The sequence below is a fragment of the Vibrio sp. LaRot3 genome (genome assembly GCF_027587025.1).
Lineage (GTDB): Bacteria > Pseudomonadota > Gammaproteobacteria > Enterobacterales > Vibrionaceae > Vibrio.
In genome coordinates, this window is sequence record NZ_JAPPTI010000008.1 from 1 (window position 1) to 115,343 (window position 115,343).

Genomic DNA, 115,343 nt, shown 5'->3' on the forward strand with positions numbered 1-115,343 from the left:
TGAAAGAGCCCGTTTGCAAAAGCGGGCTTTTTTAGTCCTAACGGACACTGATGCTGATATAGCTCAGGTGGTAGAGCGCATCCTTGGTAAGGATGAGGTCCCCAGTTCGAGTCTGGGTATCAGCACCATTTACAGTTTGTTTTGAGTTTTTCTTTAAGAAAATTTAAAGCAAAACGTAAAGAATTTTCTTAGCGACCATAGCATTGTGGACCCACCTGATTCCATGCCGAACTCAGAAGTGAAACGCAATAGCGCCGATGGTAGTGTGGGGCTTCCCCATGTGAGAGTAGGACATCGCTAGGTACCTATATAAAGCCCTGATCATTCGGTCGGGGCTTTTTCGTATCTATCGAAAAAAGTTTATTTTTTCTCGTTCAAAGACCAATCATAGTCGTAGTTAAATGAACCAGATATATTGGGTAGGTTGTTACGATACTTCTCAATGTGGCTTTTCACGCCACCATCGACATCAAAATCATCACTAAACCAATCGTAGATTGAAGATAGATTAAGATCATTACCTTTCACCATGACCCCTTTGTCACTATTGATAAAGTCTATTGCGGCTTGCTCTAATAAAGCTTCACTGTTTTGAGCGGTAAAGGCTTGTTGCTGTAGATTAGGGCAGCCTAAGCTTGCACAGTTAACCGCGTAATGGGTTCGAGGGTCATTCCATATTGGACGTAAAATTTTATGTTCAATGTCATTGAGAGTGAGTTCTTTGCCACTAATGGTGATCACTTCTTCATCCCAAGGGCCGAAGCTAAATAGGCCACCTAATTTGGTGATCGATTTAATAGGATAATCTTGAAGAATTAGGTCAACCGTAATGGCGTTGTACATGTTCACCCAATAGGCGTATTGCTCAGGTTTGGATAGGTTATGTGGGTTTTGTTTTGCAAGATAGACTAGATAGTCATCTAATTTAGCGTCGTCTTGCTCTGTGACTGCGCTGTAGCGAAATAGATGATGTTGCCCCTCGACAGCGAGGTAACGATCAAGGATGTGTTGCCATTCTTGATGAGAAACTGCCGTCGTACTTGTTTCGTTACTTTGTTGCCAATAAGCCCAAAGCTCAGATTTAGGGGCTGAAAAGGCATTGAATGATAGGGCTATTAGGCTAACGCCGATTAGTTTTCTCATCTTGAAGCTCGATTGTTTAATAGTGTTCAATTAGACCAACGCTTGTGCGTTTTTCTTTCAATGATTATAAGCGTTGAATAAAAAAGGTTGGCACATGGCCAACCTCTTTTCACTATATTGAACTCTATGCTAAGAAGCTCGGAATTTTACTTTCGTATTCAGCGATCTTATCTTCATGCTGAAGTGTTAAGCCAATATTGTCTAAGCCATTAAGTAGGCAGTGACGGCGGAACTCATCGATTTCAAAAGAGTACTCTTTGCCATTTGCACGGACTATATTTGCTTCTAAATCTACCTCTACTTCAGCGCCTTCATTCGACTCAACGAACTGGAAAATTTCATCCACTTCTTGTTCAGTCAAACGAACTGGTACCATTTGGTTGTTGATTGAGTTGCCGTAGAAAATATCGGCAAAGCTTGGCGCAATCATCGCTTTAATACCGTAATCAGCAAGTGCCCATGGAGCATGTTCTCGCGACGAGCCACAACCGAAATTTTCACGAGCAAGTAAAATCGATGCTCCTTGGTAACGAGGTGCATTCATCACGAATTCTGGGTTTGGCTGTTTACCTGCATCGTCTAAAAAGCGCCAGTCGTGAAACAGATGTTTACCAAATCCTAAGCGTGAAACCTTTTGCAAGAACTGCTTTGGAATAATCGCATCGGTATCAACATTTGCCGCATCAAGAGGAACGACTAAGCCTGTGTGTTGTTTAAAGCCTGACATGGTAGTTCTCCTTAATCCAGATCGCGAATATCAACAAAATGACCAGCAATTGCGGCAGCTGCGGCCATTGCAGGGCTTACCAAGTGTGTTCTACCATCACGACCTTGGCGACCTTCAAAGTTTCGGTTCGAAGTGGAAGCGCAGCGCTCATGCGGGCCAAGACGGTCATTGTTCATTGCTAAACACATAGAACAACCCGGTAAGCGCCATTCAAAGCCTGCGTCTTTAAAGATTTTGTCTAGCCCTTCCTCTTCTGCTTGGGCTTTTACTTGCTCAGAACCCGGAACAATCAAGGCTTGTACATGCTCTGCCACTTTTCGACCTTTTGCTACTTCGGCTGCTGCACGCATATCTTCAATACGAGAGTTGGTACAAGAACCCACAAAGACCTTGTCGACATTATATTCAGACAGCGTTTTACCTGCTTCCAGGCCCATGTATGCTAGCGCTTTCTCGGCAGACGCTTTTTCTACTGGGTCAGCAAAACTGTCTGGATTTGGAATGACATCATCAACGCCAATTACTTGTCCTGGGTTGGTTCCCCAAGTGACCTGTGGTTTGATGTCTTTACCTTCTAGCGTGACTACAGCATCGAACTCTGCACCTTCGTCTGTGGCTAGTGAAGTCCAGTATTCTACTGCGGCATCCCAATCTGCACCTTTAGGGGCGAATTTACGTCCTTTAATGTATTCAAACGTTGTTTCATCAGGAGCAATTAGGCCTGCTTTCGCGCCTAACTCGATAGCCATATTACAAACGGTCATGCGACCTTCCATGGAAAGATCTCGAATCGCTTCACCACAGAACTCAACGACGTAACCAGTGCCGCCGGCAGCCGTCGTTTTTCCGATAATGGCCAATACAATATCTTTTGCCGTAATGCCTGACGCAACTTTGCCCTTTACTTCGATTTTCATCGTTTTAGCACGAGCTTGTTTTAGCGTTTGAGTCGCTAGAACGTGTTCTACTTCTGAAGTACCGATGCCAAAAGCCAGCGAGCCAAATGCACCATGAGTCGCGGTGTGCGAATCACCACAGACAATGGTCATACCCGGAAGGGTAATGCCAAGTTCTGGCCCCATTACGTGCACGATGCCTTGATACTTGTGGTTGATGTCGTAAAGCGTAACGCCAAACTCTTCACAGTTTTTAGAAAGGGTTTCCATCTGGATACGAGCCATTTCGCCGGAGGCGTTAATGTCTTTTGTTGTCGTGGAAACGTTGTGATCCATAGTGGCGAAGGTTTTGCCTAGTTGACGAACTTTACGTCCCTTTTCCCTTAGGCCATCAAAAGCTTGTGGGGAAGTAACCTCGTGGACCAAGTGACGGTCGATATAAAGAATAGGGTTCTCACCCTCCGCAGCTACGGCGACGTGTGCGTCGTAGACCTTCTCATAAAGCGTTTTTGTCATGCTCGTAAACTTCCGTGTAATAATTATGAATTCAAAATATATGCAGCGATCTTATCGCCCATTTCTGATGTCGATAGTGCTGGTTTGTCTCCGGCAAGGTCGCCTGTGAGTTCGCCTGCTTCTAATGCTTTAGATACGGCGTTTTCAATGTCTTGTGCCGCGGCTTCTTCACCTAGGCTATAGCGAAGCATTAATGCCGCTGAGAGAATTTGTGCCACAGGGTTGGCAATGTTCTTACCTGCGATGTCTGGTGCGCTGCCACCTGCTGGTTCGTAAAGACCAAATTGGCTCTCGTTAAGTGAAGCGGAAGGAAGCATGCCCATAGAACCAGTGATCATCGCACACTCATCAGAAATGATGTCACCGAAGATGTTTGAACATAGCATTACGTCGAACTGAGCGGGATCTTTAATAAGCTGCATAGTGGCGTTGTCAATGTACATGTGTGAAAGCTCAACGTCAGGGTAGTCTTTGGCAATTTCTTCAACCACTTCGCGCCATAAGATTGAGCTTTGCAATACGTTTGCTTTATCGATAGAACACACTTTTTTACGACGTAGACGTGCAGATTCAAACGCGATTTTAGCGATACGTTCAATCTCAAAACGGTGGTAAACCTCAGTATCGAAAGCTTTCTCGTTTGCGCCTTCACCTTCACGGCCTTTTGGTTGGCCGAAGTAAATTCCGCCAGTCAGTTCTCGAACCACGACAATATCAAAGCCATTGCCTGAGATATCCGCTCTCAATGGAGAGAAGGCTTCTAAGCCTTTGTGAATTTGTGCTGGACGCAGATTACAGAATAGCTGGAAGTGTTTACGTAGTGGAAGCAGTGCCCCACGCTCAGGCTGATCGTTTGGTGGCAAATGCTCCCATTTAGGGCCGCCGACAGAGCCAAATAGAACCGCATCGGATTCTTCACATGCTTTCACTGTGCTTTCTGGTAATGGGCAACCATGGTTATCAATTGCGATACCGCCAACATCGTGAGCGTCGCGCTCAAAACTGATGCCGTGCTTGGTTTCAATCGCATCCAAGACCTTGCTTGCTTGAGCCATTACTTCAGGGCCAATACCATCACCAGCTAATACGGCGATTTTGTAGTTTTTGTCTGTCATGTTAATCCTTTAAATATTTAGCGTTGTGTTGCTTTAATTTTTACCTAGCGCCTGACGGCAAGCGCTAGGTCGTCATCCTATACAGCGGTGATTTTCTTTTGTTTTATTTCCGCAATGGTATCTGCACGATGAATACTATTGATTACGTGCAGCAATGCTTGGCCAGAGGCTTCAACAATGTCTGTTGATACGCCTGTGCCATGGTATTTGCGACCTTTATAGTTGGCGATGATATCCGCTTGGCCTAAGCCATCTTCACCTTCGCCTTTTGCTGTTAGGTCGAACTTGTCTAGTACGATGTCATAACCTGTCACACGGTAGATGCATTGATATAGAGCATCTACAGGGCCGTTACCGACCGCGGCTTCGCTGGTTTCTTCATCGCCACACTGAAGCTTAATACTAGTTGTCGCCATGACACTACCTGATTGAACGCTCAAGTAGTTTAGTTTGTAAAAGTCGTCTTCTTCGCGAAGATTAGAGAAGTGCATTAGTGCTTCTAAATCATAATCAAACACTTGGCCTTTACGGTCAGCAAGCTTCAAGAAGTCTTCATACAACGCATCCAAGTTGTATTCATCTTCGTTGTAACCCATTGAGTCCATGTGGCTCTTAACCGCAGCTCGCCCGCTACGGCTCGTTAGGTTGAGCGCTTGATTCTTCAGGCCAATAGACTCAGGCGTCATAATCTCGTAGGTGTTTTTATTTTTCAACATGCCATCTTGGTGGATGCCTGAAGAGTGGCTAAATGCATTCGTACCAACAATCGCTTTGTTGCTTTGAATTGGCATATTGCAAAGTTGGCTGACTAACTTACTAGTGCGGTGAATTTCTTCATGTTTGATCCCAGTATGGACGCCTAGTAGCTGTTGACGGGTCTTGATGATCATCGCGATCTCTTCTAGAGAACAGTTACCCGCGCGTTCACCAATACCATTGATGGTGCCTTCAATTTGTCGCGCACCAGCTTGGACTGCAGCGATAGAGTTAGCCACAGACATGCCTAAGTCGTCATGACAGTGAACAGAGATGATTGCTTTGTCGATATTAGGAACACGGTTGAAAAGCGTTTGTACAATACCGCCGAATTCATTTGGAACGGTATAGCCTACCGTGTCAGGGATGTTGACCGTGGTTGCGCCTGCATCAATTGCGGCTTCGACCATTCGGCATAGGTTGTCGATAGGAGTTCGGCCAGCATCTTCACAAGAAAACTCGACATCGTCGGTATATTTACGGGCATGTTTTACCGCTTTAACCCCCATCTCTACGACATCTTCATAGCTACGGCGTAGCTTGTCTTGAACGTGAACGGTAGAAGTAGAAATGAAGGTGTGAATACGAAAGGCTTCGGCGACTTTTAATGCTTCACCGGCGGCATCAATATCTTTAGCCACTGCTCGTGAAAGAGCACAGATACGACTGTTTTTGATGTTGCGCGCGATGGTTTGGACAGATTCGAAATCACCCGGGGAAGAAACAGGGAAGCCAGCTTCGATAACATCAACACCAAGGCGTTCTAAGGCATAAGCGATTTGCAGTTTTTCTTTGACTGTCAAACTGGCTGACAATGCTTGTTCGCCATCACGCAAGGTGGTGTCGAAGATAATGACCTGATCATTCATAAGTGCTTCCTTTTCTTTTCAATTAAACGTCTAGTAAATGCGCGTTTAATCGTTTTCTTCCATTATTTGGTCACAAAAAAACCCGCATCTCGGTGCGGGTTTCTGTCATTCTGTGTCGTTATTTCTCTTCCACAGCCTACCCGCGCGATATTTTCACGATCAGGAGGAGGCTTAGCAGGATAGAAAAACGAGTTGTCATTGTTAACTACTTCCTAAGAGCGTTAATGAATCCACAAAATTAAGTTAATAGATTAGTACCGTACTCGACCCAGTACGTCAACCCTAAAGTCGAATTTTTATTCAATTCAGACAAACTTCAAGAGTAAGCACTTCTTTTTGAATAACTCCTTAATAGACATTTGTTGTTTGAATGTTTTTGGTTGAGCCTAAACAAACCATTAATCTCGCGTTCATCTCTGCTGATATAACATGTCATCTTGTTGATGGTTAGATGATGGAAATGAGTATGAAAGCGATAGAGCCGATTGTCAGATTTGATCTGGCGTTTTCATCGTTGTGTCTATCTAATCGTTTCCATCCTAGGTTAGCGAAAGCGAGCAGAGTCGTGTCCCACACTGGTGATGGCCCACTATTTCTTATCGTTGCTATGTTGGCTTGGTGGGGGAATAGTGCTCTCGGCATCGAGTTTATCAAAGCGACGTTGTTTGCATTTACGTTGGAGTTGCCTCTCTATTGGATCTTGAAGAACGGTTTTAAACGTCGTCGTCCATTTGAGCGCTCTGAAAGCCTAACCTCGATCATTCAACCAGCGGATCAATACAGCCTTCCGTCTGGCCATACTGCGGCGGCATTTTTAATGGCGACCATGGTTGGCGCTTTTTTCCCTTCGCTTTACTTGTTCGCTCTGATTTGGGCGCTCCTCGTTAGCCTTTCTCGTATTTTGCTGGGGGTTCACTTCTTTACTGATGTGTTGCTAGGTGCAGCATTAGGTATTGCTTGCGCGCGAGCTTCATTGCTATTACTGGCGTAGGTTTGTTGTAACCGAGACAACAATAAATCGTCACTCTAGTGTCACGTAATCCTCTTACTTTGATCGCATCGCAGCCATAAAGAAGGAGTGCGTTATGCGTTCAATAGAGCCTATTGCCAAGTTTGATCTGGCTTTCTCACTGTTTTGCTTACAACATAAGTTTTGTTTACCTATTTCTAAAGTCAGTCGCTTAGTTTCTAAAACGGGTGATGGTCATTTGTATGCGGTATTAGGAGGCATGGCTTGGTGGTTTGACGGTGATTTAGGGAGGTTATTCCTTATCGCGGGTATGCTTGCGTTTGCTTTAGAGCTACCGATTTACTGGCTAACCAAAAATCTATTTAAGCGTCGCCGGCCGCAAGAACTCAGTTCGTTAATTCCTTCATTTATCACCCCATCAGACCGCTATAGCTTGCCATCAGGTCATACAGCCGCGGCTTTTGCTATGGCTACGTTGATTGCGCAATTCTATCCGACGTTTGCCGTGTTGAGCTTTGTTTGGGCTGGGCTAATCGCATTATCTCGAATTCTGCTCGGTGTGCATTTTTTAACGGATGTGGTGCTAGGTGCGCTACTCGGTTTAGCTTGCGCGACCGCATCGTTGCAGTGGTTGGGCTTTAGTTAGGAGTGTTCTAATGAAGATTTTGTATGGTGTCCAAGGGACTGGAAATGGCCATATCGCGAGAGCTAGGGCGATGTGTGATGTGTTAAAAGTGCGCGGAATAGACGTTGATTTTCTCTTTTCCGGGCGTGATAAAAATAAGTACTTTTCGATGGAGCAATTTGGTCATTTTCAAACTCGACGAGGCTTAACCTTTTCGACTGAAAAAGGTCGAGTAAACTATTTTAAAACGGCGACAAGTAACAGCCTACTTGAGTTCTACAATGATGTGACCTCTCTTGATTTGGCCGATTATGATTTGGTGCTTAATGATTTTGAACCCGTCTCTGCTTGGGCTGCAAAGCTGCAAGGTAAGCCTGTAGTGAGTATCAGTCATCAAAATGCTTTTCGTTATCCCGTGCCGCTAAAGGGCGCAAGCTGGTTAGACAAGATGGTGATTCGGTATTTTGCTCCGAGTCAGCATCATATTGGCTTACATTGGTATCATTTCAACCAGCCTATATTGCCGCCGATTGTCCACACTCACAAAGACCAAGTAGAGAGCGAAGCGTTTGTTTTAGTCTATCTACCGTTTGAGAGTTTGGAGGATATTACTGACCTACTGCTGAGATTCAAAAGCCAGATGTTTGTGTGCTACCACCCAGATGTCATGGAAGCGAAGCAAGTCGACAATATCGAGTATCTGCCATTGAGTTTTGAACACTTCCATCACCACATGAATCGATGTGCCGGCATCATCGCTAACGGAGGCTTTGAGTTGCCGTCGGAAGCACTAACATTAGGCAAAAAGCTCTTGTTAAAACCACTTTCTGGTCAGTTTGAACAGATGTCTAATGTTGCGACGTTAGAAACATTAGGTTTGGCCTCAAGTATGGAAGTATTAGATGCTGCTCTTGTGCGGACGTGGCTGGATGAAGCGCCAGGAGAAAGTGTGGATTACCCAAATGTGGCCGAAGCCATTGTTGATTGGTTGTTGGAAGGCGATTGGGACAATACTCGTTATCTAACCTCTCAGTTGTGGAGTAAAGTCGATTTTCCAAGTTATGCCATGAATGTCTAAACGGGATGGTTTGGTGATTATTGGTATTGGTAGCGAGAATGCTCCAGTGGTTGGACTAATAGCTGTCGTTTATGTATTGCTCCTTAGTTTACCTCATTCATTGGCGAGGTGAATTTTAACGAAAACGGTTAAATGGAGTGTTATTTAGCTTTTTTTATATTTTTACATTGGCTTGAAATTTAAGGATTAAATCGAGATTCATATAAAAAATAGTGATTCATTATCAATCTTGTTGCCTTTCGAACTTTGCTTAGTCGATAGTCTGTTCTCGCAATAATTCATCCAAGCGGTAAATAGATAACCGCTCTCGACTCTAGGTTGGAGATAACTCTTTTCTATGGCGTCGAAACCATTACAAAATGAACAAGAGAAGTGACTGATGACAGATATTAGAGAACCGATTGGCGCAATTGCTAGCTACCGTATGGAAAGCACTCTTCGTGGTGTTGACTTAAACCTTCTCACTGTTTTTGATGCAGTAATGCAAGAGCAAAATATTACTCGTGCTGCACACAATTTAGGTATGTCACAACCTGCGGTAAGTAACGCTGTTGCCCGACTAAAAGTGATGTTTAATGATGAACTGTTTATGCGCCAAGGCCGTGGTATTCAGCCAACACAGCGAGCACGCCAATTGTTTGGCCCAGTGCGTCAAGCCTTACAACTTATTCGTAATGAATTACCTAGTTCGGTATTTTCTCCAGAAACATCGACTCGACTATTTAAGTTAGCGATGTGCAGCCCTTGTGACATGCGTTTTGCTCCGCAGGTAATGTCAACGATTCATCAACAAGCGCCAAACGTGCAATTACATCTAGATGCGGAGTTTGACCGCCATCTTGCTGAGCGTATGCGTTACCAAGAGATTGATTTTGTCATTGATTATGCTCGCTTCGATGAGCAGGGCTTCTCAAGCACTGAAATCTTCCAAGATGAGCTAGTCATTGTTGCGGCTAAATCACACCCTCGCATCCAAGGTTCAATCACTGCTGACGTGCTTAAATCAGAGCGCCACGCTAAGCTTTCAAAAGTGCATGGCCAACGTAGTTTTTCTGAGCAAGCGTATCGCGAACTAGAGGTTAATGCTTATTACGAAGGCACAAGTCTGAGCAATGTTTTATACGTTGTAGGCCAGTCTGAATTAGTGACGATCGCGCCACGTTGGATGGTAGAAAACGCAGCAAACCAAGATCAATTACAAATCATCGCTGCTCCATTTGAAAATATGACTATTTCTGGTTACTTGAGCTGGCATGAATCAAGTGAAAAAGATAAAGGACACATTTGGTTACGAGATCAGCTCATGGCGATTTGTGGCGAAGTGGTTGTTGCTAGTTTAAACAAGTAAGTTATTGAATAAGTTTATTAATTTATCAATAGAGTAGAACTGTAGTCGATAAGATCGGCTGCGAAGCTAGAGTTTTAAAGCCTCGGAGGCTAAATGCCACCGAGGCTTTTTTATTATAACTTTGACCCGTGTCAGTTGCCTTTTTTAGCTTGGACGGTACACTGTCGGCCAAATTAGCTTACATGTGTAAGCCAAAGGTAGAGAAGATGGCCAATTTAGATTTTCATATCGTAAAAAGAATTCGTGAACAGATTGCTAAAGGCGGTAGCCGTACAGCGCTAAAACACAAAGTTGAAAGTGTTTGGCAAAGCATTAGCTGGAAGCAGTTTGGTGAGCAAGTGGATGCCATTTCACTTGCGTTATTGGCTCAAGGATTAAGAGTTCAAGACAAGATAGGGATCTTCTCCAACAACATGCCGCAATGGACGATTGCAGATATTGCTGCAATGCAACTGCGTGGCGTGACTGTGCCAATTTACCCAACGAATACAGCGGCTCAATCGGCTTACATCCTACAAAATGCGGATGTAAAAGTGCTGTTTGTGGGTGAACAAGCGCAATTTGATGCGGCAGTGTCGATTTTTGAACAATGCGATCAGCTTGAGTTGCTGGTGGCGATGTCGAGTGATATTGACCTTAAAGGTCATGACTTTGCGCTATCTTGGCAAGACTTTATTGCCAAAGGTGAGCAAGTAGAGCGCGCTGAATTAGAGCAACGTATTGATGAAGTGAACTTTGATGATCTGTTTACTCTGATCTATACCTCAGGCACAACGGGTCAGCCAAAAGGTGTGATGCTTGATTACGCAAACATTGCCGCTCAATTACAAGGTCACGACCAACGTTTAAGCTTGTCTGAGCAAGACGTGTCGCTTTGTTTCCTACCTTTATCACATGTATTTGAACGAGCATGGACTTTCTACGTACTCTATAAAGGTGCGACCAACTGTTACCTGCAAGACACCATGCAAGTGCGTGATGCGTTAGGTGAAGTTCGCCCGACAGTGATGTGCGCGGTTCCTCGTTTTTACGAGAAGATCTTCTCAGCAATTCACGAGAAAGTGTCTAAAGCACCATTTATTCGTAAAGTGCTATTTACTTGGGCGGTGAACATGGGCGCGAAGATGGCGGTTTGTCATCAAGAAGGTCGTAAGCCATCGTTCATGCTAAAGAAAGCTTATAAACTAGCAAACAAGTTGGTGCTATCGAAGTTACGAGCATTACTGGGTGGTCGAATCAACTTTATGCCATGTGGCGGCGCTAAGCTTGATGAAACCATTGGTCGCTTCTTCCACGCTATTGGTATTAACGTCAAGCTGGGATACGGCATGACGGAGACTACCGCCACAATTTCGTGCTGGGATGACAAGTGTTTTGACCCTGACTCAATCGGTATGTCTATGCCGGGTGCACAAGTGAAAATTGGCGAGAACAATGAAATTCTTGTTCGTGGTCCAATGGTGATGCGCGGTTACTACAAAATGCCTGAAGAAACAGAGAAAACGTTTGATGAGCACGGTTTCTTGAAAACAGGCGATGCCGGTCATATTGATGAAAACGGTAACTTATTCATTACAGACCGCATTAAAGAGCTGATGAAAACATCGGGTGGTAAGTATATTGCACCACAGATGATTGAAGGTGCGATTGGTAAAGACCATTTCATTGAACAGATTGCTGTAATTGCGGATACGCGTAAGTTTGTATCTGCTTTGATCGTGCCATGTTTTGATAGTTTAGAAGAGTATGCCAAAGAGCTCAATATCGCTTACCACGATCGCCTAGAGCTGATTAAGCATCACCAAGTGATGGAGATGTTTGAAAAGCGCGTTAACGACCTACAGAAAGAACTGGCTAAGTTTGAACAAGTGAAGAAGTTCAAACTACTACCAAAAGCTTTCTCTATGGATGATGGCGAACTCACACCAACGCAAAAACTGCGTCGTAAAGTGATTAACGACAAGTATCAGGATGAAATCGAAGAAATGTACAAAGATAAGTCTGCCCATAAGCAGTAATCATTGGACAATTTTTCTTGTTGATTAAAAATCCCCCTGTTTGGAGCTAACTCTGAGCAGGGGGATTTTTTTATCTTCTAGTTGGCTATTTGAAGTTTCGATACAAGCAATCTTTCGAAAAAATTATTCTCTTTTTTTATTCCTATTTTCCAATGATAAAACTGGTATAAACATATCTATTGCTCAGTCGGTCTGAGATTTAACTGCAACCTAGCATTGTGTCTGTTCTGCGATAAATGTCGCAATGGATTCATTGAAAATAAAACGTTACATTTGTTGCGGTAGCTTGCTTTTTGTTATGACAAAAGCAAGGCATAGCGAAAAAGTGGAAGTATTTCAATTAGGCTACAAATAAGACCTAGACTATGTAAAACCACTCTAATTAGTTGACCTTACTGGTTAGTGTGGCAAAGGAGCAAAATATGGCAGCAATGTTGTCCGGTGCAGAGATGGTGGTTCAATCTCTCATCGAAGAAAGCGTTGAACAAATCTTCGGTTATCCAGGCGGTTCCGTTTTGGATATTTACGATGCCCTTCATGCAAAAACCGACCAAATCAAACACGTTCTCGTTCGTCACGAACAAGCCGCAACGCATATGGCCGATGGCTATGCCCGTGCGACCGGTAAACCGGGGGTGGTGCTAGTGTGTTCTGGTCCCGGAGCGACCAATACCATTACTGGTATTGCCACCGCGTACATGGATTCCATTCCAATGATCGTTATCTCTGGTAACGTACCAAACAACCTGATTGGTAATGATGCGTTCCAAGAGTGTGACATCGTTGGTGTTTCTCGTCCTGTGGTCAAACATAGCTTTTTAGTTAAGAAAGCGGAAGATATCCCAGAGACGGTGAAGAAGGCATTTTACATTGCCACTACAGGCCGACCGGGCCCTGTGGTGATTGATTTACCGAAAGATGTGCTTAATCCACAAATTAAGTTGCCGTATGAATACCCAGCTTCTCTTTCGATGCGCTCGTACCGACCAACAACCACAGGCCATAAAGGGCAAATTAAGAAAGGGTTAAAAGCGCTTCTAGAAGCGAAAAAACCAGTACTGTACGTGGGTGGTGGTGCCGTTATATCAGAAGCGGATGCACCTCTGCTTAAACTGGCAGAGACTCTAAATTTGCCGGTAGTGAGTACCTTGATGGGCCTAGGAGTATTTCCTGGTACTAATAAGAACTCGCTTGGCATGTTGGGTATGCATGGTACTTATGAAGCCAACATGGCGATGCACAATGCAGATTTGATCTTCGGGATCGGGGTGCGCTTTGATGATCGAACCACGAACAATCTGGAGAAGTACTGTCCAGATGCCAAAATCATGCACATTGACATCGATCCTTCATCGATCTCTAAGAATGTGAAAGCGGATCTTCCTATTGTGGGTTCTGCGGATAAGGTTCTACAAAGCATGGTTGAGCTGTTGGTTGAACAAGGCGGCACTAATGATGAAGCCTCTATCAATCAGTGGTGGGATGAGATTCAAACATGGCGTGATAAACAGTGTTTGAGTTACGAAACCTCTCCAGAGCGCATTAAGCCACAGCAAGTGATTGAAACCCTTCATAAGCTGACGAACGGTGATGCTTATGTTGCTTCAGATGTAGGTCAGCACCAAATGTTTGCTGCGCTTTACTACCCATTTAACAAACCGCGTCGTTGGATCAACTCTGGTGGCTTGGGCACGATGGGCTTTGGTTTGCCCGCGGGTATGGGGGTTAAGTTTGCTAAACCAGAAGAAGAAGTGGTGGTGGTTACTGGTGATGGCAGTATTCAAATGAATATTCAAGAGCTCTCAACCGCGATGCAATATGACATCCCTGTTAAGATCATTAACCTGAATAACCGTTTCTTAGGTATGGTGAAGCAGTGGCAAGATATTATTTATCAAGGTCGCCACTCCAACTCTTATATGAGTTCAGTGCCCGATTTTGCGGCGATAGCAGAAGCTTACGGTCACGTAGGTATTCGCATTGAAACGCCAGATCAACTTGAATCTGGCCTTAAACAAGCACTAGAGCTGAAAGATCGTTTGGTGTTTGTGGATATCAACGTGGATGAAACCGAGCATGTTTACCCAATGCAGATTAAAGGGGAAGGCATGGACAAGATGTGGCTGAGCAAAACGGAGCGTACCTAATGAGACACATAATTTCGCTACTAATGGAAAACCAACCGGGTGCTTTATCTCGCGTGGTCGGTTTGTTCTCTCAGCGTGGCTACAACATCGAGTCGCTGACTGTATCGCCAACAGATGATGAGACATTGTCGCGCCTTAACATTACCACCATCTCTGACAATATGGAGCTAGAGCAGATCCAGAAACAGCTCAACAAGTTGATTGATGTACTCAAAGTACAAGAGGTTTCTGAGCTAGAACACATTGAGCGTGAACTGTTGATGGTCAAAGTCAAAGCCAGTGGTTTTGCTCGTGCCGAAGTAAAGCGCACGGCTGATATCTTCCGAGGGCAGATTGTCGATGTGACGGCTTCGCAATATACCGTGCAACTTGCAGGTACTAGCGAAAAGCTCGATGCCTTCATTCAAGCGCTGTCAGAAGTGACGGATGTTATTGAAGTGGCGCGTAGCGGTGTCGTCGGCATTGCTCGAGGTGAGCGCGCGCTAAAAGCGTAACCTTAGGCTGATATAAAAAACCACCGAATTTTCGGTGGTTTTTTGTTTGAGAGTCTTAAAGAATCTTAGTGAAGAATACGCGCACGTACTGTGCCTTCGATGCTCTTTAGTTTTGCCAATGCTTCTTCAGAACGCTCGGTTTCGACGTCAATGACAACATAACCAAGATCGGCAGATGTTTGTAGGTACTGACCTGCGATGTTAATGCCTTCTTCAGCGAAGATGGTGTTGATCTGAGTGAGCACACCCGGACGGTTTTGGTGAATGTGTAGTAGACGAGAGCAATCGCCATGCTCTGGTAGTGAAACCTCAGGGAAGTTAACACTCGATAGCGTTGAACCGTTGTCTGAGTATTTCGCTAGCTTACCTGCTACTTCAACACCAATGTTTTCTTGCGCTTCTTGAGTAGATCCACCAACGTGAGGGGTTAGAATCACGTTATCGTATTTCATTAGCGGAGACTCAAATGGGTCAGCATTGGTTTTTGGTTCAGTTGGGAATACGTCAATCGCTGCGCCAGATAGGTGACCAGCTTCTAGTGAGTGACATAGCGCTTCGATATCAACCACAGTACCGCGAGCCGCGTTAATGAAAATCGCGCCTGGCTTCATGCGAGCAAACTCTTCTGCACCCATCATGTTCTTTGTTCCCGGAGTTTCAGGAACGTGTAGCGAGATAACGTCACACTTGTTGAGAAGCTCGCTCATCGTATGAACTTGAGTGGCATTACCAAGGGAAAGCTTGTTCTCAATATCGTAGAAGTAAACACGCATACCAAGGTTTTCAGCAATGATACTTAGCTGAGTACCAATGTGGCCATAGCCGATGATACCTAGGCGTTTGCCACGTGCTTCGTAAGAATTGTCGGCACTCTTCTTCCAGATACCGCGGTGCGCGAGGGCGTTCTTTTCAGGAATGCCGCGCAGTAATAGTAGGATTTGACCAAGAACAAGCTCAGCCACACTACGAGTGTTGGAGAATGGTGCGTTAAACACTGGAATACCGCGTACAGCCGCTGCATTAAGATCAACTTGGTTAGTACCAATACAGAAACAGCCAATTGCTACCAACTTCTCAGCGGCATCGATTACCTGTTTGGATAGGTTGGTGCGCGAACGGATACCGATGAAGTGTACATCTTTCACCGCCTCTAAAAGCTCTTCTTCCGGTAATGAGCCTTTATGGTATTCGATGTTGGTGTAACCCGCTGCTTGCAAAACTTCTACAGATGATGGGTGAAGCCCTTCAAGCAGTAAAATCTTAATTTTGTCTTTTTCCAGTGAAACTTTGGCCATTTTCTTCGTCCTTTGAATGGGAAAGGGGGCTAAACTGGCGCACATTGCATTAAAGGGGCTAAAAAAGAGGTTTTCCTAACCGCTTCATAGGAGCGCAAACGTTTTCCTTGTGCGTCTTCTGCTCATTAAGTTAACAAAAAAAATACAGCTTGGGTAAGAAAATTACGGAATAAACAATAATTTTTATATTCTTGGCAATAAAAAGCGGCGCTAATAAGCGCCGCTTGTAAAGAAATAACAGAATTAGCCTACAGTCATATCAAGCTAGTACTGTATTGTGAAGAGGTTACTCTTCGATTTTTGCACCTTCAGGTGTACCAGTGATAACCACATCAGCACCACGAGCAGCAAATAGGCCAACGGTTACTACACCAGCGATAGCGTTGATTGCTTTTTCCATCTCTTTTGGCTCTGAGATCTGCATGTTGTGCACATCTAGGATTACGTTACCGTTATCAGTAATAACACCTTCACGGTAAGCAGGATCGCCACCTAGTTTTACAAGTTCACGTGCAACGTAAGAGCGAGCCATCGGGATCACTTCTACAGGCAGTGGGAACTGGCCTAGTACGTCAACGGCTTTGGTGTTATCCACGATACAGATAAATTTGTCTGCGATAGCTGCAACGATCTTTTCGCGAGTTAAAGCTGCACCGCCACCCTTGATCATGTCGCGAGCTGGGTTGATTTCATCTGCGCCATCAACGTAAACATCAAGTTTAGCCACTTCGTTACAGTCAAATACTTCAATGCCTAACTCTTTCAGTTTGGCAGTTGAAGCTTCTGAGCTTGAAACCGCACCTTTAATATCATCTTTGATTGTACCTAGTGCATCGATGAAGTGATTCACAGTAGAGCCAGTACCAACGCCAACAATGCTGTCTTTCTCAACGTATTTTAGTGCTGCCCAACCGGCTTCTTTTTTCATTTCATCTTGAGTCATGCTCGTCTCCTAAACTGGATGTGGGTTATCGATTGCGCGCGGGATTATAGCGGTTAAAAGTTAGGATTCCCATTGCCAGATTCGACTCGGTGTCACTATTTTGGGTAGTGGCACGTCCCATTGCTCAATTGGCAGTGCCTCAACATGCTGGCAATCATGCGCAATACCAATGGGTTTTGGGCCTTTACCGGAGGCAAACCAAGGTGCCAGCGTGCGGTCATAGTAGCCGCCCCCCATACCCAATCGATGGCCATGAGAGTCAAACCCAACTAATGGCGTGCAAATGATATCCAACTGGTTTACAGGCTTAATTAAGGTTTGATTGAGTTTAGGCTCTGCAATCTTGTATTGATTGAGCACCATCGGCGTATCTGATTGATAATGCAAAAACAGCAAATGGCCTTTAGAGAAGGGGTGAATAACTGGTAAGTAGAGATCTTTACCTTGTTGCCAAAGCCAATGAATCAGCGGTTGAGTGTCGACTTCTCCATCTGCGGTGAGGTAGAGAGCAATGTGCTGAGCGTGGCTGAGCTCATTAAGAGTAGAAAATTGCTGAATGAGTTGGGTCGCAGCGATTTGTTGCTCTTGAGATGAGAGACTATTGCGTCGCTGGCGGATGATTTTGCGAAATTCTTGACGAGACGTTGTCATTGTTACCCCGTTTGAGTTTGGGGTAATAAAGAGGATACCCCAGAGTGCCGTTGGAGATTTTGACCCTTGAACCAGCTGGTTCAAGGCGGATCAGCAATGGTAACCGTAGGCTTCTCGGTACATGCCGAGCTTGCTCAATAGCTGCCAAGTACTAATCCTTGGGTATTGCTTATCGGCTCAGGGACGTAATCCCACTGACGCACACTCCAGGGTAAATTTGGCTGCCTATACAGACATTAAGACTAGCTTAACCTTTCTGTAAGACAAAGTCTTTAAGATAAAGAAGACGCCTTTCCTGGCTGTACTTTACTTAATGCATCATCTAAAGATGCAGAGAGCTTTTCCATTCGCTCTGAGAGTTCTGCCTGCTGTTGCTCGTGTTGCTCAGTAGTGTCGTTGCGAGTTTCGATTTCATAACAGAAGTTTAGCGCCGCAATGGTAAGCAATTGCACTTCATTGGTCACTTTGGTTTTATCTGTCATGTCTTTTAAACGATCGTCCAATCGTTTAGCGGCTTGAAGCAATGCTTCTTCCTGACCCGCAGGACAGTTAACACGTGTTAACTTACCTAAAATTTCGACTTCTACCGCTTGGCTACTCATATCCACTCTACACTTAGTATTAAGGTGATACTGCAGACCATCACCGAGGGGGAAACTATAGAAAAAGCCTTGTTAAGATTCAAGTGTTTCCCGTGTGACAAAAGCAAAACAAAGGGTGATCACACAGTAATTGGGCAATTTGTGTAAAAGCTATTCATTATTGATGACTTCTACATTTTCGCATTGGGATTGAAGTGGTACGATTAACCTTTAGATAAAAATTATTTAGGTCTTTCCATGAGTGATAAAACCCTACCAGATTACTTGATGTTTGCGAGCGAACTACAAAGCGCTGGCCTTGCCGTAAACCCAGCTGAGTTGCATGGCTTACTTGCAGGTATGTTGAGTGGTGGTTTAAGTCTGAACGATAAGAGCTGGCAACCGCTGATTTTCGACTACACCAATGACGGTATGGGTTGGCCGGATAAATCTTTGCAACTGGCTGATAAAACGTTAGCGGTTGCGACAGAAGAATTAACAGGCTCTAGCATGGAAATGTCGATGTTGCTGCCAGATGAAGAAGCGAGTGCGACTTTGTTTGACATCGCAGATGGTGTGGCTGATTGGGTGAATCACTTTATCTCAGGCTTAGGCCTAGTTGGTGCCAATATAAAAAAAGCATCGAAGGAAGTGAAAGAAGCGCTGGCTGATTTAGAAGAAATTTCTAAGCTTGGCATTGATGAAGACGATGACATGCAAGAGCAAGCGGTGCTTTTAGAGCAAGTGGTTGAGCACGTAAAAGTTTGTGTATTAACGATTCACGCAGAGTTTGGTCAAAAGCCAAGCCAAGAGACGAAAGCTCCCACTATCCATTAAGTTAAGTGACGTATTTGTGTGTAAGGTAGAAGCATGAAACAGTTTGATGTTGTGATTGCTGGTGGCGCGATGGCTGGTATGACCCTAGCCTTAGCTATTCAAAACTTAAGTAAAGGTTCACTATCTGTTGCGGTTGTGGAGCCGTATCAAGTCGATCACACTGCACACCCGGGGTTCGATTCTCGCTCTATTGCGCTTTCTTACGGTACGGTCAATATTCTAAAGCGACTCGAACTTTGGCAGGCTATTTCCACCGTTGCAACGCCAATCAAGCACATTCATGTTTCAGACCGCACTCATGCTGGCATCACTGAAATCTCTACTGAAGAAGTCGGTGTTGAAGCATTAGGTTATGTTGTTGAGCTTGCGGATGTTGGGCGTATTTATCATCGGCGTTTAGCGAGTGAGAGCAATGTTGAACTGCTGTGTCCAAACTCTGTAACTTCCATTGAGCGAGACGTAGAGCACAATGTCGTAACGCTCGATGATGGTGAACAACTGACGTGTAAATTGTTGGTGGCTGCTGATGGCGCGGTGTCATCTTGTTGTCAGCAGTTAGGCATGAGCTTAACTGAACATGATTTTGACCAAGTCGCCGTAATCGCCAATATTACAACAGAACAAGCCCATCAAGGGCGAGCATTTGAACGCTTTACCTCACAAGGCCCAGTAGCGTTATTGCCTATGAGTGAAGGGCGTATGTCGTTGGTATGGTGTTTACGTCCAGAAAATGCGCAACAAGTTTTGCAGCTTGGTGAATCTGAATTTCTTGAACAATTACAGCAAGCGTTTGGTTGGCGTCTAGGCAAAATGGCTAAAGTGGGCGAACGAGCAAGCTATCCGTTGCTGCTTCGCTACAGAGAGCAAAATAGCTCTCATCGTTTCGCTATTGTCGGTAATGCTGCTCAAACCTTACACCCAATTGCGGGGCAGGGGTTTAACTTAGGTATTCGTGATGTTGCTACGTTAGCAGAAGAGATCGTCAAATCTCCTCAGGATGCCGGTAGTTACGCGGTACTACGTGAGTTTAAACAGCGCCGTGAGCAAGATAGAGAAGCGACCATTGCACTGACTTCTTCACTGGTTCACTTGTTTTCAAATGATTACTTAACGATGCGTATTGGTCGCAATTTAGGTCTGGCTGCAATGGAGCATTTACCGGTTCTAAAAACACCGCTCTTACAAAGAACATTAGGTTTAGTTGCACGATAGTGCGAAGGATGCAGATATGATGCAAAGCGTTGATATTGCAATTGTTGGTGGAGGCATGGTTGGCCTCGCGCTTGCGGCTGCATTTCGCGATAGTGATTTAAGAATCGCTGTAATTGAAAGTCGTACTCCAGAGAGTGAGTTGAATGATTTGCCTGATGTACGCGTTTCGGCATTGAGTCGTTCAAGCGAAACCATGCTGAGAAATTTAGGTGCGTGGCAGGGGATCATCGATCGTCGTGCGGCCGCCTATTCAGCGATGGAAGTTTGGGAGCAAGACAGCTTTGCCCGCATTGAATTTGATGCGATGCAAATGGCTCAACCTGACCTTGGGCACATTGTAGAAAACCGAGTGATTCAACTTGCTTTGCTTGAGCAAGTTGAGAAACAGACAAACGTGACGCTATTTATGCCGGCTCAATGCCAGTCAATGGCTATTGGTGAAAGTGAAGCATGGTTGACGTTAGACAATGGTCAATCTCTAACGGCCAAGTTGGTTGTGGGCGCTGATGGCGCAAACTCTTGGGTTCGTCGTCAGCAAGATATTCCACTGACGCATTGGGATTATGGCCATAGTGCGGTCGTGGCTAATGTTTGGACACAAGAGCCTCATCAACAAGTGGCTCGCCAAATCTTTACACCACAAGGCCCATTAGCGTTTCTACCAATGGGTGGTAGTCAAATGAGCTCGATTGTTTGGTCTACTGAACCTAGCCGTGCTGAGCGTTTGGTATCTATGGATAAAGATGAGTTCAATAAAGCCCTCACTGCTGAATTCGATGCACGTCTTGGTTTGTGCGAAGTGATTGGTGAGCGTTACGCGTTCTCGCTTAAAATGCGCTATGCGCGTGACTTTGCAGTAGAACGCGTTGCGCTGGTTGGTGATGCGGCCCATACCATTCATCCACTTGCAGGCCAAGGGGTAAACCTAGGCTTACTGGATGCCGCCAGCCTTGCTCAAGAAGTCATTGGCTTATGGCAAAAAGGCCAAGATATCGGGACAAAGCGTAACCTACGTGGTTATGAGCGTTGGCGTAAAGCTGAGGCTGCGAAGATGATTGCTGCAATGCAAGGTTTCCGCGATTTGTTTGAAGGTGATAATCCAGCTAAGAAGTTGATTCGTGGCATCGGAATGACGATCGCAGGCCAATTGCCGGGAGCGAAGGACGAGATCATGAAACGAGCATTAGGTCTTAAAGGGAATCTGCCTAACCTTGCTAAATATCCTGCCTATATTGATAGCAAGTAACTCAGCGAATTTAGAATAACACCCAAATGATAAAGGGTTGGCACATTTCGTAGCCAACCCTTTTTTGATTCTGTTATGCGTACGCGCAGCGCAATCGCATTATTTCTTGATTCACTTCCTTCACCGCTCGGAAGTGACGCTTTTCAGCCCTAGCCGGTAAAATCAATTTACCGTTATCGAATTCAAATTTACCTACACCGTAGATATAGATTCTTCCTTTAAATAGCCGACTAACATGTTTAGCAATCATACTAGGTGTATAGCGCTTAAACAGTCTCATAGAATTATCCTTTTTGTTTAGCAAGCACCAATAATTATACGGATTCCCCACTTAAAAATGTGTGACGTTGATGGGGGAATACCCAGTTGTATTCGTTGTAAGTGGATATTTGTGCTGTTGTGAGCAAAACAGCGGATAAATATCCATTTTTGTGTGATTTTTACCTCACTATTGTTCTGACTACTGGAACTTCATAAAGTTCCAATGGCGTGTATTTAACCATCAGTTTGTGACAGATTTAAGAATAGTCTGAGAAGCGGGTGATTTGCCAACTAAAAGTTAAATTAATGTAAAAAAAAGCCCGCGTGGATTTGCGGGCGAATAGTCACAGATGCATTACACAAAAAGTGGAAATCCAGAGCTAAACAGTGGACTCACTTTTTACTCACGTGAGGAGGAAACTTATTCGTAGACTTAAGCTCTCTTAAAGTACTACTAGAAAGTCCAACAGATGTCACATGAGTCATTTCAGAATAATTCAAAACAACACGAATGACTACATATGCTTAATAAATGAATAAAAATTTAAGGATAACGTAGCGGTATATGCGATGAAGATCTCATTATTTAGGGTTGTTTGTATCTATTGATAGTTACTGTTTAACAGTTAGCGGCAAATGTTGGTTATTTGTGGCTGGCAAAGCTGAATAAGATCTTGGCATGAAAGTGCAACGCCAGCCATGCGGCTGCCACTGCTAATGGTAATTTCATCTTCTGCTAAGAGTTGATGATCAAAAAAGATCGGCATACTGCGTTTTAGTAATAAAGGTGTCACTGTGCCTGCTTTGTAGCCGGTAATTTGTTCTACTTGGCTTAAGTCAACACAGGTCATTCTGCGGCAGTTTAATAGGGCTCGTACTTTCTTAGGATCAACCGCCTGATCGCCCGGTACACAGGCTAAAGCGTATAACCCGCCCATGTCACGAAGCACCATGGTTTTGACCATTTGAGAAGGACGAATCCCACGCTGCTGGGCTGCATCTTCTATGCTGGTGGCTTCGGTTTTGTGCATGAGTAGTCGGTACGGAATTCCTTGTTGTTCAAGGAACTCCGTGATTTTTGAAGTGAAGGTATTATTCATCATCGAGCGAATACGGAAGTGGTTCCATAGTCCAAATAGAGTTTGGTTGTGAGGCTAAGCGGAATTGGGTGTCACCGTCTAAGTTATTTGGCATAACAACGGTTGCGATCGTTTCACCATCAGAATATTGGTAACTTGCTAGCAATTTACCAGCAGCTCGCCAGTTGTCGCCCACAGAGCGCTCTAGCGTTTCATCATTTGAGAGTGGCTGCTCGCTATGGCCTTTGACGATAAACAAAGCGCGTTTATTTGTGCCGCGGTATTTTGCGCGCGCTACCGTTTCTTGGCCGGTGTAGCATCCTTTCTTAAAGTTAATGCCATCCAGCGCCTGAACGTTAAGTGCTTGTGGAATGTGTTCAACTTGTTGATTGGCTTCAAGTATAGGTATGCCTGCTTCAATTTCGAGTTTGCGCCAAATGTCTTGATCTACTTTTTCAGCATGTAGCGTTTGGCTGAGGAGCTCTGCTGAATCTGCTGCCATCAAAATCAGCCAACGTTGGTGATCGATTTTTACTGCTGTGCCGTTGTTCAAAGGACGAACATTACCACGATCAGACGTCATTTGGTCGATGGTTGCTTCGGCTTTATCACCAATCAGACCTAGCAGAACCTGCTCACTTTCAACCAGCTCTATTTTAGAGAAAATCGCGTATTTCTTTAGTTCAACCAACTCTTTCTCAATCGCGGATTTAGGTTGCACAAACGCGTAGCCTTCAAGGTGATGGAATAGGCGGAACACGTTCCATACTTTACCTTTTGCATCACAGTGAGCGCCAAATGTTAGGTTATCTTTCGCTAACTGGACAACGTCGCAGGTGATTTGACCTTGCAAGTATGATTTCGCATCAGCACCAACTGCAGTGATAGCACCCCAGTCGCTTAAGTGAGTAAGCGCCAATTCTGGCAATGGGTCTTTAGCGGTTAGAGACAGCGGAGAAAAGTCGTTGAGCCAATCCATGAGAGATACCTAATAATTGTCGTATTTGAATATGTTAAGTCTTACTCGCTGCGAACTGCAAGCAGAGCTTCAAGCTTTTACCGTTATAATGTGGGTTGCGAATCGCGATAACTCAAGAGCAAAGGTTTGCGAGTGAGCACGGTCGCGTTAGTGTGACTCACTTAGTAGTTGTCTGACGGCTTGCTTGCTACACTCGGGGCAAATAACCGATCAAGGTGAGGAAGAGAAATGTATTCCCCGGAAGAGAAAGCACGTATTAAATGGGCATGTCGCCGCGGTATGTTAGAGCTGGATGTTGTGATCATGCCATTTTTTGAAGAGTGTTTTGATGAGCTTTCAGAAACCGAGCAGCGTGATTTTGTCTCATTATTAGAGTGTGATGACCCAGACCTATTTACATGGGTAATGGGGCATGGCCGTAGTGAAAACCTCGCTCACGCATCAATGATTGATAAAGTAGTGGCACACAACTTAAGTAAAGTCCGCTAAGCCTCTAGTCAATGGCTAATTGGCCCACCTTGAGATGGGCTTACCAACAAAAAAGGAGCGATATCGCTCCTTTTTATTTCATTAAGGCTTATTGAAGCTTTTCCGGTACTAAGATGGTTGGACCGCTGTTTTCTTGTTTCTCTGGATAATCCAAGGTGTAGTGTAAACCTCGGCTTTCCTTACGTTCCATCGCACAGCGTACCATCAACTCTGCTACTTGTAATAGGTTACGTAGCTCAAGTAAGTTGTTGGATACTTTAAAGTTGCTGTAGTACTCGTGCGTTTCTTGTTGCAGTAGTTGGATGCGGCGCAGCGCGCGTTCCAAACGCTTGTCTGTACGCACAATACCCATATAGTCCCACATGAACAGACGTAGCTCATGCCAGTTGTGTTGGATAACCACTTCTTCATCTGAGCACGATACTTGGCTTTCATCCCACGCAGGAAGTGTAGGCGGTAGTTGTGCATTACCGAGATTGGCAATGATGTCGTTTGCGGCTGCCCAAGCATAAACCACGCACTCAAGCAGTGAGTTTGACGCCATTCGGTTCGCACCATGCAGGCCGGTGTAGCTTACTTCACCAATCGCATACAGTTGAGAGAGATCGGTTTGGCCACGTTGATCGACCATCACACCACCACAGGTGTAGTGCGCAGCCGGAACCACAGGGATCGGCTCTTTGGTCATATCAATGCCTAACTTCATCAGGCGGTCATGAATAGTCGGGAAGTGCTTTTCAATGAAGTCTGCCGGTTTGTGGCTAATATCTACATACATGCAATCCGCACCTAAGCGCTTCATTTCAAAGTCGATGGCACGAGCTACAACATCACGAGGGGCAAGTTCTGCTCGCTCGTCAAAGTCAGGCATAAAGCGTGTACCGTCTGGACGGCGTAAATAAGCGCCTTCACCACGTAGCGCTTCCGTCAGTAGGAAGTTACGCGCTTCTGGGTGGTACAAGCAAGTAGGGTGGAATTGGTTGAACTCAAGGTTAGCTACGCGACAACCTGCACGCCAAGCCATGGCAATACCATCACCCGATGATACATCTGGGTTAGACGTGTATTGGTACACTTTAGAAGCGCCACCTGTAGCAAGTACGACGTATTTGGTTCTTACCGTTTCAACATGCTCTTGGTTGCGGTTCCAAATATATGCACCGACCACTTTCTTACAGTCACCACCGACTTTGTCTTCAGTGATCAGATCCAGTGCGTTGTGTCGCTCTAGTACTGTAATGTTTGGATGATTGTGGACGTTGTCTTGCAAAGAGTTCTGCATTGCCATACCAGTAGCATCGGCAGCATGAAGAATTCGGCGATGGCTATGACCACCTTCACGAGTGAGGTGATAGCGAGGTTTATCGTCGCTGTCGTTCTCTTCTCGGTCGAAAGGTACACCGCCATCAATCAGCCATTGCACACAATCTTTGGCATTTTCAGCAATGAATTTAACGGTATCTTCTTCACAGATTCCGCCGCCTGCAATTAGCGTATCTTCAACATGAGAGTCGATGCTGTCTGACTCATCAAATACTGCTGCGATACCGCCTTGCGCGTAATATGTCGCCCCTTCACTGCGTGGTCCTTTACTTAACACAATGACCTTGCCGTGTTCTGCAACACGCAACGCTAACGATAGACCGGCAGCGCCACTACCTACCACTAACACATCACATTGATGTTCACGGTTTGCGTTCATAAAACTTTTAAATTCCTGAGTTATTTTAGAGTGGGAGCACTCTGTCCAATTCAATTAATGGCAATAATACCACTGCGTGGCATGCAATTGTTACGAAATGCCATTGCTTTTGCTCGCCTTCATCCTCACAATTCATTTTTATAAGGGTGTTGGTCATCACTTCCTAAGAAAAATTTGAAATAACTTTGAACTTTCTTTTTTTTGCTAGGTCACAATAGTGCTCAAGTAAACAGTGGTGTCAATACTACATTTTGCATAATTAATACTCATACCGGTGAAGGTAGGGGTTGATAACAACAGGAGTACCCGCTCGAATGAACGAGCAACTGACCGATCAAGTATTGATTGAGCGAGTTCAGAGTGGAGATAAGCAAGCATTCAACTTATTGGTTTTGAGATATCAAAACAAAGTATGCAATCTTATTTCTCGTTACATCAACAATCCCGGAGATGTTGCTGATGTAGCACAAGAAGCATTTATTAAAGCATATAGAGCAATACCAAGCTTCCGTGGCGAGAGCGCCTTTTATACTTGGTTGTACCGAATTGCTGTTAATACTGCGAAAAACCATATCGTCGCGCAGAGCCGTAGGCCACCAGCGCAAGATGTGGACACTGAAGAAGCTGAATATTACGAAAATGGTGGTGCGTTAAAAGAAATATCGAACCCTGAGAACTTAACGTTGTCCAAAGAATTGAAACACGTTGTTTTCAGTGCGATAGAAGCACTGCCCGATGATTTAAAAACTGCGATGACTTTGCGCGAGCTTGACGGCTTAAGCTATGAAGAGATTGCCGCAGTGATGGATTGCCCAGTAGGAACGGTACGCTCGCGTATCTTCCGTGCACGTGAAGCGGTAGAAAAGAAAATTCAACCACTTCTACAACGCTAGTACCAGCAACACATAATGGTGAAAATAATGGCTGACAAAGAAAAACTTTCAGCACTCATGGATGGAGAATTGATCGATAAAGCTTTAATCAGTGAATTAGAGCAAGATCAAGATAGCTTACAAGCCTGGAAGAACTACCACTTAATTGGTGATGTTCTTCGCGGTGAGGCACCAGAAAAGCCAGAATGGAATATTGCTGAAAGCGTTGCTTTAGCGCTAGAAAATGAACCGGCACATAATTCATTTAGTCAATCACACAATGTCTCTGACATCAGTGATGCACGTATTGAACCTCAACCATCACCAGAAAAGGCGAGACGCTACCTACCAGCGTGGTTAACGCACTTTGGCCAAGTAGGTATTGCTGCTTGCGTCTCGCTCGCGGTGATTTTAGGTGTTCAACAGCAAGGTGGTTCTGATGCACAATCAGAGCAGTTACCAGTGCTGCAAACCGTGCCATTCTCTGGGTCAGTTGAGCCTGTGAGCTTAACGCGTCAAAACGTAGACACACCAAAGAATGAAGTGAACGTACAAGAGCAACGTCGCCGTATTAATGCGATGCTGCAAGATTACGAATTACAACTTAGACTAAATAGCGAACACTCTATCGATCGTAATGATCACTCAGATACGGTAGTTGAATGAAAAAATTCCTGATCAGTGCGCTGACACTGTTCAGTTTGAATACACCAATGGCCTTTGCAGAGCAGACCTCTGCAGAGGCTTTGTTGCTTCAAATGAACGACGCAAGTCAGCATCTTAATTACGAACTGTCTTATATCCTGATTAAGAAAAACAGTATTGAACCATTACTTTATCGCCATGCGCGCGATGAAGAGAACCAACTTGCCCATTTGCTGTATTTGGCCGGGCCGATTCGAGAAGTGATTCGTCGTGGTGATGAAGTCAGTTATATCGAACCGGGTGTAGAGCCATTTACGATCGAGTCGGGCAATATGGTGGCACCCACCATTCCGCTTCTTAACTCAGATATCAAAGAACTGGCAGAGGATTACGACTTTATTCAAGTTGGTCGTGCTCGAGAAGCAGGCTCTGCGTGTCAGGTTATCCGCGTAGTACCAAAAGATGGCTTACGTTACTCCTACATTCTTTGGGTTGATGAAAAAACTCACCTGCCTTTGCGCGCCGATCTTGTTGATCGTGACGGAGAGGTACTAGAGCAATATCGCACCATTTCTTACAGTGTGAATGATCATATTGCTGAGATCTTGAGTAAACTTAATGATGTGAAATTGCCTCAGGTATTATCACTACCGAAAGGTAAGCTGAAAGAAACATTCTGGGATGTAGAGTGGATTCCGAAAGGTTTTGAAGCAAAAGATCTCAATCGTTATCGCATGGCAATCACTGAACGCATGGTAGAGAGCCAAATGTACAGTGATGGTCTGTTCTCTTTCTCTGTCTATATTTCAGAGCGAGATGACCAATCAGTCAAAGGGCAGGTTGTGCGTCAAGGACGCAGAACGATGCACACCTTGGTCAATGGCAATATGGAAATCTCCGTTATTGGTGATATTCCGCCCGCGACCGCTAAACGCATTGCCCAGTCGGTCAAACTGACCATTCAAGAGAAGTAATCACTATGATGACGGCACTTGCGACAGTCTCGTCGGTAACCCAAAACGCAAAAGGTTACGACGTTGAGCTAAGTTGTGAGCAGCAAACTAGCTGCTCTAGCTGCTCGTCGCAAAAAAGTTGTGGCACCGGTATTGTTTCCAAAGCGATTGGTAGTAAGGCGCTGCATTGGCATCTTGTTACAAAGAAAATGGTGAAAGTCGGCCAAGTGGTGGAAATCGGTTTAGCAGAGAAGAGCTTGTTACAATCAGCTGCCGTGGTGTACCTGATTCCGCTGTTTTCTCTCATGGTTGGCGCATTAGTCGCTAACTGGTGGATCGCACCATCACTTGGCTTCGGAGAAGACTTGGTGATTATCCTTTCAGCCTTGTCTGCCCTTGCTGGTATCTATGTGGCGAAAGCTTTAGCGTCTCGAATTGAGCGACAATCTTCCGAACAAGTCATATTATTAAGAGTATTGGGAGAGCCCGTTTCTTAGCGATGCACCTTTTAGCGTGAGAGTTTCTCTCGCTTAGGTAAGGTTAATAGTGCGAAGCGCCTAGAAATTGGGTAGAATCTGCCAACTTGATTGAAATGCCGTCAAATGACGGCTTTCTTATGTCCCTATTTACAAGAGTTTAGTCACACCAAATCATGAAGCACATTCGTAACTTTTCGATTATCGCCCACATCGACCATGGTAAGTCGACCCTATCTGACCGTTTAATCCAAGTATGTGGTGGTTTAAGCGATCGTGAAATGGCAGCCCAAGTCCTTGACTCAATGGATCTTGAGCGTGAGCGTGGCATCACCATCAAATCTCAGAGTGTGACTCTTAACTACACGGCTAAAGACGGTGAAACCTACCAATTAAACTTCATCGATACTCCAGGACACGTAGACTTTGCGTATGAAGTATCTCGCTCACTAGCTGCATGTGAAGGCGCACTATTGGTAGTCGACGCAGGTCAAGGTGTAGAGGCTCAAACTCTTGCTAACTGTTACACCGCGATTGAAATGGATCTAGAGGTTGTGCCAATCCTTAACAAGATTGACCTACCAGCCGCAGACCCAGAGCGTGTGGCAGAAGAAATCGAAGAGATCGTTGGCATTGATGCGATGGAAGCGACTCGTTGTAGTGCGAAAACCGGTATTGGCGTAGATGATGTTCTTGAAAACATCGTTTCTGCGATTCCAGCGCCAGAAGGTGATCCTGAAGCGCCACTACAAGCACTGATCATCGACTCATGGTTTGATAACTACCTTGGCGTAGTTTCTCTAGTTCGTATTAAAAACGGCGAACTGAAGAAGAACGATAAGATCAAAGTAATGAGTACTGGTCAAGTTTGGGGTGTCGACCGTCTAGGTATCTTCACACCTAAACAAGTTGATACAGAAGTACTGCGTACCGGTGAAGTTGGCTGGGTTGTTTGTGGTATCAAAGACATCCTAGGCGCGCCAGTAGGTGATACGCTAACACTCGCGAAACACGGTTGTGATAAACCGCTACCAGGTTTTAAGAAAGTAAAACCTCAGGTTTACGCGGGTCTATTCCCTGTATCTTCTGATGACTACGAAAACTTCCGTGATGCACTAGGCAAACTAAGCCTAAACGATGCGTCACTATTCTATGAGCCAGAAAACTCGGCTGCACTTGGCTTTGGTTTCCGTTGTGGTTTCCTTGGCATGTTGCACATGGAAATCATTCAAGAGCGTCTTGAGCGTGAATACGATCTAGACCTTATCACTACCGCACCAACGGTAGTGTACGAAGTGGAAGAGACGAACGGTAACCTGCTTTATGTAGATAGCCCAGCTAAGCTACCAGCGGTTAACGACATCGAAGAAATTCGTGAGCCGATTGCACGTTGTAACATCCTAGTGCCTTCTGAATACTTAGGTAACGTAATTACTCTATGTGTAGAGAAACGCGGTATGCAGGTAGACATGGTTTACCATGGCAACCAAGTTGCGGTTACTTATGACATTCCAATGGCTGAAGTAGTACTAGATTTCTTCGACCGTCTGAAGTCTACATCTCGCGGTTATGCGTCTCTGGATTACAACTTCCAACGCTTTGAAGCATCGAACATGGTGCGTGTAGACGTACTACTGAACGGCGACACTGTGGATGCGCTAGCGATGATTACTCACAAAGATCAATCGCAAACTCGTGGCCGTCAGCTGGTTGAGAAGATGAAAGAGTTCATCCCTCGTCAGATGTTCGATATCGCAATTCAAGCTGCGATCGGTAACCACATCATTGCTCGTTCAACCGTTAAGCAGTTACGTAAAAACGTAATCGCGAAATGTTACGGTGGTGACGTAAGCCGTAAGAAGAAACTGTTGAAGAAACAGAAAGAAGGTAAGAAACGTATGAAGCAGATTGGTAACGTTGAACTGCCTCAAGAAGCGTTCTTAGCCATTCTTCACGTAGGCAAAGATTAAAATACCCGTCATATTTGAAGCTGCAGCCTTGTTGCTTGCATTAACTCCGCCCTAATTACCAAGCATATCTATGCTCACAGGGCTGAGTTAATTTGTCGCTTAGCTGCAACTCCAACGACTAGGGTGTTGCGATAGTAAAATAATTAAATAGGTGAAAGAACTTCGGCTCTTTCACTTTCGCATTTCTAAAGGTAAGGGAACACATGGCGAACAAATTTTCTCTGTTCTTGGTTATTCTGACTGTTGTCACCGGTATTGTTTGGTGTTTAGAAAAGTTTGTATTTGCTAAGAAGCGCGCTGCAAAGCTAGCAGAAATCGAAGCTCAGACGAATGGTCTAGATGCTGAGACAATCGAGAAAGTAAAAGCACAGCCATGGTGGGTTGAAAACAGTGTTTCAATCTTCCCTGTGATTGCTGTCGTCATGTTGCTACGTAGCTTTGTTTACGAGCCGTTCCAAATTCCATCTCAATCAATGATGCCTACTTTGCTAGTGGGTGACTTTATTTTGGTAGAGAAATACGCCTATGGCCTAAAAGACCCAGTATGGCGTAAACAGCTTATCGAAACAGGCAAACCAGAACGTGGTGACCCGATTGTATTTAAGTTCCCGCTAGACCCAAATGTTGACTACATTAAGCGTGTCATCGGTTTACCGGGCGATATCGTTAGATACAGTGCAGATAAGCAAATTTGCTTGCAGAAGAAAGGCGAAACTAGCTGTAACCCAGTTGCTCAGCTTAATAAAACAAACAGCGGCTACTACTATGGTCGAACCGCAATGATTGAAGCGGATGAGCAGCTTGATGGGCATGAGCACAAAATTCTTATCAACCCAGCACGTCATGACATTGTTGAAAACTATCAACCTCGTAGTGGCGTAAATGAGTGGGTTGTGCCTGAAGGTCATTACTTTGTGATGGGTGATAACCGAGACCACAGTTCTGACGGCCGCTTCTGGGGCTTTGTTCCTGAAGCTAACTTAGTCGGTAAAGCTGTCGCGATTTGGATCAGTTTTGAGCGTGATCGCGATGAAAGCAGTATCTTACCTACTTGGGTTCCAACTGGTGTGCGTTTTGACCGCATCGGTGGTATTAACTAATAAAATCGAGAGAGCATGAATTCTCCAATTGCATTGTTAGAAAAAAAGCTCGGCTATCAATTTAAAGATGCTGAGCTTATCAACTTAGCGCTGACTCACCGCAGCGCTAATGGCAAACACAACGAACGTCTTGAGTTTCTGGGCGATTCAATTTTAAGTTTTGTTATTGCTGATGATCTTTACCATCGTTTCCCTAAGGTAAACGAAGGTGATATGAGCCGTATGCGTGCAACATTAGTACGTGGTAATACATTGGCTGAACTAGGTCGTGAATTCGAACTAGGAGATTACTTAAAATTAGGTCCAGGTGAGTTGAAGAGTGGCGGTTTCCGTCGTGATTCAATCTTAGCTGATGCTGTAGAAGCCATCATTGGCGCTATTTACCTAGATAGCGACATTGAAAACGTACGTGGCATTATTTTGAGCTGGTATAACTCGCGCCTTGAAGCGATCAAGCCGGGTGTTTCTCAAAAAGATCCGAAAACTCGCCTACAAGAGTTTTTACAAGGTCGAAGAAAACCACTACCTGTGTACACAGTGACTAATATTAAAGGTGAAGCACACAACCAAGAGTTTACGGTTTCGTGTGAAGTAGCAGGTATTGGATCACCTGTAATCGGTAAAGGCACCAGCCGTCGCAAGGCAGAACAAGCGGCTGCGGAAACAGCATTAGAGCAACTAACCAATGGCTGATTCAACAGACAACCAAAACGAAGAGTTTGATATCGATGCGTTCTTCTCATCGAGCAGCGAGCCAAGCTCTCCTGAAAACCAACATTGTGGCTTTGTCGCGATTGTTGGTCGCCCGAACGTGGGTAAATCAACGCTACTGAATAAGATTCTTGGCCAGAAGATTTCGATTACTTCTCGCAAGCCTCAGACAACTCGTCACCGCATCATGGGTGTGGATACGGAAGGGGATTACCAAGCAATCTTCGTTGATACTCCGGGTCTACACATTGAAGAGAAGCGTGCGATTAACCGTTTGATGAACCGTGCAGCAAACTCTTCACTGAGTGATGTAAACCTAGTGTTCTTCTTGGTTGATGGCACACACTGGACCAAAGACGATGAAATGGTATTAACCAAACTTCAAAAGTCTAACTTCCCAGTGGTTCTGTGTGTTAACAAAGTAGACGTGGTGCAAGACCGCAACGAAGTCATGCTGCACATGCAAGAAATGTCGGGCAAGATGGATTTCGTTGACGTAGTGCCAATTTCTGCCAAGCACGGTAAGAACATTGATGTATTGCGTAAACACGTGCGTGAACACTTACCTAAAGCGACTCACCACTTCCCTGAAGAATACGTGACAGACCGATCTCAGCGCTTCATGGCTTCTGAAATCGTGCGTGAAAAGCTGATGCGTTTTACTGGTGATGAGCTTCCATACTCAATCACGGTTGAAATTGAACGCTTCGATTACAACCCAGAGACTGACGGTTTCCACATTAACGCGCTGATTCTTGTTGAGCGTAATGGCCAGAAGAAGATGGTGATTGGTAAAGGTGGCGAGAAGATCAAAACTATCGGACGTGAAGCTCGTCTAGATATGGAAGAGCTGTTTGGTCGTAAGGTTTATCTTGAAACTTGGGTTAAAGTGAAATCAGGTTGGGCTGATGATGAACGTGCACTGCGTTCTCTAGGTTACATCGACGATTTATAATACAGTGAAGCGTTAGTGCTTCGCTCCGAGTTTGAATTGAAAGGAGCCTTAGGCTCCTTTTTTATTTCCTAGTAGAAAGGTTTATATGTCCGCAGAAGGTTTACAACGCTGCTTTGTTCTTCATCGCCGACCATACAGTGAGTCCAGTTTGATTCTCGATGTATTCAGCGAGGAGTTCGGCCGCGTAACCTTAATGTCTAAAGGGGCTCGCAGTAAGCGATCAAACTTAAAAGGTGCGCTGCAACTATTCACCCCTTTATTGCTGAAATGGTCGGGTGGCGGTTCAATGAAAACGCTTCGCCAAGCAGAACCCATCAGCCTAGGATTACCTCTGACAGGCATTAACCTTTATTCGGCCATGTATGTGAACGAGCTAGTCGGGCGAGTTTTGATGGCCGAAGTGCCAATGCCAGCACTATTTCATGATTACCTGCATGCATTAACGGAGCTTGCTCAATCGGACAACCCTGAACCTGCATTGCGCCGCTTTGAATTAGCCTTGTTACAAGCCATGGGGTATGGTGTCGACTTTCTCCATTGTGCAGGTACGGGTGAAGCGATTGATCCTACAATGACTTACCGTTATCGAGAGCAGCAAGGATTTATTGCCTCGGTACGAAATGACAACCTTACCTTTATGGGCGATGAACTGATCGCGATAAGTGAACGTAGGTTTATAACTAAACAACAACTTAAAGCAGCAAAACGCTTTACACGCATAGCGTTAAAGCCTTATCTTGGCGGCAAACCATTAAAAAGCAGGGAACTCTTTCTAAGTATGGTTCCCAAACGGAGTATTGGAAAATGAGCTCAATCTACCTAGGTGTAAACATCGACCATATCGCGACACTACGTAATGCGCGCGGTACTAAATACCCAGATCCAGTGCACGCAGCGGAGATTGCTGAACGTGCGGGCGCGGATGGCATTACTATCCACCTACGTGAAGACCGCCGTCATATTAACGATCGTGATGTTCGTATTCTGCGTGAAACGATTCAGACGCGAATGAACCTTGAAATGGCCGTGACTGATGAGATGGTAGAGATTGCGCTAAACACTAAACCTGAATATGTGTGTTTAGTACCTGAGAAGCGTGAAGAGCTGACTACCGAGGGTGGCTTAAACGTGGCTGGTCAACTTGAGAAAGTGAAAGCCGCAACGCAAAAACTAACTGCAGCGGGCATTAAAGTGTCACTGTTTATTGATGCTGACCGTGAACAAATTGATGCAGCGAAAGCGTGTGGCGCACCATTTATTGAGCTTCACACTGGTCACTATGCTGACGCGACCAGCGAAGAAGATCAGCAAGATGAGCTGAAGAAAATCTCGGCAGGTGCAAGCTACGCCGCTGATCTAGGTATTACCGTAAATGCAGGCCATGGTTTGACGTATCATAACGTAGCACCAATTGCGGCTATCCCAGAGATCTACGAGCTAAACATTGGTCACTCAATCATTGGCCGCGCAGTCTTTGATGGCCTAGAAAAGTCAGTGGCGGATATGAAAGCGATTATGGTTGAAGCGCGTAAGCCGCAGCTATAAAACAGTTTAGGTAGTCGTATGGCAATTGTAGGTCTGGGCACGGATATCGCGGAGATTGAGCGAGTAGAGAAAGCGTTATCGCGCAGCGGCGAAGCGTTCGCTAAACGCATTTTAACCGACGTTGAGTTGGCTAAATTTGATAGCTTGAAACAGCAAGGACGATTTCTAGCTAAGCGTTTCGCGGCTAAAGAAGCCGCTTCAAAAGCGTTAGGTACTGGCATTGCAATGGGCGTAACGTTTCACGATTTTACAGTGACGAATGATGAGCATGGCAAACCGGTTTTAACCCTAGCGAATAAAGCGTTAGAGATTGCCCAAAGCAAGCAGGTTAATCATATTCATTTGTCTATATCTGATGAAAGACACTATGCAGTGGCAACGGTTATCTACGAAAGCTAAGTAAGCCGCTATGCTGAAATACTAAACTTAGAGACAAAAAAGCAGCTCATCATGAGCTGCTTTTGTTTTAGTGCCTTTTACTCTGTCGCCAAGTAAGGCTCTGCACTGGCGGTTACTTTTTCCATTTCATCTTGCAGCTCGAATAATTCAGGTTCGATATCTTCAATCGTCGCGCCGGAACGAAGCTGTTTCTCGATGGTTGCGCAGACTTTCTTCAAGCGAGGAACTCCGCTGTAAGAGCAGCTGCCATGTAGCTTGTGAACGTGGTGAATTAGCTGTTCGATATCGAAGTCTTCACTGTCAATCGCCTGTTCTACAATGTCATTAACCTCTGGCATATAGTCGATCAGCATTTGCAGCATCTCTTTGGCGAGATCCTCTTTATTAGCTGATTGCTTGAGCGCAGCTTGCCAATCAATAATGATATTTTGGTGCTCAATCGCCGCAGCGTGCGCTTGCACAATAGGATCGGGGTGCGCTGGAATGTCCAGTTTTTCTAACTCGTCAGCTTTAGTTAAAGGACTCCAATGCATCAAGACTTGTTGCAGCACGTGTTCTTCGATTGGTTTGGTGAGGTAATCATCCATACCTGCTTGAAGTAGTCGATCTCGTTCGCCACTCATCGCATGAGCGGTTACCGCAATCACTGGGGTATGCGTATTAAGTTCACCTTGTTTAATCTTGCTACATGCCGTCACACCATCCATGTGCGGCATCTGAATATCCATCAAGATGATGTCGAATTTTTGTGTTTCTGCTTTTGCCACCGCGTCTGCGCCATTTGTTGCGGTTACGACGCGCTCCACCCGTTCATCCAATAGGGCAGCAATCAGTTTTAGGTTGGCTGGGTTATCGTCGACGGCCATGACAGTCAGCGGCAAGGTTTCATTGTAAACCGGCTCGTCATGTTCAATCTCAGGTAAGCTTTCTTGGTTCGCCGCCAGAGTTTGCAGCAACTTCTTACGTGAAAGGGGCTTAGTAATACAGTGAATCTGATACTTTTGAATCAGGTGATCTGAGAGTGCCAGTGCAGTACTTGGCGTGCCCACAACAACGTGAGGCGCGCAACTCAAGGCTTTTTCGACCCATTGCTCCACTTGCTCCAATTCATTTATCTTGTTCGGCGCAAGGTTTAGCAATACGTAATCGAACTTCTCGACTTCTTCTGGCAGTGATGAGCGGTAGCTAACCGACAGGCCATGTTGAACTAGCATTTGGCGCGTAATTGACGCCGCTTGCATATTTGGCTCAACCAAGAGCAGAGAACGTTGGTTAAGCACTTGCGCTTCAATTAGCTCGCTCATTGGCATATCTGTCGCATGTAAGCGCAGAGTAAACCAGAAGGTAGAACCTTGGTGCAGACGGCTAGTTAAGCTGATTTCGCCACCCATCTGGCTAACCAATTTCTGGGTGATAACCAAACCAAGCCCTGTACCACCATAACGGCGAGAGATGCTGGCGTCAGCTTGGCTGAATGCTTGGAATAGCTGAGCTTGTTGACGCTCAGAGATACCAATGCCGGTATCGCGAACCATGAATTGCAGTTCGACGACATCATCTTTCTGTGAACGAAGCTCGACACTGATATCAATGTTGCCGCGCTCGGTAAATTTGATTGAGTTACCAACCAAGTTAGTCAGAACCTGTTGGATACGTAATGGGTCACCCACTAGGCCAGTAGGCACTTTAGAGTCGACTTTAAGTGTGATTTCTAAGCCTTTCTCATGGGCGCTGGTGGCTTGTAAGCTCACCACTTCTTCGAGCGTTTCTTGGAACTCAAATGGAATATTTTCAAGTGCCAGTTTACCCGCTTCAAGCTTCGAGAAATCCAGAATATCGTTGATGATGTTGAGTAGATTGTTGGCCGATTTCTCGATGGTTTGTAGATAGTCCGTTTGGCTATTAGTCAGCTTGGTTTTCAGCATTTGGCGGGTAAAGCCAATCACACCGTTGAGTGGTGTGCGAAGCTCGTGAGACATATTGGCTAAGAATTCAGATTTTACCCTCGCGGCTTCTTGGGCGCGTTTTTTCGCGATATCCAACTCAACGTTTTGAATCTCTAACTGCTCAAGGGTTTCACGTAGGTCTGATGTCGCTTGATCGATACTATGCTGCATCTCCACATGGTATTCAGACAACGATACCGCCATCGCGTTGATACCGTTCTTCAGTGAATCCAATTCACCGTGCATTTTGCCTTCAATACGAACATCCAAGTGACCACGGCGAATGCGGTCCACCATGTTTTTCATGTGTGAGATAGGGCGAGTCACATCATGCATGAGTCGCATCGCAAAGAAACCGGACAGACTCAAACCAATGAGAAGCACGAGGAAAGCTGAGAAAATTTCTTGGTATTGCTGCAAGCGCAGAGAGGAAAGATCCAGCTCAATTGAAATATAGCCAAGCGCAGGGGTGGTATCTCTCCCTTGTGGTGTTTGAGTTACGCCAGATTCACTGATAATGGGAGCACGTAAAATTAACGTGTTGTCTTGTAAGTCTGAGGTCACCAAGAGCGGAATGGGTGCGGTACGCGGAAACGTCAGTGATTCAAAGTTAGGGTGAAAGTTCGAGGTAACAAACAGTTCGTGGTTGTAGTCGAATACCGCAATACTGCGCACAAATTTAGAATTCTTACGATGGGCGTAGCTGATAATACGGCGCACCGATTCTCGACTGTTGCTTTTGATGCCATCTTCACTGGCAATCGCTAATGGCTCAATGATGCTCAGACCAGAATTTATCACCTGCTTTTCTAAGTCGTGATAGCGGTTGAACGAAAAAATTGCACTCAAGATTAAGCCAATTATGAGGGTTGGCGCTAGAGTAAGAGTAATAACGCGGGCGCGTAAGCCGTATCTGGTCATTATTGTCTAAACATCGTGGTGTGGATATGGGAAAATATTAGATATATCCCGTCGAAGCGATAAGCATAATCGCCCAAGAAAGGGACTACAATGATTCAGGCACGAAAAGGTGATGCCTGAACAGCAATTTGAAGCAATATTACAGGCACTGAGCATGGCGCGTTTTTTCCAACCTAAAAAGAAAACTCAATTAAACACTAAACACCAAGCGTTTAAGATCGAAAAGCTTGATCACCATGGCGCGGGGATTGCGTATCAAAACAAGAAACCAGTGTTTATTGAAGGGGGACTGCCAGGTGAGCAGGTTCTGGCTCAATTGACTGAGTCAAAAAGCAAGTTTGCCCGCGCTCAGTTGATTAAAGTGCAGCAAGCGAGTGCTGAGCGTGTTGAACCTATCTGTCAGCACTTTGAGCAATGTGGTGGTTGTAATATGCAGCATTTGGATCTTGCCAGTCAGCGAGATTACAAACAACAGACCTTAAGTCAGTTGATGAGCAAGTTCTCAGGGCAAAACCAAGATCTTCTGCCATCAATTGTTGGCGATGATAAAGGTTATCGCCGTCGCGCTCGTATTAGTGTCATGCTAGATAAGAAAACTCGTCAGTTGCAGTTTGGTTTTCGCCGCAAACAGAGTAAGCAAATAGTGACTGTGACGCATTGCCCTGTATTAGCTCCTGAGCTCGATGCGATGCTGCCTGAACTGTATCAATTACTACAGAGTTTTGACCGTCAAGAGAGCCTTGGTCACGTAGAATTAGTGAAAGGCGATAATACCAATGTGATGGTACTGCGCCATACCAAGCCTTTAACCAATAAAGATCAGGCGGCAATTGAGCAGTTCGCGCGTGAAAAGCAGACCACACTCTATTTGATGCCTGAAGCGGAACAGCTCAACTTAGTTATGGGTGATGAAGCTCACTACACCGAAGTGGGCGTAACGGTGCCATTTTCACCAAACAACTTTATTCAGGTGAACCAAGACGTAAACCAACAAATGGTTGAGCAAGCGCTATCTTGGTTAGAGCTGAGCAGTGAAGACCGCGTACTGGATCTCTTTTGTGGTTTAGGCAACTTCAGCTTACCGATCGCAAAACAAGTGAAAGCTGTGATAGGCGTCGAAGGTGTGGACGCAATGGTTGAAAAAGCCACCCGCAATGCCCAGTTAAACCAAATAGACAATGCTCTGTTCTACCAAGCAAATTTGGAACAAGATATGTCACTTGCGCCATGGGCGAGTGAAAAGTTTGATAAAATACTGCTCGACCCAGCTCGTGCAGGGGCAAGTGGTATCGTTGAGCAATTGTCTGCGCTTGGCGCAGTGAGGGTGGTTTATGTTTCTTGTAATCCTGCTACCCTAGCCAGAGATAGCCAAAGCTTGCTGCAACAAGGCTACAAATTAGAAAAACTTGGTATGTTGGATATGTTCCCACACACCAGCCACCTTGAGTCCATGGCACTGTTTGTAAAACAGTAACGATGGAATCAAGTGTTTGAAAATGACGGACGTAAAAGCTAGCGGCTCAACCTAATATCGGTTGAGTTGTTAGAAAAAAAAAGAAAAACTAGGACGAAAAAAGATGGTTGCGGTACGAAGCGCTCATTTGAATCAAGACGAACAGTTTGAGCAAGATAAATGGATTACTAGCCTAAAACAGGAGCCAAAGACGGCTCAGCGCTTAACGACAATATATCACCAATGTGAAACCTATCTACAAGGTAGAGAGGACGCCGCGTTACTCCTATGGCGTGGTCGAGAGATGATCGAAATCCTCATTACTTTGTCGATGGATAAAGCGACACTGGTTGCCGCGCAATTGTACCCGCTAGTCGCGAGCGGTGCGTTAGACAGAGAAACTTTCGAAGAAGACCACAGTAAAGAAACCGTAAAACTGATTGATGGCGTCGCTGAAATGGCAGCGTTAGGTCAGTTGAACGTTGCTTTAGAAGGCAGTGCTGCCTCAAGCCAAGTCGACAACGTGCGCCGCATGTTATTGGCGATGGTGGATGATTTCCGCTGCGTAGTTATCAAGTTAGCCGAGCGAATCTGCAACTTGATTGAAGTAAAAAAAGCGCCCGATGACGTGCGCCGCGCCGCTGCAAAAGAGTGTGCCAATATCTACGCGCCATTAGCAAACCGATTGGGTATCGGTCAGCTTAAGTGGGAAATCGAAGATTACGCGTTCCGTTACCAGCAACCTGAAACTTACAAACAGATTGCCAAACAGCTTTCTGAGCGTCGTATCGTTCGCGAGCAATACATCAAAGATTTTGTCGATGACTTAACCTCAGAAATGCAAGGTTCAGGCATCAATGCCGAAGTGAGTGGTCGTCCAAAACACATTTACAGTATTTGGCGCAAAATGCAGAAAAAAGGCTTAGCCTTTGATGAGCTCTTTGATGTGCGAGCAGTGCGAATCATTGCTGACCAACTCCAAGATTGTTACGCTGCATTAGGTGCGGTGCATACCAAGTACAAGCATCTTCCAAGTGAATTCGATGATTACGTAGCCAACCCGAAACCGAATGGCTACCAATCTATCCATACCGTCATTCTTGGCCCAGAAGGCAAAACCATCGAGATCCAAATTCGTACTAAACAGATGCACGAAGATTCGGAGCTTGGTGTTGCCGCGCACTGGAAATACAAAGAAGGTGGCAGTGGTCGTAGCGGTTACGATGAGAAGATTACGTGGCTGCGTAAACTACTCGATTGGCAAGAAGAGATGTCGGATTCTGGTGAAATGCTGGATGAAGTTCGAAGCCAAGTCTTTGATGATCGCGTTTACGCCTTTACCCCGCGTGGCGATGTGGTCGACCTACCAATGGGTGCAACGCCGCTTGATTTTGCCTACCACATTCACTCAGAAGTGGGTCATCGCTGCATAGGTGCAAAAGTGGCGGGTCGAATTGTTCCGTTTACCCATAAACTGCAAATGGGTGATCAGGTTGAAATTATCACCTCAAAAGAGCCAAACCCATCTCGTGACTGGCTAAATCCTTCAACAGGGTTTGTGACCTCAGGCCGAGCACGCGCCAAAATTAATGCATGGTTCCGTAAGCAAAGCCGTGAGAAAAACCTCGAAGCAGGGCGTGAAATCCTAGAGCAAGAGTTAGCTAAAATTGGTGCAACACTGAAACATGCAGAGCAATATGCGCTCAAACGTTTCAACGTGAACACGCCAGACGAGCTGTACGTAGGTGTAGGCAGTGGTGATTTGCGTATTAACCAAATCATCAACCACATTAATGCGTTGGTAAATAAACCAACCGCGGAAGAAGAAGACAAACAAGCCCTAGAAAAACTGCAAGAAGCTGAGAATAAAGCGCCAGCGCAAAGTCGTCCGAAGAAAGATGCAGTAGTGGTCGAAGGGGTAGATAACCTCATGACTCATCTCGCGCGTTGTTGTCAGCCAATTCCGGGCGATGAAATTGCCGGTTACATTACCCAAGGGCGTGGTATTTCCGTGCACCGCAATGACTGTGAACAGCTAGAAGAACTGCGCCATCATGCGCCAGAGCGCATCATCGAAACCGTATGGGGCAGTGGCTTTGTTGGGTCATATATTCTCACAGTACGTGTAGAAGCGATGGAGCGAGGCGGTCTTCTAAAAGACATTACATCCCTGTTTGCCAACGAAAAAATCAAAGTGACCAGCATGAAGAGTCGTGTCGATTATCGTACTCAAATGTCGATCATGGACTTTGATTTAGAAGTCACTAACGTGGAAGTGCTTTCGCGCGTTTCTAAGCGGGTTGAGCAGATTAAAGATGTGATGTCTGTAAAACGCCTCGGCTAGCTTTTACGTCGTATTTGGCTTTCTAGCGGCGTTAGCTGCACTTATATCGCCCAATCTCATAGACAAGCTATGTTCATGGGTCTCATAAGTTTGCTGCCTAGCTAGAACAACCAACTACTTAGTAAAATCAGTCAGAAATAATTGAAAGGTGAGTGGTTTTGGCTGCTCGCCTTTTTATTTGAATTAAAGCTCTTTAGATAGAAAGGGTTGAAGGAACAAAAAATGAGTCATCCAATCGAACAATTAGAACAAATTATGGCGCAGCTTCGTGATCCGGAGAGTGGTTGCCCTTGGGATGTGAAGCAGACTTTTGACACCATTGTGCCGCACACCATTGAAGAAACCTATGAGGTGGTGGATGCCATCCATAATCGTGATTGGCCAAATTTAAAAGAAGAGTTGGGTGACCTTCTATTTCAGGTGATTTTCTATAGCCAAATGGCGAAAGAACAGGGGCTGTTTGATTTCTCTGATGTAGTTGAGACCGTGAATGAAAAACTGACCCGTCGCCATCCGCATGTCTTCTCAGATGTGGAGTTTGAATCCGATGAACAAATTAATGCCAATTGGGAAGCGGAAAAGGCAAAAGAAAAAGCGCAAATAGGCAAATCAGAACAAAGTATTCTAGACTCAATACCAAACTCTCTACCTGCTCTTTCTCGTGCTACAAAAATCCAAAAAAAATGTGCACGTTATGGCTTTGATTGGGATTCGTTAGGCCCTGTGGTGGATAAAGTTCGTGAAGAAATCGATGAAGTTATGGATGAAGCCGTTCAAGTCGATGTTAATCAAGACAAGCTTGAATTAGAGCTTGGTGATTTGCTGCTTGCCACTGTGAACTTGGCTCGTCATGTGCAGGTCAATCCAGAAGCGGCATTGAGTAAAGCGAACTTGAAGTTCACCCGCCGCTTTCAAGGTGTAGAGCGCAAAGTAGCAGAGCAAAACAAAGAGTTACAGCAGTGCTCGTTACAAGAGCTTGATGAGCATTGGAATCAAATAAAGCGTGAAGAAAACGCTTCCGAGTGATGAAATAGCGGCGAAATGGGACAAGATTGACTCAACTATGTTCACCGCTTGCACGTTCTATTAACGCAGTTTGATTTGAAGCAAAAAATAAATAATCGCGGTGTGATAGATTTCACGTTGTGGCGGTAAAGGGCTTCTGGTATATTTATATCCCGTCCAGAAGAAATCCATTTTCCCTCATTCAACCAATTTCAGGTTAAACATGACGACAAATTACATTTTTGTTACTGGCGGGGTTGTATCCTCTCTAGGTAAAGGTATTGCAGCAGCATCTCTTGCGGCTATTCTAGAAGCTCGTGGTCTAAAAGTGACTATGATGAAGCTTGACCCTTACATCAACGTTGACCCAGGCACTATGAGCCCAATTCAACATGGTGAAGTGTTCGTTACGGAAGATGGCGCTGAAACTGACCTTGACCTTGGTCACTACGAGCGATTCATTCGCACCAAGATGACTAAGCGTAACAACTTCACAGCAGGTCGTGTTTACTCAGACGTTCTAGCGAAAGAGCGTCGCGGTGATTACTTAGGTGCAACTATTCAGGTAATCCCTCACATCACTAACTCAATCAAAGACCGTGTAATTGCTGGTGCTGAAGGCCACGACGTAGCGATCGTTGAAGTTGGTGGTACTGTTGGTGATATCGAATCTCTACCATTTATGGAAGCGATTCGTCAGCTAGCTGTAGAACTTGGCCGCGAGCGCGCTATGTTCATGCACCTAACTCTAGTTCCTTACCTTGCAGCAGCAGGTGAAGTGAAAACTAAGCCAACTCAGCACTCTGTAAAAGAGCTGCTATCTATCGGTATCCAACCAGATATTCTAGTTTGCCGCAGCGATCGTATGATCCCAGCGAACGAGCGTAAGAAGATTGCGCTATTCTGTAACGTTCCTGAGAAAGCGGTAATCTCAATGAAGGACGTAGATTCAATCTACAAGATCCCTCAACTAATCAAAGCTCAAGGTCTAGATGACCTAGTATGTACTCGCTTCGGCATTAATGCTCCTGAAGCAGACCTTTCTGAGTGGGAACAAGTAATCTACGAAGAAGCAAACCCAACCGGTGAAGTGACTATCGGTATGGTTGGTAAGTACATCGAACTTCCAGATGCATACAAATCTGTAAACGAAGCACTGAAGCATGCAGGCCTTAAGAACCGTCTAAGCGTTAAGATTCAATACGTTGACTCTCAAGACGTAGAGAACAAAGGTGTTGAGATCTTAGAAGGTCTTGATGCAATCTTAGTTCCAGGTGGTTTCGGTGACCGTGGTGTTGAAGGTAAGATTCGAGCTGCACAATTCGCACGTGAAAACAACGTACCTTACCTTGGTATTTGTTTAGGTATGCAAGTTGCTCTTATCGAATACGCGCGTAACGTAGCGGGTATGGAAGGTGCACATTCAACAGAATTTAACAAGGACACTAAGTACCCTGTGGTAGGCTTGATCACAGAGTGGGTTGATGGCGAAGGTAACGTTGAAGAACGTACTGAGCAGTCAGACCTAGGCGGTACAATGCGTCTTGGTTCACAGCTATGTCACCTAGAGAAAGGGACTAAAGCACGTGAACTTTACGGTAACGCGACGATTCACGAACGTCACCGTCACCGTTACGAAGTGAACAACAATCTTCGTCCGCAAATCGAAAAAGCTGGCCTAAAAGTTTCTGGCCTATCAGCGGACAAGAAATTGGTAGAAGTTATTGAGAACCCAGCTCACCCATGGTTTGTAGCGGCTCAATTCCACCCAGAATTCACATCTACACCTCGCGATGGTCATCCGCTATTTGCAGGTTTCGTGAAAGCTGCGGGTCAGTACCAACGCGGCGAATTTGAGAAGTAAAAGGATACGGGCGGTTGCGAAGGTTTGCGACTGCCCTTTTAATTTCGACATTTATTTTTGAATACGAGAGGAAACATTAATGTCTAAGATCGTTAAAGTTCTAGGTCGTGAAATCATCGACTCACGTGGTAACCCAACTGTAGAAGCTGAAGTACACCTAGAAGGCGGTTTCGTAGGTATGGCAGCAGCTCCATCTGGTGCATCTACAGGTTCTCGCGAAGCTCTTGAGCTACGTGACGGTGACAAAGCACGTTTCCTAGGTAAAGGTGTTCTTAAAGCAGTTGAAGCTGTAAACGGCGAAATCGCTACAGCTCTAGTTGGCAAAGACGCTAAAGACCAAGCTGCAATCGACGCAGTAATGATCGACCTAGACGGTACTGAAAACAAATCTAAGTTTGGTGCTAACGCAATCCTAGCTGTATCTCTAGCTAACGCTAAAGCAGCTGCTGCAGCTAAAGGCATGCCTCTATACGAGCACATCGCTGAGCTAAACGGTACTGCTGGTCAGTTCTCTATGCCTCTACCAATGATGAACATCATCAACGGTGGTGAGCACGCTGATAACAACGTTGACATCCAAGAGTTCATGATCCAACCAGTTGGTGCTAAGACTCTTAAAGAAGGTCTACGTATCGGTGCTGAAGTATTCCACAACCTAGCTAAAGTTCTTAAGTCTAAAGGCTACAGCACTGCAGTTGGTGACGAAGGTGGTTTCGCTCCTAACCTTAAGTCTAACGCTGAAGCTCTAGAAGTTATCGCAGAAGCTGTTGCTGCTGCTGGTTACGAACTAGGTAAAGACGTTACTCTAGCTATGGACTGTGCTGCATCTGAGTTCTTCGACAAAGAAGCTGGCATCTACAACATGAAAGGCGAAGGTAAGACTTTCTCTTCTGAAGAGTTCAACCACTACCTAGCTGAGCTAGCTAACCAATTCCCAATCGTTTCTATCGAAGACGGTCTAGACGAGTCTGACTGGGATGGCTTCAAGCACCAAACTGAACTACTAGGTGACAAGCTTCAACTAGTAGGTGACGATCTATTCGTTACTAACACTAAGATCCTTGCTGAAGGTATCGAGAAAGGCGTAGCTAACTCTATCCTTATCAAGTTCAACCAAATCGGTTCTCTAACTGAGACTCTAGCTGCAATCAAGATGGCTAAAGACGCAGGTTACACAGCAGTAATCTCTCACCGTTCTGGCGAAACTGAAGATGCAACTATCGCTGACCTAGCGGTAGGTACAGCTGCAGGTCAAATCAAGACTGGTTCTATGAGCCGTTCTGACCGTGTTGCTAAGTACAACCAACTAATCCGTATCGAAGAAGCTCTAGGCGCTAAAGCTCCTTTCAACGGTCTTAAAGAAGTTAAAGGTCAATAATTCATAATTTGAATTATTAGCTTAAAGCTTTAATGAATGCCCCACTTTTTAGTGGGGCATTTTGCGTTTAGGGCTTAGAGCTTCGAGAGGCTCCACTTCTGTGCGGCTTTTATGTATCCAGATAAAACAAAAACACCTCTACGAAGGAGGTGTTTAATTGTAATTTTAGTGAGCCTATTAGACGGCTGCAATTGCAGTGACTCTGCGCTTTTGCATCTCTTCTCGAATCGCTGCGCCTATAAATCCATCTTGGATTATTTGTTGTACATCGACGCTGAGTGCTGCTTGATAGGCATTTTCAAACAGAGCTTTTTGTGGGTAGTCGATCGCTTCATAGCCGGTTCGGCCGCGGCTATCAGCCATACAGCAAAGTAATATTTCTTCTAGGCGCTCTGGGCGACGCCATACATCAAATTTATCTAATACTTTGAGTTTGGTCTGTGGTTTTAATTCTGCTGCTCTGTGAATGTTAGAGTGCTGTTCGCACACCATTAGCGCTAAATCCCGATACTCATTGGGAATACGAACGCGTTGCGCGAGCTTTTTAATGAGCTTTAACCCGGTATGGCAATGCATTTTATGGCTTGGCCATTCTTCCTTAGGGGTTATCCCTTTACCTAAATCATGGACCTGTGCCGCAAAGCGCATAGCGGTAGATTTGCTGAGTAAGGCAGCTTGCTTCGCGACCATTAAGGTATGAATGCCAGTGTCGATTTCTGGATGCCACTTCTCTGGCTGTGGAACACCAAACAATTGGTCTATTTCAGGCAGTACTACAGCTAAAGCGCCACACTCACGTAAAACAGAGAGAAATACTTGTGGGTCTTCGGTGGAAAGTGATTTATGCCACTCTTGCCACACGCGCTCAGGGGTTAGATGGTTTAACTCGCCTTGCTTAACAATTTCGGCCATTAAAGCGATGGTCTCTGCTGCAACACTAAAGCCAAGGTGAGCAAGTTTAGCCGCAAAGCGGGCTACGCGTAGAACGCGGAGAGGATCTTCAGTGAAAGCTTCTGATACATGGCGTAGAACCTTGTCGTGTAGATCTTGTTGGCCATTGTAAGGGTCAATGATGTTACCCGCGTCATCCATGGCCATCGCATTGATGGTGAGGTCTCGGCGAAGTAGATCATCTTCAAGAGTCACATCAGGCGCAAAATAGCATTCAAAGCCCTTGTAACCAGCTCCGACTTTCCGCTCAGTACGGGCGAGGGCATGCTCCTGCTTGGTTTTAGGATGCAGAAATACCGGGAAGTCTTTGCCAACCGCAGTATAGCCAAGTTGCAACATTTCGGTCGGTGTCGCGCCAACCACTACCCAGTCTTGATCGTATACATCCAAGTTAAGTAATTGATCGCGAACTGCGCCGCCAACTAGGTATCTTTGCACTTTTGCCTCTCTAAATATTACATCTGCCATTGGATATTCGCGCTAGCAATGGTACTTTCCTTAGCAATAAATTCCCAGCGGCTATTAGCATGTATAACCAACATTTTGGATTCGTGGAACTACCCTTTTCGATAGTGCCCAACTCTCGTTTCCTGTACCTGAGTCAGCGTCATAAAGAAGCCATTTATCACCTCCAGTCTGGCTTAGGTGATGGCGGCGGTTTTGCGATGTTAAGTGGCGAAGTTGGTACAGGTAAAACCACGGTTGCGAAAGCCATGCTAAATGGGCTTGATGGGTCAACTCAAGCGGGTTTTATATTAAATCCTACTTTCTCAAATATAGAGCTACTAGAAGCGATCTGCGATGAATTTGGTGTTGATTATCAGCCTGACTCATCATTAAAGCAGCTCAATAGTGCAATAAAGCACTTCTTACTCGACAGTTATGCAAATGGTAAACAAACCTTACTGTTGATCGACGAGGCGCAGCACCTCTCTGTTGATGTTCTAGAGCAGTTGAGATTGCTAACCAACTTAGAAACGGATCAGCATAAACTGCTTAAAGTCTTGCTTATTGGTCAGCCGGAACTGCAGCAAAAATTGCAAATGCCACAGCTTCGCCAGCTGGCGCAACGCATCACTGGGCGATACCACCTACTACCACTCGACGCTCAAGAAACGGCGAAATATATTCAATTTCGGGTTCAGTTAGTGGGTGGTAATGATGAGCTGTTTTCTACCAAAGCCGTTAAGTATATCGCAGAGCAAACTCAGGGCATTCCACGTTTAATTAACTTAGTGTGTGATGCGAGTTTGAAACGCGCTTACCAATTAGGTGAGGAAAAGCCAAGCTACCAATCGGTGGAGTTCGCTTGTGATGAAGTGATGAGCTTTCAAGCGTCATTTCAGCAGCCACAATTGCAGCGTCAGCAAAGACAAAGCCGTATCTCAACCTTGGCATCTGCTGGTGTTGGTTTATTGCTTGCCGCAGGCGTATGGTGGGGCGCACCGAGTTACTTGCAACAGCCGATATACAACTGGGTAGTCGCGCAAAATCCGGCGACACCAAATATCGAGATGATTAAACAAGTCTTTCCGCCTGAGTTAGAAAAGTTAGTACTCACTTCGAATCAGTTCGAATCTTCTTTGGCTGACCTTTATGCGTTGTGGGGTTATCAAGCCTCAAGAGTGGATAAGCTCTGTATTGATAACAATCAGTCGTTATTCCATTGCCAATCATTTCATGGCGGTTTAGCCGATGTAAAGCGACACAATCTACCGGCTGTGGTGACACTACAATTGGATGAAAAAACGCGTTACGCGGTGTTAGACAGATTGGATGACACTCAAGTAGAGCTGGTTTTACAAGGTCAACGAGTCATCATTGCTACAGAATGGTTTGAGCACATGTGGCAAGGGGATTATCACCTAATCTGGCAGCGAGGTTGGTATCGACCGCTTGCGCCGGGGATGAATGGTTCAGAAGTCGCAAGCTTAGATAGTTCACTATCTCAAGTATTGGAGCTTGCTCCTTCCAGTAGCTCACGCTATGGAGTAGAAGTGAAAGAAAAAGTAGAGCTTTTCCAGCGTTGGCAGGGATTAAGCGTTGATGGCATCGCGGGTGCGGAAACCTTGCAAAGATTAGAGCTGTATAGTCAAACGGATGCGCCTAAGCTTCAATTCGAGGAGCGTAGCTAATGTCACAAACGTTGAAAGCACTACAAAGCTCTGAGCAAAGTTACAATAGCCACCAATCGAGCGCACCAATATCAATGGGTGCGTTACCGCAAAAGCGCTCGCCTATGGCTATTCATGTCACTTGGTTGCTCGTACCTGCTATCGTTGCGGGTGGATTGGCGATATACACTCAGTATCAACGTCAGTTAGCGGAGTGGCAGTTGGCCAATCAAGGCCAAGAAGTGACGGTTGAAGTGCCTGCTCCGGTCACTATCGAGCCTTATATCGGTGCGCAAACATTGGCATCAACAGAAGCCGAACAGCCTTTTATTGAAGAGATTGCGGTCACACCAATCACCACATCAAAATCGGTGAAGCCAGCGCCTATATCCGATGCAACGCCGAAAATAAAAGTCTCTCAGAAGGCCTCACAAATTACGTCGCAACCTGAGGATGAACCGCTGTTAGATAATATTGATTTGTCAGAATTATCACCAGAAATTTTGCAACGAGTAGAAGCGGTGATGGCGGGTTCTAGTTCGGGTAATAACGCGAATATTGATGATTTATCGCAGTCAGCAGGCAAGTGGCGAGGTAAGTTACCTGCATTGAATTTCCAGACTCATGTTTATACCACGAATGTGAATAAGCGCTGGGTGAAGATTAATGACGTAGAGTATAAGCAAGGCGAGTGGATTGCAGATGATCTCAAGTTGATGACGATCGAGCCACAAGCGTGTGTGATTCGCTACAACAAGGATCTGATACGTGTTCCTGCACTGTATGAGTGGAACGGTTAACTGAGTGCTTTGAGCTCGCTAGATATTAAAAAGGTCACCCATTGGTGACCTTTCGTTTATTTGGTTTGACGATTACGCCCAGCCTGATGGTGAACGTTTTCTACGCGGAATAATGTGCGGAAGAATCAAGCCAAGTAGTAGACCAATACCCGCGATACCACCTCCGTACATCAAGTACTTCATCAGTAGATCATCTTTTTGTGTATCAAGTTTCGCGCGTAGGTTACGAATTTCAGTTTGTGCTGCGGTTAGCTGCTTGCTGATCTCGCTATAGTTTTGCTCAAGTTCAGAGATTTGCTTATTACGAGTTTCAAGCGAGTCTACGAGACCATCTTTCTCTTTGTTCGCAATTTCGTTAGCGTTTTCTAATTTGTATTTTACTTCAGAAAGCTCTTTTTCAAGACGAGGAAGGCGCAGTGCCATACTTTCTTGTGCAGTCACGAATCGAGAAGCAACCCAACCTTTGCGTCCCTTTTCATCGATAATTTGGCTGTAGCCAGTTTCTTTGTTGGTAGTAAGAAGGTTCACTTTGTCGCCAGCATTCACGCTGCCGATAATTTTGTACTGGTTCGAAGGGCCAGTGTGCATGTAGGTGAACAAATTATCAGAGATGTAGCGATCTTTAGCCATTGCAGCAGGGGCTGCAAGAACACATGCTAAGATCATAAAAACCAGTTTTTTCACGGTAAATCCTTTAACAGTCATCAAGCTTTCAGCTAGAGGGCAAATAGTATGAAGTTTCTTTAGACTGTGCAACAAAGAAGGGAGGCTGAGCCTCCCTTTCTGCGGTGTTGAGTCAATAATGACAGTGTTCTAACAAAACACTGACCTATTGATTAGGCGAATGAAGCTTGAATTGCGTAGAAGAACACAACCGCTAATAGCGCGCCCGCAGGTAACGTTACGATCCATGATGCAACGATATTACGTACTACACCCAAGTTAAGTGCTGCAATACCACGTGCAAAACCTACACCTAGAACCGCACCAACAAGAGTTTGAGTTGTTGAGATTGGTAGACCAGTACCTGAAGCTAATACAACCGTACATGCTGTTGCTAGCTGAGCAGCAAAGCCACGGCTAGGTGTTAGTTCAGTGATACCTGTACCAACGGTTGCCATTACTTTATGACCAAGCGTTGCTAGACCAACTACGATACCAAAACCACCTAGAGGTAGAATCCACCAAGCAATCGTGCTCTTGCCTGTGATTTCACCCATGTGCTCCACAGTTGAAACAACTGCTGATAGTGGACCAATCGCGTTTGCTACGTCGTTTGAGCCGTGAGCAAATGCCATTGCACAAGCTGTGATAACCATAAGTACGCTGAAGATGCCTTCTACGCCAGCAAAGCTGTGGTCATCTTCACGTTCAGCAAATTTCTTCTGAATGTAGAGGTAACCACCAATCATGATAAGGCCAGAGAAACCTGCAGACCATAACCATGCTTCAGTGTTGCTTAAGTGAAGACCAACGTGCTTAAGACCTTTCTTAATGGTTACTAGAGCAATAACCATTGTCGTGATAAACATGTACACAGGTACAAAACGTTTAGCGTTGAATAGTGGCTTTTCAGTGTCGAAGATCAGACGCTGAGCACTAACAAAGATGACGTACGCAAAGAAACCAGAGATAACAGGCGTAATAATCCAGCTACCTACGATACCTTGAACACTAGCCCAATCGACTGCTTCTGTACCTACAGATACACACGCAAAACCGATGATCGCACCGATGATTGAGTGAGTAGTAGATACTGGCCAGCCCATGTAAGACGCAACTAATAGCCAAGTACCAGCAGCAAGTAGAGCTGACATCATACCGTAAACAAGAACATCTGGCTGATGAGCGAACAGTGAAGTTTCAATTACACCTTTACGGATCGTATCGGTTACTTCGCCGCCGGCAAGATATGCACCAGCAAATTCAAAGATCATTGCGATAATGATCGCTTGTTTAACGGTTAGCGCTTTTGAGCCTACAGATGTGCCCATCGCATTGGCTACGTCATTCGCACCAATACCAATAGCCATCATAAAGCCAAAAATCGCAGCAACAATAATCAGGACAGTGCCGTAGTTCGCAAGGATATCCATCGTAATACCTAGTTGTTGATAACAAGCGGAGCAAAAATTAGACACGAAAAAGCCCCGTTAGCGTAGAAATATTCATCGCCTATATGGGGTGTGTCGAAAAATGCTCTTCGTTATTGAGTTAACTTATCGTTTATGAGCGAGATAGCAATAATTCCAATCGAGCGCCAACACGTTGTGCTTGATCGGCAATACCGCCTACCCATTCTAAAATTTTGTACAGGAACATCACATCGATAGGATTAAGATCTTGTTCGATTAGCATTAGCTGCTGACGAAGTTCAATCTGCATCGCATCGGTGTCGTCTTCAATCATGTCCAATTGATTAATCATCTCTGCAACCAGAGTGACTTCACGGCCTTTAAATCCAGTTTCCAACAATTCATCTAGCTCGTTGATCACTTTTTGCGCTTGGTCTGCTGCATCTAAACAACGTTTCAAGTAAGCAATAAAGTTCTCTTGTAGAGGAGCTGGGATAGTTAGCTGGCGGCCATAAACACGACCTGCGATATCTTTAGCAAGGTTTGCTAGTTTGTCTTGTTGCGTTAGTAGTTCAAGCATATCGCTACGATCTACTGGCATAAACAAACCGCGAGGAAGTTTTAGACGAATTTCGCGCTTTAAAACGTCGGCCTCTTTCTCAAGGTGAGAAATTTGTGCACGAATTTCAGATGCTTTTTCCCAATCGCCTTGTGAGATCACTTCAAAGAAGTTCACAAGGTGAGAACAACATTCGTTCACGCACACGACGTGGCGTTGCAAAGGCTTAATAGGGGACTTTGCAAATAACCCCATGATTGTATTTACTGGCATGGTCATTCAACCTAATTAATATAACCTATAAATAACATACACCGATTTGAGGTGAAATGTTGAACGATGGCTATAAAGGCGCGCATGTTAACCCATTAAATCTCTCTTTAAAACTGTTTTAGATCATCATTGGGGCGATATTTCTCTCTTGCCGAGTGAGAAATTAGGCAATATCCTGTTCGTATCTGCTTTTAAAGGTATAACTATGGAAACCGAGATAGAACTGAAGTTTTTCGTTTCTCCTGATTTTTCAGAAACTTTACGTAACAAAATATCAGAAACAAAGGTACTTCAGCACAGTTGTCGTGAATTGGGTAACACCTACTTTGACACATCTGATAACTGGTTAAGACAGCACGATATTGGCTTGAGAATTCGCCGTTTCGACGATGTATTCGTACAAACGGTGAAAACAGCAGGACGTGTTGTAGCAGGGCTGCACCAAAGACCAGAATACAATGCAGAACATAACAGCAACGACCCAGATTTAACTTTGCATCCGCAAGACATTTGGCCAAACGGTAAAGATGTCGCGACACTGCAATCTGAGTTGTTCCCTCTATTCTCAACCAACTTCACTCGTGAACAGTGGCTACTGGGTATGCCGGATGGCAGTCAAATAGAAGTGGCTTTCGACCAAGGTGAAGTGATTTCCGGCGACCTGCGTGATGATATTTGCGAAGTAGAGCTAGAGCTTAAGTCGGGTCAAACCGATGCTTTGTTCACCTTAGCTCGTATGCTCAGCGATAATGGCGGCATGCGCTTAGGCAACTTAAGCAAAGCGGCTCGTGGCTATCGCCTCGCGATGGGTTATACCGGTGATGAGGTGCGCGCTTTAGAGCTGGTGAATACCGATAAGCATGACAACGTCGAATCTTGCCTGATTAACTCGCTTGAGCACGCGTTGTCTCATTGGCATTACCATGAGCAAATCTACTCAGAGCGTGAATCGATTGAAGCTCTGCATGAAATTAAGAACTCGATTAGCTTTATTCGCCAAACCTTAACCATTTATGGCGGCATTGTGCCGCGCAAAGCGAGCGCGTTAATTCGCCAAGAGCTGAAATGGTTAGAACAAGATCTCGAGTGGATTAAGCAATACGATTACCTAGAAGACTTGCTTGAAGATAAGGGCCACGCACTGCGTAAACTTGATGCGCGTAAGTTCTTGGTTGCTGAGCTATCTGAGATGCAGCAGCAACTGCCTTCGCGCGAAGATACGCTCGCTCAGTTTAATTCAGCTCGCTACACCGCACTGCTGCTCGACTTGAGTCGTTGGATTTTAACTCGCGGCTGGCAGCCGTTTTTGGACGACAAATCACGCCAAAAGATGGCGCTAGGCATTGAGCATTTCTCAGTACGTCAGCTAGAGCGTACTTGGAACGAACTGATTGATGCTTTCCCGCCAGAGAAGATTTTATCTCGCCAAGAGTATATTGATCAGCAATACCGTTTGATGCGTAACCTTTACACTGGGGTTGGTTTTGCAAGCTTATACGATGCAGACGAGCGCAATAGCTTCCGTCTTCCTTGGGCCGATTTGTTACAAGGAATAGATGATTTACTCATTCTGAAAGTGCTTGAGCCTTTGGTTGAAAAATTAGAAGGTGAAGAGCGTGAGCAATTGGAGCGTTGGTTAACTCGTCAAGAGACCTCGATTCTGCATGCGATGGAACAAACTCGTATTATGAGTATTGAGGCTGAGCCATACTGGCAAGAGTAACTGTCATCAGAACAAAGAAAAAGGAGAGCTATTGCTCTCCTTTGTTGTTTTGGTCTGATAGTTTCTCTAGGTCTCTATTCATCTTACTTTCTAACGTCTCCAGTCGGCTTAGCAGCTTTTGTTGCTGTTCGAGCATTTCCGTCATCTGCTTCTCTTTTTCCGCTGCTAACAGACTTTGCCTCTTGGTCGGTGAGGTAATAATTGAAGTGATTAAGCCTGAGATCATACCGAACAAGCCCACACCGCAGATGATTAACGCAGACGCTAATATTTTACCGCCTTTGGTCACAGGGTAGTGATCACCATAGCCGACGGTAGATATCGTCACTAACGCCCACCACAACGCTTCACCCCCTGTCTTGATGTTGGCATCAGGAGAGTGCCCCTCAATAAACAGTATTGAGCTAGAGCCGAGCGTCATCAGAACCACTAGTAACAATAAAATAGAGGCAACAGTTGTCTCTTTGCGGTTGGTAAACAGTTGATGAACAAAGCCCCGAGTGGAGCGAATGACTAAAATTACACGCAGAATATGAAATATGCGCGCAAAGCGTAAAGGTTCGATCATGGGCACACTTGCAACGAAGTCTATCCAGTGTCTTTTCATAAATTGCATTCGATCTGCGGAGCGGATCAAATCAATCAATAGTTGTAGAAGGAAAATGCTACAGATGAGAAAGTCGAGGCCGATAAGAACCTGACGAGTTTCTGGACTGATTGGCAGGAACAATAAGCCCGAGATCACAAATAGCGCCATAAAAGACAGAATAAGTGACAATAAGCTCATCGGCTTGGTGTCGTCTTTGGTATCATTTCTTTTCATACGAGGCTCAAAATAAATCCATGTACTTGCTATCTAATTACATTTACTAGCACTAAAGTACCCAAAGAGTCCACTTAAGATAGAACTCTTATAACCCTGACTTTAGCGGAGAACGGACAATGACGACAATGGCTTTTAAGCCTTGGGAGCGAGTGGTAACGGACATTCGACTGGTTCCTAAGATGGCGTTGCTAATGGTGTTCAGTACCTTACTGATCGTCGGCAAGCAATTATGGGACGCGAATACGTTTTACGAATCACTACTACTTGCGACAGATAGTGCCGAGGTTGCTCAAACGCATTATGAAGCTTACCTAATGCAAGTAGTTTGGCAAACCATCGTATTGATCGGTATTTTTGTCGTCATTCTGTTGTTCGCTGCGCGCATTATGTTGCGTCAGACGGGCTATTTGAATCAAGCAATTAAGCAAATGGCAAGCGGTGACTTGTCTTCTCCGATTAACCTGCAATGTAAAGATGAGTACGGTGATGTAGCGCGTGAGCTTGAGAAAACACGTTCTCGTTTACAAGAGCTGATCAAGATGCAGGTAAGTTCGTCACAAGAGCTTGCTGGCCTAACTGAGATCATGACATTGAGTATGTCTGAGACCAAAGAATCTGCGCAGGAAGAGTTCAACGAAATTGACCAACTTGCGACCGCAATGAGTGAGATGACTTCTACGGTTCAAACGGTTGCTGATCATGCGCAAAACGCTTCGTCACTCACTGAGAACGCTTCAGGTCAGGCGGCAACAGGTCAACGCTTCGTTCAAGACACCGTGGGTAAGATTAGCGAGCTGTCGCAAGATATCGCAGCGTCTGCTCAAGCAGTAAACCAAGTTGAAGAAAGCGTCGACTCTATCGGCAGCGTTGTTGGTACTATCCAAGGCATTTCAGAGCAAACTAACTTACTTGCATTGAACGCCGCGATTGAAGCAGCACGTGCTGGTGAAGCGGGTCGTGGCTTTGCGGTTGTAGCGGATGAGGTTCGTAACCTTGCACAACGCACTCAACAAGCAACAGTAGAAATTCAAGAAATGATCACTCAACTTCAATCAAGCGCAAATTCAGCGGTTGAGCTAATGGAGAAGAGTGTGGTTGAAGCGGCCGAAGGCGTAGAGCTAGTGACCAACGCGGGTAGCGAGCTTGATGGTATCGTAACGCAAGTAAATCAAATTAATGATATGAACTTCCAAATTGCTACAGCAGCAGGCCAACAAAGCAGTGTTGCAGAAGAAATGAATCAGAACCTAACCAACGTACGTGAGCTGGTTGAAGCATCAGTAACCGTGGTTAGTGAGCTATTAGAGACCTCTGAAATCATGCAGCAAAACGCTGAAGAGCTAGATAAGAAGATCACATCGTTCAAGGTGTAACTTTAATTTTCGCTCATTTTCACTTCACATAGTGACTCAATAAACGCCTGCTACTAAATAGCAGGCGTTTTTTATTGGATAAAATCTGTTATAAAAGACAGTAAATCAGCACCCTATCTAAGCTGCGATACAATATACTGCTTATGCTCCGCAAGCATATTAAGGCTCTCATCAAGGAAGAACTATGACACTGCCTTCATCTCTAAACCCAATTTCCCAATCTGCACTTGCTCAGTTAGATGAGTTTGAACTCGACAAGCAATGGCCCCAAGAGATCTATTCTCAGCTCACCTATGTTGCGGGTTTGAGCAAGTTTGTGGTCGAGGCACTGGTGAAAGATGAAGGTTTACGCCAACAATTACCAGAGATGTTGGCAATGGAGAATCGAGCAGACCACTATCGTCAGCATCTCGCTGCGTTATTAGCAGAATGCCATGATGAGATGGCAGGGCAGCGGATTCTGCGCCAGTTTAGATATCGTGAAATGGTCAATATTGCTTGGCGCGATTTTAACGGTAGTTGGTCTTTAGAGCAGAGTTTGCAGCATTTGTCTGAGTTGGCTGAGGCAATGATTTTTGAAACCTATCAGTGGCAATACAAAGCGTGTTGTGAACTGTGGGGTACGCCATGCAATGCGCAGGGCGAAGCGCAGCCAATGCTGATTATTGGCATGGGCAAACTGGGTGGTGGCGAGCTGAACTTCTCCTCTGATATCGATCTTATTTTTACCTATCCTGAAAACGGTGAAACACAAGGCGCACGTCGTAGCCTTGCTAATGCTCAGTTCTTTACCCGTTTAGGTCAGCGGATTATCAAAGCGCTTGATCAGCAGACGTTCGATGGCTTCTGTTATCGCGTTGATATGCGTTTACGTCCGTTTGGTGACAGTGGTCCATTGGTGATGAGTTATGCAGCACTGGAAGACTATTACCAAGAGCAAGGGCGAGATTGGGAACGCTACGCGATGATCAAAGCGCGGGTGATGGGGCGAGAAATGTACCCAGAATATCAAGAGCTGCGCCAAATGCTGCGTCCATTTGTGTTCCGCCGCTATATCGATTTTAGTGCCATTCAGTCGCTGCGCCGCATGAAGTCGATGATCAGCAGTGAAGTTCGCCGTCGTGGTTTGAGTAACAACATTAAGCTTGGCGCGGGTGGCATTCGTGAAATTGAATTTATCGCGCAGGTTTTCCAACTGATTCGTGGTGGTCGAGAGCCAAGTCTGCGCCAACGTGGCTTACTTGTCACGCTAGATGCCATCCAAGATTTAGAACTGCTCGAACAACATGAAACCGAGCATCTGCGTGATGCTTATAAGTTTTTGCGCCGTTTGGAAAACCTATTGCAAGCGATGGCTGATAAGCAAACGCAAACATTGCCAGATAATGACCAAGAGCAACTTCAACTTGCGGTGGCGATGGGTTTTGAAAGCTGGGATAGCTTGCTTGAGCAAGTACGCCTACACATGGCTAACGTTCACCAAGTGTTTACCTTATTGATCGGTGATGATGAAGAAGAGCAAACCGAAGTCGCTAAGCACTTCCATGAACTGTGGGATATGGCGCATAAAGCCGATGTGATAGAACATGTGCTTGAGCACGATGTGGCGGTGGAAGAGCCTGCTACTATGGCGCAGACCATCATCCAATTTAAGAGTGATTTGGCCAAGAAGACATTGGGCCCGCGCGGCCGTGAAGTGCTAAATCGCCTAATGCCGAAAATTTTCCAAGCCATCTTTGCCCATAAAGATGCGAAGTTTGGTTTATCACGCGTGCTGCACTTGCTGCAAAAAATCGTTACACGTACCACTTATCTTGAATTATTGGATGAACATGAAGCGGCATTGGTGCAGTTAGTCCGTTTGTGTACCGCTAGCCCGATGATATCTGAACAGCTTGGCCGTTATCCTATTCTTTTAGATGAACTTATTGACCCGCAGCAACTCTATAATCCTGTACCGCTTGAATCGTATCGAACCGAATTACGTGATTATCTTGCGCGTATTCCAGAAGACGATATGGAACAACAAATGGAAGCGCTGCGTCAGTTTAAGCAGATCTGTATTTTACGCATTGCGGCCGCTGACATTGCAGAAGTGCTACCGGTGATGAAAGTAAGTGACCACTTAACTTATCTTTCTGAAGCGATTGTCGAGTCGGTGGTCAACCAAGCTTGGCTGCAAATGACAGAGAAATATGGTCAACCAACCCATGTTCATGATCGTGATGGTAAAGGCTTTGCGGTTGTCGGATATGGCAAAGTCGGGGGCTGGGAGCTTGGCTATAATTCTGATTTGGATATCGTGTTTATGCACGACTGCCCAGTGAATGTTTATACCGATGGCAAAAAAGAAATTGATGGCCGCCAGTTTTACTTACGTTTAGCGCAGCGCATCATTCATATTTTCTCGACTCGAACAGCATCAGGCATTCTGTACGAAGTGGACACTCGCTTACGTCCATCTGGCGCTTCTGGCTTGTTGGTTAGCCCAACCGATGCGTTTGACGAATATCAGCGTGAAGATGCGTGGACGTGGGAGCATCAAGCTCTGGTACGAGCGCGTATGATTTATGGTGATCAAGCGCTGCAAACGGCGTTTGGCGAGATTCGCCACAATATACTGACGTTACCTAGAGAAACAGACAAACTGAAAAAAGACGTCACTGAGATGCGAGTGAAAATGCGTGATCATCTTGGTGGCAAAAAAGCAGGGCGCTTTATGCTGAAACAAGACCCCGGTGGTATCACTGACATCGAGTTCTTGGCGCAGTACCTAGTGCTTAACTATAGCCATGACAAACCAAAGCTGACTCGCTGGTCTGATAATGTGCGAATTTTCGAATCCATGATGGCTCAAGGAATCATGGATGAAGTAGAAGCGATGGCGATTACTCACGCTTATACTCAAATGCGCGATCAGATTCATCACCGAAATTTGCTGAATTTGGATGCCGATTTAGCTGATGACAAATTTACTCAAGAACGTGAGTTGGTGACTAAGGTTTGGCAGCACTGGCTAGAATAGGGTTTAGGCTATGAAAACCCTATGTTAAACTTCGCTTGAATTACATAATGGAGATCCATAATGAAACCAATCCTACCTGACTACAGTCAATCAGGCGTACTAATTATCGGTGACGTAATGTTAGACCGTTACTGGCATGGTCCTACTGGACGCATCTCGCCAGAAGCGCCTGTGCCTGTAGTGAAAGTAGAAAACAACGAAGAGCGCCCTGGTGGTGCAGCTAACGTAGCAATGAACATTGCCTCGCTAGGTGGTCACGCGCATATCGTCGGGTTAACAGGGATCGATGAACCAGCTAAAGTGCTGAACGAGACATTATCTTCACTGAACGTGAAATGTGATTTCGTTGCACTACCAGAATACCCAACCATCACTAAGCTACGTGTACTTAGTCGTGGTCAACAACTTATCCGCTTGGACTTTGAAGATAAGTTTGAAAACACCGATCCAGAGCTGATTCTAGATCGTATGGAGCAAGCTCTACCAAAAGTGAAATCAGTGGTTCTGTCTGATTACGCGAAAGGAGCTCTTGAGCACGTACAGCAATTTATTCAAAAAGCGCGCGCTGCAAATGTACCTGTCTTCATCGACCCTAAAGGTGCAGACTTTGAACGCTACCGTGGTGCAACGCTTCTAACGCCAAACATGGCTGAATTTGAACACGTTGTAGGTAAAGTGAAGTCAGAGCAAGAGCTAGTAGAAAAAGGCCTAGCACTGATTGGAGAATACGATTTTGAAGCGCTGCTTGTGACTCGTAGTGAGCATGGTATGACACTTCTTCGTCGTGGTCAGGAACCATTCCACTTACCAACTCAAGCGAAAGAAGTGTATGACGTAACAGGTGCAGGCGACACGGTTATCTCTGTGCTTGCAGCTTCTGTTGCAGCAGGTAAGCCATTAGACCAAGCGTGTGCATTAGCGAATGCTGCAGCTGGTGTGGTTGTCGGCAAATTGGGCACATCTACTCTTTCGACCATCGAGTTAGCAGAAGCAATTCACGGCAGCCAAGATACTGATTTCGGTGTTATTACTGAGTCTGCATTGATTGAAGCGGTGAAACAAGCGCAAGCGAAAGGCGAGAAAGTGGTGATGACCAACGGTTGTTTCGACATCCTGCACGCAGGCCATGTTTCATACCTAAACCACGCAGCAGAGCTGGGTGATCGCCTAATTGTTGCGGTAAACACTGATGAGTCTGTTAAGCGTCTTAAAGGCCCTGGTCGTCCGGTTAACCCAACAGATCGTCGTATGGCTGTTTTGGCGGGTCTAGGTGCCGTTGATTGGGTTGTACCATTTGGTGAAGATACGCCTCAGCGTTTAATCTCTGAAGTTCTGCCTGACTTGCTAGTTAAAGGTGGTGACTACAAACCAGAAGAGATTGCTGGTGGTAAAGAAGTGATTGCTAACGGCGGCCAAGTAAAAGTGCTGAACTTTGAAGATGGTTGTTCAACCACAGAAATCATTGACGCTATCAAAGGCGGTAAGGGTTAATTCCTTTTACTAAGCCAATTATGTGCTAGCCAATAGATGCTAAAACGCCCACTTAGATAAGTGGGCGTTTTTATTAGGCGTAATTTAAAGCGGTGAGCCGTTTAGTACACATCTCGCACATAACGTTTTTGCTTCTTAAGAGTCGCGACATACTCTTTCGCTTCTTCTTCGCTGACTTTACCGTGCTCTGCGATAACATCGTGCAGCGCTTTATCAACATCTTTAGCCATGTGGTAAGCATCACCACAAACAAAGAAGTAACCGCCACGCTCAAGCCATGCAAATAACTCAGCGCCACTTTGACGCATCTTATCTTGTACGTAAACCTTCTCCGCTTGGTCACGAGAGAAAGCAAGATCTAAGCGAGTTAACACCTCTTTCTTTTGCAGCGCTTCTATCTCTTCTTGATAGATGTAGTCGGTTGCACCATTTCGGTCACCAAAGATAAGCCAGTTATCACCGGGTGAAGCTTGCACTTCACGTTCTTCTAAGAACGCGCGGAATGGGGCGATACCCGTCCCCGGGCCGACCATGATCATTGGTGCTTTGTCGTCCTCTGGCACTGCAAAGTTTTTGTTTGGAGCAAAGTAGCAAGGGACTTTTTCACCTTCATCAACGATGTCAGCCAACCAAGTTGAACAGGTACCGTTATAGTCACGCTCACCATTCTTATAACGTACGCTGCCAATGGTTAGGTGTACTTCATCGTTATGTTTATTCAAACTTGATGAAATGGAGTAAGCACGTGGCGCAATAGGTTTAAGCAGTGTTAACACTTCAGCCAACGATAGCGTCACATTTGGGTAGGCTCGTAGAATATCTAAGGTGTCTTTACCCCATAAGAAGTCGTTGAGAGCCGTGCTATCTTCATTGGCGATCATTTCTATCAGTTTATGATCGCTGGATGCTTCTGCCATCGCTTTGATGAACTCTTTTGATGGCGTGCGAATGTCGAGGTAGCGCGTAAAAATCTCACGTAAGCTGTGATTCTCGCCGTTCCATGATGGTTTTTCATCGCCAGAGAAACGTAAATGCGCTAAGAAGTCATCCACTAGCTGAGGCTGGTTTTGTGGAATCACATTGAGCGCGTCGCCCGGCTTGTAAAATTCGCCAGAGCCTTCCAACGAAAATTCGTAATGAACGATCTCTTTCGACGATCCTTCTTTATTAAGAACACGTTTGTGCTTCAACGTCGCTTGCAGCGGGTTCTTTCGACCGAACTTAGATTTCTGCTTTGGGGTAGAGGCGGTTCCTTGTGCTGAACTGCCTTCGCCATCTTCACCTTTGTCAGCAATGCTAGGTAGAGTGGCAATCATCCACTCTTCTGATGGTTGTTCAAAGTCGATATCACAATCAACACGAGTCGTGACACGAATCGCCCCTAGTTCTTCTAGACGTTCGTCCCAAAGCTTACCAGCCAAACAGAATTCGTCGTAGCTAGTATCACCCAGAGCAAGTATTGAGAAGAAGGTGCCGTCTAGTTTTGGTGCATTGTCGCTGCTCATAGTTTGCCAGAGGGTTTCGGCATTGTCTGGCATTTCACCCTCACCGTAAGTACTGGTTACAATCAGTAGGCGAGATGATTTAACAAAGATTTGCGCATCGACATCATCCATGTCGTAAACACTTGCCGTCATGCCATATTCTTTGGCTTTTTCGGCGGTGTCGTAAGCAACGCTTTCCGCATTACCTGTTTGTGATCCATAAAGAATCGTCAGTGCTTTCACCTGAGGTTTAGATTCAGCGTGGACGACCGACTCTTCTTTTACCAATAGACGCGAGTGCAGGCCAGAAAAGAAGCCCGCTAACCAAGTCTTTTGGTCTTCGTTAAATGGTATATCTTGTGGCAAATGAGGTACTTTCATTGTTCTTCCTATCTTAAGATACGCGCCTTCCCTAGGCTGCTGGGGCTTCTTGTTCAGTTTGTTTTGCGAGTGCTTTTTCTTGCTCAATATCCGCTCTAATCACATCGGCAAAGGCGTGGCAGTACAGGGTTGCCATACGCTGATTAATCCGCTCGATGGATAGCAGTTGTTGGCTAATATCAGCTTCTCGCGCAAGGATCCAAACAGTGGTTCCTCGGGAATGGGTATCCCAAACATCGCGTCGTGCCAGTGATGATTTGTAGTCTTGCACTCGCTTATCAGCAAGCAATACAGCAAGTTCTTCATCTTTGTAGTTTGAAACGGCTTCTTTCAAATCTTTACTAATCGCATCAAGCAGTTTTTTATCACGGTGCTCAAACAAGCGCTTAACCAGAACGGTTTGTTCTTGTTCGTCGCTGGTTTGTGTCTTGACCAATTGCTGCGCTCGGTGCAATACACCACTGTGAGTCAGTAAGTCACAAATCAGAGAGGTATCCATATCTCCGTATTGTGGGCTTAAGCCATGAGCAAGGTCGATACCGTCACGGTAAGCAAAGTGAATCTGCTCAATCAAGCGACCCGCTTCACCGCTAATAAGTTCTTCGAGCATTTTCTTGCGCGGGTTAGATTCGAGAATGCTTTCTGGGTGTTGGCTTTGCACTAAAGCAAGCGGCATCACCAAGGTAAACATGGTGCGGCTGGTTGGCCAATCAGCCAGAATCTGCTGTACTTTTGCCGATTGGGTAAAGCGTAGGTGCTGTTCTAGGTGCCACTTTAGTGCTTCTTCATAACCCGGGTCATGATCGATCAGTGGTAACACCATCACAGAGTCTTTACTGCAACTGTCAGCGAATTTTCCATCGACGTTGTATTGGTAAGCCACACCGCCAGACATACCATTACCAAAACCCTTACCGTAACCACCTAAGTTGATCACTGAGCCGTTGGTCATGTATTCACAGCAGAAATCACCAACGCCTTCGACAACCGCGACTGCCCCTGAGTTACGTACTGCGAAACGGTCTCCGGCTTCACCTTCAATGAAGGCTTGGCCACCCGTCGCGCCAAATAGAGCGAAGTTACCAATTAGTACGTTGTTGCCAGCACTTAACGGCTTGTCACTTGGCGAGCGAACCACAATATGGCCACCACTAGAACCTTTACCGACACCATCGTTACAAGTGCCAGTGTGCTCCATGATTAGGCCGCTGTTGTTAAATGCAGCGTAACTTTGGCCTGCGCTACCACGGCTTTGTACCAAAATAGATTCTGCATCTAAGAATCGACGCCCATTGCTACTGGTTAGAACCGCTGGGTGGTGTTGACCAACGTATTGGTAGTTAAGACTGCGCTCAATGTCTATCGATAGCTGGCCACCGGTAGATTTATTGCAGTTATTTAGCTTACCGCCATCGAGTACGATTTGGCGTTGCTCAGATTCGAAGTAGTTACCTAGTAGCTGTTCGATAAGCTTGTCATCGGGTGTGAAATCCGCTTCAAGGTAAACAGGTTTAGCTATCTTGACGATGTCTACGTCACGCAGTAATCCAGTGACATCTAAGCGACCAACAATACTGTGGTGGTTCGCTAAATGCAGTAGCTCTGTGCGGCCACGAATTTCTTGTAATGAGCGGTAACCGAGTTTGGCGAGAATCTCACGTACTTCATGAGCAACGTTTAAGAAGTACTGCGCGAGGGCGCGAGGGTCGCCTTGGTAAAGCTCTGGGTTGGTGGTTAAGCCAGCAGGACATTTGACGTTACAGTTCTTCGCCATGACACATTTCAGCATCATCAATGCAGTGGTACCAAACTCAAAGGAGTCACCACCCATAATGGCGGATTTGATGACATCCATACCGGTTTGGTGTGCGTTTGAACAGCGCAGTGTCACTTTGTCACGTAAGCCGTTTTCACTCAGTGACTGGTGAACTTCGGCGATACCGATTTCTGCTGCGCGGCCGGTGTTTTTCAAACTGGTTACTGCAGCTGCACCCGTACCACCGGTGTTACCGGCTACGTTGATGACATCAGCACCTGCTTTTGCCACACCAACAGCAATTGTGCCGATACCTTCAGACGACACCAGTTTGACGATAACGCGAACGCGGGCTGCTTTGGCATCGTGAATTAGCTGACCTAAATCTTCGATAGAGTAAGTATCGTGGTGTGGAGGAGGGCTGACTAGTTCAACGCCCGGTGTACCACCACGAGCAGCGGCAATTTCCACCGTTACTTTTGGTGATGGTAGCTGACCGCCTTCACCGGGTTTTGCCCCTTGAGCGATTTTGATTTCAATCTCTTCAAGCTGAGGGTCGGCTAAGTAACCCACCCACACGCCAAATCGGCCAGAGGCAAACTGTTTGATTTTGCTCGACTTGATGGAGTTGAAACGAGATGAGTGTTCACCACCTTCACCGGAGTTACTCATCGCACCTGCAATGTTAGTACCTTGCGCAACGGCTTGGTGAGCATTGGAGTTGAGTGCGCCGTGACTCATTGCGCCGGACGCGAAAGTCGGCGTAATCAAATGTGCTGCATCGACTTGATCTAGCTCGATTGGTTTGCGTGCCGCGCGGATTCGGTTTAAGAAACCTGCTAGCTCTGGCTTTGCTTTTAGCTCTATTGCATCGCCATTGCGTGTCACTGACGATACTTTTTCACTCCAAGCTTGCTCGATAGCGGCTTGCAATGCATCGGTGGCGTTTGAGTTAGTCAGTGTCAGGACAAAGTGATCGCCTTGTGCGTCGACATCTAAGCCAGACCATAAGTAGTCGATGTTGCCATCAAAATGGAAACGATCGAGTAAGTGAGCAAATTGGTCGACAGAAGTGACCGCAGTAAAATCGAGCGGTAGCAGTAAAATGTCGCGCAGAGTCGCAGGGCGAGATTCACGTTCAGTATAAAGATTGTCAGCGAATGAACGGTATGAAGGCGTCACTTGAAACGCATCAATCTGCTCTGGGGTAAGTTTGTCGTAACCACGATCTTTATAGCCTAAGTCATCGTTGGTCACTACCGCTGACTCAAGCGCTTTTTCTGCTTGGTCGTCGTTGGCATACTGAACTGACTCTTGAGTCATGTTGATGTATTCACGAACTGCCGTGTTACCAAAACTGTGTCCAGCACCATCTTGACGCTCTTTAAACAGACCAAGTAGTGGGATTTGGTTTTCTTCGTTGATGGCCAAGGCTTTGAAGTGCCATTTTGCTGCACTCCATGCTAAGTCATCTAAGCGCGCACCTCCAACCGGTGAGCTGATGTTCGGGAAATAACGCTTCAAACACTCAGAATCAGTATCTAAGAAGTTGGATTCAAAGAACTCACCACCGATGTAACTTTCCGCAGTACAAAGACCGAACTTACCCATGGTCTTCATTAGCGATTTTTCACACGCTTTCTGGAAGTTGTTTAAACCTGTTTCAATGCTTTGATTGTTAGATAGGGTTTTCGCTCGATGGAAAACCGAGATAGGACAAATCGCAGAAGCACCAAAGCCAAGTAAACAAGCGATGTCGTGGCTACTCACCGCCTGACCCGTTTGATAAACAATACTGGTATCAAAACGTAGGCCTTTTTTAATTAGGCGTTGGTTGACGGCTGTGACTACAAGTACCGCAGGCAGTGCTGCTTTATCATTGGCGATGTTTTTGTCGCTTAACACGATAATGCCGCAGCGATCCTTCGTTGCTTGTTCTACTTGATCGCAGAGCTGCTGAATTGCTTGCTCGACACGCTGAGTATTGTCTTCTCTGCTATTGAGTGTCGGTGTGAAAACCGCATCTAAAGTCGCAATCTTGATGCGATCTTGCTGGAAGATCTGCTCAAGCTGCTGTGGCTGAAGAATCGGAGAACGCAACACGAGTTGCACGGTATCTTGTGGGCTGAAGTTGGGTTTTGCGCCTAATGCGACACGTAAGGTCATGCCGTCAGACTCACGAAGTGAATCCAATGGTGGGTTGGTCACCTGAGCAAAACGTTGGCTGAAGTACTTCGATATTCCGCCTTCTTCATCGGTCAATACGTTAGGTGCAAGACCAAAACCCATCGCCGTGATTTTTTCTGCGCCATTTTCGAGCATCGGGTCGAGGAAGAATTTGAAACTCTCTTGGTTGAGCGAGTAAGCCACATGACGGCTGTACGAGCTAAACTCGGTATTTTCTGTGACGTCTTCTATCGATGAGGCTTCAAGATCATTAAGGGTAATACGTGCTGACTCAAGTAACGCGCTGTAGTTACGTTCTTTAGCAAGGTTCTCTAGAATCTCATTCGTTTCGTAAGATTGACCCGTAGCATGATCGAAATAGATCATGCCGCCTGCTTGAATACGGCCAAAGCGAGTAATTTGATCCGCCGGGAAATCAATTTGCCCTGCTTCACTCATTACCGCGAGGTAACGATCCGTTTCGACGCTACGCAGTGGACGTAAACCAAGACGGTCTAGACGCGCACCTACTTTTTGTCCGTCAGAGAAAATCAGAGCCGCTGGGCCATCGTTTTTCTCTTCCGATAAACTGAAATACTCCAGCATATCGCGGACTTCTTGAGAAAGGTTGTGATCGTTTTCCCACGCTGGTGGCATCATCGCCAATACCGCGGTGACGATATCGAGATTATCTTCGACTACACGACGGGCTAGCGTTTGGTCTAGACGAGCAGAATCGGATTGCCCCTTGGGGAAAATGACCTTTTTATGTTGCTGACGCGCGATCGCATCTTCGCTTAAACGGTTCTTCTTATCGGTATTTAACTCACCATTGTGCGCCATTCTACGAAATGGCTGAGCCATCATAGTTGCAGGCGCTGTGTTAGTAGAGAAACGGGTATGGAAGAACAGTGTCGTAATTTGGTGTTCTGGGTTCGTTAAGTCAGCAAAGTAGGGCACCACCTCCCAAGAATTTAGGCGGCCTTTATACACTTGGGTGTTTGAACTCATTGAAAGCGGATAAAAGCCTTCTAGTGCGTCATCGGTAAATCCAGTCGATTCCAGCGTGCCAAGCGCCAAGTTTATCTGCTGTTCAAATTCAGCGATGTTTCGTGAAGAGTCATCATTGATGAATACCACTTGGTGAATGGTTTGCTGAACTTGTTGTGAGGCAGTGTTCACTGCTTCTGGATTGATTGGCACTTCACGCCAAAGTTGAATAGTGAGCTTATATTGGCTCAGGGTATCTTCTATCAGAGCTTTTGCTGCATCAAACTTGGATGGGTCAAAAGGGAAGAAAAAGTTGGCAACACCAAAATCACCTTTATTAAGGTGAGGTTGACCAAGTAAAAAGCGATAGAAGTTAACCGACAAATCGATGTTAACACCTGCACCATCACCAATACCTTCGGCGTTCATACCGCCACGGTGGGGGATCGTACATAGAGCTTGGTGAGCAAGAGAGAGCATTTCATGGGTTTGTTCACCACTTTTATCGGTGATGAATCCCACCCCACAGCTCGAGTGCTCATGCTCGCGATCATACAGCGAGCGATATTCCTGATTCATTCGATCATTTCCTTGATTGCTAGCAGTGCAACACTGCGGGTTCCTTTGGCATGTATCACTACGGTGCCGAAGCCTTCAGCTACATTTCACATGAGAACGATTCCGATTCGCTCTTACGATTAGGCTCAATAATTATCACGAGCGGTGCTTTATAGCAAGCATTCTGTGATTAAGATCGCCTATTTTTCAGATCCTGCTAGCGAAAAGTTAATGAATAGTTGTTCATTTTTTCTGCTTATATTGTCAGAATGCTTCGGCCTGTTATCGAATGAATTTTAGTGGTGAGTATGAATTTAATCCAATAAACCTGAGCGGTTCAGAGATTCTCTTAGTGATTCGGCACGTTTTCGGTTGACACCAAAATCTGAATAACCAACCCGAGACTCAGAACGAACCAGCAATTGATTGCCATCGATTTTTAACTCTAAGTCATCGACGAACTTCATGATTTTACTGGTGCACTCTACACGTAAATAATTTGATTGCTTATCTGCGGTTTTCGCGCCAGGTAATTGCAGCGCGATTTGTTCGATTTGCTCAATCGTGACACCAGCTTTGAGTGTAAAAGGCGCGATTTGATGTTTCTCTCTGGTGTCTAATGTAGACACGCAGTTTGGTTTATCGCCGCAAAGTTGATCGATTTTGCTCGCCATGTTTTGTTCTCCTTGGCTACATCCCGCAAGTACAAGTAGCGAAGTTAGGGGGATCAGATATGAACGCATTGTATTTTCCCTGAATTATCAAGCCTTTTCAGTGTAGCAAAATACGTAACGGGTGAAAGCTGCGATCAGGCAATCGAAAGAATTAGTGAGATAAGTTAGAGATAAAAAAGACCAGCGCAAGGCTGGTCAAACTATAGACGGAAGGAAAGAGTGGCGGGAATATCGTATTCCCGCCAATAGAGATTATGCTGAAAGCATGAGTGAGTTTGCTTTTGCTTCTAGGTTGGTGCCACCCATTAGGTAGTCATCAATTGCGCGAGCACATTCACGGCCTTCATTGATACAACGAACAACCAGAGACTGACCTGTTCGCATATCACCTGCGGCAAATACACCTTGCTGGTTCGTTGCAAAGCCATCAGTCGCCACATTACCGCGATCATCAAGTGCAATGTCTAGCTGAGCAAGGACACCAGTTGGTTCTGGATGTAAGAAGCCCATTGCTAAGAAAGCCATATCACAAGGGATAACGCGTTCACTGCCTTCCACTTCGTTGAAGCTAGGACGCTCGCCTTCTTTTGCATCTTGCCAAACGATATCTGCAATACGAAGACCGGTGACTTCACCTTTATCGTTGCCAATGAACTCTTTGGTTAAGATGTTCCAGTGACGATCAACCCCTTCTTCATGAGATGTCGAAGTACGCATGATCATCGGATATTGAGGCCAAGGCATGTTTGCTGGGCGCTTCTCTGGTGGAATCGGCATGATTTCAACCTGAGTAATACTCTTCGCACCGTGACGGTTAGAAGTACCCACACAGTCAGAACCGGTATCACCACCACCGATAACCACAACGTGTTTATCTTTCGCGTGGATCTCTTCGGTTTTTAAGTCCATGTCATTGGCACGACGGTTGTTTTGCGCAAGGAACTGCATCGCAAAGTAAACGCCATTTAGCTCACGACCAGGAACTGGCAGATCGCGTGGTACAGTAGAACCACCCGTCAGTAGCACGACATCGTACTCTTGACGTAGTTGCTGAGCGTTAACATCTACACCCACATGTTGGTTCACTTTAAACTCAACACCCGCTTCAGCCATTAGGTTAACTTTACGGTCAATCACATCCATGCCGAGTTTGAAGTCAGGGATACCAAAGCGAAGTAGACCACCCACTTTTTCATCACGTTCAAACACAGTCACAGTGTGACCTGCGCTATTAAGCTGTTCTGCTGCGGCAAGACCTGCAGGGCCACTACCAATAATCGCAACGGTTTTACCTGTGCGCGAACGTGGCGTTTTTGGTTTTGCGTAACCTTCACGATAGGCCGTTTCTACGATGGTTTTCTCGATGTTACAGATGGTGATTGGGTCTTGGTTAATCCCCAATACACAAGCACTTTCACACGGAGCTGGACATACGCGACCAGTGAATTCTGGGAAGTTGTTGGTAGAGCTTAGAATGTTCCAAGCTTCTTCCCAGCTGTCACGGTAAACCGCATCATTGAACTCAGGGATGATGTTGCCGATAGGGCAGCCGTTATGACAAAACGGCACACCACAGTCCATACAGCGAGAAGCTTGCGTACCAATCTTCTCACCAAACTCTTCGTTGAGTACGAACTCTTTGTTGTTTTGAATACGTACCGCTGGGTCGAGCTTCTTTGGAAGCTCGCGACCATGCTCTAAAAATCCAGTAGGCTTACCCATTACACTGCCTCCGCTTCTTTTTGTTGTGCCTCTGCCTTACGCTTTTGAAGTACTGCTTTGTAATCGCGTGGCATTACTTTCACCATGCTTTGCAGGCTTGCTTCAAAGTTGTCTAGGAAAGACTGAGCCACTTCACTTCCTGTGAATTGAACATGTTTCGTTAACATGTCGAGTAGTAGGTCTTTGTCTTCTTGCTCAATTGGGTCTAGGTCGACAAGTTCTGGGTTTAGCTTCGATTCAAAGTCACCTGACTTATCCCACACGTAAGCTACGCCACCACTCATACCTGCCGCGAAGTTACGACCTGTAGAGCCAAGGATGATAGCTGCGCCGCCAGTCATGTATTCACAACCGTGGTCACCCACACCTTCAACCACTACTTTCGCACCTGAGTTACGAACACAGAAACGTTCGCCGGCTAGGCCTCGAATAAATGATTCACCAGAGGTTGCACCGTAGAAACATACGTTACCCACGACAATGTTGTCTTCCGGTACGATGCTTGACTTAGCATCTGGGTAGAGCACTAGCGTGCCGCCTGATAGGCCTTTACCCCAGTAGTCGTTTGCGTCACCTTCAACCTCAAACTTCACGCCTTTGGCAAGGAATGCACCGAAAGATTGGCCTGCAGAACCTGTGAACTTCACGTTCATCGGTTGAGGTAGACCTTGGTCTTTGTACACCTTCGAGATTTCGTTCGACAACATCGTACCCGCAGAGCGGTCGGTGTTGATGATAGGGAACTCAGCCTCGACAGCTTCACCTTTTTCAAGTGCTGGGATTGCCGCTTGAATCAGTTTACGGTCTAACACTTCTTCTAGATTGTGGTTTTGCTCTGTCTGGTTGTAGATGCCGTCCGCTTCACGAGCTTGCTCTACGTGCAGTACAGGCGATAGATCTAGGTTAGTGTATTTCCAGTGGCTAATGTCTTGGCGAAGTTTCATCTTCTGACCTTGACCAACCATCTCATCGATAGTGCGGAAGCCAAGCTCAGCCATGATTTCACGTAGGCCTTCAGCCATGTATTGGAAGAAGGTTACAACGTCTTCTACGCGGCCATCAAAGCGCTCACGTAGCGTTTTGTTTTGTGTTGCGATACCAACCGGACAAGTGTTCTTATGACATTTACGCATCATGATACAACCTTCAACCACAAGCGCTGCGGTTGCTACACCCCATTCTTCCGCACCAAGTAGCGTTGCTACTGCGAGGTCGCGAGGAGTCTTCATTTGGCCATCCGCTTGAACGACGATACGGTTACGTAGGCCGTTTTTCAGTAGCGTCTGATGCGTTTCTGCTAGACCAAGTTCCCAAGGTAGACCAGTGTGACGAATTGACGACATCGGAGATGCACCTGTACCGCCATCGAAGCCGGCAATCAGCACCACATCAGCTTTCGCTTTCGCAACACCAGATGCGATCGTACCTACGCCTGCTTCCGATACCAGTTTCACGTTAACACGGCCTGCGCGGTTAGCGTTTTTCAAATCGTAGATGAGCTGAGCCAAATCTTCGATTGAGTAGATATCGTGGTGTGGTGGTGGCGAAATTAGGCCTACTCCTGGAGTAGAGTGACGCGTAGCACCGATCCAGTCATCCACTTTATCACCCGGTAGCTGACCACCTTCACCTGGTTTCGCACCTTGCGCCATCTTAATCTGAATTTCATCAGAGTTAGTTAGGTAATAAGACGTTACACCGAAGCGGCCTGATGCCACCTGTTTGATCGCTGAACGTTCCCAATCGCCATTTTCTTTGCGCTCAAAGCGAGTTGGGTCTTCACCACCTTCACCTGAGTTAGATTTCGCGCCGAGACGGTTCATCGCGACTGCTAGCGTTGAGTGCGCTTCGTAAGAGATAGAGCCGAATGACATTGCACCGGTCGCAAAGCGTTTCACAATGCTTTCGATTGGTTCTACTTCTTCTAGCGGGATTGAACCTGCTGGGTTTTTAATGAATTCAAGCTGGCTACGTAGCGTAACGGCATTGTCACCTTGCTTATCTACTGCTTCTGCGTACTTCTTGAACTGTGAGTAGTTCTTGTTGCGCGTAGACTCTTGCAGTAGTGAAATTGTTTCTGGGTTGAATAGGTGTTTTTCACCACGTTGTTTCCACTGGTAAACACCACCCACATCCAGCATTTGAATCGGGATTTCACGAGTTGGGTAACCCACACGGTGACGAATCAATACTTCTTTTGCAATGTCGTCTAGGGTTAGACCTTGGATACGTGAAACTGTACCAGTGAAGTATTTATCAACCACTGACTTGTGAATACCCAGCGCTTCAAAGATCTGTGCACCTTGGTAAGACTGCAATGTTGAGATACCCATTTTAGAGAAGATCTTCAATAGGCCGCCATTAATCGCGTTGCGGTAGTTATTGAATAGAGCTTCCAGTGACGCTTCAGGATCAAGCTTCTTACGACGTTGAAGATCAACCAGAGTTTCAGTCACTAGGTATGGGTTAACTGCGTTCGCGCCGTAACCAACCAGCGTGGCGAAATGATGCGTTTCGCGCGCGTCACCTGTTTCAACCACAATGCCACATTTTGCACGTAAGCCTTTGCGGATTAGGTGGTGGTGAACCGCACCAACGGCCAGCATGGCTGGAATGGCTGCGTGGTTAGAGTTAACCGCTCGGTCAGTCAGAAGGATGATAGAGTAACCATCAATCACCGCATCTTCTGCGTATTGGCAAATACGTTTTAGTGCGCGTTCAAGCTTGCCTTGGTCTTCGTTCGCTTGGAAAACGATATCAAGGGTTTTCGCTTGTAAGTGCTCGTTATCAATCGCACGCAGCTTTTCTAGCTCAGCGTTTGAGATAACTGGTGACTCTAGCTCTACTTTACGACAGTGAACAGGTGACTCTGCTAGTAAGTTCTGATCTTTACCAATGTAAGTGTTCAGAGACATAACCATACGCTCACGAATCGGGTCGATAGGTGGGTTGGTTACCTGAGCAAACAACTGTTTGAAGTAGTTTGATAGATGCTGAGATTGGTGCGATAACACAGCCAAAGGCCAGTCAGCACCCATTGCAGAAAGTGGCTCTTTACCATCGTTCGCCATTGGAACAATGACTTCGTTCACTTCTTCCGAGCTGATGCCAAACGCTTGTTGACGATGCAGCAGACGCTCTGGAGTCGGTTGGCTGTGAACGTTATCCGCTTCTGGTAGCTTGTTAAGGCTAAGCAGGTTCTCTTCTACCCATTTCTCATACGGTTGAGCGGTGGCGATGCCATCTTTCACTTCTTCATCAGAAATGATGCGGCCTTGCTCTAGGTCAGCAACGAAGATACGTCCTGGCTGCAGACGACCACGGAACTCAACGTTCTCAGGCTCAATTTCAACGACGCCTGATTCAGACGCCATTACTAGGAAGTCATCTTTAGTTACCGTATAGCGAGAAGGGCGAAGACCATTACGGTCAAGGGTTGCACCTACTTGAACGCCATCAGTAAAACAAACTGATGCAGGGCCATCCCATGGTTCCATGATGTTGGCGTGATATTGGTAGAACGCACGACGAGTTGGATCCATGTTCTTATTTTCTTGCCATGCTTCAGGAATCATCATCATTAAGGCATGTGGCAGGCTACGACCAGAAAGAACTAGGAGCTCTAGCGCCATGTCAAAGTTAGATGAGTCTGAGCTACCTTCCTGACAGATAGGCAGTAGCATGTCGATTTCAGCTTGAGTGAACAAGTCTGATTCAATGATCGCTTCGCGAGCCTTCATCCAGTTCAAGTTACCGCGAACGGTGTTGATCTCACCATTATGAGCAATGTAACGGAAAGGCTGTGCTAAGCGCCATTTAGGGAATGTGTTGGTAGAGAAGCGCGAGTGAACGAGTGCTAGCGCAGTTACCATGGTTGGGTTTTGTAGATCTAGGAAGTACTGCGGTACTTGCTCAGTAGTTAACTGACCTTTGTAAACCAGTGTCTTATAAGACATTGAGTTGATATAGAAATCATCACCAATGTTCGACACGCTTTCTAGACATACGCGTACTGTGTAGTTACGCAGAACGTAAAGCTTACGCTCTAGTTCTTCAGGAGTTGTGTTTGGACCACCAGTTACGAATACATGTTCGAACTGCGGTTCAGTGCTAAGAGGGTCTGCACCGATCATTGAGTTGTCGGTTGGCAGTACGCGGTAGCCAATCACCTCTAAATCAAGGCGTTTAGCATTACGCTCTAAAATGTCACGACATTGCGCTCGTTTGTTCTCATCTTTAGGGAATAGAACGACACCGACACCGTATTTTTCAAAAGAAGGTAGCTTAATCCCAAGCTTTACCGCTTCTTCTAAAAGAAATTCATGGGGCTTCTGCAACAAGATACCTGCGCCATCACCACTACAAGGGTCACAACCTTGACCACCACGGTGTTCCATACGGGCAAGCATATCGAGTGCTTGAGTTACTACTTCATGAGATTTACGGTTTTTTAGGTGAGCAACAAAACCGATACCACAGGCATCATGCTCCAATTCTGGAGTATAAAGACCCTGTGCACTATGCTCTCTATCTACCATAGATACATCCTTCCAATCTAATCTGGACGCAGCACTATTAAGCGAACTTAATCACGCGTCTCTTCCTTTTATAGTTTTGATTCGCACCTGAACGAGGTTGCTCAGGTTTGATTCCTTTCTGCTTCTCACAGGAAAAATGTTGCGAGAAAAACAATCCATGGTGTTATCCATCTTACAGCATCACTTTTGTAGTGATTTATATAGGTGGGATATGAACAACACCGATTTTCTTACAGTTTATTTTGTAATTTAACCGAAGTTCTGTAAGTAAAACCTGTAAGTATCCTACAATTTACTCGGTACGAAATGCAATCAAAAGTCGGCTTTGTTGCGCAGTTTTTTCGTCGCATAAATAGGTTTTATGTTTGTTATTTGCCTAATCCGTAGTTTGAAGCACGTATTTTTGCATGTTTATTGATTTGTGATAGGGATCAAATCGATAAATCTGGTTAGATCGAAAGCGCTAAAAAAGATTTCAATGTTGTAATTTAATTACAGAAATCTTAATGATTGTTATTCTCATTCTCAAGTAAGTACTCATGCAATTACACGAACTGGTCAACACCATAGGACAAGATCTTCAGCGCCGTTACGGAGAAAAGGTGCATAAACTAACGCTGCATGGCGGTTTTAGTTGCCCGAACCGAGATGGCACGATTGGCCGAGGTGGCTGTACTTTTTGCAATGTGGCCTCTTTTGCAGATGAGCAAGCGCAAATCAAAAGCATTCACGAGCAGTTGCAAGAAAGAGCTGGTGAGATAGCCCGCGCGAAAAAGTACCTTGCCTATTTCCAAGCCTACACCAGTACTTATGCTGAAGTTCAAGTGCTTAAGAACATGTATGAGGAAGCATTAAAAGCGGCGGATATTGTTGGCTTATGTGTGGGTACTCGTCCTGATTGTGTGCCCGATGCGGTACTTGATTTACTATCAGAGTATGTGAATAAAGGTTATGAAATCTGGCTAGAGCTAGGGCTACAGACGGCGAATAACGACACGTTAAAGCGCATTAATCGTGGCCATGATTTTGAATGTTACGCTGAGATCACTCAGCGCGCACGTGCACTTGGTATTAAAGTATGTACCCACCTAATTGTCGGTTTGCCAAAAGAGACGCGCGAGGACAATGTTGAGACCATGCGTAAGGTACTTGAGGTCGGTACTGATGGCATCAAACTGCATGGCCTTCATATTGTAGAAGGCAGTACTATGGCTAAAGCTTGGAAGGCTGGTCGCCTACAAGCACCGGAATTAGAAGAGTATGTGTCCATTGCCAGTGAGCTGATTCGCATGACGCCCGCGGATGTGGTGTACCATCGCGTTTCTTCAGCGGCAAGAAGACCAACGTTATTGGCGCCTTTATGGTGTGAAAACCGCTGGTTAGCCATGACGGAAATCGGTCGTTCTTTGAATAAAGAAGGTGCGCAAGGCAGTTTGACCGAAGATACATTTGAATATGTTAAGCCTGAATTGCAATAACCGAGACTAACCCTACAGAAACTGGTATCTTCTTCTGTTAACCAAAGTTAATTTTAGATGACGCAATGATAGAGCTATTAGGGACGTGGATATATGAATCTGTGCATGTGCATGGATTTGAGTTAATTCTTATATTCGCGGTCATCGTTGTTGTTGCGCATTTATACGTTAATTTCAATCGCCAGATTGAAATCATGTTTCAAGATACGCCTTGTTCATTGCTCTTAGTGGACGCAAAAACAGGGCAACTTATCTTATCCAATAATATTGCTGCGCAGCTATTGGGCGTGCGATTTGTTGGTAAATCCTATCTACTACCGGACTCCTTACATCAGTCATTTGTCAGCGAAGTGACCGCCAAGTTCTCTGGTGATGGCTTTACTGGCTACCAAGTGGAATGGCCGGTCTCTGCTACGAAAACAATTCAAGTCGAAGTGACTGGGCGTAAAACGCACTATAAAGGTCGCTCAGTTTGGTTGATGTACGTAACGCCTTATCGACCTAGTGACGATGAAATTCAAACAGAGATTAAGTCCTTATCAGTGATTAAAAGCGCTTTTGATAATTTATCTGAGCTTATCTTTGTAAAAAGCAGTAATGGCGAAAACATGGTGACCAACCGTGCTTTTGACCGTTTTTGGACTGATCGCGTCGAGGAAGGCAGTGCTGAAATCAAAGGCATAATGAAAGGCCGTGCCAGTAACCGTCGTTGGACCATAGATTCTGATGGTCGCAGTTGTTTGCTTGAAACGCATCAAAGCGTTTTGATGTCTGCTGAAGGTGAGTCGCTCGGGATGCTTGGCATCAGTCATGATGTGACCGATTGGCACAACATGCAGCAGAGCCTACGTGATGAGATGGATAAACGTAAAGATACCGAAGTTGCGTTGGCTCAGCGCGATACCATTTTGCAAAATATCCTCGAATCTAGCCCGGATTCCATCGGCATCTTCAATGAAAACTTGGTCTATCAAGCGTGTAATGAGCCATTTATTAAAGCCATGGGCATTTCAGATATTGATGAGTTGATTGGTAAACGACTGCAAGATGTTATCTCGAAAGAGGCCTACGAGCGTTGGTCTGAGAGTGATAACGTGGTGCTTAATGAAGGTAAGTCGCTGCGTTACATTGACCAGCTGATCCACAGTAACGGCGAAATCACCTGGTATGATGTGGTGAAGTCGCCATTCAGAGACCCAGCTTCTGGTACTAATGGCGTATTGGTTATGGCTCGAGATGTGTCTGAGCGTTATCTTGCTGAGCAGAAACTTGAAGAAGCCAACCAAGAGCTAGAGCGTTTAAGCTTTGTGGATGGCTTAACGCAAATCTCTAACCGCCGTCGTTTTGATGAGCAACTGGAAACCTTGTGGCATTTGCATGTGCGTGAGAAGCAGCCTCTTACGGTCATGTTGTGTGATATTGATGATTTTAAAGGCTTTAACGACCTATATGGTCACCAAAAAGGTGATGAAGCCTTGATCGCGGTAGCGAAAGTATTCCGCCAAGTGGTTTCTCGATCCAGTGATTGCGTTGCCCGTTATGGTGGTGAAGAGTTCAGTTTTATCTTGCCAAACACTACCGCCGATGGGGCGAAGTTGGTTGCTCAGCGTATTCATGACGAAGTGCGTAAGTTAGAAATCCCTCATGCGAGCTCGGCAGTTAATGAACTGTTGACCGTCAGTCTTGGTATCGTATCAGTTCTCCCTCATCCTGATGACAGCTGTGAGTCTATTGTTGCCTTGGCCGATAGCGCCTTGTATCAGGCGAAAGCAGATGGTCGAAACCAAACTTGTGTGCATCACACATCAGAAAATTAAGCCTTGTTAGTTAAGGGAATCCTTAGCCGAAGATGGTGAAAAAGGTTAAGATTTAATTAATCTTTTCGCTCGGAGCGCTTAATGAAAACCATCAAAAACCTCGCTCAGTATTATGTTGATTTGCTCGTCAAGTTGGGCATCTTACGTTTTTCTATTCTTCTTGCTCTTGCGCTGGTGGCTTTAGCGGTTGTCGTTCAAGTTGGGATCACCTTGGTTCTCAGTGGCAAGGTCGACAATATCGATATTGTTCGTTCCGTTTTCTTTGGTTTGATTATCACCCCTTGGGCGGTTTACTTCTTATCGGTGGTGGTTGATCAACTGGAAGAGTCTCGTCAGCGTCTTTCTAAGCTGGTTTCTAAACTCAAAGACATGCGTTCTCGTGACCAAGAGCTCAACAACCAACTGCAACAAAATATCACCAAATTAAATCAAGAAATTGAAGAGCGTATTAAAGCGGAAGAAGCGCGTGAAGAAGCGATGAAAGATCTCGAAAATGAGGTTTATCAGCGCGAACGCACACAAATGGAATTAGCTGAGCGAACGGCGTTACTGCGTTCATTTATTGATGCCTCTCCAGATTTGATTTACTACCGCAATGCAGAAGGGGTGTTTTCGGGTTGTAACCGAGCGATGGAAGAGCTAACAGGACGCAAAGAAGCGCAATTAGTCGGCTTAACTCCATGGGAAGTTTACAGTAAAGAAGTCGCTCAACAGATTGTGGAAACCGATGATGCAGTGTTCTCAGACAATCAAGCGCTAACCTACGAGCAATGGCTAGAATATCCTGATGGCCGTAAGAGTTACTTCGAGCTGCGCAAAGTGCCATTTTACAGCAAAGATGGACGCCATCTAGGTTTGGTTGGTTTCGGTCGTGATATTACTGAGCGTAAGCGTCATGAAGAGTCATTAGAAAAAGCCAGCCGGGATAAAACCACCTTCATCTCAACCATTAGCCATGAATTAAGAACACCGCTTAACGGTATTGTTGGTTTGAGTCGCATGCTGCTAGATACCCACATGACTGATGAACAGCGTAAACACATGCAAACGATTAATGTCAGTGCGGTGACATTAGGCAATATTTTCAACGATATCATTGATATGGATAAGTTCGATCGTCGTAAGTTAGAGCTTTATCCTGCGCCATTAAACTTTGATGAGTTTGTGGTTGAGATTGAAAGTCTGTCTGCCTTGATGGCGGAGCAGAAAGGGCTGCGTTTTGATTTAGAACGTTTGACCGATTTCCCGCATGCCATTGAAGTGGATGCCACTCGACTGCGCCAAGTACTGTGGAATTTGATCAGTAATGCAATGAAGTTCACCAAAGAAGGTGGGGTGGTGTTATCAGTCAGTGCTGAGGTTGAAGATGACTATGCTCATATCACCATGGAAGTTGAGGATACCGGTGTCGGTATTCCTGAGTCCGAGCTCGATAAGATCTTTGCCATGTATTACCAAGTCAAATCCGGCAAGGATAACTTACATGCCGTTGGTACTGGGATTGGCTTAGCGGTATCGAAGCAGCTTATTAATATGATGGATGGGGATATCCATGTAAGCAGTGAAGAAGGCTTTGGTAGTACCTTTACGGTGACCATTCGAGTGCCAGTTGGTGAAATTGAGCAGCCTAAAGTGGTTGAAGCCAATATGAACTTATCATTGCGCATCTTTATGGTCGAAGATATCGAACTTAATGTGACGGTTGCTCGTTCACTGTTAGAAAGCCTCGGCCATCAAGTGACTGTAGCGATGACGGGGCAAGAGGCGATTGATCTGTTTGACCCTCAACAATTTGATTTGGCTTTCTTAGACATTCAATTGCCGGATATGACAGGCTTCGATGTGGCTGCTTACTTCCGTGAACATTATTCAGAGTTACCACCTTTGGTTGCCCTTACCGCAAATGTACTTAAGAACAAGCAAGAGTATTACGAAAAAGGGATGGATGAAGCGATCAGTAAGCCTCTTTCTCTTGCTGCCGTGCAGGAAGTGTTGAGCTTGGTCTCTGACGGCGAAGCAGAAGCGCAACCGGAGGTAGCATCCAAAACAGGGGAGAGTGATAATAGGGAAGTATTCCAACGTTTATTGGATCTAGAGATGCTTGAGTCTTATGTGGGTATCGTCGGGACTCAACCCGTTTATGACAGTGTTGAGATGTTTGAGGACATGATGCCTGATTACATTGAGTTACTCGATTCCAACATGACCGCGAAAGATCAAGAAGGCATAGTCTCCGAAGCGCATAAAATTAAAGGCGCAGCGGGTTCAATTGGTTTAAAACACATTCAAAGCGTAGCTCAGAAGGCTCAGTCGCCAAATCTACCGGCATGGTGGGAGAACATCGATGACTGGGTTGAAGAAATTAAGAATGAGTATCTACATGACATTGAGATACTCAAAGATTGGTTAGAAACCGTTAAATCATCCTAATATTACCGATATAACAATCAAGCATTACGAAGGTGACGTCATGAAAAAATTTGCAGCAATCTCACTCGGTATAGCCTTGTTAGCTGGTTGCTCTTCGCCACAAGTGGGCTGGGAGCAAGATAATCAAATCATGGTTGCGCAAAACAGCGTTGAGCTAAAGAGCAACTTGTGGCTAAACAAAATGCCCACCATAGGTGAAGTGCAAGATCAGACCTTACACGGCGCTTTGTATCTTGAGTCCAATGCCGCGCTACCGGCGGAGCTGATGGTACAAAGTATTGCGATTCGTCAGGGAGGCGAAGAGTGGTTGATTGATGGCGATCTGCTTGAGTTAAGAACACACAGTGAAAACCAATGGGAGATCGCATTTGTTTGGCAGTTCTCAGTTGACCCAGAGCAACCAGTTGATGTCGCAGTGATGCTGAATAATGGCGAGCTCGAAGAGTGGTTAGTAGAAAAAAGTGTTGTGATTGACCAAGTATATTAATCAACAAAAAACTTAATTAGTTGAATTTAAAGCCAGTTAGTTATAGCTGGCTTTTTTATTGCCCAAATAAATGCTTGGAAACATGCTTATTTCCAAGAGGAATATTTTATAAATAGCGGTTATGGTTAGTTACTTTTAGGTTAAAAAAATGTTTTTAGCTTTTGCGTGAATAAGTGGTTGAATATTATTCGCCGTTGCATAAAATTTAACCATGAGCTCAGGCTCATAACCCACCAAATTTTATTGGATTTTTAGATTGCTAGGAGGCGCACAATGAAACAGTTCATCGTTATCAAACACGTTAGTGCGTCTGTCGATCCTATGGCCCTACTAGGTGCTGCTTTGTGCAGCCCCGCTGTAAAAGCCGATAGTAAAGATACCCAAGCAACCTACTGATCCGTTATCCAATTTTAATTGGCTGCGGAGAAAGGCAGCCGATTGAGTCCGAAATTTTATCTTCGACTGTCTTTTTCCCAGTAAATCGTACTAACTGGAGAAAAACCATGAGTCACTCAATTTATCTAAAACTAGCTACAGTCCTTGTTAAAGCAGATATCCGCCGTGAAGAGAAAGCATGGCAACGTAAAGTTCGCCGCAGTTCTTTTGATATTCCATGGGGTAACGAGCACTTGCTGCGCGATATTGGTCTCGATAACGAAGGTCGTCCTTTGAATAAGACCATTACCCCAGAAGTAAAAGTTGAACGTCGTTTACGTCATCTTCGTCGTGTTTTAACTTTGCGAATACCAACGTAGCTAATAGGGGGAGCATTGCCTGCTCCCCCCAACTTATTAAGGGCAAGGATTGGAGTAAGTGGTCCCAATTGCTTGCATCTCAGATAACAAATCATCACTTAAATTTACTGAAATACTGTCGATATTGGCTTTAAGCTGTTCCATGGTTGTCGCGCCAATGATGTTGGAAGCAACAAATGGGCGTTGATTAACAAAGGCTAAAGCCATCTGTGCTGGGTCTAATCCATGCTGATGGGCCAAGTTGACATAGGCTTCTGTCGCTGCGACACCTTGTGGAGTGAAGTAGCGAACGAAGCGTTCAAATAAGGTACAGCGAGCGCCTTTTGGTCGCTGACCATTGAGGTACTTGCCAGATAAGCAGCCAAAGGCAAGTGGCGAATAAGCCAGTAATTCAACACCTTCGTAGCGGCTAATTTCAGATAGCCCGACTTCAAAACTTCGGTTGAGCAAGTTGTAAGGGTTTTGAATAGAAACGATACGTGGCAGCTCATGTTTTTCCGCTAGCTTAAGGAGCGACATTACTCCCCAAGGCGTTTCGTTGGACACCCCAATGTAGCGAATCTTTCCTGCTTTTATCAGTTCAGCTAACGCTTCAAGCGTTTCAATCAGCGTTACTTCATGTTGTTCGTCATTGTAGGGGTAGTTCAATTGGCCAAAGGTGTTGGTTTGACGTTGCGGCCAGTGAATTTGGTAAAGGTCGATATAGTCAGTTTTGAGGCGTTGCAAACTATCGTCTATCGCAAGATGAACATTGCGGCGGTCTAAGCTCATGTTTTCACGAATATAAGGTACGTTACGAGGGCCAGCAACTTTCGTCGCGAGAATGATCTTCTCACGTTTACCTGATTTTTCTAGCCAGTTACCGATGATGGATTAAGTAGAACCTTGTGTTTCTGGTTTCGGAGGTACAGGGTACATCTCCGCAGTATCGATGAAATTCACTCCCTGCTCGAAGGCAAAATCGAGCTGGCTAAACGCTTCGGCTTGAGTGTTTTGTTCACCAAATGTCATTGTTCCTAAACATATTTTGCTCACTTCTAAGTTTGAGTGAGGCAACTTGTGATAAAGCATAACCCTTCCTTGTTATTGAGCTAATTATTTCAATATACGGGATCATTTAGGATCAAGGGAAGAGGTTGCGGGCAAAGATCTTTAAGCACGGTCTATAATTAATCTCTACAGCAAAGAAAATGCTGGGGGAAGCAATGAAAATAAAGCAGTTAGATATGTGGATTCATGGTCACCATAAGCAGAGTTATCAACCGCCAAAAGTATTTGTGATTAGTTGTTCTGACCTTTCTCGCTACTTACTTGCGGTGGAATTTAAGCACAAGCTTGAGCCGATAGTGTTAGATGATGATCCCATTTATTTTGAGTCTTTAGATAAAGTAAAAGATGAACTCTTAAAACTTGGCGTCGAGCGCGCTTATCTACGTTTGCACAATGCTTATGATGAATGCGGATCAGGTGATGGACCGTTGTATCATGATATTGAAATGTCTCTGACGACGCATTAAACGAAGTTTTGCTCTAGGATAGTGGCGGTAAACTGAGTGCGCAGATAAAAGCCTCGTGGAAGGGTTTTGATCATTTTACCACTTGCCCCGTAGGCATCGGTCAAAACTCGGCTGTTGGCCGCTTTTGGGCGTAGTTGCAGCACTTCACCATGACGAGCTGTGATTTGCTCAACTTGGCCGAGTACGATCAGTTCCATGAGCTCTTCCCAGTCGGTTTGCAATTGCTTTTCCTGTTCTTCAGTTGGTGACCAAATGAGAGGAGAGCCAACGCGCCTTTCGGCTAATGGAATTTCTCTTTCTCCTTCCACGGGTACCCACAAAACTCTCGATAGCTTATTGCGAACATGGCTAGTTTGCCAAGTTAAACCATGCACTCCGGTCAGCGGCGCAACACAGACAAAAGTTGTCTCTAACGGCTTTCCCGTATAGCTAATGGGGATGGTCTTTAGCTCTATGCCAAGTTGCTCGAAATCTTGTTGTGGTTTACTGCCCGCGGTCGCCCCTAAATGCCATTCCAATAGTTGCCCAACCCAGCCTTTATCGCGGCGAAGATCCGGTGGTGTTTCCATTCCTGCTTCGTCAGCGAGTTCTTTGAAAGTAATCCCTGCGATTTCTCTGGCACGATCGAGTAGTTCTTGTTCTGACTGAGGTTCGGGTTTCATTGCAAACAATAGAGTTGGTTGAGATGGCTTTATTGTAATGAATTACTGGAAAATATCGACTCGCGGATCTTTTAAGCGATATGCCTAAAAGATCATCATTCAACGGTTATCCACAGGTGATTTGTCTAAATCCACGAAATTTGTGACTAATGTATGTATTTACAGGGGTTTTGGAGGTGTGTTCAGTCTTAATTTGGCCATCTGTATAAAAAATATCACTTGTTAGTGTGGATAAATACAACTTGGTGGATCTTTGACCGATCTGTATTTTCGTCTGCTTGCCGATATATTAGAAAAGAGTGTTTTCGTGTTTTATTGATTTAAGTTTATGTATTTTATGGTTTTAATTGTATTTATTTAGATGTTGGTTTTACTCTATTAGGGCGGTTGTGCGATTAATGATCGCTTGCGGGATGCTTTTTCACATAGTTATACACAGAAAAGGTGAATAAATGTGGCTGATGTCTCATTCTATTGTGAATAAACTGCTTTGTGGTTAATAGTTATCCAAATGAGTAATATTCGGTGATAATTTCTGCGTTAGTCACATTAGTAAGTTTGCTCCGGTTGGGGATATGTGGAAAAATTACCGCAATTAAGAATTTATTAGAGGTTGGCCAGTGATAGATGGCGATGGTTACCGCTTAAATGTGGGAATTGTAATCTGTAACAACCATGGTCAGGTCTTCTGGGCAAAAAGATACGGACAACACTCTTGGCAGTTTCCGCAAGGCGGAATCGATGAAGGCGAAACGCCAGAAGAAGCCATGTATCGAGAATTATACGAAGAGGTTGGTCTTACTAAAAAAGACGTAAAAGTTGTCGCGACGAGTCGCCATTGGCTGAGATACAAATTGCCAAAGCGTTTAGTGCGCTGGGATTCAAAACCAGTTTGTATCGGCCAAAAACAGAAATGGTTTCTACTGCGATTAGATTGTGATGAATCTAAAATCAATATGCAGCGTGGTAGTTCCCCTGAATTTGATGGTTGGCGTTGGGTCAGTTATTGGTATCCAGTGCGTCAAGTAGTCTCTTTTAAGCGTGATGTATACCGCCGCGCGATGAAAGAATTTGCCTCAATGGCAATGCCATTTAAAGAACGTCGAGCGAAAGGCAAGCGTAAGCCACGAAGAGGTTAGAGATGCTTTCTCAACTAAGGGAAATAGTTGAACAGGTTTCCAAAGTCGATGATGTCCACCAGGCATTAGACATTTTGGTTAAACAGACGTGTCTCGCCATGAACACAGAGTGTTGCACCGTTTATCTTGCAAACGAAGAAATGCAGCGCCTTGAGTTAATGGCCACTCAGGGTTTACGTTTTAAAGGCAAAAAAATCCACATTAACTTCAGCCAAGGCTTGGTCGGTTTGGTTAAACGTACCGCTGAGCCTTTGAATTTAGCTGAAGCCTCCAAACACCCTAATTTTAAGTATTTCTCCCAGCTCGGAGAGGAAGTGTATCAAAGCTTTCTCGGTACTCCGATCATTCACCGTAAGCAAGTACTTGGCGTACTCGTCGTCCAACAAAAAGATCCTCGTCTTTTTGATGAGATGGAAGAGTCTTTTTTGGTCACGCTTGCTGCTCAGATTGCGGTGATCATTGCCCATGCTCAAACTCAAGGGCAGTGGCGATTAGAGAAAAAACAACAGGCTATTAAAGGGATTCCAGCGTCATCGGGTGTCGCTATTGGTCAATTTTGGTGGGATGATACTCAACCAGAGCTGACCGACATCTACCCTGCGTCCACCCTGAATGTGGAGCAAGAGCAAGAATGGTTGCTATTGGCCATTGAAGCGGCATTAGCAGATTTTCGCCGGATGCGTAAAAAGCTTGATAGCGAAATCAATAAAGATGCGCTCGCAATCTTCGACTTGTTTACTCACCTACTCAACGATCCTATGTTGCGTAAAGATCTTAAGGCGCAAATTCAGAAAGGGGATCGTGCTGACTGGGCTATCAGACAGGTTGTTGAAACCTACTCAAACCGTTTTGCTCGAATGTCAGATGTGTATTTGCGCGAACGTGCACAAGACATTCGTGAGTTAGGTCAGCGGCTGCTTTATTTTTTGCATAATACTGAAAACGAGCAACCTAAATTCGACAAGCCAGTGATCTTAGTGGTTCGAGAACTCACCGCAACCTTGCTAGCATCGATTCCCAAAGATCAATTGTTGGCGGTAATCTCTTTAGAAGGGGCGGCTAACTCTCATGCGGCTATTTTGTCGCGCGCATTAGGCATTCCTGCGGTGATGGGTGTAACGCTTAATCTGTCGAATATCAATGGTAAGCGCGGCGTCGTTGATGGGTACAGCGGGAAGATTTTGGTTTCGCCAAATCGTCAATTGCTCAAAGAGTATCGTGCTTTAGCAGACGAAGAGCGTGAGCTGGCGACCATGGTCAATCAGCGCATTGAAGAGCCTGCTTTTACCGCCGATAATCAGCGTATTGAAGTGTTACTGAATGCGGGTTTAAGTGCCGATGCCAATATCGCTGTTAACCAAGGGGTTGACGGGGTAGGCCTTTATCGCACCGAAATTAGCTTTTTGCTGCAGCACCGTTTCCCATCAGAAGATGAGCAAACTCAGCAGTATCAATCGGTACTCAATACTTACCCAGATAAAAGAGTGGTGATGCGTACCCTCGATATCGGTGGTGATAAGGCGTTACCTTATTTGCCTATCGAAGAGGACAACCCATTTCTTGGTTGGCGTGGTATCCGTTTTACGTTAGATCACCCGGATATCTTTTTGATGCAGATCCGCGCGATGCTCAAAGCCAGCTCGCAAACCCAGAACTTAAGCATATTGCTGCCAATGGTGTCTGGTGCTCAAGAGTTGGATGATGCCATTGCATTGATTGATCAGGCTTATCTGGAAGTCTCACAAGTTGATGAACGAATTGTTCGCCCTCAAGTCGGGGTGATGATTGAAGTGCCTTCGATGCTTTATTTGCTGCCGCTCATTGCCAGTAAAGTCGATTTTGTTTCTGTGGGAACTAACGACTTAACTCAATACCTATTAGCGGTTGACCGTAACAATGCTCGAGTTTCGGATGTTTATGAATCGATGCATCCGGCAGTGATCATGGCGTTGAATCATATTCATCAATCTTGCCAGCAGCTGAATATCCCAGTTTGTATATGTGGTGAGCTAGCCGGTGATCCGATTGGTGCTTTGCTTGTGGTTGGGCTAGGTTATCGCAGCCTGAGTATGAATACCTCAAACGTGGCGAAAGTAAAATACTTGCTACGCCATACAAGCAGTGAAGAATTAAAGCAGCTTGCTGACAATGCTCTGATGCAACCTTATGGCAAAGATATTTATACTATGATGCAAGACTTCTTCGAACAAAAAGGCCTTGCAGGCTTTATTCGAGCAGGTAACAAGTAGCCTACCTAAGGTTAGATAAGGAAAAAGAGTGACGATTGAACTGTTAATGCTGCTGCTAATGCTTGGTGCATTTGTTGGCATTATGGCGGGCCTATTAGGCATTGGCGGTGGACTGATTGTTGTTCCTGCTTTGGTATTTCTTCTACCGAAAGCGAACATTGACGCTTCAATTACCATGCAGATCGCTTTAGCGACCTCGTTAGCCAGTATTATTATTACCTCAGGATCTTCCGCATTAAATCATCTTAAGCTAGGTAATGTTGATATGTTTGTCATCAAGTGGTTGATGCCGGGCGTATTGGTTGGCGGCTTCTTAGGGGCAAATGTTGCCGAGTGGATTCCAAGCCATTATTTACCGCGCGTGTTTGGTGTGATTGTATTGCTGCTGGCATTGCAGATGCTGCTTAGTATCAACAGCACCAGAGTGAGAACCATGCCAAGCAGCGGAATGACTGTCGTCTGTGGCGCTTTCATCGGTATGGTTTCAAGCCTAGCGGGTATCGGCGGGGGCTCGCTTTCGGTACCATTTTTAAATCGTCATGGCGTCGAAATGCGCCGAGCAGTAGGCTCTTCTTCTGTGTGTGGTTGTGTTATTGCAATATCAGGCATGGTAGGCTTTATCCTACAAGGATACCGCGTCGAAAATTTACCAGAATACAGCGTGGGTTATGTGTATTTGCCTGTGTTGGCAGCGGTGGCTTCAACCTCTATGTTAACCACTCGTATTGGCGCTAAGCTTGCCTCTACGATGCCCACCGTTGCATTGAAGAAGGTATTCGCGCTGTTTTTAATTTGTGTTGCGGGAACTATGTTGCTGTAACACACTCTCAAAAAGAACTTAATAATCTAAGAGTAATCCGTTTATGTCTCAGGGATATCTAGACTTTCCTAATATTGATCCTGTTCTCTTCTCGATTGGGCCTCTGTCTGTGCGATGGTATGGCCTAATGTACCTAATTGGTTTTATGTTTGCTTTGTGGCTAGCAAATCGCCGAGCAGATAAGCCTGATAGTGGTTGGACGCGCGATCAAGTTTCTGATCTATTATTTGCGGGTTTCTTAGGTGTGGTCATTGGTGGCCGTGTTGGCTACGTGCTGTTCTATAACTTTGATCTGTTCCTACAAGACCCATTGTATCTATTTAAGGTTTGGACTGGTGGTATGTCGTTCCACGGTGGTCTGTTGGGTGTGATTACCGCGATGTTCTGGTATGCGCGTAAGCATGGCCGAACCTTTTTTGGAGTCGCAGATTTTATCGCACCGCTTGTGCCTTTTGGTTTAGGTATGGGGCGCTTGGGTAACTTCATGAACAGCGAACTTTGGGGACGAGTGACGGATGTACCTTGGGCATTTGTCTTCCCTAATGGTGGGCCTTTACCGCGTCACCCTTCTCAGCTTTATGAAATGGCGTTAGAAGGTGTGGTGTTGTTCCTAATTTTGAACTGGTTTATCAAAAAGCCACGTCCTCTTGGCTCTGTGTCAGGGCTATTTTTAGCTGGTTATGGTACATTCCGCTTCATTGTGGAGTACTTCCGTGAGCCAGATGCCCACTTAGGTTTATTTGGTGGTTTTATCTCGATGGGACAAATTCTATCGACCCCAATGATCATTGCGGGTGCTCTCATGGTGGTATGGGCCTACAAACGTGGCCATTACAAAGATGAATTACCAAAAGCGAAGTAAGGGATTGGTGTGAAACAGTATTTAGAACTCTGTCAGCGAATTGTTGACCACGGTGAGTGGGTTGAAAACGAACGTACCGGTAAGCGTTGCCTTACCGTCATTAATGCTGACTTGACGTATGATGTGGCGAACAACCAATTCCCATTAGTGACGACGCGTAAAAGTTTCTGGAAAGCGGCGGTCGCTGAACTTCTTGGCTACATTCGTGGTTACGACAACGCAGAAGATTTTCGTAAGCTGGGCACTAAAACTTGGGATGCCAACGCGAACTTAAACGACGCTTGGCTAAACAATCCTTACCGTAAGGGTGAAGATGACATGGGTCGCGTCTACGGTGTGCAAGGTCGCGCATGGGCAAAGCCAGATGGCGGTCATATTGATCAGCTGCGTAAGATTGTGGATGACTTAACTCGTGGTGTCGATGACCGCGGTGAGATTCTGAACTTCTACAACCCTGGCGAATTCCATATGGGCTGCTTACGTCCATGTATGTATAGCCATCACTTCTCGCTATTGGGTGATACTTTGTATCTCAACAGCACTCAGCGCTCTTGTGATGTGCCGCTTGGCTTGAACTTCAATATGGTTCAAGTCTATGTCTTCCTAGCAATCATGGCTCAGATCACCGGAAAGAAAGCGGGCGTTGCGTACCATAAGATTGTCAATGCGCACATCTATGAAGATCAACTTGAACTGATGCGTGATGTTCAGCTAAAGCGTGAACCTCTTGCGCCTGCGACATTCCATATCAACCCAGAAATTAAATCTCTAGAAGATTTAGAAACATGGGTAACATTGGATGATTTCTGGGTCGAAGGTTATGAGTGTCACGAACCGATCAGATACCCGTTCTCAGTGTAACGCGCTTAATTGATTGATGAAGCCGCCTCTATCGAGGCGGTTTTTTTATGCGTGGTATTTACAACACAATGTTAGACCTCAAATGCAATCGCATTCAGGCGCAGGGCAAAGTGGGGGAGTAAGTTAACTCAGTAAGAGTATCGAGCTCGGCAGTGAGAGCGGTTGTGTGACGATGTTAGATGAAAAGGTAGGGATTGAGCCCACTTAAAATGAAAAAGCCCGCAACCAAGGTTGCGGGCTTTGAATATGCGATGGTAACTGGTTGCTTAAGCAGTTAGCGCTAGGATAGTACCCGGCATGATGATGAATACTGCCAGTAGGTAAGCTGCGACAACCGCTTTGTTCTTCACTGCCATGTCAGAGATGAAGTCAGCGCCTTTCACTGGTAGTTCACGTAGGAACGGGATACCAAAGATGAAGATAGTCGACATTAGGTTGAACACTAGGTGTACTAGAGCAATCTGTAGTGCGAATACCGCGAACTCACCTGATACTGCAGTTGCTGCAAGAAGCGCTGTAATACATGTACCGATGTTAGCACCTAGCGTGAATGGGTAAACGTCACGAACTTTAAGAACACCCGAACCTACTAGTGGAACCATTAGGCTAGTTGTTGTTGAAGACGACTGAACTAGCACTGTCACGATAGAACCAGAAACGATACCGTGAATAGGGCCACGACCGATAGCGTTCTTAAGGATTTCACGAGCACGACCAACCATTAGGCTCTTCATTAGCTTACCCATAACAGTGATAGCGACGAAGATAGTTGCGATACCTAGTACGATAAGTAGAACACCACCAATAGTGTCACCAAATGTCGCTAGAGGCTCTTTAATCGCACTTACAACAGGTTTAGTGATTGGTTTGATGAAGTTCATACCCTTCATGCTCATATCACCAGTAGCTAGAAGTGGTGATACTAACCAGTGAGATGCCTTCTCAAGGATGCCGAACATCATCTCTAGCGGTAGGAAGATCACTACAGCTAATAGGTTAAAGAAGTCGTGGATAGTTGCACTTGCAAACGCACGCTTAAACTCTTCTTTACAGCGAACGTGACCAAGTGAAACAAGAGTATTTGTTACTGTTGTACCGATATTAGCACCCATAACCATAGGGATAGCGGTTTCTACCGGTAGGCCGCCTGCTACAAGGCCAACAATAATAGAAGTAACTGTACTAGAAGATTGAATTAACGCTGTTGCTACTAGACCGATCATTAGGCCTGCTACTGGGTGAGACGCGAATTCAAATAGCACCTTAGCCTGATCGCCAGTTGCCCATTTAAAACCACTGCCTACCATAGATACCGCTAGAAGTAGCAAGTACAACATGAATGCCAAGTTAGCCCAGCGCAACCAGCGAGCAGTGCTCGAGATTGGTGCTGCTGTAGAAGTAGCTTGGTTCATCATAATTTTCTCCGTTGGACCGTTAAAACGTTGTTTGGTCGGTATGTTTAATCTGAGGGCGATACTAGAGAGGAAATATTTCAGTAATATTACAGTTATGTGTAACAAAGCGATTTTTATGACCAGGACAAAAAATAGCCTGTAATTCGTGTTTTACACTCTGTTTAAGTTGTTGATTTTTAATGTTTAAAAAGCATTTTTTCTTTTGATGCTTGGCTCACAAATTATTAAGAAATTTACTGGAATTTGTTTTTATTCTCGCTGTTAGATGACATTTGGCTGTCATATTTGAATTTAATATTTCGGTTTAATTATTGGTTTTCGATTTTAACTTCGAAAATTACGAACTATTGTTGTCATCTAGTACTTTTGTTATAACCTAGTGAGTTGTTCAATCAGGCGATATCCGGATATGTCTCACTTAAATTACAACCATCTCTATTATTTTTGGATGGTATGCAAACAAGGCTCTGTCACCAAAGCGGCGGAAGCGTTGTTTCTTACTCCGCAAACAGTGACCGGGCAGATTAAATCTTTAGAAGAGCGTTTAGATGGCAAGTTAACGAAACGTAATGGTCGTAGCGTCGAGCCCACAGAGTTAGGGCAACTGGTGTTTAAGTATGCCGACCGCATGTATGGCCTTAGCTATGAAATGCTTGATATCGTCAACTACAGCCAGCGCTCGAACTTGTTGTTTGACGTGGGCGTCGCAGATGCATTGTCTAAGCGCTTGGTGAGTAAAGTACTGCTAACCACGGTACCTGATGATAACAGTATCCATCTTCGCTGTTTTGAATCGACTCACGAAATGTTGTTGGAGCAACTCTCCCAACACAAGTTGGATATGATTCTATCTGATTGCCCAGTTGATTCAGGTAAAAGCCCGGGTCTATATAGCAAAAAGCTTGGTGAAAGCCGGATGAGCTTTTTCTGTTCCGGTAATGTGGATGATGTAAATTTTCCTGCTGTTTTAGAGCAACGTAAGTTGTTAATTCCGGGTAGCCGAACAGCAATGGGGCGTAAAGTGCTTGAGTGGTTCGATCGCCAAGGTATTCAGCCCAATATTTTGGGTGAATTTGATGATGTCGCGTTAATGAAAGCCTTTGCACGTTATCATCATGATGTGATTTTTTTAGCGCCGACTCTATATATGTCTGAAGTTGGTGATGACTTGCCATTACAGCTCATTGGCCACATCGATGAATTAAAAGAAGAGTATTACGTTATCTTTGCCGAACGTATGATCCAACATCCCGCGGTAAAAAATGTCTGTGATGCGAACTTTAGCAAGCTGTTTAATTGACATTTTTTGACCAATTCGGTAAATCGGGTATTAGGAATAGAATAATTCGGGGTAAGCGCCCTTAATCATTACAAATAGATGTGTAGAAATATGGTTGTTCTCAGGAGTGCTCCCTTATGAACGTACAAGAGATGGAAAGAAATTCAGCGCAAGCCGTTGTGCTATTAAAAGCCATGGCGAATGAGCGTCGTTTGCAAATATTGTGTTTGCTGCACAATCAAGAGCTATCGGTGGGTGAGCTCTGTGGCAAGCTTCAGTTAAGCCAATCGGCGTTATCGCAGCATCTTGCTTGGTTGCGTCGTGATGGGTTGGTGAATACTCGTAAAGAAGCACAAACGGTCTATTACACGTTGAGCAGTGAAGAAGTTAAAGCGATGATTCATTTACTGCATGGCATGTACTGCGAAGCTTAAGTTCGCTGCAGTCTTGAATCTTGTTTCGTTGCGATGAGATTGAGAAGAGCAAAAAAAAGATATAAAAAAACCGGCCAAGGCCGGTTTTTTCTTTACTGGGAATCAGAGTTCTATTATAGAGCTTTGATTGCAGCAGCAAAGCGAGACTTATGACGAGCTGCTTTATTCTTGTGAATAAGGCCTTTAGTCGCCATACGGTCTAGTAGAGGTGTAACTGCAGTGAATGCAGCAGTTGCAGCTTCTTTGTCGCCTGCTTCAATAGCAGCAACAGTTTTCTTCATGTAAGTGCGCATCATAGAACGACGGCTAGCATTGTGCTGGCGACGTTTCTCAGCTTGGATAGCGCGCTTCTTAGCAGATTTACTATTTGCCAAGGGTCTAACTCCCAAAAACTTAGTTCGGTGACAATTTAAGGGCGAGGACTATCCCTCATTTGCGCCTAAATGTCAAATGATTTGTGCAAAAACCAGTCTGAACCAAACAATTTTTGGATTAGACGGGGCTTCGCGGTTAAGATGGCGGGGATTCTATCAGTATTTTTTTTTCAATGCTAATACTTATCTGCTTACATCACGACTTTCATAGAAGTAAATGGGCAGATAGAGCGTAGCATTGACGTGTCTTAGGGGTAATTGTGAGTAAACGTCTGCTCAAGTCTGGCATGATAGTTAGTGCTATGACTTTGATTTCTCGTGTATTAGGTTTAGTGCGCGATGTGGTTGTCGCAAATTTAATGGGGGCGGGTGCCAGCGCTGACGTCTTTTTCTTTGCCAACAAAATTCCTAACTTTTTGCGCCGTCTATTTGCTGAAGGGGCATTCTCGCAAGCTTTTGTCCCAGTACTGACTGAGTACCATGCGAGTGGCGATATGGATAAAACGCGCCAGTTAATTGCGCGAGCGGCCGGTACACTCGGTGTGATTGTCTCGATAGTGACTTTACTTGGTATACTTGGTTCGGGTGTCGTCACAGCGCTGTTTGGTTTTGGTTGGTTCCTTGATTGGATGAATGGCGGACCATCGGCTGAAAAATTTGAGCTGGCTAGCTTCATGCTCAAAATTACCTTTCCTTATTTATGGTTCATCACCTTTGTTGCGCTCTCCGGTGCGATTCTCAATACAATGGGTAAGTTTGCGGTGTCCTCTTTTACCCCCGTATTCCTCAATGTGATGATCATTTTGTCTGCTTGGTTTATCGCCCCTCAATTGGCACAACCAGAAGTAGGTTTAGCCATCGGCGTCTTCCTAGGTGGCTTGGTTCAGTTCTTATTCCAAATCCCTTTCCTTATTAAAGCAGGCGTGATGGTCAAACCTAAATGGGGTTGGCGCGATCCGGGTGTGGTAAAAATTCGCACTCTGATGATCCCAGCTTTGTTTGGCGTGTCTGTCAGCCAAATTAACTTGCTGTTTGATACCTTTATTGCCAGTTTCTTAGAAACCGGATCAATCAGTTGGCTCTATTACTCTGACCGCTTGCTTGAGTTCCCACTTGGTTTGTTTGGTATAGCCATCGCGACGGTGATTCTGCCTGCGTTATCGCGTAAACACGTTGACGCTCACAGTGAGGGTTTTGCTTCAACGATGGATTGGGGCGTGCGTATGGTGATGCTACTAGGCTTACCGGCCATGTTAGGTTTGATGGTATTGGCAAAACCAATGCTAATGGTGTTGTTTATGCGTGGTGAATTCTCTCCGCAAGATGTTCATCAAGCTTCATTATCATTGTTCGCCTATGCTTCAGGCTTACTTAATTTCATGCTGATTAAAGTGCTCGCTCCGGGTTACTACTCTCGCCAAGATACTAAAACACCAGTGAAATACGGCATCATAGCCATGGTGTCTAACATGGTATTTAACGCTATTTTTGCATGGTTCTATGGTTATGTTGGCCTTGCTATGGCAACGGCGCTGTCGGCGTTTGTCAACATGGCGCTTCTATATAGAGGCCTTCATTTGCAAGGTGTTTATAAGTTAACCAAAACGACCTTGTTGTTCGCAGCTCGGTTAGTGGTTGCTGGTGGCGCTATGGTAGCGATGATCCTTTGGCAGTTAGAAGAAATGAGTGTTTGGCTAACTTGGAGCTTTTCTGAGCGCGTAATGTGGTTGGCGATCTTGATTGGTTTGGGGGCGGGTATCTATCTGCTGACCTTACTTATCTTGGGCGTGCGATTAAAAGACTTAAAAGCGGCGACCGAATAATATCTCCAAGCACCTCAATAGGTAGCACTTGAAATCATCGCTGCTGCCTATTGATGCCTTATCCGTGAAGTAAGTTATTCTCGCCGAACAGTACATCTTGAGGTTACTTGGATCTTAGGATTGGTATATAATCCGTCAGTTTCACGCAGTGTAAATTAGAAAACAGGGCATTAAGCACGTTCCCATGGAATTAATCCGAGGTATTCAAAATATAAAACCACACCATCAAGGATGTGTGTTGACCATAGGAAACTTCGATGGCGTTCATCTTGGCCATCAAGCGGTATTAGAACAAGTTTCTCAGCAAGCTGAACAACTTGGCTTGCCATCTATGGTGATGACATTTGAGCCTCAGCCTTTAGAACTGTTTGCTAAAGAAAAAGCGCCAGCTCGATTAACACGGTTACGTGACAAGTTTGTTCAGCTGAGCAAACTCGATATCGACCGCTTACTTTGTGTGAGTTTTAACACCCATTTTGCTCATTTGACTGCTGAGCAGTTTATTAGTGACTTGTTGGTCAAGCGATTGGGTGTTAAGTTTCTGGTAGTTGGTGATGACTTCTGCTTTGGCCGTGGTCGTAAAGGTAACTTTGCGATGCTAGAGCAAGCTGGTAAAGAATATGGTTTTGAAGTCGTGAGCACTCAAAGCTTCTGTTTGCAGCAATTACGCGTAAGCAGCACAGCTATTCGTGAAGCATTAGCCAGTGATGATTTAGCCTCAAGCAAAGAGATGTTAGGTCGTGACTACAGTATTAGTGGGCGAGTATCCCACGGACGCAAGTTAGGAAGAACGATTGGTTTTCCTACTGCGAATATCCCGCTTAAGCGCTGCGTTTCTCCGGTTTCAGGTGTATACGTAGTGGAAGCTTTAGGTCTTGGAGAACAAGCCATTGGCGGGGTGGCAAACATTGGTAACCGGCCTACGGTAAATGGTGTTCGCCAACAATTAGAAGTACACTTATTCGACTTTCAAGCTGACCTATACGGTAAACAGCTGGAAATTGTACTTTTACATAAACTTCGTAATGAAGAAAAATTTGCTTCGTTTGAAGCACTAAAACAACAAATTGAATTGGATGCTGAGGCAGCAAGGGTGTGGCTGCGTCAGCTTAAAGGTTAAATGGTTTAGTCCACCATTTAGCATAATGTCTAACTTTCGCCCAACATAACGGAATTAAGAATCGATGAGTGAGTATAAAGATACCCTGAACTTACCTGAAACAGGGTTTCCGATGCGCGGCAATCTGGCTAATCGCGAGCCAGAAATGCTTAAGCGTTGGTATCAAGAAGATCTATACGGTGAAATCCGTAAAGCCAAAAAAGGCAAGAAGTCATTTGTTTTGCACGATGGTCCTCCATATGCGAACGGTGATATTCACATTGGTCACGCACTAAACAAGATTCTTAAAGACATTATTATTAAATCCAAAACTCTTTCAGGTTTTGACGCACCTTACATTCCTGGCTGGGACTGCCACGGTCTACCGATTGAATTAATGGTAGAGAAAAAGGTTGGTAAGCCAGGTCAAAAAGTTACAGCGGCTGAGTTCCGCGAGAAGTGCCGCGAATACGCAGCAGGCCAAGTTGAAGGTCAAAAAGAGAGCTTCAAACGTCTAGGCATCATGGGTGAGTGGGATAAGCCATACCGCACTATGGATTTTGCTACAGAAGCAAACATCATCCGTGCTCTAGGTAAAATCGCTGACCAAGGTCACCTACTAAAAGGTTTCAAACCTGTTCACTGGTGTACTGACTGTGGTTCAGCACTAGCGGAAGCGGAAGTAGAATACAAAGACAAAGTATCGCCATCTATCGACGTGCGTTTTAAAGCCGCTGATGAAGCTGCGCTTCTTGCTAAGTTTGATCTAAGTGAAGGTCATGAAGGCGAAGGTGATATCTCAATCGTTATCTGGACGACAACACCATGGACACTGCCAGCAAACCGCGCAGTATGTCTTCGTGATGATCTAGAGTACGTGTTGATCCAAGTTGAAGGTGAGACGAAAGAGCGCATCATCGTCGCGGCAGAGCTAGCGAAAGATGTAATGGATCGCGCTGGTATCGAGCACTTCCACAACTTAGGTTTTGCGAAAGGTGCCGATCTTGAGCTGTCTCAGTTCAACCACCCATTCTACGATTTCACTGTTCCGGCGATCCTTGGTGATCACGTAACAACTGACTCAGGTACTGGTGTGGTTCACACAGCGCCAGGCCACGGTCAAGAAGACTTCGCAGTCGGTAACAAATACGGTCTAGAAGTGGCTAACCCAGTAGGTTCTAACGGTGTTTACCTACCAGACACTGAGCTATTTGCTGGTCAGCACGTATTTAAAGCAAATGATGCGGTAGTTGAAACGCTAAAAGAAAAAGGCGCGCTACTACATCATCACGCTTATGAGCACAGCTACCCACATTGTTGGAGACATAAAACGCCAATTATCTTCCGTGCAACACCACAATGGTTTGTGTCTATGGACCAAGCGGGCCTACGTGCAAAAGCACTAGAGTCAATCAAGAGTGTTGAGTGGATGCCAGAATGGGGTCAAAGCCGCATTGAAGGTATGATTGAAGGCCGCCCAGAGTGGTGTATCTCTCGTCAACGTACTTGGGGGGTGCCAATCGCTCTATTCGTTCATAAAGAAACGGCAGAACTGCACCCAAACACGTTAGAGCTGATTGAGAAAGTTGCTCAATTGGTAGAAGAAAAAGGCATTCAAGCTTGGTGGGATGTAGAAATTGCAGACCTACTAGGTGACGACGCTGACCAATACGAGAAAGTATTGGATACGCTAGACGTATGGTTCGATTCAGGTGTGACTCACTACTCAGTGGTTGATGCACGTGAAGAGTACAGCGGCAACAAAGCCGATCTATACCTAGAAGGTTCAGACCAACACCGTGGTTGGTTCCAGTCTTCTCTAATTTCATCTATTGCGATGAAAGACGAAGCGCCATACAAGCAAGTGCTAACACACGGCTTCGTAGTTGATGGTCACGGCCGTAAGATGTCTAAATCTATCGGTAACGTCGTTGCACCAAAAGACGTAACGAACAAACTAGGTGCAGACATTCTGCGTCTATGGGTTGCGTCAACAGACTACACTGGTGAAGTTGCGGTTTCTGATGAAATCCTAAAACGCTCTGCAGATGCGTACCGTCGTATTCGTAACACAGCGCGTTTCTTCCTAGCGAACCTAAGTGGTTTCAACCCAGCAACGGATATCGTTCCTGCTGAAGAGATGGTTGCTCTAGATCGCTGGGCTGTAGGTCGTGCACTAGCGGCGCAAGAAGAGATCATCAAAGCATACGACGAGTACAACACACACGGTGTAACTCAGCGTCTAATGCAGTTCTGTTCTATTGAAATGGGCTCATTCTACCTAGATGTAATTAAAGACCGTCAATACACAGCGAAGCAGGGCGGTCACGCTCAACGCAGCTGTCAGACAGCGCTTTACTACATTGTAGAAGCATTGGTTCGTTGGATGGCGCCTATCATGTCATTCACAGCAGACGAGATCTGGAACGAGATGCCGGGTGAGCGTGACAAGTTCGTATTCACTGGTGAGTGGTTCGAAGGTCTATTCGGTCTTGCTGAAGGTGAAGAGCTAAGTAATGAATTCTGGGCTGAAATCCAAGCAGTTCGTGGTGGTGTGAACAAGCTTCTAGAAGATGCTCGTAAAGACAAAACCATTGGTGGCTCACTGCAAGCGGAAGTAACACTATTTGCAGCAGACGAGCTAGCAGAGAAACTGGCTAAGCTAGAAGACGAACTACGCTTCGCGCTACTGACTTCTGCAGCGGTTGTTAAACCACTAAGCGAGAAGAGTGACGCGGCACAAGCAACAGACGTTGAAGGCTTGTTCGTTGAAGTGAAAGCGACGGAAGCAGAGAAGTGTGACCGTTGTTGGCACCACACTCCAGACGTAGGCACTATCGAAGGTCACGAGAAAATCTGTGGTCGTTGTGTGACTAACGTTGAGGGTGAAGGTGAAGAGCGTAAATTCGCTTAATTGCTCGTCATTCTTGGCTCTGTAGCGGTGTTGACTGCATTTACTCACTCCATCACATAGGAAATCTATGCTCAGGAGCTTCGTAAATTTGTCGCCTTGCTACAGTACCAATAATTTAGAGCAAACCGTAATTGAACTAATTTAGTATTTCATAGCCCCAGTATTTACTGGGGTTATTTTTAGGATTCATTCTTCGACTCATTTTTTAGAGGATAAGATGTCAAACATTCCATTAAAGCAATCAGGTGTTCGTTGGCTTTGGCTGGCGTTGGTGATCTTTCTAGCTGACATCGGTATCAAATACCTTGTTATGAATAACATGGGTTACGGCTGGAACAATCGCATTGAAATTTTGCCATTTTTTAACCTGCTCTATGTGCATAACTACGGAGCTGCATTTAGCTTTTTGAGTGATCAAGAAGGTTGGCAGCGATGGTTCTTTACTGGCATCGCGTTTGTTGTCACTGGCATGCTGACTTATTGGATGAGTAAGCTTCCTGCAAGCGAAAAGTGGAACAATATTGCCTACGCCCTCATCATTGGTGGCGCAGTAGGTAACGTATATGACCGTATCTTGCATGGTTTTGTGGTCGACTATCTGGATGTCTTTTGGGGCAACTATCATTGGCCAGCATTCAACTTAGCAGATAGTGCAATCTGTATTGGTGCGGCGATGATTATTCTCGATGGCTTCTTAAGTAAAAAAGAAGACAAACCTCACGCAGATGCCAAATAGACCATTAACCCAATAATAACCCTAAGCGCTGTCCGTTGATTCGGACAGCGCTTTTTATTATGTTGAAGCGGATAATAAAAAATACCTAGCGGTTCGACACGAAAAGGAAGCGATAACGTGACTACCATTACCCAAGATTCAGCTGTAACTTTGCACTTCACTATCAAAATGAAGGACGGCTCAGTGGCAGATAGCACTCTCAACATGGGCAAGCCAGCCAAATTGATTATTGGTGATGGCAGTTTGAGTGAAAACTTTGAACGTTGCTTATTAGGTTTGAATGAAGGTGAACAGAAGGCGATTGAGTTAGCCGCAGCAGACGCTTTTGGAATGCCGAACCCTGACAACGTTCACCATATGGAACGTGCGAAATTTGCCGGTGATTCTGAAGTGGAAGTTGGCACAATTATGGCGTTTTCTGGCCCTGATGGAATGGAGATCCCCGGCATAATCACTGATATTGCGGGAGATTCTGTCACGGTTGATTTTAACCACCCGTTAGCGGGACAAGATGTGACTTTTGAAGTTGAAATTTTGTCTGTAGAATAGCGAGCCAAAAAGTAGACCCATCCACTACCATGAGCAATGAAATGAAGATCCTATTATCCAACCCGCGAGGTTTCTGTGCTGGTGTTGATCGTGCTATCAGCATTGTTGAGCGCGCGCTAGAGATGTACCAACCTCCAATTTACGTGCGACATGAAGTTGTGCATAACCGTTTCGTGGTGGAAGGTTTAAAACAGCGTGGAGCTATCTTCGTTGAAGAGTTACATGAAGTTCCTGATGACAACATCGTTATCTTTTCTGCTCATGGTGTTTCGCAAGCAGTGCGACAAGAAGCTAAAGCGCGTGATCTCACCGTGTTTGATGCCACTTGCCCATTGGTAACCAAAGTCCATATGGAAGTAGCTCGTGCCAGTCGTCGTCATATGGAAGTGGTATTAATTGGTCATGCTGGTCATCCGGAAGTGGAAGGCACAATGGGGCAATACTCGAGTGATGATGGCGGTATGTACTTAGTGGAAGTTCCTGCTGACGTTGAAAAGCTGGTGGCTAAGGTCAAAGACCCGTCTAACCTTCATTACGTTAGCCAAACAACGCTGTCAGTGGACGAAACCGCAGATGTGATTGCAGAGCTACGTCGCGTGTTCCCAGAGATTCAAGGTCCGCGTAAAGACGACATCTGTTATGCGACTCAAAACCGTCAAGATGCAGTGCGTGACTTAGCCAATGACGTGGATGTTGTCGTCGTTGTTGGTTCGAAAAACTCGTCTAACTCAACTCGCCTAAAAGAGTTGGCAGAAAAGCTTGGCACGCCGGGTTACCTAACTGATTGTCCGGAAGACATTAAACCTGAGTGGTTTGATGGTAAAACCAATGTTGGGGTAACCGCAGGTGCATCAGCGCCAGAAGAGTTGGTCAATCAGATCCTCGACCGTATTAAAGAACTAGGTGCAACGAGTGTTGAAGACCTAGTGGGCCGTGAAGAGAACATGTTCTTTGAAGTGCCAAAAGAGCTGCAAATTAAGCAGATAGACTAAGTATCAGGCTTAGCCCAACAGACTCTCATTTAGATAAGGCGACTCACCGAGTCGCCTTTTTTGTGTCCCTTAATTAATACGTAATAGTAAAAAAGACTCCCTGTGAGGGAGTCTTTTCAGCTTCTCAGGCCAAGAGAGAAGCACTAGCAAGCGAAAGTGCTAAAGAGTATTAGGCCGTTTTGGTGTCAGCTTGCGGTTTCTCTTCGTCCGCTAAGTCTGTCTCACCTTTGCCTTTAGACGTAATCATTACGTAAGCTGTCACGGCCAACGCAAAGCCAACACCAACGAAGGTTGAGATTTGCATCGGTAGGCCAAAGCCTAGGCTGCTGTTGTTCAGAATGAAGGTGACACAAACCGTGGTCATGAACATTGCTGGTACAGTGGTAATCCAGTGGAACTTGTTGTGGCGCAGCAAGTATGCCGATGCAGTCCAAAGCATCATTACCGCTGTTGATTGGTTAGCAAAGCCGAAGTAGCGCCAGATGATACCGAAGTCAACCTGAGTCAGAATGCCACCAAGAACAAATAGCGGTACAGCCATCATTAGGCGGTTGCGCAGTGTTTTCTGTTCCATGTTGAAGTATTCAGCAAGGATTAAGCGGCTAGAGCGGAATGCCGTGTCACCAGATGTGATAGGCAGAATGACCACACCAAGGAAGGCCAAGATACCGCCAAATACGCCTAACAGACCAAATGATGAGGAGTAAACCACGTTACCCGGACCACCGTTGGCAACTGCTTCTTGAAGTGCATCAAGTGAGCCGAAGAATGACAGTGCGATAGCACACCAGATAAGTGCGATAACACCTTCACCAATCATTGCTCCGTAGAATACAAAGCGACCATTTTTTTCATTTTCCATACAACGCGCCATCAGTGGAGACTGAGTCGCGTGGAAGCCTGAGATAGCACCACATGCGATGGTAATGAATAGTGCAGGCCATAGTGGCATATCGTTAGGGTTTAGGTTTGTGAACATATCGCTCACTTCAAAACCACCTAATACCGTGTGCTCACTTGAGAACGCGATGGCTGTCATCAGGCCAACAGACATGAAGATCAGCAGTGCGCCGAACAGTGGGTAGAAGCGGCCAATGATTTTATCGACAGGGACTATCGTTGCGATGATGTAGTAACCGAAGATGATTGCCACCATAGATGTCATGCTAACGGTTAGACTGGTTTGATCGTTGATTAGGTTAGTGATCATTCCCGCAGGAGCAGAAACAAATACCACACCTACTAGCAGTAGAAGAACAATGGCAAAGATGTTCATAAAGTGTTTAGCGCCATTGCCTAGGTATCGGCCAGTAATTGTTGGTACAGATGCACCGCCATTGCGAATAGAAAGCATACCTGAGAAGTAGTCGTGCACAGCACCTGCAAAGATACAGCCAACGACGATCCAAAGCATTGCAGCAGGGCCATACAGTGCACCCATAATCGGTCCGAAAATTGGGCCAACACCGGCAATGTTTAACAGTTGAACGAGGTAAACTTTTTTCGTCGACATGGGTACAAAGTCGACACCATCCGTTTTGGTGTGTGCTGGAGTTTGGCGTTTTTCGTTAATACCAAATACTTTTTCAACGAAAGTACCATATATAAAGTAGCCACCGATCAGTGCTGCTACACAAGTAAGAAACCACAACATAGCTCTTGTCCTAAAGTGAATTGTTTTCAATCTCAGGGTGCATAGTAAAGGGGCGGTGCGCTAGATTCATTCGACTTCCTAGTCAGTGGTCATATAGCGTGTTTAGTGGTGATTTAACAAATTAAGTGGTTTTTGTGGCGCTTGAGTGGTCATGGATTCAATTTAGTGGTTACACTGTTGGCAAGGTGAAAATTCAAAGGAAAAACAATGATAAAGCAGTTAGGTTTACTGTCATTGGCATTATTGGCTGGTTGCGCGAGTTCAGTTGAAGAATTAGCTCAGCAAGGTGACTGGCATCAAATTGGTTATCAAGATGGCATCAGTGGCAATAACTCTCGTTCAGTTCAAGAACTGGTGAGTTTAGGGGCAGCGATACAAGCCGATTATGACCAAGGTTACCTTGAGGGAATTACGGAGTTTTGTAATCCGAACGTTGCCTATCAAATTGGGCTGTCTGGTCAGTATTATGAAGGGGTATGTGAAGGTACAGAGCAAGCGCAGAAGTTTCGCATGGAGTGGCAGCGCGGTTGGAATGAATATCAGAATTAATGGCTTAAAACACAAGCTTTAAGCCATTGTTTTCATTCGTTTACTCTTGGTCGTGTTTTTCTACAGCACGACGCAAGAAACCTTCTTGCTGGTGAAGGTGATGCCTTGCACTGTCTACATCCATACCGGTGAGAATCATTAGAATCGCCACTTTCACATCATAGTCGGTTTGCTCTAGTGTCTCGATAGCGATCGGTTTTTCGCAGTCGGTGGCTTGCATAACGATACGAGCGGCGCGAGCGACCAGCTTCTTGTTGGTCGCCTTCACATCCACCATTAGGTTTTGATAGCTTTTACCCAAGCGAATCATGCTGGCGGTGGTGAGCATGTTGAGCACCAATTTTTGCGCGGTACCAGATTTTAACCGAGTAGAGCCGGTTAAAGCTTCTGGGCCAACAATCGGGCAAATGGCAATTTGTGCTTCTTCGGCAATAGGTGAGTCAGGATTACAAGAGAGTGCAACGGTCGTTGCACCGAGCTCGTTAGCGTAACGTAATGCTCCAATGACATAAGGAGTTCGGCCACTCGCGGCTATACCAACCACCACATCATTGTCTGAAAACTGGATGCTTTTCAGGTCTTCAACGCCGAGCTCAAAAGAGTCTTCTGCGCCTTCTTTGGCTTTTAAAATGGCCTCAGGTCCGCCGGCAATTAAACCAATTACCATTTGATCAGAGACTCCAAATGTCGGTGGACACTCAGACGCATCTAATACACCGAGTCGGCCGCTGGTACCCGCTCCCATATAAATCAATCGACCACCGACTTTAAAGGCCTCAGTGATGCTATCTACGGCTTGAGCAATCTCTGGCAGAACACGTTCAACTGCTAGAGGAACTTGCTTGTCTTGTTGGTTAATGCGCTTAACGATATCGAGTGATGGCAGTAAATCGATATCCATCGTTTCTGGGTTGCGTCCTTCAGAAACCAAGTGTGAGAGTGCCGCGATCAGTGCGTCGTTAGTCATACGAATCCTTATTGTTCTGCAAAATAGAGAACGCCTAGAGAGGCGGGTTTACTTGCGCCAGTTACCTCGGGCAAGTTGCTTGGTAAGTTAGCGATGCGGCGTTGAGCCAGCCACGCAAAAGCCATAGCTTCCATATTATCACTGTCGACGCCTTTTTTATTGGTAGACATCACCGCCCAATCCGGTAATAGCTGGGTCAAGCGAGACATCAGCAGCGGGTTTCTAGCTCCGCCGCCACAAACTAAAAGCTCTGGCGCTTCACCGATTTGGTAGCGCTTAACGTCATTGGCAATTGTGATGGCGGTGTATTCACAAAGTGTTCGTTGAACATCAGCCGCAGAGAGTGAAAACGGGCTTAACATGGTTTCTAACCAAGGTAAGTTGAAGAGCTCGCGTCCGGTACTTTTCGGTGCGTCTAGTGCTAAATATGGCTCTTCCATCATTTGTGAAAGCAGTGCTTGGTTTAGTTTACCTTGCTTGGCGAACTGAGCATCTTTATCAAACTTCTCATTCAAATGTTTGTCGCACCAAGCATCCATTAGCATGTTACCCGGGCCAGTATCGTAACCAATCACGGGGTGATTAGGGCGAAGTACAGAGATATTAGCAATGCCACCAATGTTTAACACCACCACGCTAGAGTTTGTCGGTTGGAAAATGGATTGGTGAAACGCAGGGACAAGAGGCGCGCCTTGGCCGCCTAACGCCATATCTTTACGGCGAAAGTCTGCAATCGTGTCTATGCCTGTTTTGGTGGCAATAATATTGGCGTCGCCAAGCTGCATGGTAAAAGGCGCACTACCATTTGGCCTATGGTAGACCGTTTGCCCGTGGTTACCGATGGCCGTGACATCCTCTGCTGAGCAATTGGCATGTTCGAGTAAGGCGTTCACGGCATCGGCAAACAGATGGCCAAGTAAATGATCCAGTTCGCCGACTTCTGCAAGATTGGTTTGTTGGCCTATGCAGATATTGAGCAAGCGCTGCTTGAGAGAGTTAGGCATTGGGTACTCATGTGAGGCGATCAAGCGTATGCCGCGAGTGTCAATTTCAACCAACGCGGTATCCACGCCATCCATGCTTGTGCCAGACATGACACCGATATAGCGTTGTTTTGTTCTCATATCCAATTTTAACTATTTGAATGACTTATTCATTGTATACCGAGATTAATCGGAATAACCTTGAAGCCATAGCGAAATTTATACCAATCGCCCTAACTTCCAATAATGAGTAAATCATTAGTGCGATTGGCCCTTTATATCAGGAGACATTATGGGCCCGTTATGGCTAGACGTTGCAGGATACGAACTTACGGCTGAAGATAAAGAAATTTTGCAGCACCCAACCGTCGGTGGTGTGATTCTATTTGGCCGCAACTACCACGATAACGAGCAGCTATTGGCGTTAACTACGGCAATGCGTAAAGCTGCGAAGCGTCCAATTCTGATTGGTGTTGACCAAGAAGGTGGCCGAGTGCAACGCTTCCGCGAAGGCTTTTCTCGTATTCCTACTGCTCAATTGTATGCGCAACAAGATAATGGTGAGCAACTCGCTCAACAAGGTGGTTGGCTAATGGCAGCGGAGCTGATTGCCCATGATATCGATTTAAGCTTCGCCCCTGTACTTGATAAGGGGTTTGATTGTAAGGCGATTGGTGACCGTGCTTTTGGTGACGATGTCGATACCATTTTGTGCCACAGTACCGCTTTTATGCAGGGTATGAAATCCGTCGGGATGGCGACAACGGGTAAACACTTCCCGGGCCATGGTGGCGTGATTGCTGATTCTCACTTAGAAACCCCTTATGACGAGCGTGATTCGATTCTTGAGCAAGATATGGCGATTTTTAAAGCGCAAATTGAAGCGGGCACTTTAGACGCGATGATGCCAGCACACGTAATTTATCCCCAATATGATGACCAACCAGCCAGTGGTTCTCAATTTTGGTTGAAGAAAGTGCTTAGAGAGCAGCTTGGCTTTAAAGGTATTGTCTTCTCAGATGATTTAAACATGGAAGGAGCGGCGATCATGGGTGGCGCAGCGGAACGTTCGCATCAAGCCTTAGTTGCTGGCTGTGATATGATCTTGCTATGTAACAACCGCGATCAGCAAGTGGAAGTGTTAGATAACTTACCGATTTTAGAATTTCCAGAAGCGATGACTCTTCTAAAGAAACAGTCGTTCACAATGGCTGATTTGCAGCGCAGCGAAGAGTGGAAACAAGCCTCTGACGCAATGAAACGTATATTAGAAGGTTAATCTTTCTGCCCATCGTTCGTAAAAAATCCCGCATCGCGCGGGATTTTTTAATGGAATCCGAGTAGCTCTTTAAGCGTTTTTAAATAGCGGCGACTGACAGGAATAGGGTGATCACTGCATGTGATGATTTCCGCAAGGCCATTCTCAAGCAGTTTGATCTCTTTAATCGCTTTTACATTGATCAGGTATTGACGATGACAACGAACGAGCGGCGTTTTTTCTTCCAATACTTTGAGCGTGAGCTGACAAGTTGCGGCTTGTTCTGCCGTTTGTACATGAACGCCACTGATATCACTGTAAGCGAACTCAATATCTTGCGTTGGAATAATCACGATACGGTTTAAGCCAATACAGGGCACTTGGTCTAAGGTTTGCGGTGCGACGGCATCATAGCGCTGCTGGTTGCGCTGCTCGGTTTTTAATAGCCTTTGTATAGTTTTATCTAGGCGCTCGGTATCGACAGGCTTGAGTAGATAGTCAAAGGCATTGTCTTCAAAGGCTTGAATAGCAAACTGGTCATAAGCGGTGACAAACACGACGTTAGGCATGGTGTCTGGGTCGAGCATACCGAGTAGTTCAATACCGGTGATTTGTGGCATCTGAATATCAAGAAACACCACATCCGGTTTGAGTTGGTTGATCTTCTTTAAACCTTCAATAGCATTACTGGCTTGATCGATAACCTCAATCTGCCCCGTTTCTTCTAAAAGCTCGGTAAGCTCTTCGCGAGCAAATAGCTCATCGTCGATGACCAAAGCTGTCAGCATGGTATCCATTCCTTATACAGTTGTTCGGTGTCACTATTTGGTTTGGTTCGGAATAACAAAACTCATTCGTGTGTATTGATTCGGCGCGACATCGATGTTGAGCGCACTCACTCGACCAAATTTGTTGGTGAGTCGCTTAGCCACAATTTGCATACCTAGCCCAGCGTGATCATCGTTAGGTGCGACATAACTGCCCGCATTATCTTCAACAACAATTTGATGTCCATTGGCCGTGGCTTGGCTATAAATCTTAATGACTCCACCTTCCAGCAAGTTGGAGATGCCATGTTTAATGGCGTTTTCAACTAGTGGCTGCAAGGTGAAAGTGGGCAGTTTGCGCTCGAGCAGTACTGGGTCAATGTCTATCTCAATGTCCAACCGATCGGTAAAGCGCGCTTTCTCAATGGTCAGGTAGGCATTGACGTGGGCGAGCTCTTCTTTAAGCGTTACTGTCTCTACCGATTGTTTCAAGTTACTGCGGAAAAATTGTGAAAGATGCTGAATCAACTCTCGTGCTTTGGTCGGGTCTCTGCGAATGACGGCACTGATGGTATTCAATGCATTAAATAGAAAATGCGGATTGACCTGAGCATGCAGTAATTTGATTTCCGCTTGCGAGAGCAGGGTTTGCTTCTGTTGATATTCGCCAAACAAAATTTGGCTAGAAAGCAGCTGTGCAATACCCTCGGCCATTGACATGTTAATGGTCGAGAATAGCTTTCGTTTAGGTTCATATAGCTTGATCGTACCGATAACCTTGTCACCGGTGCGCAGCGGAATGATTAGCGCTGAGCCAAGCTTACAATCTGAAGATAGAGAGCATTGGTAAGGTTTCTCTCGCCCATCGAGGTAAATGATATCGTTTTGTGCGATAGCATCTAAGGTGCTTTGCGAAGAAATTGGGGTTTCTGGTTTATGGTGATCATCGCCAATACCGACAAAGGCTAAGATCTTTTCATCATCAGTAATCGAGACAGCACCAACGTTGGTTTCTTCATACACCACTCGTGCTATTTTTTCTGCATTGTGAGTATTAAAGCCAGAAGCGAGAATGCCCACAGAACGTTCTGCGATGTTTAATGCTCGCCGAGAAAAGGTCGCGGAGTATTCTTCAAAAATGGTTTTTCGGTCATGCAAGATGCTCACAAACAGGGCCGCACCGACTGAGTTAGCAATGATCATTGGGGCGGCAATGGCTGAGACCAAGCTGTAGGCTTGATCAAATGGCTTCGCCACCATCAAGATAATTGCCATCTGCACCAGCTCTGCAACCAAGGTAATGCTAAAAACAATGGTTGGGCTAAACAGCAAGGTACTCTTATTTTTACGCAGTAAATAGGTATGTAACAAGCCGCCAATTAAGCCCTCTGCTGTAGTTGAAATAGCGCAGGCGAGGTCGGTAAAACCACCCAAAGTATAACGATGCAACCCACCTGTTAGACCAACAAAAAAACCAACCACAGGGCCGCCAAATAAGCCACCCATCACCGCGCCTATCGCTCGCGTGTTGGCGATCGCATCATTGATCTGAAGACCAAAGTAAGTGCCCATCACACAGAATGATGAGAAAAGGACATAAACACTGAGTTTGTGACTAAGGCGATTCGAAATGCTCAGCAAGGGGAGAAATAGAGGTGTTTTACTCAGCATGTAGGCGAGCATAAGGTAAACACACATTTGCTGGAGGAGAGATAGAATCAGATCCATTGCTTCACCTTAAATTACTGAGATTTGATAGCAATATTCTAACAATATGAAGGCAATAAAATACGCTTAATGAGCAGTTTTGTTATAAAAAGCGATAAAAGAATGGATGTAAATTTAAATTTACACCCAGTGTTTATTTAAGTTTACGGTTGAAATCTGAAATTAGCCTGTTATTTTATGGTTAACGCAAGCTCATCGGAAATGGATTTGATGGGTGTAAAATTTAACATACAGGTTTAAGTTATGCAAAAAAGTGAATTGAGTAATATTAACATCATTGATGAGCAGGTGCTGATTACACCAGAGCAGTTAAAAGCGAAATTGCCTCTTAGTGATAATGCTCGTCGCTTTATCCAGCAATCTCGTCAAACCATTGCTGACATTATTCATAAAAAAGATCATCGTTTGCTGGTGGTATGTGGCCCATGTTCTATTCACGATGTTGAGGCTGCGAAGGAATACGCAAAACGTCTCAAAGCATTGTCAGAACAGCTGAGTGACCAACTGTATATTGTTATGCGCGTTTACTTTGAAAAACCACGTACTACTGTTGGGTGGAAAGGGCTGATTAACGACCCGCAATTAGATGGTACGTTTGATATTGAGCACGGTCTGCACGTCGGCCGCCAACTGTTGGTTGAATTGGCAGAGATGGAAATCCCACTAGCAACAGAAGCGCTCGACCCAATCAGCCCACAATACTTGGCGGATACCTTTAGCTGGGCGGCGATTGGCGCGCGTACCACCGAATCACAAACTCACCGTGAAATGGCAAGTGGCCTTTCAATGCCGATTGGTTTTAAAAATGGTACAGATGGTAGCTTAGGCACTGCGATTAACGCGATGCAAGCGGCTTCATCTGGTCACCGCTTCATGGGGATCAACCGTGAAGGTCAAGTGGCATTGCTGACAACTCAAGGTAACCCGAATGGCCATGTCATTTTGCGTGGTGGTAAACAAACTAACTACGATTCAGTGTCGGTCACAGAATGTCAGCAAGAAATGGTTCGTTCTGGTCTAGAGCCTGCACTGATGATCGATTGTAGCCACGCCAACTCCCGTAAAGACTACCGTCGTCAGCCATTAGTGGCAGAAGATGCGATTCACCAAATTCGTGAAGGTAATCGCTCAATCATTGGCTTAATGATTGAGAGCCATATTAACGAAGGAAACCAATCTGCGGATCTTCCTTTAAATGAGATGAAGTATGGAGTTTCGATTACCGATGCGTGTATTAATTGGGACTCAACTGAGGCACTATTACGTCATGCTCACAAAGAGTTGGTGCCGTTCTTAGAGAACCGCCAAAAGATCTAATGGAATAAAAAGAACAACGATAGGAACATCAATGGCCGAACAACTGAATGAACTGCGCGATAAAATAGACGCAGTCGATAAACAGATTTTAGATCTGCTCTCTCAGCGTCTTGCTTTAGTAGAGCAAGTGGGTGAAGTAAAAAGTGAGCATGGCTTACCTATTTATGCGCCAGACAGAGAGGCAGCGATGTTGGCCTCTCGTCGTGCAGAGGCTGAGAAAATTGGTGTTCCTCCTCAGTTAATTGAAGACATTCTGCGCCGTACCATGCGCGAGTCTTACGCCAGTGAGAAAGACTCAGGCTTTAAATGCCTTAACCCAGAGCTGCGCTCTGTGGTGATTGTTGGTGGTAAAGGTCAGCTAGGTGGATTGTTTGCTCGTATGTTTACCTTATCTGGCTACCAAGTAAAAATATTGGGTAGCCAAGATTGGCCTCGTGCAGATGAGATTCTCGATAATGCGGGTCTAGTGGTTGTCACGGTTCCTATCCATTTAACGGAAGGCGTGATAGAGAAGCTAGGCTCTTTGCCCGACGATTGTATTTTGTGCGATCTCACCTCGATCAAGTCCAAGCCGTTGCAAGCTATGATGAACGTTCATAGTGGCCCTGTTGTTGGCTTACACCCAATGTTTGGCCCTGATGTGCCAAGTTTGGCGAAGCAGGTAATTGTTTACTGTGATGGTCGTGGTCAAGAACACTACCAATGGTTGTTGAAACAGTTCTCTATTTGGGGAGCTAGCTTGTGTCAGATTGAGGCTAGCGAGCATGACCATGGTATGACACTGATCCAAGCGCTGCGCCACTTCACCTCGTTCGCTTATGGTTTACATTTGAGCCGAGAAAACCCAAATATTGATAAGTTACTGCAACTTAGCTCACCAATTTACCGATTAGAGTTAGCCATGGTTGGTCGTCTATTTGGTCAGGATCCAAATCTGTACGGTGATATCATTCTGTCATCAGATGAAAATATCGAGATGATTAAGCGATTCCATCATTGTTTTGGTGAAGCGCTGAAGATCTTAGATGGCAAAGACAAGCAGGCGTTTGTCGAGAGCTTTAACAAGGTCAGTGACTGGTTTGGCGATCACTCACAGCAGTTTATGGATGAAAGCCAAAACTTGCTCAAACAAGCCAATGATTCAATTCATCGCGGTTAGATAATTTAGCGACAAACGATAAAAATAAAGCCCCAGCGTGAGTCACGCTGGGGCTTTTTAGTATTCAGCCGATCTGAGTGAATTATTGGCGGCGCAGCGTAATAGCAGCTAGACCTAAATCCATGATTAACTCATCATCAGATACGATTTTAAACGCAATTTTATCGTTCGGATTTGAAGGTTCAGATACAACTAGGTACTGAGTGCCGTTTTGATCGATAACTTCGAAGTCAGCATCTGAGCGAACACCGTCAGAAATCATGTAATCAGAACCTAGTTCAATCTCACCTGATTGCATGGAGAAACCCATCGCACCAGCTTCTGAAGTCCACGTACCTTCGTAATCATGACCACCACATCCTACAAGAACAGCAGAAAGTAGTACCGCCGTCATTAGCTTGAAAAATCTCATATTGATTAACCTTAAATATCCATTCTGAGTTTCGATTTTTTATAGTGATTCACAGCATCACTGTACAACAAAATCAGTGCTGTGAACGGTGCACAACATATCACTGATTTGTGTTGCAATAAAACAATATTTTATGACCTAAGGCTCTAAAATTATTGAATTTAGTTTCTATTCTTCTTGCTAGATGACCGCGGTTTTGCTATCAGGATCTGACGCTTCGTTCGCCACAGAGAAAGCTTTGGTCTCAGTGTAAGGTGAGTTAGTTAAATTCCGTGTGGTGGAGTCAGCCTAGGTAAGCCCAATATAAGAAACTGGAATAGACGCAAAGAAATGCGAGATATTTAGAATTATTCGAGAAATAGCAATATAAATAGGTAGCTACCTATACCATAAATATGGGTAAATATGATTACTTGAAGCTTGAATAGTTTGATCTCTTGTGGGTAGTTAGATGAAAAAATATTTAATGATTTTGGATAGTACACGTGTTTTATAAAATGATAGCAATGTTGCTTTGTTCTGTTCTCTCTTTTTCAGCACAGTCATACGTAAGTATAGATTTCTCTGGTGATTTTAATAGTAAGCTTAAACAAAGAAAATTGGATTATAAGAACGGAGATTTAATACTAAATGAAAGATATCATGAAATTTTAAATTATCTTAAAAAATATGATTTAGACAATGAATTTAAAGAATCGCAACGGAGTTGGTTGAAATATAAAACTGAAGCATGTAATGGGGAGGAGTTTTTTGATAATTCAAATGTGAGTAGTGACATTATGACTCAGTATCTCATTTCGGATTGTATGACGTGGGTAACATATGCGAGGTTGCTAGAGTTTGACTATATCGAGTCTAAAGAAGTAGAACTTGCTTATATGCTTCGTCAAAAGAGAACTCACTCAGAATTGGATTATTATAAAGACTCTTGGAAAGGCTATGTTTCTAAATCTTGTGGTGTCAACGTAATACTCCACAATGAAAATGTTGAACGCTGTGTAGAAAGGATTAATTACTACTACAGAGAAGTCGAGTTGTGACGGTTTTAATATTTAGAAAGAGTCGCCTTGTTTATGATGTTCTCAGAGAAACGCTAATTGATGTGTATGCCTTCAATCAGGAAAATATATTGTGAATGGACAAAGTGGTAGTTAATTTATGAGTAGATACTTTGTGGTTGCAATGGTCGTGAATTATGGTGTTTTCTCAGTTTCATGTTTCTTGAACTGTACAGAATGAAGTTAATTATATGTCATTGAATCAAAGGGTAGTGAAAATAAACATCTCTAGTTTGATAACGATATTGTTAACTCTCCTATTCGTCTCTCTCCCTGCAAAAGCTGAGTCTTTAGATATAACTCCCGATTTTAGAATTGGAAAGTGTCAGCAGATCAAAGAGGAAGCTGATCTGAATAAGTGCTTTGGTCATGAGAATGTACTGTCAACTTATGAGTTTGATAGAGACGGTGATGAGTACCCCGCGACCATACTTTATCCAAATGTTGAGGGAAAAACACTGCGTGTTTTTTGGTTCGATGACCAAAGGACTGAGCTGCGAAGTGTCCAATTGACTGCTGATGGAAGCCAATGGCGAGTTGGCCCCCAACTTTATGTAGGATTAAGTAGTCAGGAACTCACTAGAGTGAATAAGGCGAACTTTGCTGTGAGAGATTTCGATTTTGATGACCAAGGTGAAGTATTGTGGAAATCTGGCTACGTACCAAGCGTTCTCGCGCCGGAGCGACTTAGAGTGTATCTAGATATTCAAAATGATTTGAGCACTGAGCAGATGATAGCAGTGAGTGGGCAAGGTGTGTTTTGTTCTTCTCATGCTGAAAAGCTGGGTGTAAAAATGGCAATAAAG

Annotated in this window: 92 protein-coding genes, 1 tRNA gene, 1 rRNA gene, 1 other RNA gene and 1 pseudogene (1 of these 96 running past the window's edge); 61 read left to right on the plus strand and 35 right to left on the minus strand. The window is 45.2% G+C overall.

From position 1 onward, the window contains the following. The first annotated feature begins 52 nt into the window (after positions 1-52). Both OH461_RS14850 and rrf read left to right on the plus strand, forming a co-directional pair. Positions 53-128 (plus strand) — tRNA-Thr (locus OH461_RS14850). Between the two features lie 59 nt (positions 129-187). Continuing rightward, positions 188-303: ribosomal RNA gene (rrf, locus tag OH461_RS14855) — 5S ribosomal RNA — on the plus strand. A 57-nt stretch (positions 304-360) separates the two neighbouring features. Here the strand turns inward: rrf and OH461_RS14860 are convergent. The 5 genes from OH461_RS14860 to leuA all read right to left on the minus strand — a co-directional run bounded on the left by OH461_RS14860 (position 361) and on the right by leuA (position 6,022). Continuing rightward, complete coding sequence (locus OH461_RS14860) at positions 361-1,143, minus strand: DUF547 domain-containing protein (RefSeq protein WP_270021360.1); 783 nt, start codon at positions 1,141-1,143, stop codon at positions 361-363. Between the two features lie 124 nt (positions 1,144-1,267). Beyond that, entirely contained in the window at positions 1,268-1,870 is a 603-nt protein-coding gene (leuD, locus tag OH461_RS14865) for a 3-isopropylmalate dehydratase small subunit (RefSeq protein WP_270021361.1), read from the minus strand. An 11-nt stretch (positions 1,871-1,881) separates the two neighbouring features. Beyond that, entirely contained in the window at positions 1,882-3,282 is a 1,401-nt protein-coding gene (gene leuC / locus OH461_RS14870; RefSeq protein WP_270021362.1) for a 3-isopropylmalate dehydratase large subunit, read from the minus strand. A 23-nt stretch (positions 3,283-3,305) separates the two neighbouring features. Continuing rightward, positions 3,306-4,397 carry a 3-isopropylmalate dehydrogenase gene (gene leuB, locus OH461_RS14875; protein ID WP_270021363.1) on the minus strand — a complete coding sequence of 364 codons (1,092 nt, stop codon included), beginning with the start codon at positions 4,395-4,397 and terminating at the stop codon, positions 3,306-3,308. 77 nt (positions 4,398-4,474) lie between these two features. Further along, positions 4,475-6,022, minus strand: coding sequence for a 2-isopropylmalate synthase (gene leuA / locus OH461_RS14880; RefSeq protein WP_270021364.1), 1,548 nt, complete (start codon positions 6,020-6,022; stop codon positions 4,475-4,477). Positions 6,023-6,488: 466 nt separating this feature from the next. Here leuA and OH461_RS14885 point away from each other — a divergent pair, with 466 nt between their 5' ends. The 7 genes from OH461_RS14885 to ilvN all read left to right on the plus strand — a co-directional run bounded on the left by OH461_RS14885 (position 6,489) and on the right by ilvN (position 14,702). Then, positions 6,489-7,013, plus strand: a complete 525-nt coding sequence (locus tag OH461_RS14885; protein ID WP_270021365.1) for a phosphatase PAP2 family protein — start codon at positions 6,489-6,491, stop codon at positions 7,011-7,013. A gap of 94 nt (positions 7,014-7,107) precedes the next feature. After that, positions 7,108-7,638 (plus strand): phosphatase PAP2 family protein, encoded by a 531-nt coding sequence (locus tag OH461_RS14890; RefSeq protein ID WP_270021366.1) that lies wholly within the window; start codon positions 7,108-7,110, stop codon positions 7,636-7,638. A 10-nt stretch (positions 7,639-7,648) separates the two neighbouring features. After that, positions 7,649-8,695: an MJ1255/VC2487 family glycosyltransferase gene (locus OH461_RS14895; RefSeq protein ID WP_270021367.1), complete on the plus strand. Its 1,047-nt coding sequence runs from the start codon at positions 7,649-7,651 to the stop codon at positions 8,693-8,695. A 379-nt stretch (positions 8,696-9,074) separates the two neighbouring features. Then, positions 9,075-10,043 carry a transcriptional regulator LeuO gene (leuO, locus tag OH461_RS14900; RefSeq protein ID WP_270021368.1) on the plus strand — a complete coding sequence of 323 codons (969 nt, stop codon included), beginning with the start codon at positions 9,075-9,077 and terminating at the stop codon, positions 10,041-10,043. 206 nt (positions 10,044-10,249) lie between these two features. Next, the gene (locus tag OH461_RS14905; RefSeq protein ID WP_270021369.1) at positions 10,250-12,061 is read left to right on the plus strand and encodes an AMP-dependent synthetase/ligase; all 1,812 of its coding nucleotides are present in this window, start codon (positions 10,250-10,252) and stop codon (positions 12,059-12,061) included. Between the two features lie 422 nt (positions 12,062-12,483). Continuing rightward, positions 12,484-14,208 carry an acetolactate synthase 3 large subunit gene (locus OH461_RS14910; protein ID WP_270021370.1) on the plus strand — a complete coding sequence of 575 codons (1,725 nt, stop codon included), beginning with the start codon at positions 12,484-12,486 and terminating at the stop codon, positions 14,206-14,208. Then, complete coding sequence (ilvN, locus tag OH461_RS14915) at positions 14,208-14,702, plus strand: acetolactate synthase small subunit (RefSeq protein ID WP_270021371.1); 495 nt, start codon at positions 14,208-14,210, stop codon at positions 14,700-14,702. The genes OH461_RS14910 and ilvN overlap by 1 nt, the downstream gene beginning before the upstream one ends. Before the next feature lie 65 nt (positions 14,703-14,767). Here the strand turns inward: ilvN and serA are convergent, their stop codons facing one another. The 5 genes from serA to OH461_RS14940 form a co-directional block, all read right to left on the minus strand. Then, complete coding sequence (serA, locus tag OH461_RS14920; RefSeq protein WP_270021372.1) at positions 14,768-15,997, minus strand: phosphoglycerate dehydrogenase; 1,230 nt, start codon at positions 15,995-15,997, stop codon at positions 14,768-14,770. Positions 15,998-16,283: 286 nt separating this feature from the next. Beyond that, complete coding sequence (rpiA, locus tag OH461_RS14925) at positions 16,284-16,940, minus strand: ribose-5-phosphate isomerase RpiA (protein WP_270021373.1); 657 nt, start codon at positions 16,938-16,940, stop codon at positions 16,284-16,286. 60 nt (positions 16,941-17,000) lie between these two features. Continuing rightward, positions 17,001-17,591, minus strand: a complete 591-nt coding sequence (locus OH461_RS14930) for a 5-formyltetrahydrofolate cyclo-ligase (protein WP_270021374.1) — start codon at positions 17,589-17,591, stop codon at positions 17,001-17,003. Between the two features lie 32 nt (positions 17,592-17,623). Continuing rightward, a non-coding RNA gene (gene ssrS / locus OH461_RS14935) (6S RNA) lies at positions 17,624-17,807 on the minus strand. Between the two features lie 56 nt (positions 17,808-17,863). Then, entirely contained in the window at positions 17,864-18,193 is a 330-nt protein-coding gene (locus OH461_RS14940) for a cell division protein ZapA (protein ID WP_260260889.1), read from the minus strand. 237 nt (positions 18,194-18,430) lie between these two features. On the opposite strand from OH461_RS14940, the gene OH461_RS14945 reads away from it, so the two are divergent. The 3 genes from OH461_RS14945 to OH461_RS14955 are packed head-to-tail and all read left to right on the plus strand — an operon-like array spanning position 18,431 to position 21,467. Next, a complete protein-coding gene (locus OH461_RS14945; protein ID WP_270021375.1) occupies positions 18,431-19,009 on the plus strand; it encodes a YecA/YgfB family protein in 579 nt (192 codons plus the stop codon). 33 nt (positions 19,010-19,042) lie between these two features. Continuing rightward, positions 19,043-20,221, plus strand: a complete 1,179-nt coding sequence (ubiH, locus tag OH461_RS14950) for a 2-octaprenyl-6-methoxyphenyl hydroxylase (RefSeq protein WP_270021376.1) — start codon at positions 19,043-19,045, stop codon at positions 20,219-20,221. A gap of 16 nt (positions 20,222-20,237) precedes the next feature. Then, entirely contained in the window at positions 20,238-21,467 is a 1,230-nt protein-coding gene (locus OH461_RS14955; protein WP_270021377.1) for an FAD-dependent 2-octaprenylphenol hydroxylase, read from the plus strand. A 73-nt stretch (positions 21,468-21,540) separates the two neighbouring features. Here the strand turns inward: OH461_RS14955 and OH461_RS14960 are convergent, their stop codons facing one another. The 3 genes from OH461_RS14960 to ygfZ form a co-directional block, all read right to left on the minus strand. Beyond that, the gene (locus OH461_RS14960) at positions 21,541-21,747 is read right to left on the minus strand and encodes a DUF1107 domain-containing protein (protein WP_260260885.1); all 207 of its coding nucleotides are present in this window, start codon (positions 21,745-21,747) and stop codon (positions 21,541-21,543) included. A gap of 607 nt (positions 21,748-22,354) precedes the next feature. Beyond that, on the minus strand, positions 22,355-22,828 hold the full coding sequence (locus OH461_RS14965; RefSeq protein ID WP_270021455.1) for an aminoacyl-tRNA deacylase: 474 nt from the start codon (positions 22,826-22,828) through the stop codon (positions 22,355-22,357). Further along, positions 22,821-23,786, minus strand: coding sequence for a tRNA-modifying protein YgfZ (gene ygfZ, locus OH461_RS14970; protein ID WP_270021378.1), 966 nt, complete (start codon positions 23,784-23,786; stop codon positions 22,821-22,823). The genes OH461_RS14965 and ygfZ overlap by 8 nt, the downstream gene beginning before the upstream one ends. Positions 23,787-24,014: 228 nt before the next feature. On the opposite strand from ygfZ, the gene OH461_RS14975 reads away from it, so the two are divergent. Beyond that, the gene (locus OH461_RS14975; RefSeq protein WP_270021379.1) at positions 24,015-24,275 is read left to right on the plus strand and encodes an FAD assembly factor SdhE; all 261 of its coding nucleotides are present in this window, start codon (positions 24,015-24,017) and stop codon (positions 24,273-24,275) included. A gap of 88 nt (positions 24,276-24,363) precedes the next feature. On the opposite strand, the gene nadB is transcribed toward OH461_RS14975, so the two are convergent. After that, the gene (nadB, locus tag OH461_RS14980; protein ID WP_270021380.1) at positions 24,364-25,977 is read right to left on the minus strand and encodes an L-aspartate oxidase; all 1,614 of its coding nucleotides are present in this window, start codon (positions 25,975-25,977) and stop codon (positions 24,364-24,366) included. A gap of 314 nt (positions 25,978-26,291) precedes the next feature. Here nadB and rpoE point away from each other — a divergent pair, with 314 nt between their 5' ends. The 11 genes from rpoE to acpS all read left to right on the plus strand — a co-directional run bounded on the left by rpoE (position 26,292) and on the right by acpS (position 35,603). Continuing rightward, entirely contained in the window at positions 26,292-26,870 is a 579-nt protein-coding gene (rpoE, locus tag OH461_RS14985) for an RNA polymerase sigma factor RpoE (protein ID WP_260260881.1), read from the plus strand. Between the two features lie 27 nt (positions 26,871-26,897). Next, on the plus strand, positions 26,898-27,515 hold the full coding sequence (locus OH461_RS14990) for a sigma-E factor negative regulatory protein (protein WP_270021381.1): 618 nt from the start codon (positions 26,898-26,900) through the stop codon (positions 27,513-27,515). After that, entirely contained in the window at positions 27,512-28,468 is a 957-nt protein-coding gene (rseB, locus tag OH461_RS14995) for a sigma-E factor regulatory protein RseB (RefSeq protein ID WP_270021382.1), read from the plus strand. The genes OH461_RS14990 and rseB overlap by 4 nt, the downstream gene beginning before the upstream one ends. A 5-nt stretch (positions 28,469-28,473) precedes the next feature. Then, the gene (locus OH461_RS15000; protein WP_270021383.1) at positions 28,474-28,944 is read left to right on the plus strand and encodes a SoxR reducing system RseC family protein; all 471 of its coding nucleotides are present in this window, start codon (positions 28,474-28,476) and stop codon (positions 28,942-28,944) included. Positions 28,945-29,099: 155 nt separating this feature from the next. Continuing rightward, positions 29,100-30,893 carry a translation elongation factor 4 gene (gene lepA, locus OH461_RS15005; RefSeq protein WP_270021384.1) on the plus strand — a complete coding sequence of 598 codons (1,794 nt, stop codon included), beginning with the start codon at positions 29,100-29,102 and terminating at the stop codon, positions 30,891-30,893. 203 nt (positions 30,894-31,096) lie between these two features. Beyond that, positions 31,097-31,993, plus strand: a complete 897-nt coding sequence (lepB, locus tag OH461_RS15010; protein ID WP_270021385.1) for a signal peptidase I — start codon at positions 31,097-31,099, stop codon at positions 31,991-31,993. Between the two features lie 15 nt (positions 31,994-32,008). After that, a complete protein-coding gene (gene rnc / locus OH461_RS15015) occupies positions 32,009-32,686 on the plus strand; it encodes a ribonuclease III (RefSeq protein WP_260260875.1) in 678 nt (225 codons plus the stop codon). Then, positions 32,679-33,659 (plus strand): GTPase Era, encoded by a 981-nt coding sequence (gene era, locus OH461_RS15020; RefSeq protein ID WP_270021386.1) that lies wholly within the window; start codon positions 32,679-32,681, stop codon positions 33,657-33,659. Before rnc ends, era begins: the two co-directional genes overlap by 8 nt. An 85-nt stretch (positions 33,660-33,744) precedes the next feature. Then, positions 33,745-34,467 carry a DNA repair protein RecO gene (gene recO, locus OH461_RS15025; RefSeq protein ID WP_270021387.1) on the plus strand — a complete coding sequence of 241 codons (723 nt, stop codon included), beginning with the start codon at positions 33,745-33,747 and terminating at the stop codon, positions 34,465-34,467. After that, the gene (pdxJ, locus tag OH461_RS15030) at positions 34,464-35,204 is read left to right on the plus strand and encodes a pyridoxine 5'-phosphate synthase (protein WP_270021388.1); all 741 of its coding nucleotides are present in this window, start codon (positions 34,464-34,466) and stop codon (positions 35,202-35,204) included. Before recO ends, pdxJ begins: the two co-directional genes overlap by 4 nt. Positions 35,205-35,222: 18 nt before the next feature. After that, positions 35,223-35,603, plus strand: coding sequence for a holo-ACP synthase (gene acpS, locus OH461_RS15035; RefSeq protein ID WP_270021389.1), 381 nt, complete (start codon positions 35,223-35,225; stop codon positions 35,601-35,603). 77 nt (positions 35,604-35,680) lie between these two features. On the opposite strand, the gene barA is transcribed toward acpS, so the two are convergent. Beyond that, entirely contained in the window at positions 35,681-38,470 is a 2,790-nt protein-coding gene (gene barA, locus OH461_RS15040) for a two-component sensor histidine kinase BarA (protein WP_270021390.1), read from the minus strand. A 154-nt stretch (positions 38,471-38,624) separates the two neighbouring features. Between barA and rlmD the strand changes: the two genes are divergently transcribed. The 5 genes from rlmD (at position 38,625) to eno (ending at position 46,514) form a co-directional block, all read left to right on the plus strand. Beyond that, positions 38,625-39,944 (plus strand): 23S rRNA (uracil(1939)-C(5))-methyltransferase RlmD, encoded by a 1,320-nt coding sequence (gene rlmD, locus OH461_RS15045; protein WP_270021456.1) that lies wholly within the window; start codon positions 38,625-38,627, stop codon positions 39,942-39,944. A gap of 103 nt (positions 39,945-40,047) precedes the next feature. After that, positions 40,048-42,267, plus strand: a complete 2,220-nt coding sequence (gene relA / locus OH461_RS15050) for a GTP diphosphokinase (RefSeq protein WP_270021391.1) — start codon at positions 40,048-40,050, stop codon at positions 42,265-42,267. A 222-nt stretch (positions 42,268-42,489) separates the two neighbouring features. Continuing rightward, positions 42,490-43,293 (plus strand): nucleoside triphosphate pyrophosphohydrolase, encoded by an 804-nt coding sequence (gene mazG / locus OH461_RS15055; protein ID WP_270021392.1) that lies wholly within the window; start codon positions 42,490-42,492, stop codon positions 43,291-43,293. Positions 43,294-43,495: 202 nt separating this feature from the next. Then, entirely contained in the window at positions 43,496-45,136 is a 1,641-nt protein-coding gene (locus OH461_RS15060; RefSeq protein WP_270021393.1) for a CTP synthase, read from the plus strand. Between the two features lie 79 nt (positions 45,137-45,215). Then, positions 45,216-46,514, plus strand: a complete 1,299-nt coding sequence (gene eno / locus OH461_RS15065) for a phosphopyruvate hydratase (RefSeq protein ID WP_260260866.1) — start codon at positions 45,216-45,218, stop codon at positions 46,512-46,514. 177 nt (positions 46,515-46,691) lie between these two features. On the opposite strand, the gene OH461_RS15070 is transcribed toward eno, so the two are convergent. Beyond that, the gene (locus OH461_RS15070) at positions 46,692-47,903 is read right to left on the minus strand and encodes a multifunctional CCA addition/repair protein (protein ID WP_270021394.1); all 1,212 of its coding nucleotides are present in this window, start codon (positions 47,901-47,903) and stop codon (positions 46,692-46,694) included. An 89-nt stretch (positions 47,904-47,992) separates the two neighbouring features. Here OH461_RS15070 and OH461_RS15075 point away from each other — a divergent pair, with 89 nt between their 5' ends. Together OH461_RS15075 and OH461_RS15080 are read left to right on the plus strand one after the other, a co-directional pair. Next, a complete protein-coding gene (locus OH461_RS15075; RefSeq protein WP_270021395.1) occupies positions 47,993-49,600 on the plus strand; it encodes an ExeA family protein in 1,608 nt (535 codons plus the stop codon). Next, the gene (locus OH461_RS15080; RefSeq protein ID WP_270021396.1) at positions 49,600-50,379 is read left to right on the plus strand and encodes a general secretion pathway protein GspB; all 780 of its coding nucleotides are present in this window, start codon (positions 49,600-49,602) and stop codon (positions 50,377-50,379) included. Before OH461_RS15075 ends, OH461_RS15080 begins: the two co-directional genes overlap by 1 nt. Positions 50,380-50,451: 72 nt before the next feature. Here OH461_RS15080 and OH461_RS15085 read toward each other — a convergent pair whose 3' ends face one another. The 3 genes from OH461_RS15085 to OH461_RS15095 form a co-directional block, all read right to left on the minus strand. Beyond that, positions 50,452-51,063: a TIGR04211 family SH3 domain-containing protein gene (locus OH461_RS15085; protein ID WP_270021397.1), complete on the minus strand. Its 612-nt coding sequence runs from the start codon at positions 51,061-51,063 to the stop codon at positions 50,452-50,454. 152 nt (positions 51,064-51,215) lie between these two features. Continuing rightward, positions 51,216-52,475 carry an inorganic phosphate transporter gene (locus OH461_RS15090; protein ID WP_270021457.1) on the minus strand — a complete coding sequence of 420 codons (1,260 nt, stop codon included), beginning with the start codon at positions 52,473-52,475 and terminating at the stop codon, positions 51,216-51,218. 130 nt (positions 52,476-52,605) lie between these two features. Next, positions 52,606-53,286, minus strand: a complete 681-nt coding sequence (locus tag OH461_RS15095) for a TIGR00153 family protein (RefSeq protein ID WP_270021398.1) — start codon at positions 53,284-53,286, stop codon at positions 52,606-52,608. A gap of 205 nt (positions 53,287-53,491) precedes the next feature. Here OH461_RS15095 and OH461_RS15100 point away from each other — a divergent pair, with 205 nt between their 5' ends. Continuing rightward, positions 53,492-55,009: a CYTH and CHAD domain-containing protein gene (locus OH461_RS15100; protein ID WP_270021399.1), complete on the plus strand. Its 1,518-nt coding sequence runs from the start codon at positions 53,492-53,494 to the stop codon at positions 55,007-55,009. A 28-nt stretch (positions 55,010-55,037) separates the two neighbouring features. Here the strand turns inward: OH461_RS15100 and OH461_RS15105 are convergent, their stop codons facing one another. Further along, a complete protein-coding gene (locus tag OH461_RS15105) occupies positions 55,038-55,832 on the minus strand; it encodes a potassium channel family protein (RefSeq protein WP_270021400.1) in 795 nt (264 codons plus the stop codon). A gap of 119 nt (positions 55,833-55,951) precedes the next feature. On the opposite strand from OH461_RS15105, the gene OH461_RS15110 reads away from it, so the two are divergent. The 3 genes from OH461_RS15110 to hldE all read left to right on the plus strand — a co-directional run bounded on the left by OH461_RS15110 (position 55,952) and on the right by hldE (position 61,724). Beyond that, entirely contained in the window at positions 55,952-57,208 is a 1,257-nt protein-coding gene (locus OH461_RS15110; protein WP_270021401.1) for a methyl-accepting chemotaxis protein, read from the plus strand. 184 nt (positions 57,209-57,392) lie between these two features. Beyond that, on the plus strand, positions 57,393-60,233 hold the full coding sequence (glnE, locus tag OH461_RS15115) for a bifunctional [glutamate--ammonia ligase]-adenylyl-L-tyrosine phosphorylase/[glutamate--ammonia-ligase] adenylyltransferase (protein WP_270021402.1): 2,841 nt from the start codon (positions 57,393-57,395) through the stop codon (positions 60,231-60,233). 60 nt (positions 60,234-60,293) lie between these two features. Next, positions 60,294-61,724, plus strand: a complete 1,431-nt coding sequence (hldE, locus tag OH461_RS15120; protein ID WP_270021403.1) for a bifunctional D-glycero-beta-D-manno-heptose-7-phosphate kinase/D-glycero-beta-D-manno-heptose 1-phosphate adenylyltransferase HldE — start codon at positions 60,294-60,296, stop codon at positions 61,722-61,724. Between the two features lie 101 nt (positions 61,725-61,825). Here the strand turns inward: hldE and OH461_RS15125 are convergent, their stop codons facing one another. The 5 genes from OH461_RS15125 to gltB all read right to left on the minus strand — a co-directional run bounded on the left by OH461_RS15125 (position 61,826) and on the right by gltB (position 75,993). Further along, complete coding sequence (locus tag OH461_RS15125; protein ID WP_270021404.1) at positions 61,826-63,589, minus strand: diflavin oxidoreductase; 1,764 nt, start codon at positions 63,587-63,589, stop codon at positions 61,826-61,828. Positions 63,590-63,620: 31 nt separating this feature from the next. After that, entirely contained in the window at positions 63,621-69,080 is a 5,460-nt protein-coding gene (locus tag OH461_RS15130) for a glutamate synthase-related protein (RefSeq protein ID WP_270021405.1), read from the minus strand. Between the two features lie 293 nt (positions 69,081-69,373). Further along, the gene (locus OH461_RS15135; RefSeq protein WP_270021406.1) at positions 69,374-69,802 is read right to left on the minus strand and encodes a DUF1499 domain-containing protein; all 429 of its coding nucleotides are present in this window, start codon (positions 69,800-69,802) and stop codon (positions 69,374-69,376) included. Positions 69,803-69,985: 183 nt separating this feature from the next. Next, entirely contained in the window at positions 69,986-71,455 is a 1,470-nt protein-coding gene (locus OH461_RS15140) for a glutamate synthase subunit beta (RefSeq protein ID WP_270021407.1), read from the minus strand. Next, positions 71,455-75,993: a glutamate synthase large subunit gene (gene gltB / locus OH461_RS15145; protein ID WP_270021408.1), complete on the minus strand. Its 4,539-nt coding sequence runs from the start codon at positions 75,991-75,993 to the stop codon at positions 71,455-71,457. Before gltB ends, OH461_RS15140 begins: the two co-directional genes overlap by 1 nt. 539 nt (positions 75,994-76,532) lie before the next feature. Here gltB and OH461_RS15150 point away from each other — a divergent pair. The 6 genes from OH461_RS15150 to OH461_RS15175 all read left to right on the plus strand — a co-directional run bounded on the left by OH461_RS15150 (position 76,533) and on the right by OH461_RS15175 (position 82,960). Then, positions 76,533-77,471 carry a TIGR01212 family radical SAM protein gene (locus OH461_RS15150; protein WP_270021409.1) on the plus strand — a complete coding sequence of 313 codons (939 nt, stop codon included), beginning with the start codon at positions 76,533-76,535 and terminating at the stop codon, positions 77,469-77,471. Between the two features lie 65 nt (positions 77,472-77,536). Beyond that, complete coding sequence (locus OH461_RS15155) at positions 77,537-79,288, plus strand: GGDEF domain-containing protein (protein WP_270021410.1); 1,752 nt, start codon at positions 77,537-77,539, stop codon at positions 79,286-79,288. Positions 79,289-79,369: 81 nt separating this feature from the next. Continuing rightward, positions 79,370-81,718, plus strand: coding sequence for an aerobic respiration two-component sensor histidine kinase ArcB (gene arcB / locus OH461_RS15160; RefSeq protein WP_270021411.1), 2,349 nt, complete (start codon positions 79,370-79,372; stop codon positions 81,716-81,718). Between the two features lie 40 nt (positions 81,719-81,758). After that, positions 81,759-82,205, plus strand: coding sequence for a hypothetical protein (locus OH461_RS15165; RefSeq protein ID WP_270021412.1), 447 nt, complete (start codon positions 81,759-81,761; stop codon positions 82,203-82,205). 273 nt (positions 82,206-82,478) lie between these two features. Next, a complete protein-coding gene (locus tag OH461_RS15170; RefSeq protein ID WP_270021413.1) occupies positions 82,479-82,601 on the plus strand; it encodes a hypothetical protein in 123 nt (40 codons plus the stop codon). A 107-nt stretch (positions 82,602-82,708) separates the two neighbouring features. Further along, a complete protein-coding gene (locus tag OH461_RS15175; protein WP_270021414.1) occupies positions 82,709-82,960 on the plus strand; it encodes a DUF1127 domain-containing protein in 252 nt (83 codons plus the stop codon). 36 nt (positions 82,961-82,996) lie between these two features. Here the strand turns inward: OH461_RS15175 and OH461_RS15180 are convergent. Further along, positions 82,997-84,031: pseudogene (locus OH461_RS15180) on the minus strand (NADP(H)-dependent aldo-keto reductase). A gap of 134 nt (positions 84,032-84,165) precedes the next feature. Between OH461_RS15180 and OH461_RS15185 the strand changes: the two are divergent. After that, on the plus strand, positions 84,166-84,477 hold the full coding sequence (locus OH461_RS15185; RefSeq protein ID WP_270021415.1) for a DUF6482 family protein: 312 nt from the start codon (positions 84,166-84,168) through the stop codon (positions 84,475-84,477). Here OH461_RS15185 and mutH read toward each other — a convergent pair. Next, the gene (mutH, locus tag OH461_RS15190; RefSeq protein WP_270021416.1) at positions 84,474-85,139 is read right to left on the minus strand and encodes a DNA mismatch repair endonuclease MutH; all 666 of its coding nucleotides are present in this window, start codon (positions 85,137-85,139) and stop codon (positions 84,474-84,476) included. The genes OH461_RS15185 and mutH overlap by 4 nt on opposite strands. A gap of 620 nt (positions 85,140-85,759) precedes the next feature. Between mutH and rppH the strand changes: the two genes are divergently transcribed. From rppH to OH461_RS15215, 5 genes are read left to right on the plus strand one after another with little or no spacing between them, the layout of a single operon-like run. After that, positions 85,760-86,278 (plus strand): RNA pyrophosphohydrolase, encoded by a 519-nt coding sequence (rppH, locus tag OH461_RS15195; protein ID WP_270021417.1) that lies wholly within the window; start codon positions 85,760-85,762, stop codon positions 86,276-86,278. 2 nt (positions 86,279-86,280) lie between these two features. Then, positions 86,281-88,527 (plus strand): phosphoenolpyruvate--protein phosphotransferase, encoded by a 2,247-nt coding sequence (gene ptsP / locus OH461_RS15200; protein ID WP_270021418.1) that lies wholly within the window; start codon positions 86,281-86,283, stop codon positions 88,525-88,527. Between the two features lie 28 nt (positions 88,528-88,555). Then, positions 88,556-89,347, plus strand: coding sequence for a sulfite exporter TauE/SafE family protein (locus OH461_RS15205; protein ID WP_270021419.1), 792 nt, complete (start codon positions 88,556-88,558; stop codon positions 89,345-89,347). 43 nt (positions 89,348-89,390) lie between these two features. Continuing rightward, positions 89,391-90,209, plus strand: coding sequence for a prolipoprotein diacylglyceryl transferase (gene lgt / locus OH461_RS15210; protein ID WP_270021420.1), 819 nt, complete (start codon positions 89,391-89,393; stop codon positions 90,207-90,209). Positions 90,210-90,218: 9 nt separating this feature from the next. Next, positions 90,219-91,070, plus strand: coding sequence for a thymidylate synthase (locus OH461_RS15215; protein WP_270021421.1), 852 nt, complete (start codon positions 90,219-90,221; stop codon positions 91,068-91,070). A gap of 266 nt (positions 91,071-91,336) precedes the next feature. On the opposite strand, the gene OH461_RS15220 is transcribed toward OH461_RS15215, so the two are convergent. Continuing rightward, the gene (locus OH461_RS15220) at positions 91,337-92,482 is read right to left on the minus strand and encodes a Na/Pi symporter (protein WP_270021458.1); all 1,146 of its coding nucleotides are present in this window, start codon (positions 92,480-92,482) and stop codon (positions 91,337-91,339) included. 412 nt (positions 92,483-92,894) lie between these two features. Here OH461_RS15220 and nhaR point away from each other — a divergent pair, with 412 nt between their 5' ends. Both nhaR and OH461_RS15230 read left to right on the plus strand, forming a co-directional pair. Beyond that, the gene (gene nhaR / locus OH461_RS15225; RefSeq protein ID WP_270021422.1) at positions 92,895-93,785 is read left to right on the plus strand and encodes a transcriptional activator NhaR; all 891 of its coding nucleotides are present in this window, start codon (positions 92,895-92,897) and stop codon (positions 93,783-93,785) included. A gap of 116 nt (positions 93,786-93,901) precedes the next feature. Beyond that, the gene (locus OH461_RS15230; RefSeq protein ID WP_270021423.1) at positions 93,902-94,198 is read left to right on the plus strand and encodes an ArsR/SmtB family transcription factor; all 297 of its coding nucleotides are present in this window, start codon (positions 93,902-93,904) and stop codon (positions 94,196-94,198) included. Between the two features lie 113 nt (positions 94,199-94,311). On the opposite strand, the gene rpsT is transcribed toward OH461_RS15230, so the two are convergent. Further along, positions 94,312-94,572: a 30S ribosomal protein S20 gene (gene rpsT, locus OH461_RS15235; protein WP_260260835.1), complete on the minus strand. Its 261-nt coding sequence runs from the start codon at positions 94,570-94,572 to the stop codon at positions 94,312-94,314. Between the two features lie 260 nt (positions 94,573-94,832). Between rpsT and murJ the strand changes: the two genes are divergently transcribed. The 6 genes from murJ (at position 94,833) to ispH (ending at position 102,685) form a co-directional block, all read left to right on the plus strand. After that, the gene (gene murJ / locus OH461_RS15240; protein WP_270021424.1) at positions 94,833-96,395 is read left to right on the plus strand and encodes a murein biosynthesis integral membrane protein MurJ; all 1,563 of its coding nucleotides are present in this window, start codon (positions 94,833-94,835) and stop codon (positions 96,393-96,395) included. Positions 96,396-96,579: 184 nt separating this feature from the next. Further along, positions 96,580-97,515, plus strand: a complete 936-nt coding sequence (ribF, locus tag OH461_RS15245) for a bifunctional riboflavin kinase/FAD synthetase (protein WP_270021425.1) — start codon at positions 96,580-96,582, stop codon at positions 97,513-97,515. Between the two features lie 64 nt (positions 97,516-97,579). Further along, entirely contained in the window at positions 97,580-100,408 is a 2,829-nt protein-coding gene (gene ileS, locus OH461_RS15250; protein WP_270021426.1) for an isoleucine--tRNA ligase, read from the plus strand. A gap of 217 nt (positions 100,409-100,625) precedes the next feature. Further along, complete coding sequence (lspA, locus tag OH461_RS15255; protein WP_270021427.1) at positions 100,626-101,144, plus strand: signal peptidase II; 519 nt, start codon at positions 100,626-100,628, stop codon at positions 101,142-101,144. 117 nt (positions 101,145-101,261) lie between these two features. After that, the gene (gene fkpB, locus OH461_RS15260; RefSeq protein ID WP_270021428.1) at positions 101,262-101,693 is read left to right on the plus strand and encodes an FKBP-type peptidyl-prolyl cis-trans isomerase; all 432 of its coding nucleotides are present in this window, start codon (positions 101,262-101,264) and stop codon (positions 101,691-101,693) included. A gap of 29 nt (positions 101,694-101,722) precedes the next feature. Then, positions 101,723-102,685, plus strand: coding sequence for a 4-hydroxy-3-methylbut-2-enyl diphosphate reductase (gene ispH / locus OH461_RS15265; RefSeq protein WP_270021429.1), 963 nt, complete (start codon positions 101,723-101,725; stop codon positions 102,683-102,685). A 169-nt stretch (positions 102,686-102,854) separates the two neighbouring features. On the opposite strand, the gene OH461_RS15270 is transcribed toward ispH, so the two are convergent. Then, positions 102,855-104,339 (minus strand): carbon starvation CstA family protein, encoded by a 1,485-nt coding sequence (locus tag OH461_RS15270; RefSeq protein ID WP_270021430.1) that lies wholly within the window; start codon positions 104,337-104,339, stop codon positions 102,855-102,857. Between the two features lie 207 nt (positions 104,340-104,546). On the opposite strand from OH461_RS15270, the gene OH461_RS15275 reads away from it, so the two are divergent. Beyond that, positions 104,547-104,888, plus strand: coding sequence for a DUF2799 domain-containing protein (locus OH461_RS15275; RefSeq protein ID WP_270021431.1), 342 nt, complete (start codon positions 104,547-104,549; stop codon positions 104,886-104,888). Between the two features lie 40 nt (positions 104,889-104,928). Here OH461_RS15275 and murQ read toward each other — a convergent pair whose 3' ends face one another. Further along, positions 104,929-105,855 (minus strand): N-acetylmuramic acid 6-phosphate etherase, encoded by a 927-nt coding sequence (gene murQ / locus OH461_RS15280; protein WP_270021432.1) that lies wholly within the window; start codon positions 105,853-105,855, stop codon positions 104,929-104,931. 8 nt (positions 105,856-105,863) lie between these two features. Continuing rightward, positions 105,864-106,979 carry an anhydro-N-acetylmuramic acid kinase gene (locus OH461_RS15285; protein ID WP_270021433.1) on the minus strand — a complete coding sequence of 372 codons (1,116 nt, stop codon included), beginning with the start codon at positions 106,977-106,979 and terminating at the stop codon, positions 105,864-105,866. Positions 106,980-107,130: 151 nt separating this feature from the next. On the opposite strand from OH461_RS15285, the gene nagZ reads away from it, so the two are divergent. Then, positions 107,131-108,117 (plus strand): beta-N-acetylhexosaminidase, encoded by a 987-nt coding sequence (gene nagZ / locus OH461_RS15290; protein WP_270021434.1) that lies wholly within the window; start codon positions 107,131-107,133, stop codon positions 108,115-108,117. Between the two features lie 47 nt (positions 108,118-108,164). Here nagZ and btsR read toward each other — a convergent pair whose 3' ends face one another. Further along, entirely contained in the window at positions 108,165-108,884 is a 720-nt protein-coding gene (gene btsR / locus OH461_RS15295) for a two-component system response regulator BtsR (RefSeq protein WP_270021435.1), read from the minus strand. Between the two features lie 33 nt (positions 108,885-108,917). Continuing rightward, the gene (locus tag OH461_RS15300) at positions 108,918-110,591 is read right to left on the minus strand and encodes a sensor histidine kinase (RefSeq protein ID WP_270021436.1); all 1,674 of its coding nucleotides are present in this window, start codon (positions 110,589-110,591) and stop codon (positions 108,918-108,920) included. A 243-nt stretch (positions 110,592-110,834) separates the two neighbouring features. Between OH461_RS15300 and OH461_RS15305 the strand changes: the two genes are divergently transcribed. Next, entirely contained in the window at positions 110,835-111,908 is a 1,074-nt protein-coding gene (locus OH461_RS15305) for a 3-deoxy-7-phosphoheptulonate synthase (protein WP_270021437.1), read from the plus strand. A 31-nt stretch (positions 111,909-111,939) separates the two neighbouring features. Further along, positions 111,940-113,067, plus strand: coding sequence for a bifunctional chorismate mutase/prephenate dehydrogenase (tyrA, locus tag OH461_RS15310; protein WP_270021438.1), 1,128 nt, complete (start codon positions 111,940-111,942; stop codon positions 113,065-113,067). 82 nt (positions 113,068-113,149) lie between these two features. On the opposite strand, the gene OH461_RS15315 is transcribed toward tyrA, so the two are convergent. Then, complete coding sequence (locus OH461_RS15315) at positions 113,150-113,479, minus strand: hypothetical protein (RefSeq protein WP_270021439.1); 330 nt, start codon at positions 113,477-113,479, stop codon at positions 113,150-113,152. 485 nt (positions 113,480-113,964) lie between these two features. Here OH461_RS15315 and OH461_RS15320 point away from each other — a divergent pair, with 485 nt between their 5' ends. Continuing rightward, a complete protein-coding gene (locus OH461_RS15320; RefSeq protein ID WP_270021440.1) occupies positions 113,965-114,519 on the plus strand; it encodes a lysozyme inhibitor LprI family protein in 555 nt (184 codons plus the stop codon). Positions 114,520-114,728: 209 nt separating this feature from the next. Beyond that, positions 114,729-115,343, plus strand: the 5' portion of a protein-coding gene (locus OH461_RS15325; RefSeq protein WP_270021441.1) for a hypothetical protein. Its footprint extends 66 nt past the window's final position; 615 of the gene's 681 nt are visible here — the first part of the coding sequence; it begins with the start codon at positions 114,729-114,731; the stop codon falls past the right edge of the window.

Coding starts and splice junctions, on each gene's coding strand:
- mazG (WP_270021392.1), top strand. CDS start 42,490: ATGAGTCATCCAATCGAACAATTAGAACAAATTATGGCGCAGCTTCGT.
- OH461_RS14940 (WP_260260889.1), bottom strand. CDS start 18,193: ATGAGTAGCCAAGCGGTAGAAGTCGAAATTTTAGGTAAGTTAACACGT.
- ribF (WP_270021425.1), top strand. CDS start 96,580: ATGGAATTAATCCGAGGTATTCAAAATATAAAACCACACCATCAAGGA.
- OH461_RS15060 (WP_270021393.1), top strand. CDS start 43,496: ATGACGACAAATTACATTTTTGTTACTGGCGGGGTTGTATCCTCTCTA.
- OH461_RS15140 (WP_270021407.1), bottom strand. CDS start 71,455: ATGGGTAAGCCTACTGGATTTTTAGAGCATGGTCGCGAGCTTCCAAAG.
- tyrA (WP_270021438.1), top strand. CDS start 111,940: ATGGCCGAACAACTGAATGAACTGCGCGATAAAATAGACGCAGTCGAT.
- OH461_RS15305 (WP_270021437.1), top strand. CDS start 110,835: ATGCAAAAAAGTGAATTGAGTAATATTAACATCATTGATGAGCAGGTG.
- OH461_RS14895 (WP_270021367.1), top strand. CDS start 7,649: ATGAAGATTTTGTATGGTGTCCAAGGGACTGGAAATGGCCATATCGCG.
- gltB (WP_270021408.1), bottom strand. CDS start 75,993: ATGGTAGATAGAGAGCATAGTGCACAGGGTCTTTATACTCCAGAATTG.
- OH461_RS14890 (WP_270021366.1), top strand. CDS start 7,108: ATGCGTTCAATAGAGCCTATTGCCAAGTTTGATCTGGCTTTCTCACTG.
- OH461_RS15285 (WP_270021433.1), bottom strand. CDS start 106,979: ATGAGAACAAAACAACGCTATATCGGTGTCATGTCTGGCACAAGCATG.
- eno (WP_260260866.1), top strand. CDS start 45,216: ATGTCTAAGATCGTTAAAGTTCTAGGTCGTGAAATCATCGACTCACGT.
- serA (WP_270021372.1), bottom strand. CDS start 15,997: ATGGCCAAAGTTTCACTGGAAAAAGACAAAATTAAGATTTTACTGCTT.
- OH461_RS15100 (WP_270021399.1), top strand. CDS start 53,492: ATGGAAACCGAGATAGAACTGAAGTTTTTCGTTTCTCCTGATTTTTCA.
- nadB (WP_270021380.1), bottom strand. CDS start 25,977: ATGAACGCAAACCGTGAACATCAATGTGATGTGTTAGTGGTAGGTAGT.
- OH461_RS15125 (WP_270021404.1), bottom strand. CDS start 63,589: ATGAAAGTACCTCATTTGCCACAAGATATACCATTTAACGAAGACCAA.
- OH461_RS14955 (WP_270021377.1), top strand. CDS start 20,238: ATGATGCAAAGCGTTGATATTGCAATTGTTGGTGGAGGCATGGTTGGC.
- OH461_RS15175 (WP_270021414.1), top strand. CDS start 82,709: ATGAGTCACTCAATTTATCTAAAACTAGCTACAGTCCTTGTTAAAGCA.
- OH461_RS15000 (WP_270021383.1), top strand. CDS start 28,474: ATGATGACGGCACTTGCGACAGTCTCGTCGGTAACCCAAAACGCAAAA.
- OH461_RS14885 (WP_270021365.1), top strand. CDS start 6,489: ATGAAAGCGATAGAGCCGATTGTCAGATTTGATCTGGCGTTTTCATCG.
- mutH (WP_270021416.1), bottom strand. CDS start 85,139: ATGAAACCCGAACCTCAGTCAGAACAAGAACTACTCGATCGTGCCAGA.
- leuA (WP_270021364.1), bottom strand. CDS start 6,022: ATGAATGATCAGGTCATTATCTTCGACACCACCTTGCGTGATGGCGAA.
- arcB (WP_270021411.1), top strand. CDS start 79,370: ATGAAAACCATCAAAAACCTCGCTCAGTATTATGTTGATTTGCTCGTC.
- OH461_RS15105 (WP_270021400.1), bottom strand. CDS start 55,832: ATGAAAAGAAATGATACCAAAGACGACACCAAGCCGATGAGCTTATTG.
- OH461_RS15080 (WP_270021396.1), top strand. CDS start 49,600: ATGTCACAAACGTTGAAAGCACTACAAAGCTCTGAGCAAAGTTACAAT.
- leuD (WP_270021361.1), bottom strand. CDS start 1,870: ATGTCAGGCTTTAAACAACACACAGGCTTAGTCGTTCCTCTTGATGCG.
- OH461_RS14930 (WP_270021374.1), bottom strand. CDS start 17,591: ATGACAACGTCTCGTCAAGAATTTCGCAAAATCATCCGCCAGCGACGC.
- barA (WP_270021390.1), bottom strand. CDS start 38,470: ATGACCAGATACGGCTTACGCGCCCGCGTTATTACTCTTACTCTAGCG.
- OH461_RS14965 (WP_270021455.1), bottom strand. CDS start 22,828: ATGAATAATACCTTCACTTCAAAAATCACGGAGTTCCTTGAACAACAA.
- era (WP_270021386.1), top strand. CDS start 32,679: ATGGCTGATTCAACAGACAACCAAAACGAAGAGTTTGATATCGATGCG.
- OH461_RS15185 (WP_270021415.1), top strand. CDS start 84,166: ATGAAAATAAAGCAGTTAGATATGTGGATTCATGGTCACCATAAGCAG.
- relA (WP_270021391.1), top strand. CDS start 40,048: ATGGTTGCGGTACGAAGCGCTCATTTGAATCAAGACGAACAGTTTGAG.
- rpiA (WP_270021373.1), bottom strand. CDS start 16,940: ATGACTCAAGATGAAATGAAAAAAGAAGCCGGTTGGGCAGCACTAAAA.
- OH461_RS15220 (WP_270021458.1), bottom strand. CDS start 92,482: ATGAACCAAGCTACTTCTACAGCAGCACCAATCTCGAGCACTGCTCGC.
- rseB (WP_270021382.1), top strand. CDS start 27,512: ATGAAAAAATTCCTGATCAGTGCGCTGACACTGTTCAGTTTGAATACA.
- OH461_RS15170 (WP_270021413.1), top strand. CDS start 82,479: ATGAAACAGTTCATCGTTATCAAACACGTTAGTGCGTCTGTCGATCCT.
- OH461_RS15165 (WP_270021412.1), top strand. CDS start 81,759: ATGAAAAAATTTGCAGCAATCTCACTCGGTATAGCCTTGTTAGCTGGT.
- OH461_RS14990 (WP_270021381.1), top strand. CDS start 26,898: ATGGCTGACAAAGAAAAACTTTCAGCACTCATGGATGGAGAATTGATC.
- OH461_RS15110 (WP_270021401.1), top strand. CDS start 55,952: ATGACGACAATGGCTTTTAAGCCTTGGGAGCGAGTGGTAACGGACATT.
- OH461_RS15150 (WP_270021409.1), top strand. CDS start 76,533: ATGCAATTACACGAACTGGTCAACACCATAGGACAAGATCTTCAGCGC.
- OH461_RS14945 (WP_270021375.1), top strand. CDS start 18,431: ATGAGTGATAAAACCCTACCAGATTACTTGATGTTTGCGAGCGAACTA.
- OH461_RS15270 (WP_270021430.1), bottom strand. CDS start 104,339: ATGTTGTGGTTTCTTACTTGTGTAGCAGCACTGATCGGTGGCTACTTT.
- OH461_RS14960 (WP_260260885.1), bottom strand. CDS start 21,747: ATGAGACTGTTTAAGCGCTATACACCTAGTATGATTGCTAAACATGTT.
- OH461_RS14860 (WP_270021360.1), bottom strand. CDS start 1,143: ATGAGAAAACTAATCGGCGTTAGCCTAATAGCCCTATCATTCAATGCC.
- glnE (WP_270021402.1), top strand. CDS start 57,393: ATGACACTGCCTTCATCTCTAAACCCAATTTCCCAATCTGCACTTGCT.
- OH461_RS15275 (WP_270021431.1), top strand. CDS start 104,547: ATGATAAAGCAGTTAGGTTTACTGTCATTGGCATTATTGGCTGGTTGC.
- acpS (WP_270021389.1), top strand. CDS start 35,223: ATGGCAATTGTAGGTCTGGGCACGGATATCGCGGAGATTGAGCGAGTA.
- ispH (WP_270021429.1), top strand. CDS start 101,723: ATGAGCAATGAAATGAAGATCCTATTATCCAACCCGCGAGGTTTCTGT.
- OH461_RS15075 (WP_270021395.1), top strand. CDS start 47,993: ATGTATAACCAACATTTTGGATTCGTGGAACTACCCTTTTCGATAGTG.
- lepB (WP_270021385.1), top strand. CDS start 31,097: ATGGCGAACAAATTTTCTCTGTTCTTGGTTATTCTGACTGTTGTCACC.
- ilvN (WP_270021371.1), top strand. CDS start 14,208: ATGAGACACATAATTTCGCTACTAATGGAAAACCAACCGGGTGCTTTA.
- nagZ (WP_270021434.1), top strand. CDS start 107,131: ATGGGCCCGTTATGGCTAGACGTTGCAGGATACGAACTTACGGCTGAA.
- OH461_RS15090 (WP_270021457.1), bottom strand. CDS start 52,475: ATGGATATCCTTGCGAACTACGGCACTGTCCTGATTATTGTTGCTGCG.
- leuC (WP_270021362.1), bottom strand. CDS start 3,282: ATGACAAAAACGCTTTATGAGAAGGTCTACGACGCACACGTCGCCGTA.
- ygfZ (WP_270021378.1), bottom strand. CDS start 23,786: ATGGATTGGCTCAACGACTTTTCTCCGCTGTCTCTAACCGCTAAAGAC.
- rnc (WP_260260875.1), top strand. CDS start 32,009: ATGAATTCTCCAATTGCATTGTTAGAAAAAAAGCTCGGCTATCAATTT.
- OH461_RS15315 (WP_270021439.1), bottom strand. CDS start 113,479: ATGAGATTTTTCAAGCTAATGACGGCGGTACTACTTTCTGCTGTTCTT.
- nhaR (WP_270021422.1), top strand. CDS start 92,895: ATGTCTCACTTAAATTACAACCATCTCTATTATTTTTGGATGGTATGC.
- pdxJ (WP_270021388.1), top strand. CDS start 34,464: ATGAGCTCAATCTACCTAGGTGTAAACATCGACCATATCGCGACACTA.
- ptsP (WP_270021418.1), top strand. CDS start 86,281: ATGCTTTCTCAACTAAGGGAAATAGTTGAACAGGTTTCCAAAGTCGAT.
- lepA (WP_270021384.1), top strand. CDS start 29,100: ATGAAGCACATTCGTAACTTTTCGATTATCGCCCACATCGACCATGGT.
- lgt (WP_270021420.1), top strand. CDS start 89,391: ATGTCTCAGGGATATCTAGACTTTCCTAATATTGATCCTGTTCTCTTC.
- lspA (WP_270021427.1), top strand. CDS start 100,626: ATGTCAAACATTCCATTAAAGCAATCAGGTGTTCGTTGGCTTTGGCTG.
- OH461_RS15135 (WP_270021406.1), bottom strand. CDS start 69,802: ATGCGTTCATATCTGATCCCCCTAACTTCGCTACTTGTACTTGCGGGA.
- OH461_RS15230 (WP_270021423.1), top strand. CDS start 93,902: ATGAACGTACAAGAGATGGAAAGAAATTCAGCGCAAGCCGTTGTGCTA.
- rlmD (WP_270021456.1), top strand. CDS start 38,625: ATGGCGCGTTTTTTCCAACCTAAAAAGAAAACTCAATTAAACACTAAA.
- rpoE (WP_260260881.1), top strand. CDS start 26,292: ATGAACGAGCAACTGACCGATCAAGTATTGATTGAGCGAGTTCAGAGT.
- ubiH (WP_270021376.1), top strand. CDS start 19,043: ATGAAACAGTTTGATGTTGTGATTGCTGGTGGCGCGATGGCTGGTATG.
- OH461_RS14910 (WP_270021370.1), top strand. CDS start 12,484: ATGGCAGCAATGTTGTCCGGTGCAGAGATGGTGGTTCAATCTCTCATC.
- OH461_RS15300 (WP_270021436.1), bottom strand. CDS start 110,591: ATGGATCTGATTCTATCTCTCCTCCAGCAAATGTGTGTTTACCTTATG.
- OH461_RS15130 (WP_270021405.1), bottom strand. CDS start 69,080: ATGAATCAGGAATATCGCTCGCTGTATGATCGCGAGCATGAGCACTCG.
- OH461_RS15155 (WP_270021410.1), top strand. CDS start 77,537: ATGATAGAGCTATTAGGGACGTGGATATATGAATCTGTGCATGTGCAT.
- hldE (WP_270021403.1), top strand. CDS start 60,294: ATGAAACCAATCCTACCTGACTACAGTCAATCAGGCGTACTAATTATC.
- OH461_RS14905 (WP_270021369.1), top strand. CDS start 10,250: ATGGCCAATTTAGATTTTCATATCGTAAAAAGAATTCGTGAACAGATT.
- OH461_RS14975 (WP_270021379.1), top strand. CDS start 24,015: ATGTATTCCCCGGAAGAGAAAGCACGTATTAAATGGGCATGTCGCCGC.
- leuO (WP_270021368.1), top strand. CDS start 9,075: ATGACAGATATTAGAGAACCGATTGGCGCAATTGCTAGCTACCGTATG.
- ileS (WP_270021426.1), top strand. CDS start 97,580: ATGAGTGAGTATAAAGATACCCTGAACTTACCTGAAACAGGGTTTCCG.
- leuB (WP_270021363.1), bottom strand. CDS start 4,397: ATGACAGACAAAAACTACAAAATCGCCGTATTAGCTGGTGATGGTATT.
- btsR (WP_270021435.1), bottom strand. CDS start 108,884: ATGCTGACAGCTTTGGTCATCGACGATGAGCTATTTGCTCGCGAAGAG.
- OH461_RS15095 (WP_270021398.1), bottom strand. CDS start 53,286: ATGCCAGTAAATACAATCATGGGGTTATTTGCAAAGTCCCCTATTAAG.
- murQ (WP_270021432.1), bottom strand. CDS start 105,855: ATGACTAACGACGCACTGATCGCGGCACTCTCACACTTGGTTTCTGAA.
- recO (WP_270021387.1), top strand. CDS start 33,745: ATGTCCGCAGAAGGTTTACAACGCTGCTTTGTTCTTCATCGCCGACCA.